Raw genomic sequence first — 113,160 nt, 5'->3', positions numbered from 1 at the left:
TCCACCCGGGAGTTTCTCGCCGAACAGCTGCCGGTGACCCGCTGCCGCCTGGACCAGGGCGGGGCCGGGAATCCAGAGGGCGTCGTGCTGCGAACGCGTAACCGCTCGGTCATCGCGAAGGCGCGTGTCGAGGATTACGACCGGACCCTCCGTCGGCGCGGCCACGCTGCACCTGCAGCCCGCAAGAACTGACCCTGCAGCATCACACGGATAACAATGCTCGCGAACACACCGGGACCGGGGATTGCGTTGCACGCGATTCGGTGACCGAGAGCCTGGGACTGTTCGGTCCGGCAGCAGCCGAGGCGACGGAAAACTGGCGGGCCGCCTCCACCACGAACTAGCACCTTATCCGAAACCATTTGCTACACAGCAACTCTCATGTCACGGCCCACCGGCGCTCCCGCACGACCACCTGCACAAACGCCGTAACTTAATGGCATTGGCATCAGACCCGGGGGCGACACAGTATACGCTCGGCGCGGCCCAATAAAGGGCTGCTCATGTTTTTGGGGAAGGGATCGGCAGTTGAACAAGGTTTTCCGCACCGGTTTGGTGACTGTGACCGCGGCAGTGACGATGGGGATGTTCGGAGCGGGAAGTGGGCATGCCGATACGGGGAGCGCGGGAGGGTACGCACCGCCCGCGCCGGTCTATACGTTGCTGCCGCACGGGGTTATTCGTATCGAGGCCGCGCCGGGCGCATCGCCGACTGGCTGGTGGTGTGGCGGAGCGTCGTTCAATCCGCCGGCCTATGTTGTGGCGCCGAAAGGCGCTCCGCTACCTCAGGATCTGCAATTCCCGCCCGGGAGCACGGTCGATATCGATTGCAGCAGCGGAACCAATACCCGGGCACGCGCGGAGCTGCAGACCCTGCCGTGATCACGCGACGGGGGTGGTTCGGTGACCGAAGCGGGCGGCGGATTCGGCAAGTGATCAAGGGGCTCGCGAGACCAGCACCGAAGCGTGAGCTTCCCCCGAGAACGGACGAGCCAACGCCACAAGACATCACGGCAGCACAGTTCCTGTTCAGCAACTACTGGACCGCACGAGCCGACGACCCCTGGGCGAAATCCTTTACCCGCTGATCCCGCGCCAGGCAGCCAGCCGAACCCCTTCTACGAATGCGTAAGCAAACACACGATATTCGCCGGTTCGCGGCGTGCGTCCCGCAAATCTCTCCACCAAAACCAGGCCAGCGTAAATATACTGCGATCGCAGCGCACGCGCGGTTGTCCCGAATGGGGCCGGCGCTCCGTCGATCCCGATCCACGGAGCGCCAGCGGATCTAGGAGGGTCAGGGGCGGGGCAGGTCGAAGCGATCGAGGTTCATCACTTTGTCCCACGCGGCAACGAAATCCTCGACGAACTTCTGCTTGGCGTCGTCGCTCGCGTAGACTTCCGCGACCGCCCGCAGCTGAGAGTTGGCACCGAGGACGAGGTCGACACGACTACCGGTCCACCTGGTCTCACCACTCGAACGGTCCTTACCCAGGTACGTACCGTCGCCGGTTGGCGCCAGCTCCCATCTGGTGCTCATATCGAGAAGGTTGACGAAGAAGTCGTTCGTCAACCGGCCCGGCGTGGTGGTGAGCACACCCAGCTGCGACTGCTTGTAGTTCGCGCCGAGTACCCGCAGGCCGGCGATCAACACGGTCATCTCGGGAGCAGTCAGGGACAGCAGATTCGCTTTGTCGACCAGCAGGTACTCGGCGGGCAGCGGAGCATTTTTCCCAAGGTAGTTGCGGAAGCCATCAGCTGTGGGTTCCAGCGCGGCAAAGGATTCCACATCGGTCTGGTCCTGGCTGGCGTCCGTGCGGCCCGGGGTGAACGGCACCTCGATGTCGAACCCAGCGTCCTTGGCAGCCTTTTCGACCGCCGCCGCGCCGCCGAGGACAACCAGGTCGGCGAAGGAAATTCTCTTATCGCCCGACTGCGCAGCATTGAAGGACTCCTGGATGCCCTCCAGCACCCGGATCACCTGAGCGAGCTCATCCGGCTCGTTGACCTCCCAACCAGCCTGCGGCTGCAGTCGGATGCGGCCGCCGTTTGCTCCACCACGCTTGTCCGAGTCACGGAACGACGATGCCGCCGCCCACGCGGTCGAAACCAACTGCGGCACAGGCACACCCGATGCGAGAATCTGCCTCTTGAGGGTCTCGACATCATTGCGGTCGACCAGCTGGTGATCCACCACCGCAATCGGATCCTGCCACAGCAGCACCTCTTCCGGCACCAACGGGCCGAGGTAGCGCGTGACCGGGCCCATATCGCGGTGGGTGAGCTTGTACCAGGCCTTGGCGAACTGCTCGGCCAGCTCTTCAGGATGCTCGAGCCATCGGCGGGTGATCGGCTCGTAGATGGGGTCGAACCGCATCGACAGGTCAGTGGTCAGCATGACCGGGGTGTGGGTCTTGCCCGGCACGTGCGCGGCCGGCACCTCCCCTTGACCCGCACCGTCTTTGGGAATCCACTGGTGGGCACCGGCCGGGGAGACGGTCAGCTCCCATTCGTAGCCGTAGAGAGTCTCCAGGAAACTGTTGTCCCACTGGGTCGGGGTGGGCGTCCAGGTGCCCTCGAGCCCACTGGTGATCGCGTCCTTGCCGACACCGGTGCCGAAGGCGCTCTTCCAGCCGAGGCCCTGCTCTTCGAGCGGCGCGGCCTCGGGCTCGGGGCCGACGAGTGCGGCATCGCCCGCGCCGTGGGTCTTGCCGAAGGTGTGGCCGCCGACGATGAGCGCAGCGGTCTCGACATCGTTCATGGCCATGCGGCGGAACGTCTCACGGATATCTATGGCCGCGAGCCGGGGATCCGGGTTGCCGTTGGGGCCTTCCGGGTTGACGTAGATCAGACCCATTTGAACCGCGGCCAGCGGAGTCTCGAGATCCCTTGTGCCGCTGTAGCGTTCGTCGGCGAGCCAGGTGTGCTCGGGACCCCAGTAGACGTCCTCCTCGGGCTCCCACCGGTCGACGCGGCCGCCGCCGAAGCCGAAGGTTTCGAAGCCCATGTCCTCCAGCGCCACATTACCGGCGTAGACGATCAGGTCGGCCCACGACAGCGTGTTGCCGTACTTGGCCTTCACCGGCCACAGCAGACGCCGCGCCTTATCCAGGCTGGCGTTGTCGGGCCAACTGTTCAGCGGCGCGAACCGCTGCATACCGGCGCCGGCTCCGCCGCGGCCGTCCTCGACGCGATAGGTCCCGGCCGCGTGCCAGGCCATGCGGACGAAAAACGGGCCGTAGTGGCCGAAGTCGGCGGGCCACCACTCTTGCGAGGTGTGCATGACCTCGATGATGTCGGCCTTCACAGCAGCCAGATCCAGGGTCCCGAATGCCGCGACGTAGTCGAAGTCCGCACCCAGCGGGTTGATCTCGGCTGGGTTCTTCTGCAGGATCCTCAGGTTGACCTGGTTCGGCCACCAGTCACGGTTGCTGCTTCCGCCCTCGGCTGGGGACTTGAGGCGACCGGACATAACGGGGCAACCACTAGCTGCAGGTTCCGTACCGGCCTCGCCGATGGACGGGTGTTCCTCGAGCACAGCAATTCCTTTCGGAGCGAGTGAATCAGGTGCTGATCACCGGAATGATCAAGATCTGTTTGATACTGCGGGGGATGCGCCGCCCGACGGCATCGCCGATGTCGGGCTTGGCCTCTCACCACCGGCAACCGAGATCTTGGCGCCCATCTCCCACCGATGGTGTCTCAAAATGAGATCTGACTCACAGTGCAAGCGGGTTAGCCTATGTTGCGCGGATATGACGATGGGGTAAATCAGATGGTGAGCGTTACACAGACCAGCACACGGCTGCAGCGGGCACGCGATCAATTCCTGAGCTCAGGATCAGTCGACGACCAACTGGTTTCCGGCACTATTCGCGATTCCTGGCAGCGCTCGCGCGAACTCCGCGTCCACCCCGATCGCATGGATCTGCCCTTCGTTCGCGAACCAGACCTCGATTCGCCCCTGGTCACAGCGGCGTCACCGGTTATCCGACGATTAAGCGACAATTTGGCCGCGCAGACTGTCAGCGTCATTCTCACCTCAGCCGACGGGTTGGTCCTCGACCGCGTCGCCGCCGACAGCAGGATCCGCACCGCCTTGGATGCCGTCCAATTGGCTAGCGGCTACAGCTATGCCGAGAAGTTCGTCGGCACCAACGGCATCGGCACTGCCGTCGAGACCGGGCGGCCGACGTTCATCTGCGGTGGCGAGCACTATCTCGGCGCGCTGGGCCAGCTCGCCTGTGCTGGCGTTCCGATCCGTGACCCTTTATCCGGTCGCGTCGCCGGCATCCTGGATCTCACCTGCTGGGCACGAAAGTCTGACCCGCTGCTGGTCGCGTTGGCCAAAACCGCCGGCGCGCAAATCGAGGATCGGCTGCGCGCCCAGGCCACCGAAAGCGAAGCCGCGCTGCTGGAGACCTATCTGCGACAGTGTCGCCGCTACCCCAATGGTGTACTGGCCGTGGGAAACGACATCGTGCTGATGAACCGCTACCTGCGGAAATCTCTGGACGCGCTCGATCAACACGCCATCCTCGAGCACGCGGCCGACCTTCAGAATTATTCACTGTCGACCACGACTCGTGTCGTGCTGCCCAGCGGGCACTTCGCCGGGATTACCGTCGCCGAACGGATCAGAGCGCGTAGTGGCCGTACCGACATCGTCGCCCACATCACACTGACCGATAGCACCGTGAACGCGATGCAATTCGTGTCCCGTCCGCCAACCGTTCCCGGCCTGGCAGGCACCAGCAGCTCATGGCGGCGCAGCTGCCAGCAGGTCGAACGCTGTTGCGCCGACCGCAACTGGGTAGTCCTCGACGGCGAACTCGGCTCGGGCCGAGCCAAACTAGCGGAGATGGTCGCCCATCACGTACGTCCGGACAAAACCGTTCGGGTGCTGCGCATCGGTCAACGGCTGGGGGCCGAGAAAATGCTTGCGGCACTCGAAGCCGAAGTCGCCAAAGATGATTTCGATATCGTTCTCACCGACATCGATGAACTTCCCGACGAGGTCATCGAACCGCTGTCGACCGTGCTGCAGTCCAGCATGGGCCGCGGGTGGATCGCTGCCACGATGAGCTCCGCGAAACAGTCCCCCCAGGTTGAGACCCACCTGCTCCCGCTGTTCATGTATACCGTTCCAGTCCCGGCACTGCGCCACCGCATCGAAGATCTCGACGAGCTGGTACCCCACCTGCTGAAAGAGCTGACGAAGGGCAACGACGTCGAACTGTCCCCCGTGGCGCACCGCCAGCTGACGCGATTGCCGTGGCCCGGAAACGTCGCCCAACTCCGCCAAGTCCTCATCGACACTCTTACCCGGCAACGCTCCGGCGTCATTCTGCCCGATAAACTCCCCCCCGAGTGTCATTCACTTACCCGACGTACTCTTACCCACATGGAGGCTCTCGAGCGTGACGCGATAGTCCGCAGCCTCCGCGATCACGGTGGCGAAAAGCAGGCCGCAGCCGCCGATCTCGGCATTTCGCGTGCCACGATGTATCGCAAGATCAGACAATTCGGAATCGCATAGCGAGAACATCGCCTCGCACGGCCATCAAACCAGCACTTCTATGTATCAGAATGCGGAAACGCGTGCGGCTTTGCGGTAAACAGTAATCCCCTCCGAGCAAGAGAGACCGGCTCTCCGGGTGGGCCGCAGGCGTGAAATATCACGGTATCGATCCTGATTGGCGATGCTCATCAAACAGCACGACCCGGATTCAATATTCCGACTGGGTCGAACACCGCTTTCACCTTACTCATCAGCGACATCTCCACCGACCCGACCATGGATTCGAGGTAACGCCGCTTGAGACTCCCGACCCCATGCTCGCCCGTTATCGAACCGCCTAACGCCAGACATTGGTCGACCATCTCATCGAACGCACGAAACGCGCGCTCTGTGGCGACGGCGTCGTTTCTATCGAACACGATGGTGGGGTGGAGATTGCCGTCGCCGGCGTGTCCGAACGTGCCGACCACGAGTTGATGACGCTCCGCGATACGTGTGATCGCATCGAGCATCTCTGGCAGCCGGGGCACCGGCACGGCCAGATCGTCGAGCAGGGTACTGCCACGGCGTTCGAGAGCCGGGAGGGCGAGACGTCGAGCCTGCATGAGACCGTCACTTTCCACCGAATCGGTGGTTGTATAGATCTCGGTGGCAGCGGCGGCCTTGCACGCGTTTCCACAGCGCTCGGCTTCCGCCACGGCGGCGTCGCCATCACATTGGATCAGTAATAGTGCGGCTGATTTCTCGTCGAGCCCCATGCGCGTCATATCATTGACCGCGGCAATCGTCGTGCGGTCCATGATTTCGCACAGACTGGGGTCGGCTACATTTTGGATGCCCATTACCGCGTTGACAGCCTGTACAGCGTCGCTGAAAGCCGCTACGACGGTGGCTGTGTGAGTAGGCGGAGTACGCAGTCGCATCGTGGCCTCGACAATCACCGCCAGGGTGCCCTCGGATCCGACCAGCAGTTGGGTGAGGTTGAGGCCGGCGACGTTCTTGCGAGTCGGCGCTCCCGTGTGGATTATTCGGCCATCCGGGAGCACTGCTTTGACGCGAGCGACATGGTCACCGGTGACGCCGTATTTTGCACAACAGGCCCCTCCGGCATTCGTCGCCAGATTTCCCCCGATGGTGGAGACGGCGCGACTGCCCGGATCCGGTACATACCAAAGCCCGCGCTCGGCTGCCGCGGATGCGAGGTCGCCGTTGACGACCCCGCATTCGACGGTGGCGGTACGCGACAATTCGTCGATGTCCAATATTCGGTTGAGTCTCTCCGTACTCAGCACGATGCAGCCATCGAGCGCATTGGCGCCTCCGGCCAAGCCGGTTCCGGCACCCCTCGTAACGACCGGAACACGATACTTCAACGCCGTCCGCAATGTCGTGACTACATCGTCGATCGTCCGGGCGCGGACCACCGCAATCGGCCGGCCGGCCGGTGAGAGCACTGACTGGTCACGCGTATAGGCGACCATCGAGTCGCTGTCGGTCATGACGACATCGCCCAACAATGTCGTCAGCTCCTTGATCGAACCGGTCATCGCCACGATTGCGTCCTTCCTCCTCACCGGTGTGGTTCGCCGTGAACCTGGTCTACGGCGTGATCTCGAGCTCTCCCATGCGCGCCCAATCGGTAGCGGGAATATCGGCGTGGATGATGCGAGGTGTCTCGGATAGCGCGGGACGCATCGCTTCCATTCCCTTACTGAAATGGTCGGCCTTGACGTGGTCGACACCAGCCTGACTGTCGCGGAATGCCTCTACCAGGACGTACTCTGTGGGATCTGCTGCGCTGCGGCTCCATTCGAACCATAGGTTTCCTGGTTCCGATCGGGTCGCGTCAGTAAATTCGCGGGTGATGAGCAGCCAATTATCCTTGAACTCATCGATGACCTTGAACTTCACGACAATAAAAATCACTATGACTCCCCTGATCCTGGTCAGACGGATTTGCACACGGCAAATGGGTTCGGACGAATGAAGGATCACCGCCTCACACAATCAATGAGGCGGTGATCGATCGAACTGTGGTCAGTAGATGTTGGAAGGGCGCACCATGCCCTCGGCCAAGTCTCCGAAATCAGGGGCAATAATTGCGCCGGGATTACCGACGACCTCCTCGACGACAGCGGTCTCGGTCGTGATGAGCAGCGCCGCAATCGACGCGGCACTTTCGAGTGCGGCGCGTGTGACCTTGAATGGGTCGAGCACACCGTAGTCGAACATATCGCCGTACGTACCGGTCAGTGCGTTGAACCCGTGACCGAGAGGCGAGTCCGCGACCACCTTGACAACTTCATCGCCGTCGAATCCGGCATTGATCGCGATCCACCGCAACGGTTCGGCCAGAGCCCGTCCCACAACATCGCAGCCGATGGCTTCGTCACCAGACAGGTCGAGAACCGCGAGCGCTCGATGTGACTGCGCTAGTGCGGTACCACCACCGGAAACGATGCCGGCCTCCACCGCGGCGCGGGTTGCCGCGAGAGCGTCCTCGACCCGCAGCATGCGCTCCTTGAGCTCGACACTGGTAGCACCTCCGACGCGGATCACGGCAACTCGTCCGGTAAGCCGAGCGAGGCGCGATTCGATACTGTCCCGATCGGCGTCGATCTTTGCGCGCTCGAGCTGGGCTTCGAGTTGCGCGACCCGGGCGTCGAGCAGGCGCTGCTCGCCGCGACCACCGACGATCGTCGTCTCATTCTCTGTGACCGTGATCCGATCGCAGGAGCCGAGATGCTGCAACGCCACCTCGGAAAGCTCGATGCCGGTGTCCTTGGCGATCACATGACCGCCCAGAGCCACGGCGAGGTCTTCCAGTTCGGCGACACGACGGTGCCCGAATCCGGGGGCTCGAACCACCACCGATTGCATCGTCTTGTGCATGTTTCCGCCGACCAGCAGTTGCAGCGCGGGTCCGTCGACTTCCTCGGCGAGCACCACCAGCGGTCGATCGGCCCGCTTGGCCACCTCGATGCTCGGCATGATGTCCTGCACCTGGGTGATCTTTTTGTTGGTCAGCAGGACCAGCGGATTGAAATGAACCGCCTCCATACGCTCCGGATCAGTGACCATGTATCCCGAGGTGTACCCATGATCGAATTGAATGCCGTCGACGATGTCGACCGATAATCCGAGACCGTCGCTTTCCTCGGTGGTGACGACTCCGGATTTGCCGACGTAGTCGACGGCCTTGGCGACGGCATGGCCGATCGCTTCGTCATCACTCGCGGCGAGGGTCGCGATCCGTTGCAGGTCGCTCTCGCCACCGACCTCGGAAACTTGTTCGCGAAGTGCCGCGACGACCGCGGATACTGCCTGTTCGATGCCGCGACGCACCCGCATCGGGTTTGCACCGGCATCGACCGAACGCAGTCCCTCACGGACCATCGCCTGGGCGAGCACGGTGGCGGTGGTCGTGCCATCACCGACCACACCGTTGGTTTTCATCGCCACTTCCTTGACAAGCTGCGCACCCATATTGGCGAAGGGCTCGCGCAGCTGTATCTCGCGTGCGATGGTCACGCCGTCATTCGTGATCGTGGGCGGCCCGGTCAACTTCTCGAGTACGGCGTTGCGCCCCTTGGGGCCGAGGGTCACCTTGACCGCATCGGCAAGTGCGTTGACACCCTGCTCGAGCCGCGATCGCGCGTCCTTGCTGTACCGCAGCTCTTTGGCCATGGCTGAGTTCCTTTCTAATGTGGCGCCGCGTAACGGCGATCAGGGGACGAGAATGGCCCGGCCGCGCACTCGCCCGGCATCGAGATCGTCGAGTGCCTGCTGGAAGTCCTCGAGCCGATACTTCGTCGTATGCAGAGTGACCTTGCCCTGGGCGGCGAGGGTCATCAGTTCCTGCAGGTCGTTGTAGGAACCGACGAGATTTCCGATGAAGTTGATCTCCGTGGAGATCACATCGATTGTCGGGACGTCGATGTTCTCGCCGTATCCGACGACGTAGTAGTTTCCGGCACGACGCAACATCGCGATGCCTTCCCGCGTCGCACCCCCCTCGCCGACGAAGTCGACAACGGCCTCGGCACCGTGCCCACCGGTCAACTCGAGCACCTGTTGGATGTGGGAGCCATCGGCGACGAATCCGTAATCGGCGCCGACCTTGACCGCCAGGTCGACGGCGGCGGGGTTGCGATCCACTACGACCACCGTCACCCCGGAAATCGCTTTCAACACCTGGATTCCGATATGACCGAGCCCGCCCGCACCGATAACCACGCACACATTGCCCGGCCGGGTTGTCTTCGCCACCTTCGCGACCGCGTGGTAGGCGGTCAAACCCGCGTCGGCCAGTGCGGCGACGTCCGCGGGCTCCAACGAGTCGTCGATCCGCACAACACTGCGCGCGGTGGTGCGCAGATATTCCGCATAGCCACCGTTGACGTCGATGCCAGGAAATTTGCTGTTCTCGCAGTGCACGTCGTCACCGAAGCGGCAGGCCCGGCAGAGCCCGCAGGTGATCAACGGATGCAGGATCACCTTGTCGCCGACCGCGACATTGGTGACCGCGTCGCCCACGGCGTGGACCCACCCGGCATTCTCATGGCCGATCGTGTACGGCAGTTCGACGCCGCTCTTGTCCGCCCACTGCCCCTCGAGAATGTGCAGATCGGTGCGGCACACGCCCGCGCCGCCGATGCGCACGATCACGTCGAGGGGCCCCTCAACGGTGGGTTCGGGAAGTTCGGTGAGCTGCAGTTTGCTGTGGTATCCGACCACCTGCACGGCCTTCATCGCGAGCTCCTGGTTGTTCTGTGATCGATGATTCGCGGTGTGGTGCCGACGGATTCGCTGTCGGCGTAGCGAGTTGCGAGCAGGCCGCGGCAGAAGTGGGCATTGCCCTCCATCGAGATCCGCACCGACTTGGCGAACCGCAGCCGGATCGGCACCGACTCGGGCGGTATCCGCTGCCCTTCGTCATCGACGAAGACCAAGCTCGCCGTGCAGATACTCAATCCGAGATCCAGGCGGCGACGCAGCAAGGCCGCTTTCTCTCTTCCGGGCGGAAGGTCGCTCAGGGTGAGTCGGTAGATTTCGTTGGTACCCAGATCGTTTCGCTTCAAATACGCCTCGACGCATCGTTCCATTGCGGCGGCATGCGCCTTCGCCCGAAATGTTCTGCGCAATTGGTGCAAGCTCTTGTCTGCCTCGGAGCCGAATGTTCCGACATAGCCTGCGTTCGCGGCCAACCCAGCATTGATCTTGTCGCTGTCGTGGTGGTCGTCCAAGAAGACCCGGACCTCACCAATTCCGTCGACAAGGCGAAGCGCGTCCAAGGCGTCGGAGGCCATCAGATATGCGAAGTTAGGCGAGCAGAATGCAGTAGGCAGCCGTAGGTGGACGGTGACACCGCCATCCTCGATGGTCACCGAGCGTACGAAGCCCAGATCGGTGATCGCCTCATCCAACTCCGGGTCGACGACCGTCGAGAGAGCGTCGAGAATATCCCCCTTTGTGCAGATTGCGGGGGCAGTCATGACGGGACGGCCTCGCGGGATGCCGCATCGGCACCGTCTTGGTCGGCCAGCTGCAGATCCGCAGGAACGTCGATGTTGTACAGCGCCGCGGCGTTGAGCCCGAGAATCTTCTTCTTCTGCTCAATGGTGATCGGGCCGTACTCGGTGAGCATGTCCGCGGGGATCTGGAAATCGACGAACTTCTCGATCAGCCACTTCGGCGTCCAGATCGCGTAGTCACTGCCGAACAGGATCTTGTCCTCCCCCAGCCAATAGAGGAGCTCACCGATGATCTGGGCGAAATACCGCGGCCGCGTGTGGATGAACGGCAATGCCACCGCCAGTCCGCCGTAGACGTTCGACTCCTGGGTCCCGATCCAGCAGAAGTCCTCCAACCGCGGCAGGCCAACGTGCTCGACGATGAAACGCAGGTCCAGGTAGTCGGTCGCCACCTTGTCGATGTCCGACACATCGAACGCATCGCGGTCCAGCGGGCGGATCGTCGGGCCCTTGTGGACGTGGATGTTCGTGATACCCAGCTCGATGCATTCCTCGAGGTAGCGCCGCGACCACGGGTCGTCGAGCTTGTAGCCGCGAGAGTCGCCGTGCCATTCGGCGGTGTACAGCTTGACACCCTTGAGGTTCATGAGCTCCGCGTCTTTGCGGAGTTGTTCGAGGCCAGCCTCCTCGTTGCGAGGATCGTATGCGTGGTTGTACGTGAGCTTGCCGGGGTTCTTGCGAACCAAGGCGAGTGCTTCCTCGGTTTGCCCGAACCCGTTGCGGTAGAAGTCACTCAGCAGCGTCGCTTGGAAAACCGCGTGATCGACGTACCCCTCGACGAACAGATCCTGCTCGAAACGCTCTCCGCCGTAATAGGTGTAGGTGTCGTAGTCCCACAAGTACTCCTCAGGGCTGAGGTTCTTGTGGTAGTCGTAGAAGCAGTCGATGAACTGCTTGCCGTGCACATTCTTGTGATTCGACTCGCGACCGTCCCACAGGTGAACGTGCCCGTCGACGACGAAGTACTTTTCGCCATTCTTCTCGTACATGATCGATACTCCGATATTCAGGCTGTGTGAGATGTGCGGCGCCGTCGTTCGCGACCAGCAATTCCACGACGGCGCCGACACATGTTGTGGCAGATACTGATTCAGTGCACGGTGAGGTCGAACCCGATGTACTCGGCAGCGTCCTCGGGGCTGGCGAACAGCAGCGTCTTGTCGTCGAGGTGGACCATGCGCCCGTAATGGGTGGAGCTGATCTCCTCGAAGGTCGACCCGTCGAACTCCTCGCCCAGTGCGTCGGTGAGTTCGGCGTAGTCGAAGTTGAGCAGGCGAACGCCGTCGACGCGGATCATCGATGGATACTCGGTCAGCTCGACGCCGTCCTTCGCGCCCATCACCTCCGCAACAACTCGTCCGATCGGGGTGTTCATCAAGGTGACGCCACACATGTTCGAGAACTCGGTGGCCGATCCGAATTGCATGCTGCTGCTCACTGGTCCAACTCCTTGGGGATGTCGAGCCCGAGGTCCTCGAGCAGGGAACCGAACTTGTCCTTGGCGTTCTCGAGGCTGGTTGCGAACGTCACTGCTTTGTCAGCCGGCTGCGACCAGATCGGTTGCAGTGCGCGGGCTGCGTCGAGGCTGCGCGGCACCCAGGTCTCGAGCCAGGTGCCGAACAGTGCCTTGTTCGACTCCCCGTACTCGGGATCGCGGGTCAGCAACCGGTAGAGGTTGCGGGTATAGGCGAGATCACGGTCGTAGTCGTGTTCGCCGGTGCCCACGATTGTCGGTGTGATGTAGTCGCTGTTGCCGGCTGCGATCTGCATGACCAATTCGCTGCGGAACAGCGAACCGACCAGCTGCTCGAAAACGATGTTCGAAGCGAACAGCAACTCACACCAGTCCGGCACCGCGGTCAGGCGCTCGACCACCTCACGAGTGGGCTGCCACTCGGGCGCGGACTGCCAGACTGCCTTGTGTACCGCGCCGTCGAAGTCTTCGTTGGCTTCGGACAGATCCAGATTGAACAGCGCCAGGTCCTGCGCGAACCGCAGCTTGTGGGCGGCGTTCACCGCAACAGCTGTGTTGATCATGTTGGTCGGGCAGGAGCGCTGGATCGAGGTGAACACGTGCAACGCCAGCCCGTTTTCGGCATGCATCCACGCACCGAGATTGCGAGCGATGAACGTGAGCCACGACGTGTTCCACGAGTCATAGACGCGCGCGCGCTTGGCGTTCGACAGGCACAAGTCGACCTGGTGGACCACCTTGGAGTTGTTGCGGTAGATGGTCTGATCCCACTCCTCGTTAGGGTCGAGGAAGGCGTGCCAGTTCGACGATTTCGCGACGGTCCACTCTTTCGGGTATCCGCCGGCCCCGTCGGCGAAGCCGTAGATCCAGCCCTGCGTCAGGTGACGCTCGGGGTCGGGTTGAACGTCGACGGTCACGTCCTCGTACATCGTCGAGCGCAGTTTGGCGGGCTTGTAATAACTGAACGTGCGGCTTCGCGAGCTGGGAAATTCCAGGGCTCCGGCCTCGGAGTCGGTGAACTCGATCTGGGGGAAGCTGCGGTGCTTTGCCCCGCTGGAAGTGGTCATGGTGTCTTCTCAGTTCTTTTCGGCGCAGGTGCTTGACAGATCCTGCGGTTACTGGTCGAAGGCTGGGCTGGTGAACTTGTCGTAGAAGATCTGGTCCTTCGGGGTGTTGTTGGTTTCGAGCAAATCGAGGGCCGCGTCGACCATCGGCGGCGGTCCGCACAGGTAGACCTCGGTTTTGCCGATATTCGATTCATAACGAGCCACGACGTCGGTGACGTTGCCTTCCTCGAAGACGATGGCGTCCGAAACCGGTTGCGGATCCATCGCTTCCGACAGGCAGGCGACGAACTTGAAGTCCGTCAGACGAGTGCCGAGCTCGAGTATTTCTTCGAGGTAGAACAGGTCCTGTGGCGTGCGAGCTCCGTAGTAGAAGCGAACCTGCCGGGTATTGCCGGTCTCACTCATGTGCCGCAGCAGCGACAAAATCGGAGCCATGCCCGCCCCGCCGCCGATGAAGACCAACGGTAGGACGTGTCCCTGTTTGAGGGTGAAAGACCCGTACGGACCTGTCAGACAGATCTCGTCGCCCACCGAGATCCCATCATCGAGCAGTCCGGCGAACTTGCCGCCCGGGTACTTCTTGATCAGGAATTCGACCTGCTCGGGTGTCGACTGCGTTGTCGCCATGGAGAAGGATCGGTGTTCCTCGGTTCCCGGGATCTGCAGGTCCGAATACTGGCCTGGCTTGTACTCGTATGCTGCGGGCTCCACCGGCTGCAGACGCAACGAAACGATGTCGTTGGTCATCGCCTCGATCGCGACCACCCTGGTTCGCACATCCTGGATGGCGATACCACCGAGAAGTTCATCCTCGTCGAAGTTGAGCAATTCGATGGTGCAGTCACTGAAGGCATGTGCGCGGCAGAGCAATACGAATCCTTCCTCTACCTCGGCGTCGTTGCACGCGAAGGTCGAGTAGTCCTCCATCTGGATTTCACCGTCGAGAACGTAGGACTTGCAGGCTGAGCACCGCCCCTCACGGCAGCCGTGCATGAGGTGAATACCCTGTCGAAACGCGGCATCGAGGATCTTCTCGTCCTCACCGACTTCCATCTCGATGTCGACAGGCTCGAAGTTGATGCGGTGCTTGTCGGGCACGTGTGGTCTCCTGGGCTCGAAAATGACTGTCAGGAAGTGGGTGGCGCCGATATCAGCGCCACCCTCTTCAGCCAGATCAGGCGGACGTGCCCGCGCGGTACGCGGCGACGTGCGCCTCCCGCTCGGCGTCGGACATCTGGTTCAACAGGACATTCGGGCTCTGGAACGTATTGCCCCGCACGTCGTCGAGGGTCCACAGCTTCTTCGGATCCTCCAGGTCGAGATGCGGCTGGCCGATAAGCGTCTTGCCGTCGTCGCGCACGTACCCGAGGTCGGAGACAATGTCGGCAAGGTCTTTGCCGTGATGCAGGGTCTCCCACTCGCGGAATCCTGTGAGCCGGCCCATGTTCGGAGTCGAGCGGCCTTCGTACTCGCCGCGGAAGGCAACGGCGTCGGTCCAGTAGCAGGTCTCCGAGCAGTAGGTCCGCCACTGGTCGTCGACCTTTTCCACCACCATGTCCTCACGGATGAGGGCCGGCACCATGCAGGTCCAGCACCGGTGCGGGTACTGGTATCCGACCTCCTCGAAGACGATCGGCTTGTTCCGACCGGGGTACGCGAGGCGGTTGTACTCTTCCCACCACTTGCCGTACTTCGAGTACCAGCCCGGGTACTTGTGCTCGAACCACTCGAAGTCCTTGTCGGTCATCGCGTCGATCCGCCAGTAGTTGACCGGCCAACCGGTAGCGAAGAACCGGGCTACCTCGTGGACGTAGCCCTTGTCGACAATGCGCTTCCACGCCTCCTCGACCAGGTCGTGCGGAATCGTCAGACCATACTTCTCGAGCGGGATCAGGTAGCTGCGGTAGTAGTCGTCATAGATCCACCGCCGCCACATCTCAGCGTAGCTCTCCCGGTCCTTGCGGCGGTCCTTCGTCCCGTACTCGATGAAGGTGCCGATCGCGGCGTCGACCACGCAGTGGTTGTTCCACCAGGCGTAGCGCAGATCCCGTTCCAGCAGTGGACGATTGCGCTCGTCGGCGAGCGCCATCAGCAGAATCGAGTAGCCGTTGGAGATGTGGCGGGACTCATCGGACTGCACCGAGTGGAACACCGTCGGCAGCAGGTAGTCGCCGTTGGCCGCGGCCTCGTCGGGCATGGCCACGAAAAGCGTGTTGGTGAACGCGGTTTCGGCGACCACGGTCAGGTAGATGTTCGCCGCGGTGATCGCGTCGCCGGTGATGAACCCCTCGCCGAACTGGCGACCGATGGTTCCGGCGTAGTTATTCGCAAACGCCTTCTCGGTGATATCGAACCCGGCGGGATCGATGTAGTTGTTCATGTACAGCTTCTTGAGGTTCATCTGAATCGTCGAGTGACGAACCTCGTCGATCATCTGAACAGCCAGCCCGTTGTGAATCTCCGGATTGGGCACGGCGTCGATGGCCATCGGCATCGCCCGCGCAGCCGAGATCTCCGGGAAGGGGATGATCGACAGGAACAGCTTCTGCCATTCCAGCCAACGCTGCTGCACCTGCCGGAACATGTTGCCGCGGATCGCGCCGTCCATGGCGCCGTACACGCGGTTGTCCTTCTCCTCCTCCATCGGGAAGTAGGACCGCATGATCTGCTTGAGAGGGTCCTTCTTCGGAGCCTTCTCAAAGGTGTAGTCGGTCCCGAACCGCGTAGCGGGCGTCGCGAAGGTCGGCTCCCATGACAGCTCGGTGATTTTCGCGTGGGCCTTCGTCAGGCTTTGCCTACTCAATGTTTGCCTCCTGGATCAACAGCCGACCGGTGCGCCGGCTGTAGGGCCGTTGCCTGATCCATTGCATCCTGTGATCCACGTCTCTGGCGTCTCACTCTGAGACGAGCATCACATTCGAGCTGTTGCACTGGGAGTCGGAGCCGACGACGACGATTCGCGAGCTGGCACAGCAACTTTGGGGCGCATCGTGAGGCGCTGGTGCGCTGTGCGGCGCTGGATATCGAAGCAGGTGTGAGATCTCCTCGCCGGGCTGTCGCAGCACGCGGGCAGAAGCGGAGAAGCATACTCCTGCCCCCGGGACAGACCTGCGCTCGCGCGTCGGTCCGATGATCGAGTTCGAGACGTCGGAGGTACGTAAGAGGCGGCAGCTAGCATAGCTAGATGTCCGGCGATGTACTGATCCGACAATTGGAATATTTGATCGCCCTCGCGCGCGAGCGGCATTTCGGTCGCGCGGCTTCGTCTTGTCATGTCACTCAGCCGGCTTTATCGGCAGGGCTGCGCAAGTTGGAGAGCGAACTCAAAGTGACAATTGTGCGGCGCGGACGGCAATTCGAAGGATTCACGCCCGAAGGGCTGCGGGTGCTCGACTGGGCCCGACGGATAGTCAACGAACGTGACGAGTTGCGGTCGGACCTCGACCGTATGCGGCGCGGGCTGGCCGCCACAATTCGTATCGGCGCGATCCCTACGGCGGTACCGGTTCTACCGCTGGTCACCGAGGCAGTTGTCGACCGGCATCCTTCTGCCCGTGTTCTCATCGAGGTGCTTTCCTCGGCCGAGATCGCACGCAGAATTGCCGAACACGACCTGGACGCCGGACTGACCTACGTGGATGACGAGATGCCGCAGTCGCTGCTGATATTGCCGCTCTACCGGGAGAGATATCTGCTGCTCACCGCGGCCGACGGACCGCTGTCAGAATGTCACCGTGCCCAGTGGCGGGATATCGCGGGACTGCCGTTGTGTGCCCTGGTGACAACCATGCGTAATCGACAGATCCTCGATTCTGCGATGGCGGGAGCAGGCGTGCGGGGCACAGTGGTGATAGAGACCGACACGGTTGAGGCACTGTATTCACATGTCGCCACCGGACGTTGGTCGAGTGTTATCGCGCACACTTGGATGCGAGCGCGTGGGGTGCCAGCTGGTATCCGCGCCATCGAGATCGCAGACCAACCGGAGTCGCCACCGGTGGGACTGGTCACGGGTGCTTCGATCGTGTCGTCGGCCTTGCGAACAGCAGTCCAGGATTCCGATATTGCCAGCAAACTCGAGTATGCGGATGGCAGCAGGCTCGGTTCGAATTCGTTCCCGTCCGCCAACTCGGCCGATAACGCCGCCCCGGAAGTACCGGATGCGGGTCAGCCTGTCATCTCCGTTCGCAGACGCTCAGCGGCGGTGTAGACGTTCATCGAGGTGCCGCGAAGGAAGCCGACAAGCGTCAGTCCGTTCTCCGCCGCGAGGTCAACCGCTAGCGATGACGGAGCCGAGACCGCCGCGAGCATCGGAATCCCTGCCATGACAGCCTTTTGCACGAGCTCGAAGGATGCCCGGCCACTCACCATCAGGATCGTCTCTCGTAAGGGCAGGAGCCCAGACCGCAACGCATGCCCGACGACTTTGTCCACGGCGTTATGCCGACCGACGTCCTCCCGTAGACACAACAGCCTGCCATCCGCTGTGAACAGCCCGGCTGCGTGCAGCCCACCGGTGCTGTCGAATACCTGCTGGGCAGCACGGAGCCGGTCGGGAAGAGTCGTCAGCACTGTCGGCGTTACGGCGAGCGGATCGTCGGCTACGGACCACTTCGTCGAGGTCCGCACCGCCTCCAGGCTGGCCTTACCGCACAGCCCGCAGGAGGAAGTGGTGTAGAAGTTGCGCTGCAACGAGGTATCCGGGCCGACCATGCCCGGCGCCAGATCGACGTCGACGATGTTATAGGTGTTTCCGCCCTCCGCAGCGGCGTCCGAGCAGTAGCGCAGGCCGGTCAGCTGATCTGTTGCCCACACAGCCCCTTCGCTCACCAGAAATCCGGCCGCGAGATCGAAATCATGGCCGGGCGTGCGCATGGTCACGCTGATCGGATGCCCCGCGATTCGGATCTCCAGCGGCTCCTCCGCCACCAAAGTGTCCGGTCGTCGTGAGTGCCGACCGTCCCGTATGCGCACAACTGGTCGCCGCGTGGTCACTCGTCCCATGGTTGTTTCCGTTTCTCGGAGCGTTGCTCCGACCGGACGCCGACCCTGAGCCGCCGGGTCACGGCGCAGTATTTCCCAGCAGATCGGCGGCGGCGGCAACGTGGGCGTCGCACCCCTCGCCTGCGTGCGAGGCCTGCTCCAGCAGTTGTGCGCGCATCCGCGGCTCCCAGTACCTGCGAATGTGCTCCGCGATCGGCGCAGCAGCCTCCTGAGGTGGCACGTGCCGGAACTGGGCTGCGATCTCAGTGGCCAGCCTCATCGCCGGTGAGATTTTCATCATCACATCGCTCCAGAGGAGTGGACCAGGTCGTCGGACTGATCACGTTGTGACGCGTTGCCCGCCGCTGACGTCCGCAAGGCGACCTGCACCGCGGTGACCTTGTATTCGGGGCAGTTGGTGGCCCAGTCGGAGTTGTCGGTCGTCACCACGTTCGCACCCGTCACGGGGTAGTGGAACGTCGTGTAGACGACCCCGGGCGGCATCCGATCCGAGATCATGGCACGCAGTGTTGTTTCGCCCGCCCGGCTGGTCAGCGCCACGTCGGCGCCGTCGGTGATACCACGCACCTCCGCGTCATGCGGATGGATCTCCAGAATGTCCTCACGGTGCCAGACGACGTTGGCGGTACGGCGAGTTTGCGCACCCACGTTGTACTGGCTGAGGATTCGGCCGGTGGTGAGGATCAGCGGGAACTTGCGCGTGGAGCGCTCGGTCGTCGGGACGAACGTTGTGGTGACGAATCTACCCTTGCCCCTGACGAATTCGTCGACGTGCATCACTGGTGTTCCCTCGGGTGCCGCGTCGTTGCACGGCCACTGCACGCTCCCGAGTTTGTCCAGCTTCTGGAAGGAAACTCCGGCGAAGGTCGGTGTGAGCAAAGCGATCTCGTCCATGATCTGGCTCGGATGGTCGTATGCCATCGGGTAGCCCATGGCCTGAGCGATCTCACACGGAATCTGCCATTCGTGCTTGCCGGTCCGGGGTGCCATCACCGGGCGCACCCGGTTGATCCGGCGCTCGGCGTTGGTGAACGTGCCGTCCTTCTCGAGGAACGACGTTCCGGGCAGGAACACATGAGCGAATTTGGCGGTCTCGTTCAAGAACAGGTCCTGCACGACGAGCAGTTCGAGTGCTCCCAGCGCCGCGAAGACATGGCTCGTGTTCGGGTCGGACTGGGCGATGTCCTCGCCTTGAACGTAGAGTCCGCGGAAGGATCCGTCGATGGCCGAGTCGAACATGTTGGGGATGCGCAGGCCCGGCTCGGCCAGCAGTGGGCGCTGCCAGAGTGTCTCGAACACATCACGTACGGCGTCGTCGGAGACGTGCCGGTATCCGGGCAGTTCGTGCGGGAAGGAGCCCATGTCACAAGAACCCTGGACGTTGTTCTGGCCGCGCAGTGGGTTGACGCCCACACCTTCACGCCCGATGTTCCCGGTGGCCATGGCGAGGTTCGCCATCCCCATCACCATCGTCGAACCCTGGCTGTGCTCGGTGACGCCGAGTCCGTAGTAGATCGCCGCGTTGCCGCCGGTTGCGTAGAGCCGCGCGACTGCCCGCAGTTCGTCCGCGGGCACGCCGGTGATGGCCTCGGTCGCCTCGGGGCTGTGCTCCGGCCGGGCGATGAATTCCGCCCACGGACCGAAGTCCTCACACCGGGACTCTACGAACTCCCGGTCGACCAGACCCTCGGTCACCACCACGTGGGCCAGCGCGTTGACGACCGCGACGTTGGTGCCCGGGTTGAGCTGCAGATGATGCTCGGCCTCGATATGGGGCGAACGGACCAGGTCGATGCGGCGCGGATCGATGACGATCAGCCGGGCACCATCGCGCAGCCGCCGCTTCATTCGGGAGGCGAAGACCGGATGCCCGTCGGTCGGATTAGCTCCGATCAGCAAAATGACGTCCGCCTTGGCGACCGACCGGAAATCCTGAGTTCCGGCCGATTCGCCGAAGGTCTGCTTGAGGCCGTACCCGGTGGGTGAATGGCACACGCGCGCACACGTGTCGACGTTGTTGTTGCCGAACGCCGCGCGCACCATCTTCTGCACTACATAGACTTCTTCATTGGTGCAGCGCGACGAGGTGATCCCGCCGATCGCACCGGCCCCATGCCGCTCTTGGATGTCGCGCATCTTCTCGGCGACATAGTTGATCGCGGTGTCCCAGTCGACCACACGCCACTCGTCGGTGATCTTCTCGCGGATCATCGGTTCGTGCACGCGGTCGGGGTGGGTGGCGTAGCCGAAGGCGAACCGGCCCTTCACGCAGGCGTGTCCCTCGTTGGCGCCGCCATTGTTGTCGGGAACCATGCGTACCAGCTCGTCGCCGCGCAACTCGGCCTTGAACGAGCACCCCACGCCGCAATACGCGCAGGTCGTCAGTACGGTGCGAGTCGGGATGCCGAGCTCGACCACGGACTTCTCCTGCAAGGTCGAAGTCGGGCAGGCCTGCACACAGGCACCACAGGAAACGCATTCGGAGTCGATGAAGTTCTCGCCTGCGCTCGCGGACACCTTCGATTCGAAACCGCGGCCCTCGATGGTCAGCGCGAACGTTCCCTGGATGTCGGCACAGGCACGGACGCATCGCGAGCAGGTGATGCATTTGGACGGATCGAAGTCGAAATACGGGTTGCTGCGGTCCTTTTCGAGGTTGAGATGGTTCTCACCCTCGTAGCCGTAGCGGACTTGCCGCAAGCCGACCACGCCGGCCATGTCCTGTAGCTCGCAGTCCCCGTTGGCCGGGCAGGTCAAGCAGTCCAGCGGATGATCGGAGATGTAGAGCTCCATGACACCCTGCCGCAGTTTCTCGAGTCGCGGCGTCTGGGTGCGGATACTCATCCCTTCGGCCACCGGAGTGGTGCAGGAGGCGGGAGTTCCGCGCCGGCCGTCGATCTCCACCAGGCACAACCGGCAGGAGCCGAAGGCGTCGAGACTGTCGGTGGCACACAGTTTCGGTATCTCGATTCCCGCCAGTGCGGCCGCGCGAAGCACCGAGGTACCCTCGCCCACTGTCACCGGCAGCCCGTCGACTTCCACGGTCACCGCCTTGGCGTCCGCCGGCGGAGCCGGCGTGCCGAGATCACAATTCTTCAGCAGTGTCATCGTGTCGCCTCCGTGTGTCGAGCGGTGAAGTCCTCCGGGAAGTGCAGGAGGGCACTGCGCACCGGGTTCGGCGTCAGACCTCCCATTGCACACAGCGAGCCCTCGGTCATCAGCTCGCAGAGGTCGTTCAGCAGAGCGAGGTTCGAATCCGGGTCCTCGCCACCGACAATGCGGTCGATCACTTCCACTCCGCGCACCGAACCCACGCGACACGGAGTGCACTTACCGCACGATTCTTCCGCGCAGAACTCCATCGCGAACCGTGCCATCGCGGCCATGTCCACCGTGTCGTCGAACACGACGATGCCGCCGTGCCCGAGCATCGCGCCGGCCTCGCCGAAGCCCTCGTAGTCCGTCGGCAGATCGAGCTGCGAGTCAGGAATGTAGGCACCGAGAGGACCGCCCACCTGCACGGCGCGCACCGGCCGACCCGACCGCGTACCGCCGCCGTAGTCGTTGACCAGATCGGCCAGTGAGATGCCGAAGGCGGTTTCGAACACGCCGCCCCGGGCGATGTTTCCGGCCAATTGGAACACCTGGGTCCCGCGCGAACGCTCCACCCCGAGCGCGGCATACGCCTTCCCGCCGTCGGCGAGGATGGCGGGCACACTGACCAGGGTCAGCACGTTGTTGACCACCGTTGGCTTGCCGAAGAGCCCGGTGATGGCGGGGATCGGCGGCTTGGCTCGGACCATGCCCCGCTTACCCTCCAAGCTCTCGAGCATCGAGGTCTCTTCGCCACAGATGTAGGCACCGCCACCCACACGCAGGTGGATATCGAAGCTGAAGCCGGAGCCGAGAATGTTCTCGCCGAGCCAGCCCTGGGCGCGGGCGATCTCGACCGCCTCGCCGATCACGGCAGCCGCCTCGGCGTATTCGGAACGCAGATAGATGTAGCCCTCGGACGCGCCGACCGCGTAGCCGGCGATGGTCATGCCTTCCAGGAGACTGAACGGGTCACCCTCCATCACCACCCGGTCGGCGAAGGTGCCACTGTCGCCTTCATCGGCGTTGCAGCAGACGAACTTCAGCTCACCCTCGGTCTGGGCGACCGTCTGCCACTTGATGCCGGTCGGGAATCCCGCGCCACCGCGGCCGCGAAGGCCGGATTCGATCACCTCGGCGACCACGTCGGCCGGGTCGAGCTCGAAAGCTCGGCGAAGTCCGGCCAGACCGTTGTGGCTCACATAGTCGTCCTGGGACAGCGGATCAATCACGCCGACCCGACTCAGGCACAGCCGTTGCTGATCGCGCATCCAAGGGAGTTCCTCCACGAGACCGAGACATAAGTCGTTCGTGGCCCCGTCGAGCATTCCGCCCTTGACCAGATCGCCGACGTCCTGCGCTCGAACCGGCCCATACCCTAGGCGACCACGCTCGGTTTCTATCTCGACCAATGGCTCGAGCCACAACATTCCGCGGGTTCCCGTGCGCACGAGCCGCACCTCACGGCCGGCGGCTGCGGCCTCGCGTTGCACAGCGATGGCAACCTCGTCGGCTCCCACCGACGTCGCCGCAGAATCCCGCGGGACGTAAACCGTGATCATGATTGCTCCGCTCGCACGATGTCGATTACCTGATCCCGATCGAGCCGCCCGTACACCTTGCCGTTGATCCGCGCGGACGGCCCCAGGGCGCAGTTACCCAGGCAGAAAACCTGGCCCAGCGTCGTCGAGCCGTCGGATGTGGTGTTTCCGACCTTGATACCGAGGGTCTGTTCGACGGACGTCACCAACTGTTCGGCACCCACCGATCGACAAGCCTCCGCGCGGCACATGAGCACCGTCGTCCGCCCAGGCGGCTCCGACCGGAAATCTCGATAGAAGGTGACGACCCCATGCACATCTGCTCGCGACAGATTCAGTTCGGCCGCCACCAACGGCACTACTTCGGGGTCGATGTAGCCCAGGCGATCCTGAATATCGTGCAATATCACCAGAAGGGGGCCACGCCGGTGACGATGTGAATCGACAACGGATCGGACGAGCTCCTGCAGATTCTGCGGTGCTTGCTTCATGAGACGCTCCACGCACTCCACGCTTTGTTCGTGCTAGTTGAAACCCGGATCACCGACTCGCGGCGTGGGCAGGGTGTACGGATGACGCCCGCGCCGAAAGCGGGAACCTGCTCATGGTGGACCTTCCCAATATGCACAAGATCGCCTAACGGCTGGTCGCACTTGCGTCCCGTCAACCAAAAAACCTAGGCACGATCGGGATCGACGTCAAAGTTCCGATTTGGATCAATTGATAAACGGCTTTTATCATCCCGAGTTTCTTGCCCGCACCCCGGGACTGGCACAGGACGCCGAGTCGCTGCGCGCCGAGAGCGACCCGACGCATTCGACATCGGAGCGATTCGAATGCGATGCGTGTCGCTCCGCGGTCCGATCAGCCCGCACATCCGGGGTGAGGCAAAGACCTCGTTGAATTCGCCGCCCCTGGTCTCATGCCCGGCGGTACGGTCGCCACCGTGGGCGGACCCCAGGCGGCTGCTGAATCCAACTGCCGCACAACTGGTTTCGGCCGTCAAGGCTGGATTCGCCGCCGCAGCGGACCGGCAGGCAGCCTTATTGTTCGAATCCATCGATCGTGGTGTGGCCACCGGAGCCGAGAACTTCTTGGTGGCGCGTGATTCACCGCGCACGAAGACTCACGGTCCGGACTGCATCTGGGTCAGGCACTCGGCGAACAGCTCGATCGGCATCGCGTGGACGGGCTCGTCGCGCTGATCGATGCCTGCGAGTCATGAGTAGGTGTTATCGGCTCCGCGCGTCGTGCAGCACGCCGGACCTCGGCCGGGTCGTATCGAATTTTGGGGCGCTGCGACACCGCGTCGACAGCGCAGACGTCGATGTCGAACTCGCGGCGATGACCTCCACCGCGCAGGTCGAGCCGGTCATGCGCAGATAACCTGAAATTAGCTGCGTGGTGCCGGTGCCACGGAGTAGCCTACGGTTCCATGAGCGCATGCGAGGTTTGCGGTAACGATTACGCTATGCCGATCGTCGTCGAGGCTCAGGGAACGCGGCATGTCTTCGACTGCTTCGAATGTGCGATCCACCGCATGGCACCCATCTGCGGGCACTGCGACTGCAAGATCATCGGCCACGGCGTGGAGGCAGATGGTCGATTCTTCTGCTGCGCGCACTGCGCAATGTCCGAGGGTGCCAGAGGCTTGGTCGACCACGTGTGAGGGCGGTGCCGTCGCCGGACCGAGGCTCTTCCCGTCATTCCCGAGCCGACACACCCTATCGTGACCGACCTGACAACGTCCCACTAGGAGAAGTGCCCCTTTTCCGCGTGTTCCATCAAGCGCATGAACTGCTCGGTACGCATGTGGATGAGCGTCTCGTGGTCTCCGGCCTCGAAGTAGATGTCGGGCTGTGTGCTCAGGCTTTCGTCCATCAGTGTCTTCATACCGTAAGCCGTGCATACGGGAGGGATGGCGCCGAGTTCACAGTCTTTGAAGACCTGGCGGATGTCCGACTCGTCGGCGAACGACAGGCGCCGTCCGGTTTGGTCCCACAGTTTCGGCAACCGTAGGTGATGAGTGGATGGCAGTACGGCACCGACATAGCCTTGTTCGTCTTCGAGGAGGATCGTCTTGGCGAGTTGGTTGCCCGGGATAGCCGCAGTTTGGGCTGTCTCGGTGCTGCTGTGGCTGTGCGGATGCCGCACGACTTCATACTCGACGCCCGCATCGCTCAGGCATGTGTGCACGGTCGGTGATATGGGCATGGCGGAACCTCCACTGCCTGGTTGGTACCACCGCCGAACTCGGCGGCCCCACCCTTCAGCATAGGCGCCGCGTCGCCATATGTGACGGGATGGAGCAAGCTCGACCCGTCCACCGATAGCAGTAGGAGTCAGAGGATGCGTGTCCACCCTGGAGACGCATTTGGTGCACCCACCGACCTCGATAGCAGAGTGCGCCGCCACCGACCTCGTGCCGCACACAATCCGCGCCGAGATGATCATGATGCGCCAGCATCTGCCGGGCGGGTCCCGGGCTACTTCGCGCCGATGCCGTCACGGAGGAAGTCGCCGAGCTGCTCGCCGAACGGCTTGGCGGTCTCGGTGTTGTAGTCGTTCCAGCCTGCCTGCTGTGCCTGCTGCAGGTAGTCGGTCAGCGGTCGGTGCAGTTCTTCGCTGACGGCTTGGTCGTGCAGCCGACTCATCGTGTCGCGCAGGCTCCCGCCCGCCGCGGCGGTGTTGTCCAGTTCGAGTTCACCGTCGTGGGTCGAGTAGTCATAGAGCTCGTACTCCTCCGCACGCGACGGGTCGATCTCCGCGGAGCCCGGCACCCAGTGCGAGTAGCGGACGAACTTCGCATCGGCGGTCCGGACGGCCACCACATGGCCGGGTGCGTCGTGGTCGAACCGCACCGCGGCTTCCTCGATGGAGTGTTCGTCGGTGGTGTGCATGATCCAGGGCCGCCCCGGCGCGCGCGGGTCGCGACAGACGGCGGAGATGTCGTGTCTGCTTGCCAGATGGGCGTAACGGTCGTCGCCACGCCAACCGTTGCCGCCCGCGCCGATGGTCAGCAGCAGTGGGGCGAGGTCGATGCTGGAGGTCAGCTGGGTGCGAGTGCCGGCTGCCGGAGTGAGGTCACCGCGCGGGTCATAGACGAACAGCGGCACCCGGATGGCCTCGTCGTAGGCTCCGCCGCCCTTGCCGTGCAGGCCGTGGGAGCCGGCGTAGTCACCGTGATCGGAGGTGAACACCACCACGGTGTTGGCCGCCACCTCCGGACGGGTCGCCAGTTCCGTCAGCACCCGGCCGATCTGGATGTCCACCTGCTGCTGGAACCACAGGTAGAGATTGAGCAGGTCGATCCACTCCCGGTCGGCGTCGGGCGTACCGTATGGCGCGATGCCGAAGGTCGCGGCCGACACCTGCACCAAAGCCATCTGCAGACGAGGCTTGCGCGAGAGTTGTTCGAGGGTCTCGTGATTGGCGGGCAGAGTATCGATCCAGCGTGGGATGTTGTTGAACGCCAAGGTGCGCCGGGTCCAGCGCGGCCACCACTGCACATCGTGCGGGTTGACCAGCGATACCGTCGTGCACCAGGGGCCTTGGCCCGCATCGGTATCGAACCAGTCGACGAACTGGTCGACGATCCGGCCGTCCATCTGCAGGCCCTGCTCCGGCGCGCCGTTGGGTGATGGGTAGGTGCCGCCGTCGAAGCCGTGACGCTCCAACCCGCCCGGCGTCGTGTCGGCGTCGTGGCCCAAATGCCATTTGCCCCACCACGAGGTGCGGTAGCCCTGTTCGCGCAGCATCGAACCCCAGGTCGGGAAGCCCGGCGACAGCTGCGAGGTCGAAGTCGACAGACAGCCGGTCTGGTGTGAGTACAGGCCGGTCACCATCGCGCCGCGGGAAGGCGTGCAGTCGTTCGCGGCGGTGTAGTGCTGTTCGAACGAGACCGACTTGGACCGCAATCCGGCGACGTTCGGCAGGATGGTGTCGAGTACCGGCTGGTCCGGGAACCACATGGGAGTTCGCATCTCGTCGACGATGACGACGAGAATATTCGGCTTGTCGGGGTGAATGTCCATGCGTGGCTGGGCGGATGCGCTCGGGCTCCCGGTAGTCATGGCAGCGGTCGCCATGGCGGCGCTCGCCGCCGCGCCGCGACCGAAGAACCCACGCCTGCTGATCGACATTGTGTCCTACTGCCTTTCGGTCGGGTGCGGAGAAGAAGCGTCCATGAAGTGGTTCACCACCGATGCGAGCCGAGGACCGTTGTCTTCCTGCAGAAAATGTCCTGCGCCCTCGATCACCGTGTGCGGTTGACCGGAGGCCCCGGGAATCTTGGCCTGGAAGATCTTCTCGCCGCCGGCTGTGATCGGATCGCCATCGGAGAAGGCGGTGAGCAACGGTTTCTCGAAGCGGGCCAGCTGCTCCCAGGCCCGGCGGTTCGCCGCGGCGGCCGGGTCATCGGACCGGGTCGGGACAAGGAGGGGGAAGGCGCGGGCACCGGCCTTGTAGCTCTCATCGGGAAACGGGGCGTCGTAGGCGGCCGTAACCTCGGGGGAAAGCCTTGCCCGGCAACCATTTTCGATAATGGCCCCAACCGGAAACCGCGGCGTCTCCTGCGAGAACCGCTGCCAGGCCAGAAAGGCGTCGCTCAGCTTTGTCGTTCCGTCGGGAAGTCCGGTGTTGGCCGTGACCACCCGGGCGAAGCGATCGGGATGTTCGGCGACGAGCCGCATCCCGATCAGACCACCCCAGTCGTGGCAGACCAGCGTGATGGACGCCAGATCCAGGTGGTCGAACAGCGTTTCTCGCAGCCATTCGACGTGGCGGGCATAGGTGTAGTCGGCTCGGTCGGTGGGCTTGTCGCTGCGGCCGAAGCCGATCAGATCCGGCGCGACACACCGCCGGCCCGCCGCGATGAGCACCGGAAGCATGCTGCGGTATAGGAAACTCCAGGACGGCTCGCCGTGTAGCAGCACGACGACTTCGCCATCTCGCGGGCCTTCGTCGAGGTGGTGCACCCGCAGGCGAGCGTCGCCGCCGTCACCGGCCGCAACCTCGACGTAGTGCGGCGGGAACGGAAAGTCGGGCAGACCCGAGAACCGTTCCTCAGGCGTACGCAGTGCGTGCATGGTCCCGAGACTAAATGTTCTTGCATCATTAATGCAACTTTTCCTGCGGCTTGTTAGGGTGATCCGCGATGGATGGACGTACCGCTCGGGCGGCAAGAAACCGTCAGGCGGTGCTCGATGCCGCGCTGGCGCTCACAGAAGAAGGCAATCTGGCCCCGACCGCACGGGCAGTGGCCGAACGCGCCGGAGTCTCGACCAGGTCGGTGTTCCATCACTTCGCCGATCTCGAGTCGCTGTACGCCGACGCCGCCAAGACGCAAATGGAACGACACTGGTTCCCCCTGCTGCGTCCGGTGACCGGCGATCCGGGTCATCGCATCCAGACCCTGGTCGAGCTGCGAGCCGAACTATACGAGCGCATTTCGGGCACCCGCCGCGCCGCCGTGCTGCGCGAGCACGAATCCGCCGTCCTCGCCGAGCGCCTACACGAAAGCCGCGCCGCGCTGCGCGCCCACCTGCGCGCCAACCTCCCCGAGCTCGAGCGCCTCGACCGCCCCGGCCGCGAGGCCGCCTACGCCGCCGCCTCATGGGAGACCTGGGACGTACTCCGCCGCCACCAAGGCCTCTCCGCGAATGCCGCCCGAGCCGCCGTCAGCGCTACCCTTACCGCCCTGATCGCCCCCGCACCGACCGTCATCGACGCAGCCCGAAAGTAGGAGCCGCCGCGGTCATCGGCTGAGCGCGGTGCGGACGCTACGACACCAGGTCATGTGCCGTGTTTCTCGTTCACCGCGCGTATCCGCTTGCGCAGCGCCGACCTCGCGATCAGGAACCGATGACGTCGCAGGCGCGGCCGACGAGGAGTGGATCGGCGGGGGTCACGATCTCGGGGTCCTTATTGTCGTAGTCGAACAGGCCGAGGACGTGGCGCATCGCGTTGAGGCGGGCGCGTTTCTTGTCGTTGCTCTTGACGACGATCCACGGGGCGTAGTCGGTGTCGGTGTGCTCGAAGTTCTGTTCTTTGGCGGCGGTGTAGTCGTCCCACTTGTCGAGCGAGGCCAGGTCCATCGGGGACAGCTTCCAATGGCGGACCGGATCGACCTGGCGGATGGCGAAGCGGGTGCGCTGCTCCAGCGCGGATACCGAGAACCAGAACTTCACGAGGTCGATGCCGTCGTCGACCAGCATGCGCTCGAAGAGTGGAACTTGGGCGAGGAAGCGCCGATGTTGTTCGGGGGTGCAGAAACCCATGACCTGTTCGACTCCGGCACGGTTGTACCAAGAGCGGTCGAATAATACGATCTCCCCGCCCGCGGGCAGGTGTTCGACGTAGCGCTGGAAGTACCACTGAGTCGACTCGCGAGTGGTCGGCTTCTCCAGTGCGACCACGCGGGCGCCGCGCGGGTTGAGGTGCTCCATGAACCGCTTGATGGTTCCACCCTTCCCCGCGGCGTCGCGGCCCTCGAAGACGATCACCAGCCTGCGCCCTTCGGCCTTGACCCAATTCTGCAATTTGAGCAGTTCGATTTGCAGCAGGCGTTTGTCGGCCTCGTAGATATCGCGGGGCAGTCGCCGCTCGTAGGGGTAGCCCTCGCGCCAGGTGTCGACGGCGAAACCCCCTTCGGCGGTGATCAGGATCGGGTCGTCGTCGTCGAAATCGTCCACGAGGAAACCGGCCGTGTCGGAGAGGTCGACCACGAACTCGAGGTCACCGATTTCACTGAAGTCAGGTAGTGGCTGCCGGGTCGCGGGGTCGGTCATTTCCGAGACGGTATCGACGGATTCTGACCGAAAGGTGAACAGCAGAAGCACCGGCTGCACACCGCCGCGTGCGCGCATCACCTACGGCGTAAGCCTTTCCTGGTCACGCGCAGACCCCACAGCTCGAGGGTTGTCGCGATCGCCATGTATTGCAGGTAGGCGGCAATGACGAGCCAACCGCCATAGTCGTGCAGCCAGCCACGTAATGGCAGCAACGCCGCCACGCCGAGGCAGATCAGGAGTGTGCCGAGCACCACCGCCGGAATCCCCAGCGGCGCGAGTTCCTCATCCAGGAGGGCGGACCGTGCCGAATCCGCGGCGGTCCTCGATGTCGGTTGGGAGGTGGCGCGAATACCGGTGCCGCCTGTCTCGAAGGAATTGGGTATGGACGCTGGATTTGCCATAACGTTCTCCGGGCCGACGCTCCGATCGACCGAGGTTGCGATTCGATATGGATGATGGCGCAGTACGGACGATCCCCGGCAACGGCGGTCTGGTCCGTCCTGTCGTGCGGCACAACGGCCGCTCCCCGACGTTCATGAAAGGCTAACTATTCGTTATCGATAGCGTGCCGGTAATGGCGCGCTAAAGAAAGACCGGTCGCGTTGTTCGGCGCCACGCTCCGCACGAGACCGAATCGTGACCTTATGTACACATATGGGCCCTGAACTCGGGAGATAACCGCCTCCAGGGCGGAAATCGGACCTGACTGGGCGGGCACTCGGCCCGCTGAAGTTACCGAACCGATATCCAGCAGCCGGTGGGACGAGCGGTGACCCCGACGATCCAGATCGTTTCGCCACAGCCGAACGATCGACCACGTGGTCGCGCAGAACAGCATGCCGTTGCGCACCGTCAGCACCACCACTCCCGGCCAACTCCCGGTGGCCACCCGGTCGTAGAGGAAGGGGAATTCCACCTGACTCAGCAACGCAGTCGCCAGCACCAGCAGCAACACCGGCCGCTGTGAGCTGTGCGTGTCGAGCGCGCAGACCGAAGCGACCGCCACCGCCCACACCAGATACTGCGGGCTGAGCACCCGGCTGGTCAGCAAGGCGAGCAGCACCGCGGCCAGTACCAGATCCGGCGCCGGAGGCCGCGCACGCCACCAAACGGTCAGCAACACCGCGCCGCCGACGACGGTGGCTGCCACGCACCCCACAGCCACGGCGGACACGGCCGGCCCGGATAGCTCGTCGGCACCATAACGATGCACGATGGTCCAGCGGCCGCTCAGCAATCGAGCGATCAACAGCGGGGTGGCGGCCACGGATTCGATCTGCAACCCACGCTTCGACTGGAACTCCAGGAACGACCACGCGCCCGGACCCAATGCCATCGATCCCGCGATCGCGGCGACTCCGAAGCCGACCGCGCCCGGACTCATCCGCCACAGCGTTCGCCAGCGCAAACCCAGCACAATCAGCACCGGCCAGACTTTCAACAGCACGCCCGCGGCGGCGGCCGCACCGGCCGCCGCCGGACGGCGCGTGGCCCACAGCAGTGCCGCGACCGCGGTCGCGGCCACGATCAGGTCGAATCGGCCGTAGCAGACTCGGCCCAACAGCGCCACGCCCACCGTCCACAACCATGGCCCCATCTGCGCTGTCGCCCAACCGTCACGCCGCGCGGCCCGGATCAATAGGCCGAGTACGCTCGCATCGGCGGCGGCGACGAGCCCGAAGAACAACCAGTTGTAGCCGAGTCCGCCGCCGAGCAACTGGGGCACCGCCAGCAGTGCGCCGGCTCCAGGCGGATACTGCCAGCGCTCGTCCTCCAGCGGGAAAATGTTCTGGTACACGATCTGCTCGGCCCATGCGCGATACAGCGTCAAATCCGCGGCCGAGGCATCCCAGACGCTGTGCGGCAGCACCGTCACCCCGGTGAAAACCACCATCAGCATCCGCGTAACCACCCACACCGACCACAACCTCGACACCGACGACAGCCTGCCCACGAGTCGCAGCCTAACCATCGCGCTCAGCGCAGCGCCGGGACCGGTCCCGCGCCACCGCCCATACGCTCTGCACGCATGGCGGGCACTCTTTTGTACGGCGTGGTCGGCCTGGTTCACGACAGAACCCAATGAACTCGGGGCCGGTGGGTTACCCACGCGAAAGCGCCTCGTTCGGGCGACCTCGGACCACACTCCCGCCACCGCAGGTCAGCGCGACGCGACAAGCACCGCATCGGTCGCCGCGGCATCACCGACGGTAATCCTGATACCCGCCCCGCAAGGCTTGGCTCGAATCCCGTCTCGCACGAAAACCGCACGAAGCCGGTCGATTTCGGCAGCGCCGCAGGCACCGAGGTATACGAAGTTCGCCGCACTCGTCGGCACCGTAAAGCCCAGCTCGCGCAACCCATCGGTGAGCCGGCCACATTCGCGGGTGATGGCGGCTGTGCGCACCGCCAATTCCGCTCCGGCGTCATAACATGCCCGCACACCGGCCTCGGCCGGTGCGGTCACCCCGAACGGCAACTGCCACCGTCGAATTCGCGCGATCACCGCAACTGCGCCGATCGCATACCCGACCCGCGGTGCCGCCAACCCGTACGCTGTCGAGAAGGTCCGTGTCACAACAAGATTCGGGTACCGCGTCAACAGGTCGACCGTGGCCATCCGATCCGCCTGCGCGACGAAGTCGATGTACGCCTCGTCGAGCACGATCGTGACCGACGGATCGATCCGATCGAGGAATCCCTCGAGGTCCGCCTGTCCGATGCGGGTGCCAGTCGGATTGTGCGGACTGCACAGCACAACCACCCGCGTGCGCGCGTCGATGACATCGAACATGGCGTCGAGATCCTGATGCCCGTCCGCGGTGAGTGGAACCTCCACTGCCCTACCGCCTATGTTTTCGGTCAGTAATGGATATCCGTCGAAGGTCGGCGTCGCCATCACGACACAGTCATCGGGCGCGACGAATTCCCGCAGGATATACCTGATGACCCCGGTGGCACCCTCGCCGACGACCACCTGGTCGGGTGGAACTCCGAGTTGGTCCGCGATCATCCCGGGCAGCCTGCGTGGCAGGTACTCCGGATAACGGTTCGCCGCCGCCAGCGCGCCCCGCAGGGCGGCACGTACGGATGGTAAAGGACCATAAGGGTTTTCATCGAGCGCGAGCCGATGCTCCGGTTCCGAGGTCGGCGACATATCGAATCCCCTCGCTCAGCGTCCGGCGACCACCCACGGTTGCCGGACGTTCGATGAACGGTTCCGTTGAATCCACGGCTGCAGTGACCACCCACAGCTATTCGTGCGGGCGGTCGATTCGAACGGATGCTGTGCGTTTCTACAGCACGGCATTCATGATCGTGCCCGCACTGGTCGCGACCGCGCCACCGGCCATCGCACTGGCAATCATCTTCGGCGACTGCAGTTCGCCCCCGGACCATTTCTCCCAGGCGAACCGGCCGCCACCGTAGGTAATGGCGCTGACACCGGACAGCTGAATCAGCCAGGTGAAATACCGGCCCATTTGCATCAGTTTGTCCGCCATCGGCGGCGCCTCTGGTTCCGGATTACTGATCTCGGCTAGCACGGTGTCGTGTAACGCGGCGAGAATCATGCTCACTTTCATGCTCCTTGTCGCATGCCGGTGCTGGGATAAGAGACTTGGCGATGGACGCTACAGCGCGTTGACCTCCACAGATTGAACCTCATCAAGATCACGCCACGGGGCCGACACACCGGAATCGAACCCCTGATGCCGCTCGAATCCCGGCATGCCGCGCATTCGCCACCCCTATTCTGAGCGAGGAAAATTTCGCCGGAGCGGGCCGCCGAGCATGGGTTTCGCCGGTAGCGGGCACGACATGGCGCGTCACGCCACCCGAGAGAATCGTCATGCCGAATAGCTGGGCCGAAAACCGCCGCTGGGTTGCCGACCAGAATCAACACGAGTGTGGCTCATGAAGCTCGTGTTTACGATTATTGGCTCGACGGAAAGGATAACTATCCGGCCGACCGGGCGCTCGGCGATGCGATAGCCACCCATATTCCCGCGATCCGGAGTATGGCCCGGGCCATGAGGCGGCCGATCCGGAATCGGCGTGGTATCGGTCCGGCGTAGGCCGCAAGGCCTGATCACCGCGCGACGTTTGCGTCGGCGCCGGTCGGCAACTCCACCCATGAGGTGATCGATCATGGTCAACGATCTGGAGAAGCGGTGGACGGCGGACGACCGGACCTTTCGCCGGGTGGCGATCTATGTGGCGGCGGTCCTCGCGGTGGCCGCGCTGGTCTTCGTGATCACCGCGATATGGGCGGCCGACCGGCGGGCCTGCGCGGCCGCGGAGACGATGCTGTGCGACACCGCTGCGAAATCCGCGATCCTGGCCGGACCGACCGTGGTGCTCATGCTGGGCGGCATCGGCGCATTCGTACGGACCTATCGCGAATGGCGGCGCGGCCGGAGCTGGCCGATTTGGCAGGGCGGGGGCTGGTTCCTGTTCACCATGATGATCGTCTATCTGGGCATCGGCGGCGGCAGCATCGCGGGCTGAGCGATCGAGTGTGTGACGTGAAGCATAGTCATTTGGTTGTGCACATCGCATTCGGTCTGAAGCCCGTTCCTGCCAACGGAAATGGGCGAGGCCGAGATCGTGCTGTCGCCGCCGGTGTAATCCGAGCCGGGTCCGCTACCCGACCCGCACCACGAGTTTGCCGAAATTACGGCCCTCGAGCATGCCGATGAATGCCTCCGGTGCTTGCTCGAGGCCTTCGACAACATCCTCGCGGTAGCGGACCCGGCCCTCGGCGATCCAGCCGGACATCTCGCGCAGAAAATCCTTGTACATCTCCGGGACGAATTCGCTCTGGATGAATCCGCGCACCGTGAGACTCTTGGTCAGAATGCGACCGAAGAAGCCGGGCAGGCGATCCGGACCCTCGGGTTTACCGGTCGCGTTGTAATTCGCGATAAGTCCGCAAACAGGCACGCGCGCATAGGTATTGAGCAACGGAAGGACCGCGTCCGCCACCGCGCCGCCGACATTCTCGAAATAGATGTCGATGCCATCGGGCACCGCCGCGCGCAGTTGATCGACGAAATCCGCTGCGCGATGGTCGATCACCGCATCGAAGCCTAATTCTTCGCGCACATAGGCGCATTTCTCCGGACCACCCGCGATGCCGATCGCCCGCACACCCTTGATGCGGGCGATCTGGCCGACAGCGGAACCGACCGGGCCGCTGGCCGCGGCGACCACGAGGGTCTCCCCCGCCTTCGGCTGCCCGATCTTCAACAGCCCGGAATACGCCGTGAACCCAGGCATGCCGAGGACACCGAGCGCGGTCGATATCGGCGCTTTATCCGGATCCAGCGTGCGCAGCCCGGCCGCGGGCGCGACCTGATGCGTCTGCCAGCCTGAATAGGCCTGCACCACATCACCTTTCGCAAGCGACGGAGCGCGCGATTCGAGTACCTCGGCGACGGTGCCGCCGACCATCACATCGCCGATCTCGACCGGCGCCGCATACGATTCGGCGGCACTCATCCGCCCACGCATATACGGATCCAGGGATAAATACCGCGTGCGCAGCAGCACCTCGCCCGCGCCGAGCTCGGGCAGCGCCGCGGTCTCGATGCGGAAATTCGCCGGGGTCGGTGCGCCCTGCGGCCGCGATGCCAGAACAATCCTCGTCGACTCGATCACATGGATTACCCTATCGCTGGCCACTAACCACAGCACGGAATGGCCGGGTTGGCTAACGGATATCGCGCTGCCACCGATAGCGGACTGTCGACTCCCCTGACGACAGTTCGCGGCCTCACCGAAGTTCGTATTCGACTACGACCTGCTCAGGAGTTGATTTGGCACCGCAATTTCGCACCGGACGCCCCGCGCGGGCGGCACTCACATCGACCACCGCCGCCCTGGCGTTGCTGCTGAGCGTCGGCCTCGGCACCGCGACCGCGCGCCCCGTCGGCCTGTTCGACGTCGGCGGAGCCATCGAGGTCGAATACGACCAGGTGGGCGGCCCCGGCGCGCTCGGCGACCCGACCGGACCCGAACTCGATGCCGCCAACGGTGGCCGGTACCAGACATTCGAGCGCAATGCCTCGATCTATTGGCATCCCGATGCCGGTGCCAATGAGGTCGGCGGCGCGATCCGCGACAAGTGGCGCGACCTCGGCTGGGAAACCGGCGTGCTGCGCTATCCGGTGACCCGTCAGCTGTCCACACCGTCGGGATCCGGCACCTACAACGTTTTCCAGGGCGGGTCCATCTATTGGTCCCTCGGCACCGCCGCGCACCAGATCGGCGGCGCGATCCGCGATAAATGGGGGTCCTACGGCTGGGAGAGCGGTGCGCTCGGTTTCCCACTCACCGATGAGGCGGCCGCGCGCGCGGGCAACGGGCGCTACAACCTGTTCCCGGGCGGCGCGATCTATTGGTCCCCGCGTAGCGGTGCGCATGTCGTCTGGGGCGCGATCCGCGACCTGTGGGTGTCCAATGGCGCGGAATCCGGGCGGTACGGATTCCCGACAGGCGAGGAATACGACTATGAAGGCGGAAAAGCACAGGATTTCCAGGGCGGTCGGATCACCTGGCAACCCTGAGGAAAGCGGCCGCTAGTCCTTGCCGAGCGCCTGCGTCCGAGCGCTGAGCGAACGACCGAGCCCGGCCACTTCGGCGTCGATCTCCGGCAGCCATGCCGAGGTGGTCTTGCTGCTCTCGCGCTCGGCGAGCGGCGTCTGCAGCAGCGGTCTCAGCCAGCGTAGGACGCCGACCCAGGCGGGCACGTTGATCCGCCGGGCGCGCCGCTCGATGCCCCGCTCGAACCTGGCGCCGCACTCCTGCACCGAGGTCGTCTTACGGATCGGGCGCGGCAGCGCGGCGAGCGCTCGCGTGGTCGCGGGGAGGTCGGCGAAGCTTTCCCGCACGAGCGGGGTGTCGATCCACGACATGTGCGCGGACCCGACATCGACGCCGAGATGCGCGACCTCGAGCCGCAACGCATTCGCGAAGTGCTCGATCCCCGCCTTGGCGGCGTCGTAAGCCGCCATCGCGGGCATCGCCAGATAGGCCGCGACAGAGGAGACGATCAGCACGTACCCACGCCGTTCGATAACCGCCGGCAGAGCGGCGCGGACGGTGTGGAAACAACCGATGAGGTTGACGTCGATCACCCGCCGGAAGGCGGCGGGGTCCACCTTCAGGACCGACCCGTAGCTGGCGATTCCCGCGTTCGCGATGACGATATCGATGCCGCCGAACTTCTCGATCCCCTGCGCGACCGCGGCCTGCATCGCGGCGAGGTCACGCACATCGGCGGAGACCGCCACGACGTGCTCGTCGCCACCGAGTTCCTTCGCGAGCTGCCGCAGCCGGGGCGCGTCGACATCAATGAGCACAAGGTGCGCACCCCGGGCACGCAATCGTCGGGCGACCTCTGCGCCGACACCGCTCGCACCACCGGTGATGAGTACAATCTTGCCGGTCAAGGCGGTCATGGTGCTGAATTCTAATACTTCCGCTATCTTCCAGCATCCACATCACTGAAACGTCAGACCTTGACGATCCAGCACCGCCGTCGACCGGCAGCCTTCGGTCGCTTACCTGATCAGATCAAGTTTCCGTCGTAACACAAACTCCCGGTCCGTGACGACGGTGCCGGGCGCGGGGTATCGGAATCGAAGGTCCAGTCCGCAATCGGACCCGCTGCCTTCCAATAGAGACCACCATGTCCGTCCGCGACCACCCGATACACATCGTCCGTACCGTCGATGATTTGGTCGCCGACACAGTAGTCCGTGTATTCGGTGCCCGGCTGGTGTGCGCCCGCACTGAACAGCCGGGCCGGATGCGCGTACGCGCCGGGGTTCGGCACGGTACTCGGCCGGTTGGCCGGTCCACCCTTGGACCAGTACGGCGCGGCGCGACTGTCGGTTTCGCAACGGAAGACGCGGCCACCCGCGACAACGGTCGCGCCCTGAGCGTGCGCACTGCCCGCCCACAGACAGGTGACGCCGGATCTGCCGGTTCGGTTACTCGCTATGGCCGTGCCAACTCCGAATTCCAGGCCGCCCACGGTGATCGCGGCCGCTGCCAACAGGGTGAATACTTTCGCCTTCGACGACCGAGGCACGGTCGAGCTCGCCGTGCGCATCAGCAAGTCCCCGCCGCGGCTCGGCAGACGGTCCAGCCATTGCCGTCCGGACGCGGTACCCGGGTCCACGTCGTCGCGCCTCCGGTGCGGCCACCCGTGGTGTCTACACTCGATTCGTTCCGACTGCGGTATTCGCGCAGATTGTTCTGTTGTTCGTTGCGCCGCAACGAGTTCTGCGGGGTGTGGTGATAGCCGAACGGATCGATGTGATGCCAGCCGGTGGTATCGCGACCACCGGTGCTACCGCGATTGTTCGAATGATCTGAGCGTGCGCCCGGATTCGCGAGTGCCTCGCCTGCGCCGACCACCGCGCCGACGGTGATCACGCCGACGAGCAGCGCAAGCGCTCTACCTCGTACACCATCGCGCTTGGTCAGGTTCGTTGTTCGATGCGTCATGGCCCCTTTGCCTCTCTGCTCCAACTACTGAGATAGATAGTAGATGATGAACCTAAGAGATTTCAGCACTTCGCCTAGCAGGCACTTTGATCCCGAGCGTGATGGTTAGCACGTATTTAGTCAGTAGCGATCGCCCCGGGTTCGCGACCAAATAGGGAACCGGCCACCCACCTCAGAGCTGACACCCCGCGCACGGGATGCCCGGCCGGGAGACAGGGGCCCGCTCCCCCACGGGAGATCGCGACCGAATTCGCCGCCGTGCCCGACCAACTGGCGCCGAAATATTCCGGGCGGGAATAGCTGCGGCCGGGACGCGTTGCTTCCGGGTGGCCAGTGAAGTGCAGGAGAGGGGTCGGTCGGTGGCAACCGAGGCAATGGAGTCGTCTGTCGGTCTGCGATCCGATCGAGGTGCGATCCTCGCCTCGCTGATGCTCGCGACGGGACTGGTCGCGCTCGATTCCACCATTATCGCGACCGCGGTGCTCACCATCACCGACAGCCTCGGCGGATTCTCGCAATTCCCGTGGTTGTTCTCGATCTACCTACTGACACAGGCGGTTACGGTCCCCGTGTACGGCAAGGTTGCCGATACGGTCGGACGCAAACCGGTAATCCTTTTCGGCATTGCGGTTTTCGCGCTCGGCTCACTGCTCTGCGGTGTGGCGACGAGCATGGTGGGGCTGATCATCTTCCGCGCGGTGCAGGGTATCGGCGCCGGCGCCATCCTGCCGATGACCATGACCATCGCCGGAGATCGGTACACCCTGACCGAACGCGCCAAGGTCCAGGGCTATCTGGCCAGTGTGTGGGCGATCTCGGCGGTGGTCGGGCCGTTGCTGGGCGGACTGTTCGCCGAATACGTCAGCTGGCGATGGATCTTCCTGATCAATATTCCGCTGTCCGCCCTCGCCGGATGGATGCTGGTGCGCAGCTTCGAGGAGAGCACGCAGCGGCGCCAACAGCGCGTCGACTATCTCGGTGCGGCACTGCTCACCGTCGGCGCCGGGGCGCTGATTCTCGGACTGCTCGAAGGCGGACAGGCCTGGGCCTGGTCGTCGCCGCCCGGCATCGGCATCTTCGTCGGCAGCGCACTCGTGCTGGCGCTGTTCGGTCTGGTGGAGCGGCGGGCCGCGAATCCGATTCTGCCGCTGTGGGTTTTCACGCGACGGGTCATTATCGCCAGCAGCCTGGTCTCGGTGCTGGTCGGCGCGATCCTGCTCGGTATGACCTCGTACGTGCCGACTTTCACGCAGGGCGTGCTCGGCACCGGGGCGCTGCTCGCCGGTCTCACCGTCGGCGCGCTCACCCTCGGCTGGCCGCTGGCTGCCTCACAGGCCGGAAAGGTCTACCTACGCATCGGTTTTCGCGCGACCGCGCTGATCGGCAGCACCCTGGCCACGGCAGGCGCCGCGACCACACTGTTGATCGATGAAAACTCCACGCTGATCCAGATCGCCGCTTCGTGTTTCGTGATCGGTACCGGCATGGGCCTGGTCGCCACACCCACCCTGATCGCGGCCCAGACCACCGCGGAGTGGTCCGACCGCGGCGTGGTCACCTCGGCGAATATGTTCGCCAGGTCGTTGGGCAGTGCGGTCGGTGTCGCGATATTCGGCGCGATCGTGAACTCGCGCGTCGGCGACACCGACCATCCGGCGCCGGCACTGCTGTCCTCGGCGGTTCATCTGGTTTTCCTCGCGGTGGCCGCGATGGCCTTGGTGATGGTGATCGCATCCGCGATGATGCCGCGCCGAGATACGAACGCCGCCTAGTTACCAGGCAGAACGCCGATCGGCGATTTCGGTCAGCGCGCGATCACGCTGCTCGACGGGCAACTTTTCGGCGGCGGACCGGACCACCTCGATCGCGGACTCGGAGAGCACATCCAGCGTGCGGCGATACTCCGACCATAGATCGTATTCTGCTGTGGCCCAGAGCATTTCGATGAGCTTTTCGCGAGAGGCCAGATTTACAAAACGTTCCAGTTGTGCGGCGTCGTCGACGAAGAAGGCCGAGCGGACAAGTGCGGTGCCGTCGAGTGCCGCCTCGGTGGCGCGGCCCGACCTGTCGGAGATCGAGGCGACAACATCGCCCAGAGTGATCCAATCTCCGCGTGCCGCAAGCTCTTTGCCGACCGCGACAATGGTCGCCTCGGGCAGCCCGCCGAGAATGGTCGAGGCATGCCGTGGATCGAGTAATGCGGCGATATCGGCGAGGAAATCCACCGGCAGGCGCTTGGCGACATCCACCGCGTGCGATGGGTCGAGCACGCCCGCCATCCGGGCCGCGAGTAGCGCACCGCGACTGCGTACCACCATCTTCGCGGTGATCGACGTCGGAATCACCCTGGACGCCTGGGCAACCCGCCGCAATCCAGCCTCTTGTCCGGCCACGAAAAGATCGGTGAGCTGGAGGCGGAATGCCCGCAGATCCACATCGGGTACGTTGTCGAGGTAAGCGAGCTGCTCGACCGGAACACCCAGTGTCCGTGCGAGTTTCAGCAATTGCGCCGTCATAGTCCGGCCGCTTTCTTGACCGGGCCGCGCAGCAAGCGCGGCAGGAAGTCGAGGATGCCGAAGGCGGCGGCCCGGAGCTCACCGCCCTGCCGCCATCGGGCATCCTCGATCGCCTGGGCGAGTTCGGCTTGATGCTCTGGGCTCAGCGCGGCAATGCCGGGCGGTAGGTCATCGGGTATCAGTTCCGCGAGCGTGTACTCTGCCATGGTTGCCTCCGTCGGGCGCATCGGATTCGCTCATGATCAACAGTGGGGCGATTTGCTGCTGGATGCAAGGAAACAGTGCTGTCCGGGGTCAGGGACGAGACCGCCACGATCTGGATGCACTATACGGACGGTGCCATCCGCTCTGGTGAGCGCGCCGCCGCGATCACCGCACTTGTCGATGGAATTCGGCCCGCCATCGCTGCGTCTGCGGATCCTGCTCGATCTCCACTACCTCTAGCCCATCAGCGAACGCATTGATCTCCGACCGGGTCAGTGGCCACGGCGGTCCGCTCACCTGCTCCCCCTCCGCTCGAATTCCGGCGATCACGATCAACCGACCACCGGGCGCCACGGCCCGTCGTATGTTGGCGATCGCGGTGTCACGCACCGACACCGGCATCGACTGCACCGTAATCGACTCGACGACGAGATCGAACGCATCCCCCCACGCTGCGGGTGGATCCAGCAGATCAGCCACCAGGTACTGCGCGGCTGACTCCGGAAACCGTTGGCGCACTTCGGCAATCGCGGTCGGCGAAATATCGAAGGCGGTGGTCGTGAAGCCGAGCCGCGCGATGTACTCCGCATCCTGGCCATACCCGCAGCCGATCACCAATGCCCGGCTCCCGGCACCGTCCGACGCGCGCCGCTCGGCCCACTCGACCACCATCGGATTGGGCTGGTCACGATCCCACGGCACAATCGCGTCCCCGGCGGCCGCCTCCGCATACAGCCGCTCGAACCACCCGGTCGGATCATCCTGGGCGAGCGACTCCGCGGCCAACCTGCTGGCATCGGCATCTCGATTCACAGCCATCCAGCCAGTCTCGCACGCGGGGCCGACCGCAACGACGCTCGCCGCGAACTACATCGCGGTCAGTGCAAGGGGAAGCCGCGATTCGCCAGTGACTCGCGGAGCCGGTGACGGCCGTTGAGGCTGGTCGCGGAGGCCAGGCGGCCCAGCACACGTTCGGTCCAGGAGTGTGGGAGTTGCTGTTCGGCGTAGAACTCGGCGATGCGGTCTTCGTAGGCCGCCACATGGGGGCGTTGGGTCGGCAGGTCGTAGGTTTCGTGATGCAGGACTGCCGACTGTGGGAGACGCGGTTTGACGCGGGCGTCCTCACTCGGATCCGGGTGTCCGACCAAGAGTCCGAAGACGGCGAAGACCTGTTCGGGCAGTTTCAATTCCGCCGCGACCTGTTCCGGATTGTTGCGGATCGCGCCGATGTAGACGGTGCCGAGGCCGAGGGACTCCGCCGCGACGACCGTGTTCTGCGCGGCCAGCGCGGCGTCGATGAAACCGACGTAGCTCGATTCGAGGTAGTCCGCACCGGCCAGGGGCGCATCGTGGTCGGCGGCGAGTTGGCGCAGTCGAGCGAAATCGGCGGTGAACACCAGCAGCAGCGGGGCCTGTTCGATATGTGCTTGCCCGCCCGCCAGCGCGGCGATGCGGGCCTTGCGGGCCGAGTCGCGAACCGCGATGACGCTCCATACCTGCAGGTTGGAGGAGGTCGGCGCGGACTGGGCCGCCGAGACGAGCAGGCGCAGGGTGTCATCGGAAACCGGATCGGTGAGGTAGCGGCGCACCGAGCGATGCTCGTGCAACACCCGCAGCACCGGATTCCACTCGGCGGGCTCGGTCGGATTCGGATCCCGATAGCGCTGCTGGACGGCGTTGGCGGCGCTCGGCACGGTCTGCGTCATACCGATCATCATCTATGTCGCCGGTGTGCCCGTCTGCGGTAACCCTCACCTCGAGCCGAACCGAGTATGGTTGGTAAGGCAAACCTAATTGGCAATTAGTGGAGGTTACCTTGGCACGACCCCGCACCACGTTAGCGGTGCAGCGCACCGAGCGGTTGACCCCGCATCTGATCCGGGTCCACTTCGGCGGCCCCGGATTCGCCACCTTTCGGCCGAGCGAGTTCACCGACTCGTATGTGAAGTTCATTTTCCCGCGCGACGGGATCGACGTGCTGCGCACCTATACCGTGCGCTCGGTCGATCCAGATGCCGGTGAGCTGGCCGTGGACTTCGTCTACCACGGCGACGAGGGCATCGCCGGGCCGTGGGCGGCTTCGGTGCAGCCGGGCGAAACCATCGATTGCTTCGGACCCGGCGGGGCCTACGCGCCACGGCCCGATGCCGACTGGCATCTTCTGGCCGGTGACGAGGCGGCCCTGCCCGCGATCGCGACGGCGCTCGAGGCGATGTCCGCCGATACGATCGGGCAGGCCTTCGTCGAAGTCGCCGGACCCGATGACGAACTGAAACTGGACAAGCCCACCGGCATCGAGCTGACCTGGCTGTATCGCGGTGGCCGCGAACCAGGCGAGGTGCTGGCCGACGCTGTGCGCGCGGCGACGTGGCGGGAGGGGCAAGTTCAGGTTTTCATCCACGGCGAGGCTCGCGCCATCATGCAGGATTTGCGCCGCTACGTCCGCCGTGAGCGTGGCGTCGGCGCCGAGTGGGCGGCCTCGATCTCCGGCTATTGGCGGCGCGGCCGCACCGAGGAGGGCTTCCGTGAATGGAAGGCTGAATTCAAGGCCCAGGAGACCGTGGACGCGCCGAACAGCTGAACGGCCGAAATCCCATGGCGACCGGCTGTTCGCCGTCGCCATGGGATTTCGTGGTGTCGCTACTGCTGATTCGCGCGCAGCGCCTCCTGCACGAACTGGCTCGTGTAGGTTTTCGATAGATCGATGCGGTCCCGGACGGGTGCCACATTCTTCGAGTACTTGCCGAGCACGTTCAGCACATTCTCGGCGCCTTCGGATTTCATCAGGCCGGTGCCGTTGAACATGCCGATCGAATCGCGAATGGACTGAACGTAGAGATCCCGGCCCGCGCTCGCGTATTGCGAGGGCATCTTGTCGGCGATCTCCTGGGCGGTGTGTGTCTTGATCCACCGCAGCGTCTGCACGAAGGCGGTCGCGATCTTCTGCACGATATCCGGATGCGCGTCGACGGTGTCGCAGCGCATGTAGAGCGACGATGCGGGATACAGCCCGCCCAATGCCGCCCGCGTGCCTTCTTCGGTGCGCATATCCACTAGGATCTTCGCATCACCGGAGTTCACCATGGTGGCGACTGTCGGGTCGGTGGTCATGCCGGCATCGATGCCATTGTGGTTCATACCCGCGATAAAGGTTTGTCCCGCACCGACTTTCACGCGAGTGTAGTCGGCGGTGGTCATACCGACCTGCCCGGTGAGCGCCTGGGTGAGGAAGTCGGTCGACGAGCCGAGCGAGGTCACACCGAGATTCTTGCCACGCAGATCCGCCAGCGAATTGATACCGGCCGCATCCGCCTTGGAGACGAGTTCCACTTCACCCGGCACATCGGCGAGTTGGACCACCGATTTCAGGCACTGCTCTTTGGCCTGCAGGTCGATGGTGTGGTCGTAGAAGCCGACCACCGCCTGCACATCGCCGGTCAGCAGGGCGGTTTCGGCACTCGCGCCGGACTGCTCGCCGAGCAGTTTGACATCGATATCGTTCTTCTCGAAGAAGCCGAGCCGTTCGGTGAGCATGGCGGGCAGGTAGATCACCTTCTCCAAACCGCCGACCATAATGGTGATCTGCGGCCGACCGTTGGCCATCGGAATGGTTCGCGAATCCCGACAACCGGTCGCCAGCAGCAGTGCCGCGATCACCCCGACAATGAGCGTCATATGTTTGACGTAGCGCATGATCAGATCCCGTGGCTCGCAGTCGCCTGCGACGGACGCCATTTCAGCAATCGGCCCTCCGCCGCACTGATCGCCCATTCGGCCAGCAGCGCGATAACGGTGATGATGATCATGCCCGCGTAGATACCGGCCGAATCGAAGGTGCCCTGCGCATTGCTGATCAGCAATCCCAAACCCTTACTGGCACCGGCATATTCACCGACGACCGCACCGATCAGCGCGAAACCGAAGGCGGTGTGCAGGCTGGACAGGATCCAGGTGGTCGCGCTCGGCAGCACGATCGAACTCAGCACCTGACGCTTGCTGGCACCGAGAATGCGGGCGTTATTGATGACATTGCCGTCGACCTCACGCGCGCCGGTGAAGGCATTGAAGAATACGGCGAAGAACACCAGTACCACGACCGTCGCGACCTTCGAGCTGAGCCCGAGACCGAACCAGATGATGAACAGCGACGCCAGCACGATGCGTGGCACAGCGTTGAGCGCCTTGATGAACGGTGCGAGCACCTCGGCCCAGTACCGGCTGCGGCCGAGCAGTGTGCCGAGGACGACACCGGCCACCGCGCCGATGACGAAGCCGAGCACCGCCTCCTGCACCGTGGTGTACATCTGCAGCCAGATCGAGCCGAATTGTGTTCCCTCGGTGAACCATTCGACCAGGCGGTCCCAGATCAGCGAGGGTTTGGAGTAGAAGAACGGGTCGATCCACACCGTGGCGGTGAGTTCCCAGGCGCCCAGCCACACCGCGATCAGGGCGATCCGCAGGCTCCAGGTGCGCAGTCGGTTGCGCCTGAGGTTGGTCCGCACGCGCGCGAGAATCTGCTCCTCGGTTTCGACTTCGATCTCGGGCGCGGATTTCGCCACATCTTCGAGCACGTTATGCGACACGGGAGGCTCCCTTGCCTCGGGCTGCCTCGACCTGATCGCGCAGCGTTTCCCAAATTTCTTTGTAGATATCCCGGAATTCGTTGGTGAGCCGGACTTCCTCGACATTGCGCGGACGTTCCAGCGAGACCGGGAAGTTGCCGCAGACCGTGGCCGGGCTGGCGGTCATGACAACGACCCGGTCGGCGAGCACGATCGCCTCTTCCAGATCGTGGGTCACGAAGATGACGGCCGCGCCGGTACCCGCCCATACGCGCAGCAGTTCGTCCTGCATCAGCTGCCTGGTCTGCACGTCAAGCGCGCTGAACGGCTCGTCCATCAGCAGGATCTCGGGGTCGTTGACCAGGGTCTGCGCCAGCGCGACGCGCTTGCGCATGCCGCCGGAGAGCTGATGCGGGTAGTAGCTTTCGAATCCGGCGAGACCGACCTTACGCACCCAGCCGCGGGCCTGTTCCCGCGATTCGGCCTTGGACTTGCCGCGCAGGCGCGGGCCGAGGGCGACGTTATCGATCACGCTCTTCCACGGCAGTACCGCGTCCTGCTGGAACATGTAGCCGATGCCGTCCGGGATCCCACGCACATCCTTGCCGCGCACCAGGGTCCGTCCGGCCGAGGCCGGTTCCAGCCCGGAGACCAGCGACAGCGTCGTCGACTTACCGCAGCCGGTCGGCCCGACGACCGCAACGAATTCGCCGGGTTGCACCGCGAGGTCGAGATTGCGGACGGCAGTGTGGATTCCGCCGCCGGTGCCGGGGAAGCGCTTCGTCGCGCTCCGCAGCTCGATGAGTGGTTCGGTCATTTTTGTTGCTCCTAGCGGATCAGGTAGAGCGAACCTACGTGGGCCGAGTCACACGTCCAGGCTTGTGCGCACAACCGGCGGCAAACGACCGATTCGAAGGTTGTGCGCATTCTGCTCATGCCAGTGCGCGTGGTTTATGCTGCGGAAATGGCCAACGACGGCAGAGCACGACGGAGCGCGACCGGACCTTTCCGGTTGCGCACCCAGGTGCTGCTGCTGCAGATCGTGATCGTCACGGTGACCCTCGCCGCCGCGTTCGCGGTATTCGGCTACGTCAGCGAGCGACGGCTCAATGATCAGTACGGACAGCGCGCGCTGGCCATCGCGCGCAGCATCGCCGCCGAGCCGGTGGTGCGTACCGAGGTCGCCCGGTACGCGCCGGGCACGGTGACACCCGAGCTGCGTCCGGAGCTGAGCGCAGGTCCGTTGGAGCGGATCGCCATCGATACGACACAGCGCACCGGCGCGCTGTTCGTGGTCATCACCGACGATGCCGGAATCCGGCTGGCGCATCCGGACCAGGCGCGGCTGACCGAACATGTGAGTACCGATCCTTCGGAGGCGCTGGCGGGCCGGGAGGTGATCGTCAAGGAGCGCGGCACGCTCGGATCGTCGGTGCGTGCGAAAGTACCTGTGGTGGAACTCGATTCGACTCGCGTTGTCGGTGCGGTGAGCGTCGGCATCTCGACCACCGCGATTCGCGGGCAGTTGCTCTCCGATCTACGCACCGCGGCACTTTTGATCGCTGCGGCGCTCTTGATCGGCATCGCCGGCTCGGCATTTCTCGCCTGGCGGTGGCGTGGATTGACGCTCGGACTCGAACCCGCCGAACTGGCCGAGCTCGTCCAAGGTCAGGCGGCGGTGCTGCACGGCATCGGCCGCGGTGTGCTCGCCGTCGATTCCGCTTGGCACACAACGTTTGTCAATGACGAGGCGCGGCGACTACTCGGCATCAGCGCCGATATCGGCCGGCCGGTCGACGAGATCGGTTTGACGCCACGGGTGCTGGAGGTTTTCCGTGCACTCGATGAACAACCGACCCCCGCCACGATCGGTTCGCATATCGTCGTCGTCGCGGCCCGACCGGTCACGCGCGAGGGACGCGATCTCGGAGCGGTACTCACCGTGCGCGATCGCACCGACGTCGAGGCACTGACCCGCCAACTCGACGCGGTGCAGTCGATGAGCACCGTGCTGCGCGCCCAGCGCCACGAGTTCTCCAACAAAATGCACCTGCTCAGCGGCCTGCTGCACAGTGGGCGCACCGAGGAGGCGTCACATGTCATCGATGAGCTGATCGGCGCGGGGCCACTCGGTGCCGCGACGCCCGGCATCGATGCGATCAACGACGCGTATCTGCAGGCGTTCCTCGCGGCCAAGGCGGCGCATTCGCGCGAGAGCGGCGTCGAACTCGTCCTCGGACCGAATACCTGGGTGGACGGCAATCTCGCCGAACCCGTCGATGTCACCACGGTGCTCGGCAATCTGCTCGACAACGCGATCGAGGCGGCGCGCATCGCCGACAATCCCACCAAGCAGGTGGAAGTCGAACTGGTGCAGGAGGATTCGACACTGCACATCGCCGTCGCGGACAGCGGTGACGGTGTCGCGCCGATAATGATCGACACCTTGTTCACCGAGGGCACCTCCACCCGCGAGGATCGTGGCGTACCGGGTGGGCGCGGTGTCGGCCTAGCGCTGATCCGCCAGATCGCCCGTGCGCACGGCGGCGATGTCCGGCTCGCCACTGCGCGCGGTGGTGCGCCGCCGCTCACCGGCGCCGAATTCATCGCCCGAATCCCCGGAGTACTCGTAGACAGCGAAATGCCATGGCCGCAACAGATCTGACCGTGCTGGTGGTGGATGACGACTTCCGCGTAGCCAATCTGCACGCCGGAATCGTCGAATCCATCTCGGGTTTCACCGTCGCGGGTACCGCGACCACCCTGGCCGGCGCACGCGAACTCAACGCCGCCCATACGATCGACCTGGCGCTGGTCGATGTGTACCTACCCGACGGTTCGGGTATCGATCTGGTGCGCGAATTACGTTGCGACGCGATGGTGTTGACGGCCGCCATGGAGAGTGCCACCGTCCGAGCCGCATTGGCCGCGGGTGCACTCGCATACTTGGTGAAACCGTTCCCGCACACCATGCTCGCGGCCCGCCTGGCCGGATATGCCCGCTACCGCCGTACCCTCGCCGCACCACAGGTCGACAACGCGGCCATCGAAGCCGCACTCCAAGCGCTGCGCCCGACCTCGGCGCCCGCCGCGGCCACCGTCATCGCCTCCCCCACCAAAGACCTTGTCCTGCATACTATCTTCGAGGCCACCGCACCCCTGTCCGCCGCCGAGGTGGCTGCCGCCATCGGCATCTCTCGTGCTACCGCCCAGCGCTACCTCGCCACCCTGGTCGCCGCGGGCACCATCCAGATGCGCCTGCGCTACGGCACCACCGGCCGACCCGAACAGGAGTACACCGCCATACCCGGGCGCTGACTGCCCCCTGTCGATCTCGACCGAAATCGGAGCCACTAGCATTAGGCTTGCCTAAGCTTAACCAGGTTGGGTGAGTTGTGCGAGTAAGGATCGACAATGCAGGGCCGTGATGTGGGACGGGGCCGATGACGGCACTGATGGGTGGGACGCATACCCGGCGCGGATTCGCGATCCGGACCGTGCTCTGACCCTGAACGGCATACAAGCATCCGCCTTCACCGACCGCGTCGCGGACCGCGGCGGCATCCTGGACCGACCATTGATCGCCCGAGGTGCGCTCACGCTGCTCATCTCTCAAGCCTGCTGGTGGGGCGCGCTGTGGATCGGCTTCTGGAATACCACCAACCGCGCGTAAACCTCAGTTGGTACGCATGGGACTCCTTCCTGGGGCGGGGTCGGTCCATACCCATCGCGCTGCCTCCCACCGCTGTCAGCGCGACCACAGCCAGTCGCGGAAGCGGGTGGTGGCCAGGCGGGTGCCCTCGGGTGCGATGAGTGCGTCGCCCTTGACCGCGGCGAATAGGCCGGCGGTCTCGTCTGTGACGACGTGGCGGCGGTCCCCGGTGGCCGCCAAAACGATGCGGCCCAACTCATCGAGGGTGAAGATCTCCGGACCCGCGATGGTGCGGGTACCGCGTAGCGGAGGGCCGACAGCCACGTCGGCGACGGTCGCAGCGACCTCGGCGGAACTGATGGGCTGGATAGGGGTGCTGGGCAAGCGCACGGCATCACCATCGGTGGTCCACTCCAATGCCGCGACGACCAACTCCATGAACTGGGTGGCGTGCACGATCGAGTACGGGATCGGCCCGGCCTTGACCAGATCTTCCTGCAGGGCCTTGGCCTGGTAGTAGACGAGGCCGGGCACTTGGTCGACACCGACGATCGACAGCGTCACGATGTGCCCGACGCCCGCCGCCTGCGCCGCAGCCAACAAATTCGGCACCGAGGTGCGGAAGAAATCGACGGAGGCCTCGTCGAAAGTCGGTGAGTTGGCCACGTCCACCACGACCTCGGCGTCGCGCAGTGCCTCGTCGAGCCCGTCGCCCGTGAGCAGGTCCATGCCGGTCGAGCGGGAATGCCCGGCCGCATCGTGTCCGGCCTCGGTAAGTTCGCGTATCACCTGAGAGCCGATGAGGCCGGTGCCGATGACCGAGATTTTCACGAGATCTCCTCTCCGCCGGGCACCCGCCCGGCAAACCGGGATTCGTTGCATCGGAGATGCTACGCGCTGGCCGCGGCGAGATCCTGACACATCAGCAAACTCCGAGAGAAACACATCAGCAAAAGGAATGACGTGGTCTGCAGCCGGAGCGGTCATACAGAAAGCACATTTGGGCCCGGAATCACGATGATGATCACTGCCGGGATAGCGGGCACCACTCGTCGAATCCCCCTCTACCCGTCCACGGAGATCATCAATTGCGGGTCGCGCCACCGAGGTATCGCCGCAAACGATGTGGCGACTGGCGGGCGGACACGGAAAACCCATCGCCACATTCGGTCGAGCGATCACCATGCATTCTTGGGCCATCGGCCGAGCGACCAACAACACCAATGCATGGTGATCATCTGTCCAAAATGGTCACGGGAGGCGTTATCCGGCAGATGAAACCGGTGTGCTCAATTCACAATACGTTGTGCCGCAATCGATTTGAGGCGGTCGCGGAGCGCATCGCTGTCCGGGCCGAAGATTTTCTCGTCGGTGTCCACGACGATGCGGATGGCGCGGCGGGCGAGGGCACGACCTTCGGGGCTGACTTCGATACGAAGGATTCGGGCGTCGTGGGGGTCCGCGCGGCGGGCAAGGAGTGCACGGTCTTCCAAGACGCGGATTACGCGAGAGCCCATCATGCGGTCCGCACCCGCCATATCCACCACCTGTTGTTGAGTCGGTGGTTCCCCCTGTCTGCCGAGCCAACCAGCCGAGGCGAGCAGGTTGAATTGGGTGAGGGTGAGGCCGAGCGGGCGAAGGTTGCGTTCGACGGTGGCGCGCCATTCCAGCGCGGCGTGATGTAGCCAAAAGCCTGGACTCATCAGCGGGCCTTGCGGCTCAGCCACGTTCGGACCCCAGCCGTCGCGCTTCGAGTTCCAGCGCCGCGATGGTCAGTTGCATATCGGTGCGAATGCCGCGCTCCCAGATCAGCCGGAAGATCGGCCGGAATGGGCCGTGCACCTCCATCCGCTTCGCGACGCGCACCGTTGCGTCGCCGAGCGGTTCATAGGTGTAGTGACCGCGGATCTTGCCGAATGGAATCCCGGCCTCACTGGTCCACGAACGCCCCGAATCGACGGCAGTAATGGTGAACGGACCAGCAGGTGCACCTTTGGGTTTCACCCACCCAGTAGTGCCCGGCGCGAACGGCCCATCGATCCGAGCCTTCTCCTCGTGCGGATCCCAGGACGGCCAGTTGGCCACATCGGTGGCAACCCGCCAGATCGCTTCGATCTCACCGGCGATGACGACTTCTTCGTAAATCACGTACATCGAAACACTCCCTGATCCACATCAGTTGTTGTTGCGACAACAGTATCTGTTGTCGCAACAACAAGTCAAGAGATGTGCCCTTGGTGTCCGCGTTCCTTTCCTTCGCCAGCACTACGAGTTTCGGACCTGCGACCATTCGTTCTGAGCGCATATCGACATCCGCGATGTTCGCCCGCGCCCCGAGAAACCTCCCGCGGCGGACTCACCGGTAGCCTCGCAGCGATGAGCAGCCTGCAAGTCGCCGTAGTCGGGTACGGATTGGCTGGGTCGGTGTTCCATGCGCCGCTCATCGCCGCGCAGCCGAGGATGCGGGTGGCGGTGGTGGTCACGGGCTCGCCCGAGCGGGCGGAGCAGGCGCGGCGTGAGCATCCCGGGGTGCGGGTGCTGGCGAGTGCGGAGGAATTGTTCACCGAACCGGCCGGTATCGATCTCGTCGTTATCGCGACGCCGAACGCGACACATGCGCGGCTGGCTCGGCAGGCTTTGGACGTCGGGCTGCCGGTGGTCGTCGACAAACCGTTTGCGGTGCGCGTGGCCGAGGGCGAGGATCTGATCACGCGGGCCGAACGCGCCGGGCTGGCGCTATCGGTATTTCAGAACCGGCGCTGGGATGGCGACTTTCTCACGGTGCGCCAGCTCATCGCGGATGGACGGCTCGGCGAAGTCCGCCGTTTCGAGTCGCGATTCGAGCGGTGGCGTCCGGTGCCGAAGGGCGGCTGGCGCGAGGTCGGTTCCGGCGACGAGGGCGCCGGACTGCTGTTCGACCTCGGCAGTCATCTGATCGATCAGGCGGTAACGCTGTTCGGCCCGGTGCGTACGGTATACGGCGAACTGGACCGACGGCGGCCGAATATCCAGACCGATGACGACGCCTTCGTGGCACTCACCCACACCTCGGGTGTGCGATCGCAGCTTTGGATGAGCGCGGTAACACCGCAGCTGGGGCCTCGATTCCGAGTGCTCGGCGCCACAGCGGGTTACCTCACCTACGGATTGGATCCGCAGGAGGAAGCGCTGCGGTCGGGCCTGCGCCCAGGCGACGGTCCCTGGGGCACGCTCGCATCCGACCGGTGGGGTTTGCTGGGCGCGGAACCGGCTGTCGAACCAGTCCCGACGATCGCGGGCGACTACCCCGCGTTCTACGACGGTATGGCCGCCGCACTCCTGGACGGCGCACCCGTTCCGGTCGACCCGCGCGACGCTGTCACGACCTTGCGATTGCTCGATGCCGCCCGCAGATCGGCGGATCTCGGCGAGCTCGTCACCACCTGACCGGCTCGAGACGACTCAGCGCAGCTCGCCACGGCCGGTTAAGGTGCGGCGGTGCAAACAGCGGAATTCGTCGAGCGCGGCGCCTCCATCGCCGACCGGCTCACCACAACCCAGGCCGCACCACCATGGTGGTTGGTCCTCGCGACCGCGGCCGCCGCGCTGATCATGGTCGGATACAGCCCGCTGTGGCGGATCACCCGCAATGTGGTCACCATCGCGCACGAGGGCGGCCATGCGCTGACGGCGCTGTTCACCGGCCGCAGGCTCAACAGCATCACGCTGCACTCCGACACGTCCGGCCTGACCGTATCGAGCGGAAAACCCTACGGCCTCGGCATGATTCTGACCGCGATGGCGGGCTATCCATCGCCACCGCTGCTCGGTCTCGGCTTCGCCGCACTGCTCGGCGCCAACCGCATCACCCTCATGCTCTGGACCGCGATCGCCCTGCTCGCTGCCGTCCTGATCAAGGTGCGCAACGTCTACGGATTGCTGACGGTATTCGGCTTGGGCGCCATCGTCTTCGCGGTGTCCTGGTTCGGAACCGATACGGTGCAGGCCGGTTTCGCCTATCTCGGCGCGTGGTTCCTACTGCTCGCGGGCACCCGGCCGGTGATCGAATTGCAGCGCGGACGGGTCCGCCACTGGAATATGCCGCAGAGCGCGGACTCCGATGCCGATCAGCTCGCCCGGCTCACTCATATCCCCGCGCTGCTGTGGGTATTCGTCTTCGGCGCGATCGCGGCGGCGGCGCTGGTCGGCGGGGCACTGCTGCTGTCCGAAGCCGCGGGTGTCTGCATTCCCGATGTCTCCGGCGGTACCTGCGTCGCACCGGCCCTGCCGACCCGATAACTCCGGTACGCCGCCAGACACAGTGCGAGCCACAACGCGCCGATACACCAGCCGCCGAGCACATCGGTCGGCCAGTGCACACCCAGATACCAGCGGGAAAGACCAACCGCCACCACGAACACCACCGCGACGGTCATGCCGATGCGGCGGGCGACCGGGCGGTGCAATCGCACAAGCACCACTGCGGCGAGGAGTCCGATCACCACGATCGATCCGAGACTGTGACCGGACGGAAATGCCTGATTGGTCTCGGTGACGAGCCGGTCCGCCGCGGGCGGGCGAGTGCGTCCGACGACATGTTTGCCGACCACGACCAGTACGCCCGCACCCGCGGTGGCGACACCGGCCAGCACCGCCTCCGGCCACCGCCGACGCCAGGCCAGCACGAGACACAGGAGCACTGCCAGCGCGGTCATAGCCGGCGTGCCACCCAAGTCGCTGACCCACTTCGCGACCGGCGTCACCAGCCCGGTACGCCGCTGGACCACCCAATCGGTCCCCGGCTGATCGATTGCGGTTATGCCGTCGTGCCCGAGCACACTGCCGGTGATGCCGACGACCGCCGCGGTCAGCGCCGCGATGCCCCATATCGGTAGCCAGCGATTCGTCATACCTCCACGATGCCAGCCCGCGGCTGTGATATTGCTGAATGTCCGACCGCGGAATTACCGGATGTACCGATTCCATGTCGTAGGGTGTTGGCCGTGAATCGATGGCCGGACCATGCCAGCACCGGACCGAACGAGCACTCGCCAGTGGCGGCGTTGGCTCGCACCCTGATCGACGCGATATGCGATAGCATCGCGGGCTGGCTGCATCCGCTCGCGGGTGCGGCGACGGTACCGCTGCTGCTGCTCATCCCGCTGCTCGTTCTCGGTGTGGGCTGGCTGGCCGCCCGGAGGGTGCGACGACGCACGAACACCTGAGTCAGCGCGACTCCCAGGCGTCACCGCCTCGCGGACCAGTTCGGCGGGATCAGCGGTCGCGTCCACGATTCCGATTCGACCGTGCCTACCACCGGCCGATGATATGCGACGGCGCATCCGACGCGGCCGAAAAGATCAATCTCGGGCACGATGGACGGCATGGAACTACGCATCTTCACCGAGCCGCAGCAGGGTGCGAGCTACGACACGTTGCTGACTGTCGCCAAAGCCACCGAGGATCTGGGTTTCGACGCATTCTTCCGCTCCGACCACTATCTGGCCATGGGCGACACCGATGGTCTGCCCGGCCCGACCGATGCCTGGATCACCCTGGCCGGGCTGGCCAGGGAGACCAAGCGCATCCGGCTCGGCACCCTGGTCACGGCCGCCACCTTCCGACTGCCCGGACCGCTGGCCATCCAGGTCGCCCAGGTGGACCAGATGTCCGGCGGCCGGGTCGAGCTCGGATTGGGCACCGGCTGGTTCGCCGCGGAACATGCCGCGTACGGCATCCCGTTCCCGGACGACAAGTTCACTCGGTTCGAGGAGCAACTGGCGATCATCACCGGCCTGTGGGCGACGAAGGCGGGCGATAAGTTCACCTTCGACGGTACGCACTACCAGGTCACCGACTCCCCCGCGCTGCCGAAGCCGGTGCAGGATCCGGTGCCGGTGCTGATCGGCGGGCACGGTGCGACGCGCACCCCGCGCCTGGCCGCCACCTACGCGACCGAATTCAATATGCCCTTCGCCTCGTTCGAGGACAGCGCCCGTCAGTTCGACCGGGTCCGCGCCGCCGCCGAGGCGCGCGGGCGCCGCCCCGACGATCTGATCTACTCCAATGCCCTGATCGCCTGTGTCGGCTCCTCCGATGCGGAGGTGGCACGCCGGGCCGCCGCCATCGGCCGCGAGGTCGAGGAACTGAAGACCAACGGACTCGTGGGCTCACCTGCGGAGGTCGTCGACACGATCGCCCGCCGCGCCGAAATCGGCGTGTCACGTGTGTATCTCCAGATCCTCGATCTCGACGATCTGGCGCACCTCGAACTCATTGCGGCCGAGGTGATGTCACAGCTGTAGGTCGTCTACGGTGGCGGCGTTGCGGGACAGGCCCAGATTCGCCGCCGCCCGATAGATACCGTCGTCGTCGGCGCCGCCCATCTCGAATGGCGGCGCCGTCGGACGACAGTACCTCCACGTTGAGCCACAGCGACTGGAGCTCCCTCAGGAGCACCTTGAACGACTCCGGAATGCCCGGCTCCGGAATGTCTGGCCGATGTTGATACGACGCGGCACACCGTGGGTGTTCGGAATGATGTCCACCGGGGTGCCGGCGGCACGCAGCTCCATGCCGGTGCCAACAATGGGCGACTGGGAGCGGACCAACGCAACGGCCTGGCGCTGTCTTCGAATGTCAGCCGATGGGCACGTTCGTCGGCAAGTTGACGAAGCTCGGCGCATCCGGATCGAGCTGCAGGTATTGCGGTTTGAGCTCGGTGTTGTTGAGCATGGGCCGGAAGGCCAATGCCTTCGGCGCGTTTCCGGCGAACACATCCACCCGCAGCCGGTGGCCGGGCAGCAGCACGGCCTGGGTCGGGATGACCGCGATGTCCAGTGTCACGGGCATTCCCGGCACGACGGGCTGCAGGCTCGCCAGCGTGATCGGGTTGAACGGCGCGGTGTAATCACCACTCGCCGAGCGCATACTTCTCGCCTCGTCCACCGCGCGCAACGAGGCGGTGAGCTGGCCGGTGGTCAATACGGTCGATGTACCGTCGGGCGAGACATCGTTGACGGTGACATCCCAATAACCGTCCGTCGCATCGTGTACCGCATTGAGGTGCACATTGATCGGGCCCGAGATCACCGTCGGCTGACTCATCTCCGCGCTGGTGAAGGTCAGTCCATTGCTCTCGGCGACGCGAGAGTCCTTGGCGCAGATATCGAATGGCGCGGCGATTCCGGCCGAGCCCTGCGCGGCATCACGTGAGCACGCCATGGTTATCCCGGGCGCGATCTGCAGCGCGATGCGCTCATTCGACTTCGTCGCCGACAATGATCCGTCGTGCACCGCGTGCTCGGCGGTACCGCTGGACGCCGAGGACAGATAGACACGGCGATGTGTGACATTGTTTTCCGGGAACTGCCCCAAGGTCTTCCAGCCCGAACCCTGCTCCCACAGGGTGATCGGCCCGAAGTCGCCGATGCCGTTATCGATGCCCTTGAGCCACTTGTCGAACCACGCTCGCTGCAGAACATCGAGCCGCGGTGGGGCACCGACCGCACCCGTACCCGCTCCCGGATTCGCATGATAGGTATCGCCGATCAGCAACTGCTTCTTCGCCTGTGGCAGCGGAATCACGTTGTAGAGTTTCGACGCACTGTTGGCGAAGATGTCATGCCAGCCGCCATACATGAAGGTGGGCACCGTAATTCGGTCGGGATGCCCCAGAATCCCCTGCCGGAAATCACTGTCGTCGTCGAGTGCGGCGGCCAGTGTCGTCGGCACCCGGTCCAGTGTCGGGGTGAGTAGCGCCTGGGCCAGCAGATCGGAATTGGTTGCCGGATCGGCCAATCTGGACTGGAGCCATTTCCAGTCGAAGGTGCCGTTGAGCATCGACTGCACGTCGGGAATCAGCTTCGACTCGTTCACATTGTTCAGCCACAGCGGCAGGAAGGTCGTGCCGACACCGCCACCCGGCGCGACGACATCACGCATCAGATCGCTGCCCGCCTCCACCGGGAAGATGGCTTTCAATGCGGCAGGGGCGTTTTCGGCCGCACGCAGCTGATTGATGCCGGCATAGGAGCCGCCGCTCATCGCGACACTGCCGTTGGACCACGGCTGCTTCGCCGCCCAGTCGATCACCTCGCGAGTGTCCAACTGTTCGCGCGCGCCGAGAGTGTTCCACTTGCCCTGGGAGAAGCCGGTACCCCGGACGTCCGTGACCACCAGCGTGTACCCGCTGCGAATGAGATTGCGGTCGATGCCGAGTACGGTCTGGATCATGCCGCCGTCGAGTGCGTGCATCAGATCACCGAATCCACTGATCGGCGTGCCGGACAGATTCAGGCGCCGGACCATATCCATGGTGAACGGGCGCAGTCCGGGCGCGGCCAATGCCGAATCGATGAGATTACTCATGAGTTTGGTGTATGGCGTGAGGTTCACGATCGTCGGCAACGGCTTGTCGACCACCTTCTTCGCCGCATCGACGGGCCGATACACATTGGCCTTGAGTATGACGCCGTCGCTCATGCGAATCGGAACATCCCAGTCGATCTGGACATCGGCGTACTCCTGTGGGCCGTCGTGCATCGCGGTCCACCGCTCACCGAGGGTGCTGTCGATGCTTTGCCCGGCGGTCGCGGAGCCACCGCCACCCGAGGCCAGTGCCGCCACGGCGGCGACAACGGTCGCCAATCGAACCGAACGCATAAGCACAGTCGCCACTCCATGCCCGGACACACGTGATCCCTTCTCGACTGGTACGCAGCATGTAGACAAGATCGCCCGATCGACAGCGCGACGACCATAGCAACCTATTGGCGAATATCCCGTAGATCCGGTCCGTTCGGTTTGTCGGATGCGCTCGCAGACTCGCCGAAGCCATATGGAACAACCTGCCGATCCACGGCCTGGTCGACGAATCGCACCGGGTAATCGGCGCAACCACGCTGGGTGAGGGTACTGCGGTCTGCACCGGCGACCTTCGGGCCCCCGGCGGGTGCAAATCCGAGCCGTCGACGACTCCGAAGACATCCTCGTGGGCTACGTCCCGCTCGGTGCCGCGAGTTGAGTCGGCGGCTACTTCGGCAGTCCGAGACGATCGGCGATGCTTCGGGCAAGTGGTCGGTGTCCACTCGACGCGTCGACTCCGCTGGTGGTGCGCGCGGCGCTGGATCGCATGATGCGATCAGGAGACCGAGGCTATTTCGGTGGTGTCCCGATCATCTGGACTTGCTTTCCATCCCAATGGAATTGCACCGGTGTCAGGGTGCCGTCCGAGCAGGCGTTGCAACTTCCGGGCGTCTTATAGGTCACTGCGACGGTGTCATCGGTGGTGCGCCCGGGATCCAGCGATGTGAACCCGAGACTCGCACGCGTGGCCGTGCCGACGAACTCGCCTTTGTGGAAGAGCAGCACTTGATTCGGTGAGCTGCCCGTCGCACCTTCGATGGTGATGATCACCGACGATAGGGTGACGCACGGATCGAAGGTGCCCTCGAATCCGGCCGGATCGGTGGACCACGGCACCTTGGTGATCGGATCGACGGGCAGCGTCGTGATGGCCGAACCGATCACCGGCGCGGTCAGGTCGACCCCGCATTTCGTCGTCGGCGCGGCACTCGACGGAGTCGGTCCGTACTCGGTTATCCGTCCGCCGTCGCCGCCCGAACCGCACGCCGCCAGACCGGTGAGCCCGATACCGAGGGTGAACAATACGAGCCGATTGGTCTGCATCGCGGGAAGGCCCTTCAGGTCGGACGAATATCTCGATCGCGCTCCGACACCATCATCGCATCGTCGAACCCGGCGATCGCCACGACCGGGCTCCCACGGATGGGGTCACCGCCCGGATGGTGAGTCGATAACGTCGATATCCGTCCCGGTCCTGATGAGGAGATCTGAATGGGTTCAACTATTTTCGCCGTATTCCTACCGCTGGCACTGGCGTTGGTGATGTTCGGACTCGGGTTGACCTTGACCGTCGACGATTTCGCCAGGGTGCTGCGATATCCCAAGGCGGCCGTGGTCGCGCTGGTGTGCCAGATGATCGTGCTGCCCGCGATCTGCCTGGGTCTGGTCTACCTGTTTCGGCTCGAAGGTGCGCTGGCCGTCGGGGTGATGTTGCTCGTCGCTGCACCGGGCGGGCCGTCGGCGAATCTGTTCAGCCATATCGCCGGTGGCAACGTGGCCCTGAATATCACACTCACCGCGATCAATTCGATTCTCGCCGTCTTCACCCTGCCGCTGGTGGTCACATTGTCGTTCACGCTGTTCATGACCGATGACGCCGCGATCGGGCTGCGCCCGGACAAGTTCGCCCAGGTGTTCGCGATCGTCTTGGTGCCGGTCGCGGTGGGTATGTGGGTGCATCGCCGGTTCAGCGACTGGGCCGAGCGGATGCGCAAGAACGTCAAGGTCGTCTCGGCGGTGGTGCTACTGCTTGTCGTGATGGCGGCGGTGGGGCGCGAATTCCACACGCTCACTGAGAACATCGGCAAACTCGCCACTGTCAGTCTGCTGCTCTCGACCCTGAGCTTCGTCATCGGGTACGCCGTGCCGCACCTGTTCCAGGTGGAGACCGATCAAGCGATCGCCTCGGCGATGGAGATCGGCATCCACAACGGCGCGTTGGCTATCGCGGTAGCCTCCAGCGTGCTGCAGAATTCACAGATGGCGGTGCCGCCGGCAGTCTACGGGGTGCTGATGAATGTTCCGGCCGCCATCGCCGCATACTTGTTGGCACGGCAGCTGCGCCGTGCGGATCCCACACCGGTTCCGACCGCTACCGGCTAAGGCGACCGAGCGCGGCCATGGGTAGCCTTTCGGTGTTCGATGTCAGGTGAGAGGACCCCCGTTCGCGATGCGACCGCTCGGCACAGACGATCCCACGCGGATCGGCGACTACCGGCTACTCGGCCTGCTCGGTGCGGGCGGTATGGGCCGGGTCTACCTCGGGCGCAGCGCGGGCGGGCGCACCGTCGCGGTGAAGGTGATCCGGCCGGATCTGATCGGCAACGAATTCCGCGAGCGGTTCCGGCGCGAGGTCACCGCGGCGCGGCGAGTCGGCGGGAAGTTCACCGCGCCGGTGCTCGATGCCGATGTGGATTCGACGCCGCCGTGGCTGGCAACCGGCTATGTGGCCGGATTCTCCTTGACCGATGCGGTCGAACAGTTCGGCACATTCGACGAGAACACGCTGCTGGTGCTCGCGCGCGGTTTGGCCGAGGCATTGATCGCCGTGCACCGCGCCGGGATCGTGCATCGCGATCTGAAACCGTCCAATGTGCTGCTCGCCGTGGACGGCCCGAAGGTGATCGATTTCGGCATCGCGCGCGCCGCCGAGGACAGTGCCTTGACGACCACCGGAAACGTCATCGGCTCGCCAGGATTCATGTGTCCCGAGCAGGTGGTCGGACCGACCATGGGGCCCGAAGGTGACGTCTTCGCACTCGGCGGTGTGCTCGTCTACGCGGCGGCCGGGCAGGGGCCGTTCGGCTCCGGCGAGACGGTGCAGATGCTGTATCGGGTCGTGCACGAGCAGCCGCGGCTCGCGGCGGTGCCGGACCGGCTGCGACCGCTCATCGCGGCATGTCTGAACAAGGACGCCGCGGCGCGACCGACACCGCAGCAGCTACTCGATCACCTGGCCGAACTCGGGGTTCCGGAGCGCGGCGGCTGGCTGCCCGCGCCGGTGCTCGAAGAGGTGAGTCGTCGGGCGGTCGCGCTGCTCGATCTGGAATCCGGGCCGACCGAGGCGGTCGGTCCCGATCCGGCACGCTCGGCACCGACGGTGTCACGGCCGATGCCACCATGGAATTCGGGACCGCACCCAATGCCTCGCACGCTGCCCCCGACTGCGGCAGATACGGTCGCGTGGCATTCGGGAAATACCGGATGGCAGTCCGGACAGCCTGGGCCGCAAGCCAATTCGAGCCACGTGTACGCGCCGTATCCGCCGGCGCAGGACCAGTCGGGGTCACGACCCGCCTACTATCCACAACCCCAGCCCGCGCCGAAGAGTCGTTTCGGTCGAACCGCATTGATCGTCGCAGCCGTGGTGGTCGGTCTCATCGTCGCGGGCGGCGCCTTCCTCATCGGCACGCAGCTCGCCCACACGTCCGCCGATGCCGCGGCGACGGTGAGCAGTTCAGCGGTGGCCACCGCTGTCGCGCCCTCGACCACCTCGACGAGGCAAACCACCGTGACGAGCACCACGGCGGCGCCACCGGAGTCCGCGGTGCCCGAAGCGTTCGTCGGCAAGTGGACCGGCACCGCCAGGGACGCGCTGGCCACCTTCGATATCGAGTTGACCGTCCGCGACGGGAAGATCGGCGAGGAGGTCGCCACCTCGGCCAATACCGGCCAAGCATCGCGCAGCCGTTGTGAACGCGCCGAACGTCTGACGACTGCCACCGACACTCAGATCACCTTCGTGGCACGGCTGTCCGGCGGTGCGAGCGGGTGTATGGACGAGGGGTCGACCTCGAAGGTCATCCTGCAGCCGGACGGTTCGGTCACCTACAGCTTCAGTGGCGGCTTCAGCGGTGTGCTGGGCGATATCACCGGCACTCTGTACAAGAATTAGCGCGGCGCGAGCCGAGGCGCTGGTCGACCTGGTGGCGTTGCTACACAAGCAATCCCAGATTCGAATCATCCCGCGACGCCGGGCCATTCGGTTGTCGGTAGGCGTTGTCCCAAGCGCCAGACGGCCAGGGTGAGCGGGACGCCCGGACGGTAGGCCAGATGGGTGGCCGAAGGGGCGTCCAGCACCTGGAGGTCGGCGCGGGCACCGACCTCGATGACCCCGACATCGTTGCGGCGCAATGCTTCCGCGCCCGCCGCAGTAGCCGCGTATACCGCTTCGGCGGTCGACAGGCCCATTTGGAGCACGGCCGTTGCGACACAGTAGGCCATCGATGTGGTGTAAGAGCTGCCCGGATTGGCATTGGTGGCCAGGGCCACGGTAGCGCCCGCATCGAGCAGTGCGCGGGCGGGGGCGAGCGGTTGGCGGGTGGATAGATCACAGGCGGGTAAGACGGTGGCGACGGTATTCGAGGCGGCGAGGGCCTCGATATCGGCATCGGTGAGATAGGTGCAATGGTCGACGCTTGCCGCACCGTGGCGCACCGCCAATTGCACGCCGGGGCCGGTACCCAACTGGTTGCCGTGTACGCGCAGTCCGAGTCCGCGTGCGGCGGCGGCGCGCAGGACGCGATCGGACTGGTCCTCGTCGAAAGCGCCTGTCTCGCAGAACACATCGGCCCAGCGCGCATACGGCGCGACCGCGTCGAGCATATCCCCGCAGACCAGGTCGAGGTAGGTTTCGGCATCGACGTCGGGCGGCACCAGGTGTGCGCCCAGATAGGTCACCTCGTCGGCGATGGCAGCGGCGATGCGGGCCGAACGCGCCTCGTCGGACACGCTGAGGCCGTAGCCGGTCTTGGTCTCCAGGCAGGTCGTGCCCTGCCGGTAGGCCTCGGTGACATGGCGGCGCACGTTGGCCGAAAGTTGTTGGTCCGAGGCATTTCTGGTGGCAGCGACGGTCGTCGCGATACCACCGGCGCGGTAGGGCCGACCGGCCATTCTGGCCTCGAATTCGGCGGTGCGATCGCCGGCGAAGACCAGATGGGTGTGGCTGTCGACCCAACCGGGCAGTGCGGCACGGCCGCCGATATCGACCCGGTGATCGGCGGCGGGTGCGGAGTTCGCCGCGCCGATCCAGGCGAAGTGTGCACCCTCGAACACCACCGCGGCATCGTGCAATGGGCCGTCCGGTGTATTGGTAGTCAGCTCACCGATTCCGGTGATGAGGATCGACACGGTGCCTCTTTTGTCGGTGCGGATACTGATCTCGTCATTGCGATCAGGGTGGACATAAAGCTCGAATCGCCTCTCGTAGAATGATTTCGGGACGTTCCACCAGCAGGTGCCGGGCTTCGGAGACGACCTGCCGCCCGCCTATCAACACCCCACGGATGTCGGTGGCCGAAGCGGCGAACAATGCGGCCGCGGGTTCGGTGCCCGCGGTCCGGATCGAGTCGAGATCGAGGGTGACCAGGTCTGCCGCCGCGCCAGCCGCGATGCGGCCTACCTCTGGCCAGCCGATCGATGCGTGATCGGTTGCCGCACTGAACAACTCCGCCACCTCGAAGCGTCCGCGCGTACGAGAGGCGAGGCGTTCGTTCAACTCCAGCGCACGCCACTCCTCGAAACCGTCCACGACAGCATGACTGTCGGTGCCGAGACACAGCCGGACTCCCGCGTCGCGAAGTTCGCGGGCCGGGCCGATGCCGTCGCCGAGATCGCGTTCGGTGGTCGGGCAGAAGCAGGCCCGCGAGCGCGCGTCGGCGAGCATCCGGATATCGGCGGTGCTCACATGTGTGGCATGTACGGCAACCGTATCCGGCCCGAGCAATCCCGCGTCGGCCAGTAGCGCTGTCGGCGTACGCCCGTGTGCGGCAATACAATCGCGATTCTCTGCGGGTTGTTCGCAGAGGTGGACGTGCACCGGCCGACCGTCGGCCTGTTCGGCGACCACCGTCATCGCCTGCGGGGGAACCGCACGCACCGAGTGCGCGGCGACACCGGTGCGCACCAGTTCCGACTCCGGCTCGAACGCGGCGGCGCGCTCGGCCCACGCTGTCGCATCGCCGTCACTGAAGCGGCGCTGATGTTCGTCTGGCTGCTGACCGAATCCGCCACTGAGATAGCAGGTATCGAGCAGGGTCAGCCGAATTCCGACGTCCTGTGCCGCCGCGGCCAGGGCCCCGCTCATCGCGTTCGGATCGGCATAGGCCACTCCGCCGGGCGCATGGTGCACATAGTGGAATTCGCCGACACTGGTGTATCCGGCGAGCACCATCTCCGCGTATACCCCGCGTGCCAGCCGGTAGTAGGAGTCGGGATCCAGGCGATCGGCGACCGCGTACATCCGTTCCCGCCATGTCCAGAACGTGCCATGGCTGTGGTGGGTGCGGCCACGCAAGGCGCGATGGAAAGCGTGTGAGTGCGCATTCGCAAAACCGGGCACGGTCAAGCCGCGCAAAATACTGCCATTCGGATCAGTGTCCTTGGCCACCGAGCGGATCGTCGATCCCGCGAGATCGATCGTCACCCGTTCGGCCAATCCGTCCGGTAGCCAGGCGTATTCGGCCCAGAACACGCTCATTCGATCACGCTTGCATTGTGCTCCTGCATGGGAATTCGTACGCCACGCTCCGCGGCGACCGCGCTCGCCCGTTCATATCCGGCATCCACATGCCGAATGACACCCATACCGGGGTCATTGGTGAGCACGCGTTCGATCTTCTGTCCAGCCAATGCGGTTCCGTCGGCGACACAGACCTGTCCGGCGTGAATGGACCGGCCCATGCCGACGCCGCCGCCGTGATGGATGGACACCCAGCTCGCACCCGAAGCGGTGTTGACCAGTGCATTGAGCAGCGGCCAGTCGGCAATGGCATCGGATCCGTCGGCCATGGCCTCGGTTTCACGATACGGCGAGGCGACACTGCCGGAATCGAGGTGGTCGCGGCCGATCACCACCGGTGCCGTCAATTCGCGATCGGCCACCATCTCGTTGAACCGAAGCCCGGCCAGGTGCCGCTCACCGTAGCCTAGCCAGCAGATGCGGGCGGGAAGCCCTTGGAAGGCCACGCGTTCCCCTGCCATGCTGATCCAGCGGCGCAGGGATTCGTGCTCTGGGAAAAGTTCCAGGATTGCGTGGTCGGTCGCGGCGATATCCGCCGGATCACCAGACAGCGCGGCCCATCGGAACGGCCCCTTGCCCTCGCAGAACAGCGGCCGGATGTAGGCGGGCACGAAGCCGGGAAAGTCGAAGGCCCGTTCGCAGCCACCGAGTTTCGCCTCGCCGCGCAGCGAATTGCCGTAATCGAAGACCTCCACGCCGCGGTCGAGAAAGCCGAGCATCGCATCGACGTGTTCGGCCATGGATTCGCGAGATCGGTCGGTGAATTCGTCGGGCTTGTGCGCGGCGTAATCGGCCCAATCCTCGACTGCGACACCCCGTGGCAGGTACGCCAGGGGGTCGTGTGCGGAGGTCTGGTCGGTGACGATATCGATCTCGACGCCCGCCGCCAGCAATCGCGGCAGCACCTCGGACGCGTTGCCGATCAGTCCGACCGACAATGCCTTTCGCTCCTTGCGCGCCTTCGAGACCCGGGATACGGCGTCATCGAAATCGGTCGCGACCTCGTCGAGATAGCGGTCGTGCACGCGTCGTTGCGCGCGTGCCGGATCGCATTCGACGACCAAGGCCACCCCACCGTTCATGGTGACGGCCAGCGGCTGCGCACCGCCCATGCCACCTAATCCCGCGGTGAGCGTGAGGGTGCCGGCGAGGGTGCCGCCGAAGCGCTTGTCCGCCACGGCGGCGAAGGTCTCGTAGGTGCCCTGCAGGATGCCCTGGGTGCCGATGTAGATCCACGAACCCGCGGTCATCTGCCCGTACATGGTGAGGCCCAGCGATTCCAGCCTGCGGAACTCGGGCCAGCTCGCCCAGTCCCCCACCAGATTCGAATTGGCGATCAGCACCCGCGGCGCCCATTCGTGCGTCCGGAATACGCCCACGGGCTTACCCGACTGGACCAGCAGAGTTTCATCGGCCTCGAGTGTGGTGAGGGTGCGGGCGATCGCATCGAAGCTGGCCCAGTTCCGCGCCGCCTTACCGGTGCCGCCGTAGACCACCAGGTCCTGCGGGCGTTCCGCCACCTCGGGATCCAGGTTGTTCTGCAGCATTCGCAGGGCACCCTCGGTCTGCCAATTCTTCGCCGTCAGTTGTGTGCCGCGCGCCGCGCGCACCGTCCGTGTCATCGAATTGCCTCCATATCAACGAATTGCCCGTCCGGTGTCGCATAGCTGGTGGTGTCCGCGCAGGAGCTAGACCTTGCGCGAGCCCGATTCGCTATGCGGGAACCGGATCGCTTCGCGTGTCGGCACAGGGAGATCACCTTCCTGAGGCGCCGAGGTGAGGGGTGACCACGGCGACCAGTTCGCCGGAGCGGACCAGTTCGGCCGCGGCGGCGATTTCCGGGGCGAGGTGTCGGTCCGAGGCCGGGCCGTCGACCTCGGTGCGCAGCAAAGCGAGTGCCGCCGCGGTGGCCGGGCCCGGACGCAGTGGTGCACGTAAGTCCAATGCCCGTGCAGCCGTGAGGTATTCGATGGCGAGTACGGTGGTCAGACCGGCCACGGCCCTGCGCAATTTGCGCGCGGCCGACCAACCCATCGACACATGGTCTTCCTGCATCGCGCTGCTCGGAATCGAGTCCACCGACGCGGGCATCGCGAGGCGCTTGAGTTCGCTGACGATTCCCGCCTGGGTGTACTGAGCGATCATGTGGCCTGAATCGACGCCGGGATCGGCCGCGAGGAAGGCCGGAAGACCATGTGAGCGTGCGACATCCAGCATCCGATCGGTGCGCCGCTCGGCCATGCTCGCGACATCGGCGACCGGAATGGCCAGGAAGTCCAGAACATACGCCACCGGAGCACCGTGGAAGTTGCCATTGGATTCCAGCCTGCCATCGGCGAGTACCACGGGATTGTCTATCGCCGAGGCCATTTCGCGCTGGGCCACCAATTCGGCGTGCGCGAGGGTATCGCGGGCCGCGCCGTGCACTTGCGGTGCGCAGCGCAACGAATACGCGTCCTGCACCCGGTTACATTCCGGACCACGGTGACTGGCAACAATGTCCGATCCGGCGAGCGCGGCCGCCATGCGCCGTGCCGATAGGGCTTGTCCCGGATGCGGGCGCAATGCCTGCAGATCTTCGGCGAAGACACGGTCGGTGCCGAGCAGCGCCTCCACGCTCATGGCGGCGGTGATATCGGCGACATCGAGCAGCTGGCGCACGTCATTGATCGCGAGTGCCAACATTCCGAGCATGCCGTCGGTGCCGTTGGTGAGTGCGAGCCCTTCCTTCTCGGCGAGGGTCACCGGCTTGATTCCCTTGGCGTGCAAAGCCTCTGCCGCCCCCATTATCTGGCCGGCAGAGTCCGTGACCTCGCCCTCGCCCATCAGCGCCAACGCGACCGCGGCCAGTGGCGCGAGATCACCGGAGCAGCCGAGCGATCCGAATTCGTGCACCACCGGCGTAATGCCCGCATTGATCAACGCGGCCAAGGTGAGCGCCGTCTCCGGCCGCACCCCGGTATGTCCGGTGGCCAGCGTGCGCAGCCGCAACAGCATCATGGCGCGCACCACCTCGGTCTCGACCGCGGCACCCGCGCCCGCGGCATGCGAGCGGATCAGTGACCGCTGCAGCGCGGCCCTACTCTCCGGCGGAATGTACCGGGTGGCCAGTGCGCCGAAGCCGGTCGAGACGCCGTAGGTCGGGGTGGTGCCCGCGGCCAGCGCGTCGACGTGCTGGCGCGCATGGGTCAGCCGCTTCTCAGCGGCCTCGCTGAAGCACACCTCGGCACCGTCGCGGGCGACAGCGACGATGCGTTCGACGGTCAGCGGCCCGTCCAGCTCCACGGGCGGTAACTGCGTGGTATCCGGCATAGACCCATTCCACCGCCACCGAGGCGGGTGGAGAATGAGGCTGGATGAGGTTCTGTCTGGTATCCAAGACACCGAGCCGAAACCGGCTTGGAGAAAGTGATATGGGAACGAGCAGCGATATCCCGGCGCTGCGGCGCGGCCTGGCCGTGCTGCAACTGATGGCGACCCGGGCCGGACCGGTCTCGGCGTCCACGATCGCGCGCGAGCTGGATATCCCCCGCTCCACCACCTATCACCTGCTGGCGGAGTTGGAGCAGGCTCGCTTCGTCACCCGACTGCCCGCCGAACGGCGCTACGGCCTGGGTATCGCCGCCTTCGAACTGGGTTCGGCCTATCTGCGCCACGATCCGCTGGAGCGGGTCGCCGGGCCGCTGCTGCGCGAGTTGGCCGGACGCGTCGGGCACAACGCGCACCTGGGCGTTCTGCACGGCAATGAGCTGCTGTATCTGATCAAAGAACGCCCGGTGCGCCCCGAAACGCTGGTGACCGACGTCGGGGTCCGGTTGCCCGCGCAGCTCACCGCGTCGGGCCGGGCGATTCTGGCGCATTTGCCCGCTGCTCATGTGCGCGCACTGTTCCCGTCGACCGCGACCTTCGTACGCCGCACCGACCGCGGGCCGACAAGCCTCGCCGCGCTGCGCACCACTTTGGCCGCCGAGCGGCGGCGCGGTTGGGCGAGCGAAGACGGACATGTCACCGCTGGATTCGCCTCGGTCGCGTATGCGGCATTCGATCACGACCACCGACCGATCGCGGCGATCAGCGTGACGCTGCGGCACCACTGCGAGCAGATCCCCTGTGTTGCCGATTGGTCCGATCTCGCAGTGCAGGTGCGGTCCACTGCTGACGAGCTCACCCGCCGCATCGGCGGTCGGGTGAGCTGATTCGACAGCGAATAGATAGCAATCTCCCTCTCGGGAGAAACTTCAGCTATTTCGCCCGCAATCGCGACACACCGATCGGCTGCCCGGAATCGAGCAATCCGACCGTTACGCTGACGGATCATCGACTGGGACCGATACCCCATCCGGTGACGCACGACCAACAGCGCCGGATGGGGACAGGAGTGCGATGCGAACACCGATGCGCCGACGCGCCCTGGTCGGGCTCGCGATCATCGCGACCGCCCTACTGCTGACCGGTCTCGCCATGCCGACCGCACAGGCGACCATCGCACCGTTCGGCCGGGAATTCCTCTGGGGCGTCGCATCATCGGGCTTCCAATCCGAAGGCCATGCGCCGGACAGCAATTGGATTCGCTATATCGAATCCGGCAAGGCTGGGGACGACTACGAGAATTCGGTCGACTTCGACCAGCGCTACATCTCCGACATCAACCTGGCCGCACATCTCGGAGTCCGGGTGTACCGGATCGGTATCGAATGGGCGCGGGTCCAGCCGCAACCCGATGCCTGGGACGAGGCGGCGTTCGGCCTCTACGACAACGTGATAGCGCGCATCCTGGCGGCCGGTATGCGCCCGATGCTCACCCTGGATCACTGGGTGTATCCCGGCTGGGCCGCCGACCGCGGCGGCTGGCGCAATCCCGGCATGGTGGAGGATTGGCTGGTCAATATGCGAAAGGTGGTGAACCGCTATGCCTCTCGCAATCCGCTGTGGGTCACCTTCAATGAGCCCGCCGCCTACATCGGGACCGAGCTGCGCATCGGCGCCATCACACCGGACGAGGCGCCCGCGATGCTGGACCGAATCGCTCAGGCGCACAACGCGATCTATGACACCATCCATCTCGAGCAGCCCGAGGCACAGGTCACCAGCAATCTCGGCTATGTCGCGGGCGCCGAGACCGAGGTGAATCAACCGATCGTGGACCGGATCGCCGATAAGCTCGATTTCATCGGCGTCGACTATTATTTCGCGCCGGTGCCGGAAACGAATAGAGCGATGCAGGGCGGCTCGAACGAGGGGCCGGCGATCTGGGAACTCCCGATTCACACCGAGGGCATCTACTACGCATTGCGCCATTACGCGCAACTGTTTCCCGATCGCCCGCTGTATGTCGTGGAGAACGGCATGCCCACCGAAGACGGTAAACCGCGCGCCGACGGTTACACCCGCAGCGATCATCTGCGCGACACCGTCTACTGGATCCAGCGCGCCAAGGCAGACGGCATGAACGTCATCGGCTACAACTACTGGAGCCTCACCGACAACTACGAATGGGGCAGTTACACACCACGATTCGGCCTCTACACCGTCGACGTGCGTACCGACCCGACCCTGGCCCGCAATCCCACCGACGCGGTCGATACCTACCGCGGCATCATCCGATCCGGGGGTGTTCCCACCGGTTACCGCCCAACCCGCGCACCGGTCGAATGCGAACTGGTCGACCCACCCGACAGTTGCGACGAAACCGTCAGCGTTCCCTAGCCGAGTTTCCGCCGTCACCCGCTGGTCCCGCAATCTCGTCCATCAGCATGCGGAGTGTGAGCGAGTGCTTCTCGGGTGGTAGTGCGTCGAGCGCGGCGCGGGCGAGCTTTACGCCTTGGTCGCGGTCGCCTGCACGAACCAGCATCAGGCCACGATGCATGTCGAGGTGGGTTGCGAATCGTGGCAGCTCGGGCGGCAGCTCGCTGCGAGCGTCGGTCTGCGCCTGCACGGCGATCTTCTCATCGCCCATACGGGCGGCCAGCAAGCTCAGGAAGACGTTGACGCGCCACCACGGCACCGCGTAGTCGGATGTCTGCTCCTCGCTGTAGGACACGTCGAACTCACGGCGGCCGGTGTCGATCAACTCTCGCACGGTCCGGGCGTCGCCCCGGATCGCTGCCGCGTGGGCCTTCCCCCAGATCGCATTCAAGCGCCCCAAACTATGCCGGTCACTGATGGCTAGCGCCTGGTCAGCGAAGTGTTGCGCCACGGGCAGCGAAGCGCCCTCGTAGCCAAGCGCGATAGCGGCCCGGCCGCGCACCCACACCCGAATGTCTGCGTCGTCGGATCGGTCGGCAGCCTCAGCAGCCATCCGATACCACGAGATGGCCTTGTTACCGTCGCTACCCGGATATGTCTTCGCGAACAGGGTCATCAGACGGGCCGCGACAGCCCACATGCGCGGCGAGTCCAATTGCTGTTGCAGCACAACCAGATCGGCGGCCAAACGTTGCTGTATCCGAGCTGCGCCCTGACTCATATAGTCGGTACCGTACTGAGCGAGCTTCGCCTCCCACACATCCACACTCGGGCCGGTCGAGTGCAATCGCGTCGAAAACCCCTGCGACAGAAGATCAGAAGCCACCACCGGCGCTATCGAGGTAGCGGCGAGATGCGATAGGAATTCTCGACGGTTCACGTCGCCCTCCAATAGTTCCAGCGGGCAATCCAGCACCGTCGCAAGATGACTCAGCCAAAACGGCGACGGCTCGGTTTTGCCCGACTCCCAATGCCGCGAGATGTATTCGCGGGTCATGTTGTACCCCGACACCTTGGACAGCTCGCTGGCAAGTTTGCCCTGACTCCAACTCTTAGCAACACGCAACTGTTTGATCAGTGTTCCCGTGGTCGCCGACATGTCATTAAGCCTGCCATCAAACCCGTCCCCGGCGCGCCCCCTGTGCAGAGGATGCCACCCCCGATACCACTAGCGCCGATTTCGGGCTTCGGAAGCCTCCTGGGGTGCACACCACATGCCACTGTCTTGCCACTCCTGCCCCACCCCGACAAACCGGAACGCTTTCATATAGGCCCCGACGCCGGGATGCCGCGCCGACACGTTTCCCCGGCGTCGGGAGCCACACCAATTAACCGATCGAACCGCAGAGGTGAACACGGGTGGGCTTCAACTGGTGGCGCGACGCCGAACCGGAACCGAATACCAACGAACCCTTGAACAGCGCCGACTGGGTTCCCGCACAACAGATCCTCGAGCGCATACGCAGCGAACAACAACGCCAAAAAGTGCTAGCCGAAGACGCCCGCAACGCAGACGCGGGCATGTGGCCCAACGGGTGGCCCCACGAACCACCCGACCAGCCATTGAGCGTGCTGGAAGCACACCAAACGATGCAACGCCACCGAGGATGCCGCACCGACGGATGCCCGCGCAAAGCCGCCGCGTTCGCGGTGCTCGTGGAGTCCGGAAAGGTCCGACCGGACCCCCGACGCGCCCACTGACAAAACTCCCGCAGCTCTCGCGGACAAAAGAATAACAATTGAAGGGAATGATCATGATACGTAACATAATTCGCGGCCTTGATCTGCCGTTCTCGTCGACCAGCGAACCGTCAGTGCGTTTCGAGGACTGCCATGGCGGCATTGTGGCCGGGGATGCCGCTCACGCCACCTCCACGTACGGCACCCGCCCCGCACAGGAAGACATTCGGCACATCTGTCGCCACACCCCAGCGGGCCGCGGGAGTATCGGCGTCGTCGACACGGTACGGGAAGGCCAGGTCCCGGTGGAAGATATGGCCGCCGGGCAGAGCCACCTCACGTTCCAGGTCGACCGGTGACTTGGCCTCGATACAGGGCGCACCGTTCTCGTCGAGGGCAAGGCAATCGGCAAGGGGTTCGGCCAGTACCGCATCGAGTTGGGCGAGCGCGCCGTTAACCGCCACAGCCTTCGCCGCCTCCGGATCATTCTCGAAAAGCCGTGCCGGAGTGTGTAATCCGAACAACGTGAGGGTGTGCAGATCGGAGCCGGGTGCAAGGATCGAAGGATCGGTCAGGGTGTGACAGTAGATCTCCGATGGCGGGGCCGACGGAATTCGCCCGTCGGCCGCCTCGCGATATGCCTGCTCCAATTGCGAATACGATTCGGCGATATGAAACGTCCCGGCGAAGGCCTCACGCGGATCTGTCGAAGCGTCGCGCAGCTGCGGTAACCGCCGCAGCACCATATTCACTTTCAGTTGGGAGCCTTCGGGTTCCGGCTCCCCCGGCATGCCGAGCAGTTGCGCGAGTTCATGCGGTGCCGCATTGACGAGCACATGCCGCGCCTCGACCACACCGTCCGCAAACCGCACTTCCGCGGTGACATCGTCGGATTCGACCTCGCTCACCGCGCAGCCGGTGATCAGCTCCGCACCGGCGGCGCGGGCCGCATCGGCCAGCGCGTCGGTGAGCGCGCCCATACCGCCGATCGGCACATCCCAGTCGCCGGTGCCACCACCGATCACGTGGTAGAGGAAGCAACGGTTCTGCCGCAACTCAGGATCGTGCGCATGGGTGAAGGTCCCTATGAGTGCATCGGTGAGCACGACTCCGCGCACGGTGTCGTCGGCAAAGGTGGACTCGACGGTCTCCCCCAACGGTCGCTCGAACAGCGCCGCCCAGACGGCAGGATCATCGACAACCCGCTCGAGCGCCGACCGGGTCGGCAGCGGTTGCGTCAGCGTCGGAAACACGCGCTGAGCGAGCCGCCCGGTCGCACCATAGAGCTGCCGCCACGCCCGGAAATCCCGATCCGATCCGGTGAGCCGGATGAAACTCTGCCTGGTTCGGGCCCCGGAACCGGTATCGATCAGCAGTCCACCGTCCCCGACCGGGGTATATGACGAGATCCGCCGACGCCGCGTGGCGAACCGCAATCCCAGTTCCTCGATGATCTGGCGCGGCAGCAGACTCACCAGATACGAATACCGGGACAACCGCGCATCGACGCCCGGAAAAATCCGCGCCGAGACCGCGACCCCACCGGTGTGTTCCTGCCGCTCCAGCACCAGCACCGAACGCCCGGCTCGCGCCAGGTACGCGGCGGCCACCAACCCATTGTGACCACCACCGACCACCACCACGTCATAGGAGGAGCGCATCGGTCGCATCCGTCCTGCCTACCACGGATCCGCGATTCGCGTCCGGAATGTGCGATTGCCGAGAAGTTACCTCCCGGTTTCCATATTTCCCTGCGATTGACCAGCACTCACTTCACACTGAGCTTCTGGCAAACGCTGTATGAGGGCGGCGTTTTCACCCGGGAGCGATCATGACCGAAGCCACCGCACCATCCGATGACGAGCGGCGCCTCGCCGAACTCGGCTACAAACAGGAATTGACCAGATCCTGGTCGGGATTCTCCAACTTCGCCATCAGCTTCACCATCGTCTCCATCCTGACCGGCGGTTTGGCCAGTTATGGCATCGGTCTGGCCAACGGCGGACCGATCACCATGGCGTGGGGCTGGCCGCTGGTCTCGGTGATGGTGTTGTTCGTCGGCCTGGCAATGGCCGAATTGGCTTCGGCCTACCCGACTTCCGGCGGCCTGTACTGGTGGGCGTCCGAATTGGGCGGTCCGGTCTGGGGCTGGTTCACCGGCTGGTTCAACCTGATCGGGCAGATCGCGGTGACCGCCGCCATCGACTACGGCGCGGCCATCTTCACCACCGCGGTGCTCAATGTGATCGGCATCGATATCGGAACCGACCGCACCGCAATCTTTTTGGTCTTCACCGCGATCCTGGTCCTGCACGCCGTGCTCAACGCGATCGGCCCGCATCTGTCCGCGGTCATCAACAATATCTCGGCCTGGTGGCATGTCGGCGGTGTGGCGATCTTCGTCGTCATCCTCGGTTTCGGCGCGAGCCACCATCAGAGCGTCGGCTTCGTCTTCACCGAAACCGTCGACAACAGCGCGGTCGGGTTCGGCGGGGTGGCATTCAGCTTCCTGCTCGGATTGCTGCACGCGCAGTACACATTCACCGGCTACGATGCGTCGGCGCATATGTCGGAGGAAACTCACGATGCCGCGCGCACGGCGGCCAGGGGCATCATCAATACCATCATCGTGTCGGCCGTCGCCGGGTATCTGCTCATCATGGCGGTGACCTTCGCCATTCCGAATCTCGACGATGCCCTGGATCCGGCGAAGAACAGCGGCTATCCGGTGATCTACATCCTGGAGAATTCGCTGAATTCGTTCTGGTCCGGTCTGTTGCTCGTCATCGCCGCGATCGCGCAGCTGTTCTGCGGTTATGCCTCGGTCACCTCGGCCTCGCGCATGCTGTTCGCCTTCTCCCGCGACGGCGCGGTGCCGGGATCGGCCTATTGGTCGCGACTTTCGGTCCGCAAGGTGCCGGTACACGCGGTGCTGTTCATCTCGTTCTTCGCATTCGTCCTGTTGATTCCGTCGATGCTCGTACCCGCGGAAAACGCGCCGACCGCCTACGCGGCGGCCACTTCCGTCGCGACCATCGGCCTCTACATCGCCTACGGTATTCCGATCCTGTTGCGCCAGTGGCACGGCAGCCGATTCCATACCGGCCCTTGGCAACTCGGACCCTGGTATCGACCGGTTGGCATTATCGCGCTGATCTGGATCGTGCTGATCAGTCTGTTGTTCATTCTGCCGACCGATGACCGCGGCTATCCGTGGAACAGCGAATTCACCTGGAACACTGTCAATTACGCACCGATCACGCTGGTCGGTGTAGTCGGTGCGATCGGCATCTGGTGGCTGGTCTCGGCCAAGCGCTGGTTCACCGGTCCCAAGCGCACCGTCGAGGACGCCCCACCCGCCGACGAACCCGAGGCCGCCGCCAACGCTTAACCCAAGAGTGCCAAGAGTTCCCGGCGAAGAGCGGCGGACGCCTCGATCTGCGAACGGCCACGGCGGTCGACCATCACTACCCCGCGGCAATTGAACGGCCTCTTCGACCGCCCCGATCCGAACTTCGCGATCGTCACCCAGTGAACGCCGGTGGGCTGCCCATGCGTGGGGAGTCGAGGCCGCGATCGGACTGAGCCGATTGTGCCAGAATCCCGCGAATGGGCTCCCAGTACGATCCGATCACCGGTGATTGTTGGGGCGGAGCCCAATATGGACTGCTACCGCCGAAAGCGCAGAAGTCGTCCGTATCACCGGTAGTGGCCGAGGCGCGCGAGCAGATCGACAAGCTCGCCGCCCCGTCCGCCGCTTCGGGCGCCGTGCAACGCGCGGTCGAATTGGCTCGCACAGCGTTTCGATTCATGCTCGACCAACTCGGTACCGGAAACCCCACCGATTTGCCCGAATTCCCCGACACTCCCAAAAGCACGCTGGGGAAGTACCTCCCCTACCTCGACCAGGCGATGCGCGACTACGGGATCGACACCCCTGAGCGTGCGGCCGCATTTCTCGCGCAGGTCGGGGTGGAGACCGACGATCTGAAAACCCTCGAAGAATACGGTGACAAGTCCTACTTCGAACGGAATTACGGGTCGCGTAACGACCTCGGAAACGAGCGGGCCAGTGACGGTACCGCATTCCACGGTAGAGGCGCCCTGCAGTTGACCGGCCGCACCAACTATCGGAACGCCGGTAATGCCCTCGAGGTCGATTTCGTCGAAGACCCCGACAAAGCCAAAGACCCTGAGTACGCGTTCGCCACCGCGGGATGGTATTGGGATTCCAAGGATTTGAACGCCGACGCGGATAAATCAGATATCGACGCGATCACATATGCGATCAACGGCGGTAGCAACGGTAGTGCGGAGCGCCGGGAGAATTACGACCGCGCGCGCAAGGTCCTCGACGCGGAATGATCGGGTGGCACCTGGTCACGAAACCATATGCCACCCAAAGCATCAATCCTCTTGGGGCAGAAACTGTTTCGCGTACTCGTACCCTTCGGTACCTGCGGCCGCCGCCTTGGCGTAAACCAGATGCACGACACCGGTTTTGAAGGTGTTGGACGAAAGCAGTTCCAGCGGAAGCGGGGCGTCGGTCTCCTCGAACAGTCGCAGGCCCTTGCGCACCGCGATCGGGTGCACCAGCAGGTGCAGTTCGTCCAGGAGCCCGACCTCGAGCAACTGACGGACAACCGACACCGATCCGCTGATGCCGATGGGTGCGTCGCCGGGCTCGTTCTTCAGCGCCGTGACGGCTGCCACCAGATCACCGTTCAACACCTCGGAATTGCGCCAGGTAAAGGTCAGATCCTGATGGGAGACCACGATCTTGCGCGCGTCGCCGAGCCTCTCGGCCATTTCGGCGTCCACATCGCCCGCGAGCTCGCGTTCCGGCCAGGCGCTGGCGAAACCCTCGTAGGTCTTGCGGCCGAGCAGCAGTGTATCGGCGGCGCCGAGCTGGCCGTCGACGGCCGTGGCCATCTCCTCGTTGAAGTACGGGAAGTGCCAATCCTGGGGATTCTCGACTACGCCGTCGAGTGCGATGAACAGTCCCGCGGTGATTTTCCGCATCGGTCTCTCCTTGGTCGGTGGTTGATGCCGCGTCACCAGATCAGACGGACCGGAGCCGGATAAATCATCGCTCGCGGGCTCGCCTATTCGGGCGATCGGCGATGTAGAGCGAGTTGGAGTTCGAGCAAAAGACGATCGGCGGGATCGGTGAGATCCATGCCGAGAATGTCCTCGACCCGACGGATCCGGTAGCGCAGCGTATTCGGATGCACCTGGAGTGCCGTCGCGGCATTGCGCACATCGCCGTGTTCGCGCAGATAGGTCTCGACGCTCCCGCACAGGTTCGCGGAGTGCTTGCGGTCGTAGTCCAACAGCTTGCGCAACCGCGGATCGTGCAGTTGCGCCCGTGCGCCGACGAGGTCGAGAATTTCACCGAGCAGTACCGCGGTGCGTGATTCGGCCAGCGTGGTCACCCGGCCGCGCGGATAGGTCGCGGCAGTACTGTCGAGGACCCGGTCCACCTCGGAGCGCGCACCCGCGACATGGGCCAGATCCGGAACGGGACATGCGATGGCGGCGCGCAATTCGAGCTTCGCCTCGAGTTGTTCGACCAGCTGACGGGTCCACCCGGTCACCGTATGCGCCGATCGATACTGCGGCAGCAGCACATACACCCGGTCGCCGACGACGGTGGTCACCGAATCACCGCGAAATGAGCTGGCCCGCAAGCGAAGCATATCGCCGAGGGCGGCGGGCGATTTCCCACCGGGTGCGACTCCGAAGCCGACTACCGCGGCCGGACCGGTCAGTGGCAGATTCAATGCACTCGCCACCGCAGGCACATCGGCGGTGCCACCATCGGTTCCGAACAGCCGTCGAATCAGCAGTGCCTCGGTGGAGGGCGCGTCCAGACTGCGCGAAATCAGCCGGGCGGCAATGGCCGAGGCACCACGCAGGATCTCCGCGGCTTCCGGTTCGAACGGCCGCTCGCCCTGCTGCAGCCAGATCGCGCCGAGTAGCCGGGGTGCACTCGCCTCACCATGGTCCCGAATGCTCACCACCAGGCGGCGCTTGATATCCAGCTCTTCGTGCGCCGGTATGTCGATGACGTCGTCGCAACCGCGCAGCCGATCGAAGACGCCCCACTCGCGCAGCACCCGCAGATAGTCGCGCGGCCCCTCCCGGCCGAGGATGGACAGCACCCGTAGCTGGTCGGCCGCCTGATCGGATGCCGAATACGCGAGCACATGCGATTGCGGGTCCTCGATGGACACCATTCCGCCCGCGTTCTGGGCGACCATCTGCGCCAATCCGAACAGGTCCAGGTCCGCGGCCGTCAATTCACCCTCGCCAGCCACGACCGCTGCCCACTTTCATACGACTCGCCAATCCGGTCATCCCATCTTTGTCCGCTTGTCCGATTCTGCGGGCTGTTTTGCCGTGTTGACTTCGGCTCACCGTCATATACCAGCAAGGAGGACTCATGGACGCCATCATGTCCACGCCACGCCCGGCCAACGAGCCGGTCGGCGCCTTCGCACCGGGCAGCGCCGAACGCGCACGATTGCGGGCGAAGCTGACCGAACTCGCCGGCACACCGACCGAGGTCCACCATGTCATCGGCGGCGAGCACCGCCGCACCTCGGGTAAAAGCATCGACATCGTGCAGCCGCACAATCATGCCGCCGTTCTCGGCACCCTGACCGTCGCCGAGGCCCGCGATGTCGAGGATGCGATCGCGGCGGCCGCGGCCGCCGCACCGGGCTGGCGGGCGCTGTCGTTCGACGATCGCGCCGCGATCTTCTTGCGGGCCGCGGATCTGCTCTCCGGCCCGTGGCGCGAAACCGTCTCCGCCGCAACCATGTTGGGGCAGTCCAAGACCGCGTACCAGGCTGAGATCGATGCACCGTGCGAACTGGTCGATTTCTGGCGCTTCAATGTGCATTTCGCCCGGCAGATCCTGGCCGAGCAGCCGATCTCGACTCCGGGTGTATGGAACAAGGTCGAATACCGCCCGCTCGAGGGTTTCGTCTACGCGATCACCCCGTTCAACTTCACCGCGATCGCGGGCAATCTGCCGACCGCGCCCGCCCTGATGGGCAATACCGTCCTGTGGAAGCCCTCGCCCACCCAGGCGGTCGCCGCCTATTGGACGATGAAACTGCTGGAGGCCGCCGGACTGCCGCCCGGTGTCATCAATATGGTGCACGGCGCGGGTCCGAACATCTCCGATGTCGCGCTCACCGATCGCCGCCTGGCGGGCATCCACTTCACCGGTTCGACCGCGACCTTCCAGCATCTGTGGCGTTCGGTCGGAATGAATATCGCGGGCTACAACACCTATCCGCGCCTGGTCGGTGAGACCGGCGGCAAGGATTTCGTCCTGGCGCACAGCTCCGCGGATCCGGACGTGCTGACCACCGCGCTGATCCGCGGCGCCTTCGACTACCAGGGCCAGAAGTGCTCGGCCGCCTCGCGGGCCTTCATCCCGAAATCGGTGTGGGCCCAGATGGGCCGCGATCTCATCGATAAGGTCGGCTCGCTGAGCTACGGCGATGTCACCGACTTCGCGCATTTCGGTGGCGCGGTCATCGACCGGCGCGCCTTCGATCGCAATGCCGATGCCATTGCCCGCGCCAAGGCCACGCCGGGCCTGACCATCGCGGTGGGCGGACATGCCGACGACAGCGTCGGATATTTCGTCGACCCGACCATCCTGCTCGGCGACGACCCCACCGACAAAGCGTTCAGCACCGAATACTTCGGCCCGATTCTGGCGGTCCACGTCTACGACGATTCGGTCCCCGGATCCTTCGATGCGGCCCTCGAACTGGTCGACGGCGGTTCGGCCTACGGCCTGACCGGCGCGATCATCGCCGACGACCGCAATGCGGTGGCCACGGCGACCGAAAGCCTGCGCTTCAGCGCGGGCAACTTCTACATCAACGACAAACCCACCGGCGCGGTCGTCGGTCAGCAGCCCTTCGGCGGATCCCGCGCGTCGGGCACCAATGACAAGGCCGGTTCGCCGCAGAATCTGCTGCGCTGGACCTCCGCCCGCACCATCAAGGAAACCTTCGTCCCGCCGATCGAGCACACCTATCCGCACCAGGCGCCCGAGGAGATCTGATGGCCATTTCCGGTCTGCTTCGCCCAGCCGTGCTGGCCGCCTCGCGCTCACCGCGCATGGAGCGCACCGTCACCCGCATGTCGACGACCAAAAAGGTGGTGGACCGTTTCGTCGCCGGTGATTCCGAGCCCGATGCGATTGCGGCCGTTTCGAATCTGCTGAGTTCGGGTCGATATATCACCGTCGACTACCTCGGTGAGGACACCACCGATATCGAGCAGGCACGCGCTACTGTGGCGCGCTATCTGTCACTGCTGTCATTGCTCACGGTATTGCGCGAGTCCGGAACGATTGGTCCACTGGAGGTTTCACTCAAACTCTCGGCGCTCGGCCAAGCCCTGCCCGCGGACTGTCGTGCGATCGCCCGCGAGCACGCACACCAAATCTGTAGCGCAGCGGCGGAAGCGGGGGTGCTGGTGACCATCGACGCGGAGGATCACACCACCACCGATTCCACCCTGTCGATCGTGCGGGAGTTGCGCTGCGAGTTCCCCTCGCTCGGTACCGTCCTGCAGGCCTATTTGCGGCGCACCGAGGCCGACTGCCAGGAATTCTCCGGTCCGGGATCGCGAATTCGCCTGTGCAAGGGCGCATATCGGGAACCCGCGTCGGTGGCGTATCAGAGCCGGGCCGAGGTCGATCAGTCCTATCTGGACTGCCTGCGAGTGTTGATGAAAGGTGACGGCTATCCGATGGTCGCCACCCATGATCCGGCACTCATCGAGGCCGCCGGGGTGTTTGCCGGAGCAACCCAGCGCACCCCGGACGATTTCGAATTCCAGATGCTCTACGGCATCCGCGATGCCGAACAGCGCCGACTCGTCCGCGAAAGCCGACACGTCCGGGTCTACGTGCCCTATGGCGATCAGTGGTACGGCTACTTCATGCGCCGACTCGCCGAACGCCCGGCCAATATGGCGTTCTTCCTGCGCTCACTGCGACCGGGCAGCCAGCACTGATCCCCAGCTCGGCGGCCTTGCGGGCAATTTGCCGGCCGCGACGATAAATGGCCTGCACGGAAAGCTGAACTCGACGCGTGCACGAAGCACGGCGAGGACATGACAGAGCGAAATTGGCAATCAACCGATGCTCCAGTGGCATCGGTCGATACAGAAACGGTCTTGGACAGGCATCAGTCCAGAGCCATACCCTTCTGACACGTTCGAGCGGAAGTGACCTAACCCACAATTCCGCTCGCGCACAGGAGGAAGCCAATGTGTGGATATAGCTGTTCTGTCGGCATTTTCGGCGGTATGAGCGAAACCGATGCCGCATGACTGATCACCGGATTCTCATTACCGGCGCCGGGGGCGGTATCGGCACGCTGATGCGGCCGCGCCTACGGCGACCCGATCGGGTACTGCGGCTGCTGGATCTGACCGAACTTCCCGCGCCGACCGCAGGCGAACGGGTCGAGTTCGTCACCGGATCGCTCACCGATCCGGCCATCATGGCCGCGGCCTGCCGGGATGTGGATGCGATCGTCCATCTCGGCGGGATCAGCCGGGAAGACAGCTGGGACAACGTACTCGCTGTCAATATCGATGGCACGCATGCGGTTTTGGAGGCGGCGCGGCAGGCCGGTGTCGCGCGGGTCGTGCTCGCCTCGAGCAATCATGCCGTGGGTTTCCGCGCCGTGGGCGATGAACCGATTTCCGGTGACGCCTCGCCCCGACCCGATACCTATTACGGTGTCAGCAAAGTGGCCGTCGAGGCGCTGGGCAGTCTCTATCACTCCCGATTCGGTATGGATGTGATCTGCGTTCGGATCGGCTCCTGCTTCGAACGTCCCCACGACGCGCGCGGGCTGTCGATGTGGTTGTCCCCCGATGATTGCGCGCGATTATTCGAAGCCTGCCTGGCCGCCGAACGCCCCGGCTACCGGGTGATATGGGGCGTCTCCGCCAATACGCGTGCGGTCGTATCCCTGCGCGAGGCCGAAGAACTCGGCTACCGGAGCCGCGATGATGCCGAACAGTTCGCCGCCGATATCGCCGCTGTCGGCGATCCCGGTCCATGGCTTATCGGTGGCCCGTTCATAGAAACTCCACTCGGCAAACCGAATCCGCTCTGACCGCCACCGAAAACGCATCATCCGATACCCAGACGGCATCGCCTTTCTCCGAAATTCACACCATCGGCATGTGACGCTGATGAAAATTTGCTCCAGCGCGAAAGAAGTGCAGCACAATGCAATTAAAAAATATGACGACCGCACCGAAATCGGCACTCGCGTCCAATGTCAAATTTCTCTATTTCTTCGGCGCGCTCGGCGGCATTCTCTTCGGCTACGACCTCGGGGTCATCTCCGGTGTGCTGTTGTTCATCAAGAAGTCCTGGCAGCTGTCCTCGGTGACGCAAGGTGTGATCGGCGGCTGCCTGGCCGCCGGCGCGGTGATCGGCGCGGCCATCGCCGGACGGATCACCGATCGGCTGGGTCGGCGACGAACCATCATGGTGGCGGCCGCGGTCTTCGCGGTCGGCGCACTGGGCTGTGCGCTCGCACCCGATGTGGCGGTGCTGGTGATCGCCCGTTTCATTACCGGTATCGCAGTGGGATGTTCGTCGGCGACCGTACCCACATACCTGTCCGAACTCGCCCCGACCAGGGCACGCGGTGCCCTGTCGACATTGAACCAGCTGATGATCGTGTCGGGCATCCTGATCGCCTACATCGTCGACTGGGCGCTGTCCGGCAGCGGGAACTGGCGCATGATGTTCGCGGTCGCGGCGATTCCCGCGGTGGTGCTATTGGCGGGCATGTCGACGCTGCCGGAGACGCCGCGCTGGCTGGTTCATGCCGGGCGCGAGGAGCAGGCGCGGGCCGTGCTTGCCGGTACCCACCGCGCCGATGAGATCGAAGCCGAGATCAGCAGCATTCGCTCGGTTATTCGATCCGATGAACAGCAGAAGGGGCGGCTGCGCGATCTTTTGGCGCCGTGGGCGCGGCCCGCGTTGGTGGTGGCGCTTATTCTGGCTGTCGGACAACAGTTCTCGGGTGTCAATGCGGTGAATGTATACGCGCCGACCATGTTCAAGGATCTCGGATTCGAAAATTCGACCTCACTGTTGGCGTCCATTGTGCTCGGTGCGATCAAGGTGGCATTCACGGCCTGGGTGATCTTCGTCGTGGACCGTTGGGGCCGAAAGCCTTTGCTGCTGCTCGGCAATGTTTGTATGGCCTCGTCGCTGTTCCTGCTCGGTGCCATTGTGCTCGGCGTGCACAATCACGCTATTACCGGCCTGACGACCCTGATTCTGCTCAATGTCTACCTCGCGGGTTACGAATTGGGCTGGGGCGCGGTGGTGTGGGTGATGATGGCGGAAATCTTCCCGCAGCGGGTGCGCGGTGTCGGCATGGGCGTCGGCAGTGTCGTGCTGTGGAGTTCGACCTTCGCCATCACCTTCCTGTTCCCGGTGATGAATGATCATCTCGGACTCGGTTATTCGGCATGGATCTTCGCCGGAGTCAGTGTGGTGATGTTCCTGCTGGTGCAGCGGTTCGTACCGGAGACCAATGGACGCAGTCTGGAGCAGATCGAGTTGGAGTTGCGGGCCCGGGTCAGCGGTACGTCCGCATGAGCGTGGCCTGCGCGGTCTATGTTTCGAATGCCGACAGTCGCGACATCTCGGTGCTGCGACTCGACGACGACGGTGCATTGACGCTCGTCGAGTCGCGGCCGGTGGACGGGGCGGTAATGCCCTTGGCGATGAGTCCGGACCACCGGTACCTCTACGCATCACTGCGCTCGGCGCCCTTCGCGGTGGCGGTGTTCGCAATAGATCCGGCGACGGGGCGGTTGACACCACTGTCGACCGCACCATTGCCGGACAATATGGCCTATCTCGCGACGGATCGAAGCGGGCGCTACCTGCTCAGCGCGTCGTATTCGGGCCACAAAATCGCCGCCCATCCGATCGCGGCCGATGGCGTCGGAGCGCCGATCGCACTGGAATCGACTCCGCCACATGCTCATTCGATACTCACCGATCCGTCGAACCGCTATCTGTTCGCGGCTTCGCTCGGCGGTGATGCGATTCTGCAGTACCGCTTCGATGCCGGAACCGGGCGGTTCACGCCGAATGAGCCGCCGCTGGTCGAGACCGCACCCGGCGCCGGTCCGCGGCATCTCGTATTCCATCCGTCCGGCTCGTTCGCCTTCGGGACGAATGAGTTGGACGGCACGGTGAACAGTTACCGCTTCGAATCCGCCACGGGCACACTGACTCTTATTGCCTCTGCATCGGTCCTGGCGCCGCAGTCCAATTGGGTCCCCTGGACTTCGGAGCTGCGCGCCACACCCGATGGCCGCTATCTGTATGTCGCCGAACGGACTTCGAGCACGATCACCGGATTTCGCATCGATCCGATGGCCGGGCTGCTCGATCCGCTCGGATCCACACCTACCGAGACCCAGCCGCGCGGATTCGCCATCGATCCGAGCGGGCGGTTGCTGGTGGCCGCGGGGCAGCGGTCCGATCGCGTCATGAGCTACGCCATCGATCCCGCGACCGGCTCGCTCACCCCGCGACAGCGGCTCGACGTCGGCCGCGACCCCAACTGGGTCGAGATCATCGCTCTCCGATGAATACCTTCGAGGTATCGGTTGATGCCGAATTAGCGTTGGACGAGTATCAGTACCGAGTCATAGCCTGCGGAGAGCGCAATCTGCGGGCGAGGCGGAGTGCACGCCCCAACGCAGGAGGAGAACGATGTCGATGCTGTCGCTGGAGCAGGTCCGCGGCTTCGTCACGGTGGCTGAGGAGGGCAATTTCCGGCGGGCCGCCGAACGCCTGCGCATGACGCAGCCCCCGCTGAGCCGCCAGATCCAGAAGCTCGAGCGCGATATCGGCGTGGACCTGTTCGACCGCACCCAGCGCCAGGTCCAGCTGACTGCGGCCGGAGAGGTCTTCCTGACCGAGGCGCGCCGCCTGCTTGCCCTGGCCGGTGCGGCGCCTGGCACCGCGCGCCTGGTCGCCGCAGGCGGCGCGGGGACGGTGCGGATCGGATTCACCGCGGCGTCGGGCTTCGGCTTTCTCGGCCGGTTCTTGAATCACGTCGAGGGCGGACTCGACCGCGTCGAGATCGTACTGCGCGAGATGGTGAGTTCCGACCAGTTCGAGAACCTGCGCAGTGGCAGCCTCGATCTGGCGCTGGCCCGCCCGCCGTTCGACCGCACCGAATTCGATTCACGGCTGGTGCACTCCGAGGACTTGATCCTGGCCGTACCGCAACAGCACAAGCTGGCCGGGGACGATCCGATCGCGATCGAGGAACTGGGCGGCGAAACGCTGCTGGTGTACGCGCCGGGACCGGCCCGCTATTTCGCTGATCTGGTCTCCGGCATCCTCGCTGCCGTGCCCTACACCGCCACCCACGAACTCACCCAGGTGCACACCATGCTCGCGCTGGTGGCCGCCGGACGCGGCCTGGCCCTGGTACCGGAAACCGCCACCCATCTGCATCCCGACGGCGTGCGGTTCCGGCCGCTCATCGGCGTCGAGGATCCTGTTGTCCTGCACGCGATCTGGCGGCGCGACTGCGCCAATCCGGCGCTGCACCGAGTCATCGAACTGCTCGATTCGCTGCCGCCCGCGCCCTGAAAGGAACGATATGTCCCAGCCGTCCGCCGACGAGGTCTTCCTGGACACCGACCTCGTCGAAGTAGAGCGAATCGTCGCCGCGGCGTCCGACGCCGCGGGCCCCATCGCCGCCACCACACCTACCGAACGCGCACAGTGGCTCACCGATATCGCCGACGCCCTCGATGCGGCGGCCGATGAACTCGTACCGCTCGCCGCGGCCGAGACCCATCTGCCCGAAACACCGCGCCTGCGTGGTGAATTGACCCGCACCACCTTCCAACTGCGGCTGTTCGCCGAGGTGCTCGCCGATGGCGAATTCCTCGCCGCCACTGTGGATCACGCCGATCCGAGCTGGCCGATGGGACCGCGCCCCGATATCCGGCGCAGCCTCGTACCGATCGGTCCCACACTCGTTTTCGCCGCGAGCAATTTTCCGTTCGCCTTCAGCGTCGCGGGCGGCGATACCGCCTCGGCATTGGCGGCGGGCTGTCCTGTCGTCCTCAAGGCACATCCGGGTCACCCACGGCTGTCCGAACGGACCGGCGCGATCGTGCGGGAAGCGCTGACGGCAGCCGGTGCACCGACCGGGACCTTCGCGGTCATTCACGGCGTAGCGGCGGGCACCACCGCCTTGCGCCATCCGGATATCGCGGCCGCATCGTTCACCGGTTCCTTGGCGGGCGGGCGGGCGCTGTTCGATATCGCATCGTCGCGACCGCGCCCGATCCCGTTCTACGGCGAACTCGGCAGCGTCAATCCGGTGGTGGTCCTGCCCGGCGCGATCCGCAACCGTGCACAGCAGGTCGTCGACGGTTTCGTCGGATCGTTCACCCTCGGTGCCGGACAGTTCTGCACCAAGCCCGGCATACTGCTGATGCCTTCGGGTCATGGGCTCACCGACGCGTTGACCGCCGCGGTCGCGTCCGCGCCACAACAGCCGCTGCTCAACGAACACATCGTCAACGGCTTCCGATCGCGCGTCACCACATTGCGCGAAAATCCCACCGTCACCGCACTTTCGGCGCCGTCCATCGACACCGATCAGTTCGCACCGAGCTTGCTGAGCGTGCGCGCCACGGATTTCCTGTCGGCCGGCGCGGCCCTGCAGGCAGAATGCTTCGGCCCGGCGGCGCTGGTCGTCGAATACGCGAATCCCCATGAGCTGGTACAGGTTCTGCGGCAACTCGAACCCGGCCTCACCGCGACGATCGTGGCGGAGAACTCCGAGATCGACGATGTCCGCCCCCTCCTGCCCGCCCTCACCGCACTCGCGGGCCGACTGCTGTGGAACGACTGGCCCACCGGGGTCACCGTCAGCTGGGCCCAACAGCACGGCGGCCCCTATCCGGCCACCACCGCACCGACCACCACCTCGGTGGGCACCGCCGCGATCGCCCGCTTCCTGCGCCCGATCGCCTGGCAGGGCTTCCCGGATGAACTGCTCCCACCCGCCCTGCGCGAAGCCAACCCGTGGCGGCTGCCGCGCCGCGTCGACGGAAAGCGAGACTGAGATGTCCCCCGTGATCACCGATGTTCGACTGACCCCGATCCTCATCGCCGATGCTCCCCTGCTCAATGTCGGTGGCGTGCACCAGCCGTATACGCCGCGGCTGATCGTCGAAATCGAAACCGACAGTGGCACTCGCGGTCTCGGCGAAACCTATGGCGACCAGGTGTACCTCGATCGTGCCACCGACCTCGCTGCGCAACTGATCGGTATGCCGGTCGCCGCTGTCAACGCCATCCGGCTACTCGGCGCGAACAACACCGGGCAGGTGCTGATCGACAACCCTATCGCGGGTGGACTGCGCGGCACCCTCACCACCGACAAGGTCCGCCTCAGCGTGATATCGGCCTTCGAATCCGCCGCACTCGACGCCCACGGTCGCGAACTCGGACTACCGGTGCACGCCTTGCTGGGCGGTAAGGTCCGCGACCGGGTCGACTACTCCGGCTACCTGTTCTACAAATGGGCCGAACATCCGGTCCCCGACGCGCCGTCCGACGATTGGGGTGAGGTCATCGATCCCGACGGCGTCGTCCGTCTGGCCGAAAAGTTCGCCGCCCACGGCGGATTCCGCTCGTTCAAGCTCAAGGGCGGCGTATACCCGCCCGAGGAGGAAGTCGCCGCGATCGAGGCACTGGCCAAGGCATTTCCGGATCATCCGCTACGGCTGGATCCCAATGGCGGCTGGTCGCTGAGCAGCGCGATAACGGTCGCCGAACAACTTTCCGGCGTTGTCGAATATCTCGAAGACCCGACCGCCCGCCGCGCGGATATGGCGCAGGTGCATCGCCGCACCGGAATGCCGTTGGCCACCAATATGATCGTCACCTCGATCGAGGAGGTGCGGCCCGCCTTCGATATCGATGCCGTCCAGATCGTGCTGTCCGACCATCACTTCTGGGGCGGACTCTTCGCCACCCGTGACCTCGCCGCCGTCTGCCATACCTACGGTAAAGGCGTCAGCATGCATTCCAACACCCACCTCGGAATCAGCCTGGCGGCAATGACCCACGTCGCCGCCACCGTGCCCGAATTGACCTACGCCTGCGACACCCACTACCCGTGGCAGCCCGAGGATGTAATCACCGAACCCATCGTTTTCGAAGCGGGCGCCGTCACCGTCCCCGACGCACCCGGCCTCGGCATCCAACTCGATACCGACGCACTGGCGCGCCTGCATGAGCGTTGGAAAGCCTTGCCGCAGTGGCACAATCGCGATGACATCGCGGGCATGCGCCTGCTCGATCCGACCTACCGGCCGCCGACCTCACCCAAATACTGAGGCAGCGGTCCAGGCGAGGGCGCGTAGCGGAAACGAGCCCATCCCCCGCACCGGTGCGGGCAGTGCGACCAGCCTGGCGCCGGTGTCGGGGACCGCCTCGAGGTTCGTCATCTGCTCGATGATCGGGATTCCGGCACCGAGCAGCGTGTGGTGGCACGGCCGCGTCGGTACCGACGTGTCGTCGATATCGAGCGAGTCGATGCCGACCAGCGCCACATTGGCGGCGACCAGCGCATCCGCGACCTCACCGACCAGGAACGGATGCCCGGGACCACGGTAGGCGGCCGAACCCCACCACGCCGACCATCCGGTGTGCACGAGTACCGCCTTACCCCATAACCGCGCCGGGTCGCCGAGCACATCCGGTCCCACCGCGCGGATACCCGCCGCGGGAATCATGACGATCGGCACGTTGAACAGCCGTTCCAACGGCAATTCGGCGATATCGGCGCCATCGGCGTGGTACTGGAACGGCGCGTTGATATAAGTGCCGGTGTTGCCGACGGTATTCACACGCGCGATCTCGTAGGTCATATCGATCAGCGCCGACCCCTCACGCGCGACATGCGTGGTGACCTGCGGACCAGGCAGATCCGCAGAGGTGAGCATGCCGTCGGAGATCGGATGAGACAGCTCGACCACCGCCTTGCTCATGATGAAGACCGTACTCGCCGATCCCACGCCACGCGCCGAGCCGACGTTCTTCAGCCCTCACTTTTCGTTATGACGTCCTCCAGAACCCGTATCGCCTGATCATTGCCCTCGTGCCGGAAGTTCGGGCATGGTCGATCTACGTATCTGGACACCGGCGGACAGGATTATTCATGGGCGGCGATCGGCGACCCCACATCGTGGTGATGGGCGTGACGGGCTGCGGCAAGTCGACGATCGCGCGGCAGGTTGCCGAGATGACGGGCACCGATTTCCTGGATGCCGATGATCTGCATCCCCCGTCGAATATCGCGAAGATGGCGGCGGGCATTGCGCTGACGGACGCGGACCGGGCACCGTGGCTCGAGGCCATACGTGACTGGATGCGGATGCGGGGTGGCGGTGTCGTGGCGTGTTCGGCGCTGCGGCGACGGTATCGGGATGTGCTTCGAAATGTCTCGGCGCCGGTCGCATTCGTGCATCTCGACGGCGCGCCCGCCACGATTCGGGCGCGTCTGACGGCACGACGCGGGCATTTCATGCGGCCCGACCTGCTCGATTCCCAACTCACAGTGCTCGAGCCCCTCGAGCCGGACGAGTTCGGGCTCGTAGTGGACATCGGGGCGGCGCCGGAAGAAATCGCTCGGTCGGTGGTCGATTTCGTGCGGGGCCGGGCGGTGCCGCGGTGAGTGCGCATCGAAGTTTCGATATCGAGGGCAAGATCGCCCTCGTGACCGGCTCTAGCCGCGGTATCGGTTATGCGCTGGCTACCGGGCTCGCCGAGGCCGGAGCCACTGTCGTGCTCAATGGCCGTCACGCGGCGGCACTGGCCCGCAGCCGGGACGAGATCGCGGACAAGACCGGGGCCGCAGTCCACCTCTGCGTCTTCGATGCGACGGACTCCGCGCAGGTGAGCGCGGCGGCACAGCAGGTCGAGGCCGAGATCGGCCCGGTCGATATCGTCGTGAACAACACCGGCGTGCAGCACCGCAGCCCGCTGCTCGACTTCTCCGACGCCGATTTCCGTCGCGTCCTCGATACGAACCTTTTCAGCGCCTTCTGTGTGGGCCGCGAATTCGCCCGCGCGATGGTCGAACGCGGTCGCGGCAAGATCGTCAATATCTGTTCGGTGCAAAGCGAATTGGGTCGGGTGGGTATCGCGCCGTACGCGGCCAGCAAGGGCGGTCTGAAGATGCTCACCCGCGGCATGTGTGCGGATTGGGCGCCGCTCGGACTGCAGGTCAATGCGATCGCGCCCGGCTACTTCGACACCGAATTGACCTCCGCGCTGGTAAACGATGCTGATTTCAGTGCCTGGCTCACCGGGCGCACACCGGCCGGGCGGTGGGGGCGTACCGAGGAATTGGTCGGCGCGCTGCTGTTTCTCGCCTCCCCGGCGTCGGATTTCGTCAATGGCCAGATCCTGTATGTTGACGGCGGCTTGACCGCCGTCGTCTGATCCATTTCCAGCTCGAAAGGCAACCGTGCCGAACATCAGCCGTCCCCGAATCCACCTCGGTCCCGATTCCGATTCCGCGCTGGCCCGGGGAATCGAGCAAGGCGGCGGCGTACTCGTGCCACTCGCCGACGCGGACGCCGTGGTGTGGACGCAGGGACCGACGACCTTCCCCGACCGGCTTCCCGACACCGTGCGCTGGGTGCAGTTGCCCTACGCTGGTGTCGAACCCTGGATCGGCGCCGGGATCATCGATGACGGTCGCGTCTGGACCTCTGCGGCCGGTGCGTATGCGCGCAATGTCGCCGAGCACGCCGTCATGTTGCTGCTCGCGGGTGTACGAGTTCTCGGCGAGCAGATACGCGCGACGTCCTGGCGCAAGGCGGATTTCGATCCTCGCGTCGGGACACTGCACGGCACGACCGTGGCCATCGTCGGCTGTGGTGGCATCGGCCGCGCCATGATTCCCTTGCTCACCGCATTCGGCGCGCGGGTACTGGCGGTCACCCGGTCGGGCACCGCGGTGCCCGGTGCCGCCGAAACGGTCGCAGCGGACCGGACACGTGAAATCTGGTCGCGGGCAGATCATTTCGTACTCGCCGCACCCGCGACAGCGGACACCGCGGGCCTCGTGGATGCGGACGCGCTCGCCAGCATGAAGTCGACCGCCTGGATCGTGAACGTGGCGCGTGGCACGCTCATCGATACCGATGCGCTGGTACGCGCACTCGAGCACGCAACGATCGGCGGCGCTGCCCTGGATGTGACAGAACCGGAACCCCTTCCGGCAGGCCATCCGCTCTGGACGCTGCCCAACGCCATCATCACACCGCACGTCGCCAATCCCGCGACGGGGCTCACCGCGGTACTCGCCGATCACGTCGCGGCGAACGTCGAACGGTTCGCCGCCGGAGAGCCGCTGCTCGCGACCATCGATATCCGACGGGGTTATTGAGCCGTGCGCCCCGCGCTGCTCCTGACGTAGTTGGCGACGACAGAGCGCAGTATTTCGCGCACGGCCTCGGCCGGTTTGGACAGCGCCTGATTGGTCGGGGTCCCCAACGACACCTGGACGGTGATCGCCGGTTCGATACGGCGCAGTTCCAGATTCTCGACGGTCATGATCCGACGGGCCACCGACAATGGTAAAACGGTGGCGCCCAAGCCATTTCGCACGGCCTGCGCCATCAGCGCCACCGACTCCACCTCCCCCACCACATGCGCGCGTTCCAGCGCCTGATCGTAGGCCTGCTCCACCACCTTACGGATCGTGTGCATCGGACCGGGCAACAGCAGCGGCAGTCCCGTCAGCTGCGCGATCGAGACCGCGGCACCGTTCGTACCGGGTAGCCCGGTCCCCGTCGGTGCGACGACCATCAGTTCCTCGGTGAGCAGGCGCTCGAAGGTCACACCCCTGATAGGTCCGGCGTCATACAGCAGCGCCATATCCATCCGGCCGGTCATCATCGCCTCGCTGAGGACACCGCCGAAGTTCTCGTTGATATGCAGCAGAATGCTCGGATATCGTTCGCGCACCGCGGTCAGCAAAGGCAGCGCGATCGCGTTGACCGTGCTGTAGGGCGCCAGCCCGACCGAAACACCGCCTGCCAATTCGCGGCCGACCACACTCACCTCGGCCTGCGCGCTCTGCACCTGGCGCAGGATGATCTGCGCGTGCCGATACAGGGCCCGGCCCGCATCGGTGGGTTCGACGCCTTGTTTGTGCCGGATCAGCAATTGCTGACCGAACTGGGCCTCCAGAGCGGTCATCTGCTGGCTCAGTGCCGGCTGCGCGATGTGCAGGATATCCGCGGCACGGGTGATGCTGCCGGCGTCCACGATGCGTACGAACGAGAACAAACGTCGAGTGTCCACGTCGTCGATCCACCTTTCTCGCAGCACTTCGGCGCGCGCGATATCTATGGCGTGAGTGGGCCGCTTTGCCGCCGCTGGCCCCGACCCGCTCATGCCAGGGTTTCCGTATTGTTGCCTGGCGGAAAGGCGGCGATACCGAATTCCCGGCCGACATGCTGAGCTCACCGGATCGTCGCTGCTCAGAAACCATAGTGGTTCGTTATCACCTCACCCGAAACCGGTATTACCCGCGCCCGGGCGTACCTGCGTAGCGTCCTTATACACCGCACGTTCACTCATACGGTGCTCGCAGTTTCCCACCCCGCGGAGGCATCCATGGCATGGAAGATCGATCTCGTCGCCGATATCGGCGAGAGTTTCGGAGCGTGGACGATGGGCGATGACGACGCACTGCTCGACGTCCTCACCTCCGCCAATATCGCCTGCGGCTTCCACGCGGGCGATCCGCGGACCATGGACCGGACGGTCCGGCAGTGCGTTGCCCGCGGTATCGGTGTCGGCGCGCATCCCAGCTTCCCGGATCTGGTCGGCTTCGGTCGGCGGGCCATGGACCTCTCGGCCGACGAGGTGCGCACCGATGTCCTGTACCAACTCGGCGCACTGCATGCCTTCGCCGTCGCGCACGGCACCACGGTGTCGCATGTGGCACCGCACGGGCGACTGGGCAACCTGGTGGCGACGCGCGCCGACTATGCCGCCGCGGTCGTCGACGCCGTCCGGTCATTCGATCCGAACCTCATCGTGCTCGCCCAGGACGGCGAACTCGCCGACCAGGCTTGCGCACTCGGGATTCGCGTCGGCATCGTCGGCATCGTGGACCGCGCCTATCGCGCCGACGGCACCCTGGTCCCGCGATCGGAGCCGGGTGCGGTCATTCACGACCCCGAGGTGCTCGCCCGGCGCGCGGTCCGCATGGTGACCGAGGAAATCATCGAATCCGTAGACGGCACACGGCTTTCCGTCCGGCCGCACACGCTGCTGTTACACGGTGACAACGCGGACTCGGTGCGCAACGCGCGGGCGATCCGGACCGCGCTCACCGCGGCAGGCGTGCACATCGCCCCGCTATCCGAGGTGCTCGCGGATCGTGCCGGTAAGGAACACGAACCATGTCCGGCCTAGCTTTCCAGGTCTCGGACTGCGGTGATTCCGCTATACGCGTCACCGCACTCGGATCCGACCGGGAAGAATGCTGGCGCGCCGTGCACGCGATCGCGGCGGCCCTGGACACCGCTGGGGACCGCCTCGCGATCACCGGCAGCATCGCGACCTACGATGCCGTGCTCATCGAATTCGACTGCGCGGCAAGCACTCACGCTGACATTCGGCGATTGCTCACATGCCTGCTGAAGGATCCGGTGGCACCGACATCGCGCCCCGCCCGGCATTTCGATATCCCGGTGGTCTACGGCGGCGAGTACGGCCCGGATCTCGACGACGTGGCCGATCAACTCGGGCTGTCGCCGGCCGAGGTGATCCGCGTGCACGCATCCTCACCACTGACCATGCGCTGCTTCGGATCTCCGGGTGGCGCGCCGATGCTCGACGGCCCGGCCTTTGCGCGGCCGATACCTCGACGGGTCGTCCCGCGCCCGCACGTACCCGCCGGAGCGGTGGCGGTGGCCGGTCGACAGGCGGTCGTTTCGGCCCGGCCCGCTCCCGGCGGGTGGGCCGTCATCGGCCGTACCCCGCGCACCATCGTCGATCCGACGACCGAGCCGCTGTCGGCCTTCCGGCCCGGCGATACGTTTCGCTTCCATGCCATCGCGGCCCACGAATGGTCTCGGTTCGAGGGGGTACTGCATGGCTGAGACCATCACCGTGACGACCCCGGGGATCACCGCAATCCAGGATCTGGGTCGGCGCCGAGCCTCGCGGATCGGACAGCTGACCGGCGGTGCGCTCGACCAGTACAGCGCCGAGGTCGCCAACACGCTGGTCGGCAGCGCGCGCACAGCGCCACTACTCGAACTGGTCGCGCTGGATTTCGGTGCGGTCGCGAGCACCGACCTGCTCGTCGCCGTCACCGGTGCACCCGCCGATGTGCGCGTCGACGGTGTCGGCCGCGTCCAGTGGCAACCATTCATCTGGGCCGCGGGGACCGAACTCACCATCGGCGGCATCCGCGACGGGCTCCGGGTCTACCTCGCGGTACACGGCAGGATTTCCGCGAACTACCTGCTCGACAGCTGCGCCCCGGATCCAGTCCTCGGCTTCGGTCGACAACTGAGCGCCGGTGCCAATATCGACGTCGAGGTCGACGGGCCACTGCTCGACCACCCGCACTTCCGAATCCCCCTGTTCTCCTTCGACATCGCGCGACCAGCATTTATCGGAAGCTGGACCATCGATGTCACCGATGGACCCGATATCGCCGAATTCGGCAGCACCGCGACCCGGCTGTTCGAGACCTCGTTCGTCGTCGGTGACAACAGCAACCACATCGGACTCCGGCTCAACCCCGACGGTGCTGTGCCGCAGCGCGGGAGCCGAACCGAGATCCTGTCCCGGGGCGTTCCGATCGGTGCCGTCGAAGTGCCCGCCGGAAACGAACTGCTCGTACTGCACCGCGGGCGCGGCGTCACAGCGGGCTATCCGGTACTCGCGGTCGTCACCGCAACCAGCTTGTCTCGACTGGGCCAAGCCCGGCCAGGTCAACGAATCCAGTTCCGGCACATCAGTATTCCCGACGCGGTGCGCCGTTACCGCGCACAGCAGGCCGCGATCGATCGACTACGCACCCGCGTGACGCGCGCCTACCGCAGCCTCCGAATTCCTCTCCACACCAACACTTTCCACCCGCCGCGCCACCGGCTCAGTCACCTGGAGTACCCATGACCGACACGATCTCTCCGGCCCCGGCCGGGTCCGTGCCCGCCGACCACATGCATGCCGCGCCATCCGGCTCGATCCGCAAGGTCGTACTGGCCGGCTGCGTCGGCATTTTCGTCGAGCTCTACGACAACGGCATCTTCGCCTTCATGGCGACCGCCCTGGCCATCGTATTCTTCGATGTCTCCAAGTCCAGTGACGCATTGCTGCTGGTTTTCGCCGGCTATGCGATTTCGTTCTTCGTGCGTCCGCTGGGCGCGGTGATCTGCGGCATCCTCGGCGACAAGTTCGGCCGCCAGAAGATGCTCGTCTTCGTCATCATGCTGATCAGCGTCGCGACCGCGGGCATCGGCGTCCTACCGACCTACGCGGCCATCGGTGTCGCGGCACCCGGGTTATTGATCGCCTTGCGATTGGCTCAGGGATTCTCGGTCGGCGGCGAGGCCGCCGGCGCGATGACCTTCCTCGCCGAACATTCGCCGGCGGGCAAGCGCGGACTGATCACCAGCTATGCCCAGATCGCCTCCTTCCTCGCACTGCTGACCGGCACCCTCGTCGCCTTCACGATGTCGCCGTGGTTGAACGCCAATGCCATCCATGGCGGCGGATTCGGCAGCTGGGCCTGGCGGATTCCCTTCCTGATCGCGATCCCGATGGGACTGATCGGCTGGTACATCCGCCGCGCCATCAGCGACACTCCGAATTTCGGCAAGCTCAAGGAATCCGGTGGCCTGTCGCGCAACCCGCTGAAAGAAGCATTCGCGACACCTGAACACCGCAGGGCCATGCTGCTCGCGCTGTTCATCCCGTTGATGAATGGCTCCGGCTACTACGTCCTGTTCTCCTATATGCCGACCTTCCTCAAGGGCGACAAGATCGGATTCTCCACCGGCACAGCACTTATCGTCACCGCCGCCAGCCTGGTGGCGATCAGCATCGCGATTCCGTTCATGGGCGCGCTGTCGGACAAGCTCGGCCGTAAACGGGTGATCGCCGGTGCCGCGATCGCGATGGCCATCGGTGCGATCCCCTGCTATGCCCTCATCGCGACCGGCAATTTCGCACTCGCGGTGCTCGGCGCCTGCATCATGGCCGTCATCTTCGCCGGGCACACCGCGGTCATTCATATCCTCATCGTCGAGTTGTTCCCGACCCGGGTGCGGTATTCCGCCTACGGGCTCGGCTACAACATCTCCTCGGCGCTGTTCGGCGGTACCGCACCGCTGCTGATGACCTGGCTCATCCCGCATTTCGGCATTTACGTCCCGGCCGTCTACGCCGTCGCCACCGCGCTCGGCACGCTCGCGGCGGTCAGCACCATCACCGACCGTGCCCACCTGCCGCTGCGCGACACGCTCTGACCACCAGCGGCACCGCCGCCCCCGAGACTAGGAGTGTCATGCCTTTCGACGACTACCGAACCGCCCTCGTCACCGGAGCCAATACCGGCATGGGTGCCGCGATTACCGAGACGCTCACCAAGCGTGGCCTCACCGTCTACGGCCTCGCACGCGATGCCGCGCGGCTCGACGAAGTGGCCGCACGCACGGGAATGATCCCCCTGGCCATCGATATCACCGATACGGCCGCACTCACCGGTGCGGTCGGGCACCTCGACATCGATGTCCTGGTCAACAATGCCGGGGTATCGGCCACCGGGAACATTCTCGACGCGAGTGCCGAATCGGTCGATGCCATGGTCGATGTGAATCTGCGTGCCGTACTGCATCTGTGTCGGCTGCTGCTGCCGGGCATGGTAGAGCGCGACCTCGGCCAGGTAGTCAATATCAGCTCCATCGCGGGTCTGTACAACTTTTACGGCCACACCGCCTATCACGCGACAAAGGCCGCGATCCATCAGATCTCGCGCCAGCTCCGCAATGACGTCATCGGCAAGCGCATCCGGGTCACCGAGATCTGCCCCGGCCGGGTGGAGACCGAAATCTTCGCACGCAATCTCGGCGGCACGCCCGAGGCGATGCGACAGGCCTGGGAGACCTATTTCGAAGGCTACGAATCCATTACGACCAAGGACATCGCCGACACTATCGAATTCGCCATCGACGCACCGCGACACGTGAACCTGGGCCTGATCGAGATCACGCCTACCTTCCAGGTGCCCGGTGGGCTCGAATTCGTCCGGCGCCAGGATTGAGATCGCCGATGCCGATAACCGAATTGCCCTCGCACACACTGGGCGTGGTGGCGCATGCGGCAGGTGATCTCCGCGTCGAAGCCATTGCCCTTGCACCACCGGGACCATCCGAATCGGTCGTCGAAATCGCGTACGGCGGCATCTGTGGATCCGACCTGCACTATTGGACCCACGCAGCCGCGGGTGAATCGATCCTGAAGGCACCGATGCTGCTGGGCCACGAGGTGGTCGGCACGGTGATCCACCAGGCCGCGGACGGCAGCGGCCCGGTGGCGGGTACTCGGGTGGCCGTGCATCCGGCGACACCGGGCGGCAACAGTCCCCGCTACCCCGCCGATCGCCCCAACCTGTCGCCCGGGTGCACATATCTCGGCAGCGCAGCGCAATTCCCCCATACGCACGGCGTGTTCACCCGCTACGCGGTGCTGCCGTCCCGGATGCTGCGACCGTTGCCCGATGGACTTTCGCTCCGAACCGCCGCCCTCGCCGAACCGGCTTCGGTTGCCTGGCACGCGGTTTCGCGCGCGGGACAAGTCGAACGAAAGACTGCGCTGGTGATCGGTTGCGGTCCGATCGGTGCGCTGGTGGTGTCAACGCTGCGCCGGGCCGGCGCCGCCGCGATCACGGCCGTCGACATCTACGACTATCCCTTGGCCATCGCTCGCGAACTGGGCGCGACCACAACCGTGACGGCCGACGACACCGACACGATCGCCGCGGTGGACGCCGACATCGTGATCGAATGCTCCGGCAACCGCTTCGGACTCGAATCCGCCATTCGTGGCGCGACCCGAGGTGGCCGGGTAGTCCTACTCGGGTTGCTGCCCACCGGATTGCAGCCCGCCCCGCTGTCGCTGGTCATTACGCGCGAACTCGAGGTCGTGGGATCGTTCCGGTTCAACGACGAGATCGACGCGGTGCTCGACGCACTCGCCGACGGCACTCTGGTGGTCGAGCCGGTCATCAGCCACGAGTTCGCCGTGCGCGATGCCTTGTCGGCCTTCGCCGTCGCCAAGGATGCCGCGGCCTCCGCCAAAGTGCTGCTCGCGTTCTGAAACCCCACGCCATCCGGAAGCCATCTCTCCCAGGAGGAAAGCATGTCCCCTGTCGCTCTCGCCGACCGTGTCGAGCGGATGCGGGAATCACCGAGCGTCATCGCCGCACAACGGGTTCGCGAGTTACGCGCGGCGGGGCGGGAGATCCTCGATCTGACCGTCGGCGAACCGGATTTCGACACCCCCGGCCATGTGAAATCCGCGGCGATCGCGGCCATTGCCGCCGGGCTCACCAAATACACTGCGGTGAACGGCATTCCGGAACTGCGGCAAGCCATCGCAGCGCGGATATTCGATCGCACCGGAATTACGGTGAGCGATAGCGAGATCACCGTCGGCGGCGGCGCCAAGCAGGTCATCTTCATGGCGCTGATGGCGACGATCGACGAAGGTGACCAGGTCATCGTGCCGTCACCGTACTGGGTGTCCTACCCGGATATGGTCGCCCTGCACGGTGGCACGCCCATTGTCGTGGACTGCCCCGAAACGGACCGATTCCTGCTCACCGCCGCGAAATTGGAGGCGGCGATCACACCGGCCACGAAATGGGTGATCCTCAACGGGCCGTCCAATCCGACCGGCGCGGTATACAGTGCGGCCGAACTCGCGGCGCTCGCCGAAGTGCTCGAGCGGCACCCGCACGTGAGCGTCCTGTGCGACGAGATCTACGACGAGATCGTCTTCACCGACCAGCGCACCGCGAGCCTGCTGTCGGTGGCGCCGCAGCTGCGCGATCAGATCCTCGTCGTCAACGGCGTGTCCAAGGCGTATGCGATGACCGGCTGGCGGATCGGCTACGCCGTCGGGCATCCGCGGCTCATCGCGGCAATCAATAAACTGCAGTCGCAGAGTTCGTCGTGCCCGTCCTCGATCAGCCAGGCGGCCGCGGCCGCGGCGATTTCCGGCGACCAGACCTTCGTCGCGGAGTCGATCGCGAGCTACCGCGCGCGCCGCGACCTCATCTTCGATCTGCTCTCCGACGTGGACGGACTCACCCCGGTGCGGCCGCAGGGGGCGTTCTACCTGTTCATCGGATGCGCCGGACTCCTGGGCAAACGGACACCGGACGGACGCGTGCTACGCGACGACCAGGACGTCGTTTTGTATCTGCTCGACTCCGCCTCGGTCGCGACGATCCAGGGCTCCGGCTACGGCGCGCCGTCCTACCTGCGTATCTCCTTCGCCACCTCGGCGGACGTGCTGCGCACCGCCGCCTCCGAAATCGCGAAAGCCGTTGCCGCACTGAGCTGACCACAGCCAACCCTTACGGAGAATCCATGGTCCACGTCACCACCAAGATAGACCGCGCCGACCGCGCACTCATCGACGAACTCGGCACGTTCTCGGCCGCCACCATCCACGAGGCCCAGGGCCGCTTGGGCGCACTCGATTCGGATATCAAACCCATCGACCGCGATATGTCCTTCTGCGGATCCGCATTCACCGTCGTCTGCCACCCCCGCGACAACATCATGCTGCAGGTCGCGATCAGTTACGCCCAGCCCGGCGACGTCCTCGTGGTGGCATCCGGCGACCAGCCCGCCGGGCAATTCGGCGACGTCCTCGCCAATGCCTGTGTGGCCCGCGGCATTTCCGCGCTTGTCACCGACGGCGGTGTGCGCGATACCCGAGAGATCCGCGAACTCGGATTCCCGGTCTTCGCCAAGCACGTCTGCATCGAGGGCACCGTCAAGGAAACACTCGGCCCTATCAACCAGCCGCTGGTCTTCGGCGGCCAGATCATCTACCCCGGCGATATCGTCAAGGGCGACTGTGACGGCGTCGTCGTCATCCGACGCGAAGAAATCCGATCCGCAATCGCCGCCTCCCGCGCACGCGACACCGCCGAGGCCGCCTACATCGAACGCTACAAAACCGGTGAGACCCCCATCCAGGTCTCGAACCTGGCCGCGATCCTGGAAGCCAAAGGTCTCACCGTCGACCAGTAGACCTCGCTCGAGGTGATCTCCGTCGACGTCATCCAGGCTGCCCCGGACGCGGCCGAGGCGGGCACATCGACCGGCACGGTAACCCGATACCCGTATGCTGAGTTCGATCGCCGCGGTGGTGCTCGGCGGTTCGTCGCTGTCCGGCGGCACGGCGTCGGTCGGCGCCGTCTGCGGTGCGGTGTTGTTCACCTCGCTGATCAACGGGTTCGCCATACTCGGCATCTCGCGGTACTACCGCCCGGTCGCGGTCGGCACGGTGCTGTCGCGGGCCGCCGCAATCGCCCGCTTCCGAAAGTAGGTCGAGGACATGACGATTCATACACCGGATACCACCGCCGTGGTGCTGCGCGGCGGATTCGTTGCGGCACATCGGATCGACGAGGTGGACGGCGACCGGCTCGTCGCACTCATCACCGGTGCCGCCCCCGGCAGTCTGGAGGTCACCATGGCCGGAGCCGAGTCGTGACGGTCGTCGTTCTCGGCTCGGTCAACCAGGACATCGTGTGTGAGGTGGAGCAACTGCCACGGCCCGGCGAGACGGTGTTGGCACTGCGCTCACGAACCAACCTGGGCGGCAAGGGATCCAATCAGGCCGTCGCGGCGGCACGAGCGGGCGGCCGCGTGGAGTTCATCGGCCGAATCGGCCGGGATGCCGATCCCGGACTGCGAAAATCATTGCGCGAATACGGTGTCGATCTCACCGCATTGCGCGAGGTGCCGGACGTGCGAACGGGAACGGCCTATATCACCGTCGCCGACGGCGAGAACCAGATCGTGGTCGATCCCGGTGCCAACTTCCGCTGGGAAGCCGAACCCGAACTCGACACCATGCCCGAGGCCGAGTTGCTGCGATCGGCGCAAGTCGTTGTCGCACAGTTGGAAGTGCCGCCGAATGTGGTCGAATGGGCGGCACGGCGGGCTCGCCGATTCGTCCTCAATGCCGCGCCGGCGACGCCGCTGCCGGACGAACTGCTGCGCCGCTGCCACCCGCTGATCGTCAACGAATCCGAGCTGTCGGCACTGACCGAGAGCACCGCGCGCACACCCGAGCAGGCATTCCATCTGGCCCGCGCGCTGTGCCTGCGCGCAGCGGAGTCCGTCGTGGCCACCCTGGGCGCCGCCGGAGCGGTCTGGGCGCGCCGCTGCGATGCGCCCACGCCTGTCGCCGGTGGTTATCAGGCTGCGCCACAGGTGAATTCGGTGGATTCGACCGGGGCGGGCGATGCCTTCGTCGGCGCGCTGGCCGCCGCACTCGCCGATGGTAGGCCGCTCGGCGGCGCCGTGGCCTACGCCACCGCGGCCGGTGCGCTCGCCGTCCAGACACCGGGCACCCACGCCTCCTACCCCACCGGGGATCAGATCGCCTCCGCGCTCGCGGCAATCCCTGCGGCCCGGTCACTCGTCTGACCCTTCTTCGAGGAGGAATCAGAACTTTGCGCACCGGTGGACTCATTCACGCCGAATTGCTCGCGGCGCCGCGTCGTACCGATCTCTTCGCCGTCAGCGACTCCGGTCTGCCGACACCCGTCGGCGCCCGGTCATCGACCTCGGCATCAGCTATGGATTTCCCAGGTTCGAGCTGATCCTCGACGAACTCACCATCGAAGCGGCGTGGGGCAGCCGCGACGTCGCCGAGCCGAATCCGGAGGCCGCGGCCGTGCTCGGCGACCGTCTGAACGCGGAGTTGATCGATCACGACGACTTCGAACAGCGCATCAGGGCCTGCCGGTTCGTGGTGCGCACCCGTGCGGCCCGCCCGTACGCCACCGTGTTGCTGCCGGCCGGGGAGCCCTGGTTGTAGCGTGGGAAAATATTGTTACCTCAGATATTGAACCCAGCGCGCACGCGGCCCGTAACTATTGCGGAATGGTCAGTTGACTTACTACTGTCGGGTGCTCGGATCAATAACTGACTCCACAGGTCACGCCACTGTGCGACTGCTTGCAGCTCGCTGACATGTCGGTCGGGAGGAGCGGTAGAGATGGACCTTCGCGAGGTCGTTTCCGCGGGTGTGTGGGAGCAGCGGCAGCTGCTGGAGCAAGGGGTGCTGACGGCCCGTGAACTGACCGAGGCAACGCTTGACGGGATCGAGCAAGCGGGCGAACTCAATGCCTTCACTCGGGTACTGCACGAACAGGCCGTCGCCGAAGCCATCGAACGGGATCATCAGGATGTCACGGCACGCGGGCCGTTGCACGGCATCCCGATCGCGGTGAAGGACGAGATCGACGTGGCGGGCGTCCCGACCACCTTCGGCACCCGCGCCAACCTCACCCCGGCGGTCGCCGATGCCGAAGTGGTGCGGCGGCTGCGGGCGGCGGGCGCGGTCATTGTCGGCAAGACCACCATGCCCGAGTTCGGGCAGTGGCCCTACACCGAATCCACCACCTACGGGGTGACCCGCAATCCGTGGGATTTAACCCGCTCGACCGGCGGCTCCAGCGGTGGTTCCGCCGCAGCGGTCGCGGCGGGTCTGGTGCCCGCCGCGCTCGGTGGTGACGGCGGCGGCTCGATCCGGATTCCCTCCGCCTGCTGCGGACTTTTCGGCCTGAAGACCCAGCGCGGACGGGTGCCGACCGCGCCGAACGCACATTTGTGGTGGGCGTTGGGCGTCATCGGCCCGCTCACCCGAAGCGTGCTGGATTCGGCGATCGTGTACGACGTCATCCGCGGCGCCACACCGACCGAACGCTTCCAGGCCCCCGATCCGATGCTGTCGTTCGAGGAGGCCGCGCGGCGCACACCGACCGGCCTGCGCATCGGCTACAGCACGAAATCACAGACGATGCTCGCGAGAGCGGTGCCCGAACACGTACGTGCGGTGCACGATACCGCCGAACTCCTTGCCCAGCTGGGACATTCGGTCGTCGAAGTCGATCCGAAATACCCTGATTTCACCTTTGCTTTCTATCCCCAGTTCTACGGCGGTGTGCGCGCCGAGATCCCGCTCATCGACCATCCGGAACTGCTCGAACGCCGTACTCACCAAAATCTCGCGCTCGGTTTCTGGGCACGCCAGTCGGTCGTCGAATGGGCCATGCGGCACGGTGCGGTTGTGGCGCGCAAGGCCGATCGCATCTTCGACAACTGCGATCTGCTGCTGACCCCCACCATTGCGCACCGCCCGCCGCGGGTCGGCGTCCTCGACAACGCGAATCCGATTCGCGCACAACTGGCCTCGGTCCCCATGGTCGCCTTCACCGGATTCTGGAATGTGACCGGGAATCCCGCCGCCTCACTACCGGCGGGCATCGCGGCCGATGGGCTCCCGCTGGCAGTCCAGCTGGTCGGACCGGCGAATGGCGAGACCACCATCCTGTCCGTCGCCGCCCAACTCGAACAGGTCCGCCCACACCTCCGTCCCACATAGCCCGAAAACCCCTGCCTGCGCTGCCATTGTCGATAAAATCCGCACCGGAGGTGATGTGCCGTGACAAGCGTATTGCTGATCACCGGAGACGCGGCCGAAGACCTGGAGGTCATGTACCCGTACCAGCGGCTGCTCGAGGAGGGGTACGAGGTCCACGTGGCCGCCCCCACCGCCAAGCAGTTGCAGTTCGTCGTGCACGATTTCGTCGACGGTTTCGATACCTATACCGAGAAGCCCGGACACACCTGGCCAGCCGATATCGCGCTGGCCGATGTCGATCCGAGCCGGTACGCGGCGTTGGTACTGCCCGGCGGGCGGGCGCCGGAGTATCTGCGCGGCGATGCGCAGTGCCGCAGAGTCGTCAAACATTTCGTCGACGAGGACAAACCGATCGCGGCGCTGTGCCATGGTCCGCTGATTCTGCTCGCCGTCGGCGCGCTGAACGGTCGTTCGTCGAGCGCCTATCCGGCGTTGGCCCCTGACCTGAATGCTGTTGGCGCACAATGGGAAGACAGTCCAGCCCATGTCGACGGCAATATCGTGACGGGCCGTGCCTGGCCGGACCATCCGCAATGGATGCGAGCCTTCTTGGAGGTATTGCGCGCCAAAGCGCCCGCACCGGTTCACTGAGCCCTGGCGTTACGTCGTCGCGCCACGAAGGCGGCCGAGTGAAGTTCACCGAGGTCGATGGCGGCACGCGGGTTATCCGGACCACGACCGCCGAAGATCGTGCGCCATTCGCCGCCGCCTGGTTCACCCGTGTGCTCGCCGACCCGATAATCCTGCACTTCATCGGCAAGGTGCTCGACGCCGCCGACCCGCATTGATGCCGGCGAATCGGTGGCTCGACGGCGTGGCCATCTGCGGTCGCGCGCCAGCATGCCAATAGCTGTCAACGCGACGATCCTGACGCGATGACCGGCCCTGGATCGAATGATCTTCGATAGAGTTGGGCCGGTGAGGAAGTTTAATTCACCGATCGGACCGGCGGTCGGTGCCGTGCGGACGCCCCCGCATCCGGCGGTGCAACTGGACGATATCGACCGGATTCTCCTCGATCAACTCGCACGGGACGGGCGCATGACCAATAGCGCGCTGGCCGATGTCGCGGGTATCGCACCGTCGACATGTCTGGGTCGGGTGCGGTCGCTGGTGGAGCGCGGTGTAATTCGCGGATTCCACGCCGATATAGATCCAGCCGCGCTGGGCCGGAATCTGCAGGCCATGATCGCGGTTCGGGTGCAGGCCAGCTCACGTCCGCACCTCGCCGAGTTCGGGGAGCAATTGGCCGGACTCGACGAAGTGCTGAACGTGTATTTCATCGCGGGCGCCGACGACTATCTGATCCATGTCGCCACGGCCGATACCGAGGAACTGCGGGGCTTCGTACTGGAACATCTGAGCGCGCATCCTGCGGTCGCCTCTACCGAGACGATCCTCATCTTCGAGCACGTGCGCCCCAGAACCAGCCCGATGGGTTAAGCGGCAAGCGTCTCGGCGGCGTAATCGTGGGCGGCCGCGACGGATTCGGACAGCAGGTGGCCACGGTGCGTGCTCAGCCCGGCGGCCAGCCCCGGGTCTGCGGCGACCGCATCGTGCCAGCCGCGCTCGGCGAGCGAAATCGCGTACGGCAGTGTGGCATTGGTGAGCGCCACGGTCGAGGTGTATGGCACTGCGCCGGGCATATTGGCGACGCAATAGAAGACCGAATTGTGCACCCGATAGGTCGGCTCGGCATGGGTGGTCGGTCGCGAATCCGCGAAACAACCGCCCTGATCGATGGCGATATCCACCAGCACCGAGCCCGGCTTCATCTGTGCGACAAGGTCATTGGACACCAGCGTCGGAGCCTTGGCGCCGGGCACCAGCACCGCGCCGATCACCAGATCCGCCTCCCGAACCAGACTCTCCACCTCGAAGGTGTTGGAGATGACAGTCCGCACCTGACCGCGGTACTGTCCGTCCAGCGCACGCAGGCGCGCGATATTCAGATCCAGCACCGTCACGTCCGCGTGCATACCGACCGCGACGGCGATCGCATTGCTGCCCGAAACACCGCCGCCGAGTACGACCACCTCAGCCGGACGTGTCCCCGGCACTCCGCTCATCAGCACGCCGCGGCCACCGCCGCTGCGCATCAGGTGATACGCACCGGCCTGCGGCGCGAGCCGCCCTGCGACCTCGCTCATCGGTGCGAGTAGTGGCAGCGATCCATCCTTCCCGATGACGGTCTCGTAGGCGATCGAAGTGATCCCGGATTTCAGCAGCGCGTCGGTGCACTCCTTGGATGCCGCCAGGTGCAGGTAGGTGAACAGCAGCTGCCCCTCCCGCATACGCGAATACTCCTCGGCCACCGGCTCTTTCACCTTGAGAACCATGTCCGCGGCGCCCCAGACCTCATCGGCGGTATCCAGTACCCGCGCCCCCACGGCCGCGTAGGCCATATCCTCGAATGCCGACCCCTGACCCGCACCGGCCTCGATGTACACCTCGTGTCCGCGCGAGACCAGCTCGTGTGCACCCGCGGGTGTACACGCGACCCGGTACTCGTGGTTTTTGACCTCGCGGGGAATTCCGATCTTCATCAACACTCCTGTATGTCGATCCAGCGGATTGGCGACATGTGATCGTTCGATCACTTCCGTGCAAGTATGAAGATCATGCAAGGTAAGGTCTATATCGGTGAATATAATTCTCCAACTATTCGAATGGACATTTCGATATTCATATTCGAGGACCTGGCGGACTATCGATTCGAAACATATTCGGAACCCAGGACCAAGGCCGGCTCGGGGTACTGCGCCGGGACGACCCGCGCGGCGCGATCCGGTGGTTGCCGATAGATCCGCGCCCGCGGACGACCGCCCCGGCGGCGACGGCTACCTGGTGACCGACGTCTCCAACGCCGATACCGGCCGGAGCGATCTCGTCATCCTCGACGCGTTCGAGTTGGCCGCGCCACCGCTGGCGACCGTTCACCGACCTGCCCGGTGCCCTACCGATTTCAGGGAAACCGGCTCGCCGACAAATGATTTCAGCCGTTGACCGCGAGCACGAGTTTGCCGGTCGAGGTGCGGCTGCCCATCAATCGATGCGCCTCGGCGACCTCGGACAGCGGGAACTCCGCGGTGATCGGCAGCTCCACCTGACCCGTGGTGACCAATCGGAACGCCCGATCGGCTATTTCCCGCAAAGCCCGCGGCGCATCGGCGGTGAGCCCGAGGATCGAGAACCCGGAGATCGACAGACCCCTGGGGTAAAGCTCGGGTTGGCCGATCTGCCAGCCCGGCTCACCGCTCGCATTGCCATAGGAGATCAGCCGGCCGAACAACGCCAGCGAATCGAGGCCGCGCCGCAGGGTCTGCCCGCCGACCGGATCGAGCACGATATCGACACCGCGACCACCGGTCGCCTCCCGGACATCGGTATCGAAGGTCTCGGCTAGGAAGGCATCGTCGTAACCGAGCTTGCGCGCGTAATCCGCCTTGGCCTCGCTGGAGACCACGCCGTACACCGCGCCGGCACCCGCCAGCTTGGCCACCTGCCCACCATGGTGCCCACCCCGCCGGCGCGGCCTGTACCAGCACGGTCTCCCCCGGCTGCAGCTTGGCGACGGTATTGATCAGCGCATACGCGGTCGGCAGGACTGTGGGAAGCGTTGCGGCCGTACGCAAGTCGACACCATCGGGCACCGCGAACACTGTCGCGGCGGGTACCACGGCGACTTCGGCGTAGGCGCCGCCCTCGGTGATCGCCGCCACCGACTGACCAACCGTGAACCCGTCGACACCTTCGCCGATCGAGCGCACCCGCCCCGAAAGTTCGAGCCCAGGCACGAACGGCAGATCCCGGACCCGATATCCGACCGAACGCGCCTGCAGATCGGCGAAGTTCACCCCGATATGGTCGACATCGATGGCGACCTCACCGGGGCCCGGTTCCGGGGCATCGAGTTCCACCTCCTGCAATACCTCGGGTCCGCCCAACTCGCTGATCTGAATCGCCCGCATGACACGACACTCCACTAGACACACTGACCAGATAGTTCTAGCAGGAAATGCGATTACCGGCAGTCCACGACGAGCGCCGTCGCGTTATCGGAGCTACCGGCCTGTAATGCGTTGTCCACCAAGGTTTCCGCAGCGTTGGCAGCGGTTTGCCCCGCGACAAGTATCGATTTGATCGCGAACATATCGAGCCGCTTGTGCACACCGTCGGTGCTCAGCAGCAGTCGGCCCCGGCTCGATCCGGTGGCGGCGCGACCGATGACGTCCGGGCTTGCGGTGCGGGTCGAGGTGGTGACGAGATGGTCCATGCGGTGCGCCGGGCGAACCCCCTTGGCGCGCATGAACTCCGCGACGGTGTGGTCGGTGGTGATCTGATGCAGCACCCGGCCGTTCCAGCGGTAGGCGCGACAGTCGCCGACCCAGGCGATATCGCAGGGGCCGTCGGGCTGATCGGCCGCGGGCAGTACGGCGATCACGAGCACACTGTCGGCCTGCTCCTCCGGAAATTCCCGCAGCAACTCCTGCTGTGCCGCGACCACACCGGCCAGCGCACCGTTGCCCGCACCGATCCGCGCGGCCACCGAAGCGGCGGTCCGCGCCGCCCTGGCCGCGGCCAGGTTGTCGCCGACCCCGTCGGCGACGACGAATGCGGTGCGCCCGACGCCGGGGTCGGTATAGGTGGCAAACGCGTCGGCATTGAGCGAACGCCGCCCCCGGGTGCTCACCACACCGGGCGTGATACCCAGCCCAACCGGTGTTCGGCGGGCGATGGCGATCGAAGCGGTTGTCTGCAAGGTCTGACCTCCTCAGGCTGGACCTGCCCCAACGCTGCCGATCCGCACAACTCTGTAACTCCAGTGAACCTGGATTTTCCGTGTACCGTGCCAAAATTACCCAAGAGAATGCTTTGAATCGTCGGCACACGCGCCATAGGAGTTCTGCTCCCGAAATTCGATGGCTCGGTGGACATCGATGACGGACTCGATCCGCTGCTCGCGAACGGCCGTACCGTCAGACCCGATCCTCACGTTGTCGTACGGATTGGCGGCAACCAAACCGGTTTTACCACAACGAATCCCACAACTTTCTACGAAATAGCCTACGTACTCCCTAGACTGCGACAATCCACATCGAGGGAGCGTCGAGTGTCCACTACCGTTCAGGTCTTGTTCGTTATCGTCGCCGTGCTCGTCGGCATCATCGTCGCGGTGATTTCCGGAATCCTCTCCAAGGTCAGCGGCTCACCCGCGGGCATCGTGATCCGTGACGGCAGCGTCGCCTTCGCGGGTACGGCCGGTCTGACCCTGCTATTACTCAAGGCCATCGGCGTGTTGTGAGCCCGAGGCCCGAATCCCACCCCGCACTCGGTGAGCGCCAATCGGTGGCGCCGATCGCGCGCACCCGATACCGCACGCTGAGCACGCGGTCATCGCCGAGCGTGCCGGCGACGATGCGCGGGCTCAGCGGCCCGCATTCGGCCACGCGCCGGGGAGATCGCCTGCACCGGGGCCGGCGCGGAGCCCGCTGAAGTTCAACCGCCGAAGACGACGCAGGCGAAGCCAACGTGTACGCCGGCGCCGACCCGGACTTCCACCGTTGCGATGGGCGTGACATCCGGGGCCTGCACGGCGCTGATCGTGTGCGGGCCGGTGGCTTTCGGGATCCAGGTCAGCAGGGCGATGCCACCCAGCGGGCGGACCACTCCGAACAGGACGCCGTTGTCGTAGAAGGAGACCGGGTCGGCGGCGTTGTCGACGTACGCCTCGGCGGTGGCCGGACAGTCGGTGCCGTAGTTGGTCGCCAGGCCGTAGTTCGAATCCGGCATCACCCCGACCCGCGTCACCACGGCATTCGCCGCCGGCGCGGTGCAGGCCAGGGCGGCGATCGCGGTGCCGAGCACGGTCGCGGTCGTGATCGTTCGGTAGCTCATGATGCCGTCCCCGTTGTGCCGAGTTGCCAGCGGAGATCATAGATAGCCGCCCACCGGAGCGCTACATCCGGAATCGCCCCAGCGTTGCGCAATTATGTACACAACGGTTGTCTTTACCTGTCGATATGCCGCGAGGTGTTCACCGCAGCGTGCGGCGTTCACGAGGATCGGGACGATGACAGTGTCATGGCTCGGTCGTGCCCGCTGGACAGCTCCACTGTCTCACCGGAAGAGGCCGAGCGCTGCCGAACAACCTGCCCAAGGGCCCCAGCCCTCAGCGGCGAGAACCCGCTCGGCGACGGCGATCTGCTGCTCACGGGTGGCCTTGTCGGCTGTCTGCCCATATGCCGCACCGCCATACGCAGCCCATGTTCCCGGCGTGAACTGCAGGCCGCCCTGAAACCCGTTGCCGGTGTCGATACTCCAATTACCACCCGACTCGCACGCGGCGACGCTGTCCCAGTCCTGATCGGTAGCGGCGGAGGCTTGGCCAACGGATGCCATGCCGGCCCCGCCGATGATGGCGCTGGTGATGACGATCTTCTTGAGAGGGGTGCCCAGAGTGCTCATGTAGCAATTCCTTTCGAGTCAGCAAACCTATACAGGTGTCCAAGCATGAAAGGTGATCACTGGATCCATTGAGCCCGTTCGAGTCTGTGCTGGGCATGATGAGCTGAAGTGACAGTCCCCGATATCGTGTCCACATCGAAATACGGACCGATGTCGTCCGTGAACCCATTGGCAGTCGCCAATCGGCCGATAAGCTGCGGCGATCGTCCGGAGGAATGGGATTTCAGCGGTGGGGCGTGTGGGGCGATTATGCGGGCGAATTTACTCCGTGGTCCAGTTCGCGCACGGGCATCAAATGTGACGAAGTCAACCGTGGAACGTGATGCAGGTCATTGCCCGAAAAGGCACGGTTGGGCATTGTTATCAATTCGTTTTCGGAAAGAACTCGGTTGGAGATGCCCAAATGGCCGACCACAATTTTGCTTACGACCTGACGCTGGACGAGGTACGACGGCGCAGCGCCGTCGTCGCGGCGCTCGGTGATGACTGGGATCCGGTCGCGGTGCTCGCCGAGGAAGATCTGGCGTACGACATGCTGTACTCGAATCTCAACGATGAGCAGCAGCGGATCTACGAGGAACTCGTCCAGGCCGGGATCCTGCCGGATCGGTCGACGCGCCAGATTGCCGACTGATCTCACCGCCGAGCACCGTGCTCGCGCTGCCGCCGCGCGGGCCTACTCGCCCACACCTACCGCCCACAACTCGTCGGTCACGAATGCCGTCAGCACACCGGCCGGATCGAAATCGACGGCACCGACGCGACCTACGCACCCCATACCCAGTCGGGTTTCCTCGCACCCGTGAACAAGACACTGCTGTTGCTGGCCAACGGACTAATGGCCCGGCGCGGACTGGCCCGAGCCCGGAAACAGGGCCGCCTCGGCGCACTGGGCTGACCGGAAAGGGCACGAACCCCCTCCCGATCGAAATCGGAAGGGGGCCCGGCTTTTCAGGTGGACTACTCCGCCGGCACCAGCGTCACCGGCAATCTGGCATGCCCATTGGAGATAAAGCTGGCCACCGACCCCAACTCGGACGGATCCGCCGCCAGCCGCATATCCGGAAACCGCTCGAAGATCGCGGGCAACGACACCAGTGCCTCGAGCCGGGCCAATGGTGCCCCCAGGCAATGGTGCACGCCGTACCCGAAGGCCAAGTGCTCCTTATCTTCTCGGGCGATATCGAATTGATCGGCGGTGTCTCCGTGAACTTTTCGATCCCGGCTCGCCGCCGCATACGAAGCGAGAATGGCCTCGCCCTTGGCGATATGTACTCCATCGACCTCGATATCGTCGACCGCGAACCGCAACGGCAGATGTGCGATCGGTGCCTCGAACCGCAGCGCCTCCTCGACCAGATCGGCCCAGGTCGCCCGGTCCGCGACCAGCGCGGCGCGCTGCCGCGGATTGGTCAGCAGCGCGAAGATCGCCTGGTCGAGCAGGTTGACCGTGGTCTCGTGCCCGGCACTGATGACGAGCAGCAGCGTATCGATCAGTTCCTGCTCGGTGAGCTGGGACCCGTCTTCCTCGTCGCGGTGCGAAATCAGCAGACTGGTCATATCGTCGCCGGGCTGGTCGCGCCGATACGCCACCAATTCACCGAGGATCCGATACATCTCCAAATAGTTCGCCTGCGACTCCTCCGGACCGAGCGAGGTGTCGAAAATGCCGTCGACGCACTTGCGCAGGCCCGCACTGAGTTCCTCGGGCACACCCATCAGTTCGGAGATGACCTGAATCGGCAGTGTATACGCGAAACCCTCACGCAGATCGACCGATTCACCTGGGGGCGTCTTCGCGAGTTCGGCAAGCAGATCCTCGGTAATCCGCTCGATCTGCCCACGCATCGCCTCGGTGCGCCGATGGGTGAATGCGGGCGCGACCAATTTGCGCAGCCGCTTGTGGTCCGCACCGTAAGCGGTGAACATGTTGTTCACCGCGACCCACAGGAAAAGCGGCCAGTCCTGCGGAATCTCGCCGTTGATGAAGGCGGGCCAGTGCTGGCTCGCATCCTTGGAAACCCGCGCATCGACGAGCAATTTCTTGAGCAGTCCGGCATCGGTGACCGACCATGCCCGCACGCCACCGGGCAGTTCAACCAGCGCCACGGGCCCGCGCTCACGAATGCGTGCGGATTCGCCCTGGATATCGCTTCCCGTCGGATCCAGGGTAATGGGTTGTTGCACTATGGAAATCTCCTTAAGGCATGGCTAGCGGAGGGGATTTGGGGAAAGTGACGGGCAGGGATACCAGCGCCCGATGGAACGGACCCGGCCGCCAGGTGAGTCTTTCGGGTGTTGTCGCCAAACGCATTTCGGGAAGTGCGTCGAGCAGTTGGTCGATGGCGTCTTGGACGGTGAGATAGGCGATCGACCGCGCCGGGCAGGCGTGTGGGCCTGCACTCCACGCCAGATGCGAACGGTTGGGCCCGAATTCGCTCACCCCGACGGCAGGGTCGTTATTGCATCCGGTCATGCTGATGACAACCGGCTGATGTGCGGGCAGCCAGACACCGTCGATCAGGATCGGTTGTTTCGGATAGGAAACGCAATAGTTGGCCATCGGCGGATCGGTGAACAGCACTTCGTCGAGCGCGTCACGGGTAGAAAGACTTCCGCCGTGCACGTTGCCCGCGAACCGGTCGTCGGTCAACATCAGCAGCAGCGTGTTCGTGATCAGATTCTGCTGCGGTTCGATACCCGCGCCATAGATGGTCGTGATCTGGTGGATCATTTCTTCGTCCGAGAGCTTCGCCGAATGCGCGAGCAGCCGCGAGGTGATGTCGTCGCCAGGATC

At 64.8% G+C, this 113,160-nt stretch carries 110 protein-coding genes and 5 pseudogenes (2 of these 115 cut by a window edge); 55 read left to right on the top strand and 60 right to left on the bottom strand.

The window, feature by feature from the left end; genetic code table 11:
- Positions 1-192, top strand: partial view of an RNA ligase family protein gene (locus ACW2Q0_RS05580; protein ID WP_457186825.1) — the final stretch only. The gene continues 603 nt to the left of window position 1, outside the view; only the last 192 of its 795 coding nucleotides appear in the window; its start codon lies beyond the left edge, outside the window; its stop codon occupies positions 190-192.
- A gap of 336 nt (positions 193-528) precedes the next feature.
- A complete protein-coding gene (locus tag ACW2Q0_RS05575; protein WP_457186823.1) occupies positions 529-882 on the top strand; it encodes a hypothetical protein in 354 nt (117 codons plus the stop codon).
- Positions 883-1,297: 415 nt separating this feature from the next.
- Here ACW2Q0_RS05575 and katG read toward each other — a convergent pair whose 3' ends face one another.
- Positions 1,298-3,538: a catalase/peroxidase HPI gene (gene katG, locus ACW2Q0_RS05570; RefSeq protein WP_457186821.1), complete on the bottom strand. Its 2,241-nt coding sequence runs from the start codon at positions 3,536-3,538 to the stop codon at positions 1,298-1,300.
- 237 nt (positions 3,539-3,775) lie between these two features.
- On the opposite strand from katG, the gene ACW2Q0_RS05565 reads away from it, so the two are divergent.
- Positions 3,776-5,539: a sigma-54-dependent Fis family transcriptional regulator gene (locus ACW2Q0_RS05565; RefSeq protein WP_457186819.1), complete on the top strand. Its 1,764-nt coding sequence runs from the start codon at positions 3,776-3,778 to the stop codon at positions 5,537-5,539.
- A 170-nt stretch (positions 5,540-5,709) separates the two neighbouring features.
- On the opposite strand, the gene ACW2Q0_RS05560 is transcribed toward ACW2Q0_RS05565, so the two are convergent.
- The 10 genes from ACW2Q0_RS05560 to ACW2Q0_RS05515 all read right to left on the bottom strand — a co-directional run bounded on the left by ACW2Q0_RS05560 (position 5,710) and on the right by ACW2Q0_RS05515 (position 16,399).
- The gene (locus ACW2Q0_RS05560) at positions 5,710-7,068 is read right to left on the bottom strand and encodes an FAD-binding oxidoreductase (protein ID WP_457186952.1); all 1,359 of its coding nucleotides are present in this window, start codon (positions 7,066-7,068) and stop codon (positions 5,710-5,712) included.
- Between the two features lie 52 nt (positions 7,069-7,120).
- Positions 7,121-7,447, bottom strand: coding sequence for a putative quinol monooxygenase (locus ACW2Q0_RS05555; protein WP_457186817.1), 327 nt, complete (start codon positions 7,445-7,447; stop codon positions 7,121-7,123).
- A gap of 111 nt (positions 7,448-7,558) precedes the next feature.
- Positions 7,559-9,208: a chaperonin GroEL gene (groL, locus tag ACW2Q0_RS05550; protein WP_457186815.1), complete on the bottom strand. Its 1,650-nt coding sequence runs from the start codon at positions 9,206-9,208 to the stop codon at positions 7,559-7,561.
- Between the two features lie 39 nt (positions 9,209-9,247).
- Complete coding sequence (locus ACW2Q0_RS05545; protein WP_457186813.1) at positions 9,248-10,273, bottom strand: NAD(P)-dependent alcohol dehydrogenase; 1,026 nt, start codon at positions 10,271-10,273, stop codon at positions 9,248-9,250.
- A complete protein-coding gene (locus ACW2Q0_RS05540; protein WP_457186811.1) occupies positions 10,270-11,016 on the bottom strand; it encodes an iron-sulfur cluster assembly protein in 747 nt (248 codons plus the stop codon). The genes ACW2Q0_RS05545 and ACW2Q0_RS05540 overlap by 4 nt, the downstream gene beginning before the upstream one ends.
- On the bottom strand, positions 11,013-12,044 hold the full coding sequence (locus tag ACW2Q0_RS05535) for an amidohydrolase family protein (protein ID WP_457186809.1): 1,032 nt from the start codon (positions 12,042-12,044) through the stop codon (positions 11,013-11,015). Before ACW2Q0_RS05535 ends, ACW2Q0_RS05540 begins: the two co-directional genes overlap by 4 nt.
- A 101-nt stretch (positions 12,045-12,145) precedes the next feature.
- A complete protein-coding gene (gene mimD, locus ACW2Q0_RS05530) occupies positions 12,146-12,481 on the bottom strand; it encodes a propane 2-monooxygenase effector subunit MimD (protein WP_457186950.1) in 336 nt (111 codons plus the stop codon).
- An 8-nt stretch (positions 12,482-12,489) separates the two neighbouring features.
- Entirely contained in the window at positions 12,490-13,596 is a 1,107-nt protein-coding gene (locus tag ACW2Q0_RS05525; RefSeq protein ID WP_457186807.1) for an aromatic/alkene monooxygenase hydroxylase subunit beta, read from the bottom strand.
- 48 nt (positions 13,597-13,644) lie between these two features.
- Positions 13,645-14,694 (bottom strand): 2Fe-2S iron-sulfur cluster-binding protein, encoded by a 1,050-nt coding sequence (locus tag ACW2Q0_RS05520; protein WP_457186805.1) that lies wholly within the window; start codon positions 14,692-14,694, stop codon positions 13,645-13,647.
- Between the two features lie 76 nt (positions 14,695-14,770).
- Complete coding sequence (locus ACW2Q0_RS05515) at positions 14,771-16,399, bottom strand: methane monooxygenase (protein WP_457186803.1); 1,629 nt, start codon at positions 16,397-16,399, stop codon at positions 14,771-14,773.
- A gap of 381 nt (positions 16,400-16,780) precedes the next feature.
- Between ACW2Q0_RS05515 and ACW2Q0_RS05510 the strand changes: the two genes are divergently transcribed.
- On the top strand, positions 16,781-17,806 hold the full coding sequence (locus ACW2Q0_RS05510; protein ID WP_457186801.1) for a LysR family transcriptional regulator: 1,026 nt from the start codon (positions 16,781-16,783) through the stop codon (positions 17,804-17,806).
- Here the strand turns inward: ACW2Q0_RS05510 and fdhD are convergent.
- From fdhD to ACW2Q0_RS05485, 5 genes are read right to left on the bottom strand one after another with little or no spacing between them, the layout of a single operon-like run.
- Complete coding sequence (gene fdhD, locus ACW2Q0_RS05505) at positions 17,764-18,600, bottom strand: formate dehydrogenase accessory sulfurtransferase FdhD (protein WP_457186799.1); 837 nt, start codon at positions 18,598-18,600, stop codon at positions 17,764-17,766. The two genes, ACW2Q0_RS05510 and fdhD, sit on opposite strands and share 43 nt — an antisense overlap.
- Positions 18,601-18,658: 58 nt before the next feature.
- Entirely contained in the window at positions 18,659-18,859 is a 201-nt protein-coding gene (locus ACW2Q0_RS05500) for a formate dehydrogenase subunit delta (RefSeq protein ID WP_457186797.1), read from the bottom strand.
- Positions 18,860-18,879: 20 nt separating this feature from the next.
- Positions 18,880-21,708, bottom strand: coding sequence for a formate dehydrogenase subunit alpha (gene fdhF, locus ACW2Q0_RS05495; RefSeq protein WP_457186795.1), 2,829 nt, complete (start codon positions 21,706-21,708; stop codon positions 18,880-18,882).
- On the bottom strand, positions 21,705-23,255 hold the full coding sequence (locus ACW2Q0_RS05490) for a formate dehydrogenase beta subunit (protein ID WP_457186793.1): 1,551 nt from the start codon (positions 23,253-23,255) through the stop codon (positions 21,705-21,707). Before ACW2Q0_RS05490 ends, fdhF begins: the two co-directional genes overlap by 4 nt.
- Positions 23,252-23,725 (bottom strand): NAD(P)H-dependent oxidoreductase subunit E, encoded by a 474-nt coding sequence (locus ACW2Q0_RS05485; protein WP_457186791.1) that lies wholly within the window; start codon positions 23,723-23,725, stop codon positions 23,252-23,254. Before ACW2Q0_RS05485 ends, ACW2Q0_RS05490 begins: the two co-directional genes overlap by 4 nt.
- Before the next feature lie 980 nt (positions 23,726-24,705).
- Between ACW2Q0_RS05485 and ACW2Q0_RS05480 the strand changes: the two genes are divergently transcribed.
- Complete coding sequence (locus ACW2Q0_RS05480; RefSeq protein WP_457186789.1) at positions 24,706-24,903, top strand: hypothetical protein; 198 nt, start codon at positions 24,706-24,708, stop codon at positions 24,901-24,903.
- An 83-nt stretch (positions 24,904-24,986) separates the two neighbouring features.
- Here ACW2Q0_RS05480 and ACW2Q0_RS05475 read toward each other — a convergent pair whose 3' ends face one another.
- The 3 genes from ACW2Q0_RS05475 to ACW2Q0_RS05465 all read right to left on the bottom strand — a co-directional run bounded on the left by ACW2Q0_RS05475 (position 24,987) and on the right by ACW2Q0_RS05465 (position 28,321).
- Positions 24,987-25,448, bottom strand: a complete 462-nt coding sequence (locus tag ACW2Q0_RS05475; RefSeq protein WP_457186787.1) for an aminoacyl-tRNA deacylase — start codon at positions 25,446-25,448, stop codon at positions 24,987-24,989.
- 272 nt (positions 25,449-25,720) lie between these two features.
- Positions 25,721-27,376 (bottom strand): sulfatase-like hydrolase/transferase, encoded by a 1,656-nt coding sequence (locus ACW2Q0_RS05470; RefSeq protein ID WP_457186785.1) that lies wholly within the window; start codon positions 27,374-27,376, stop codon positions 25,721-25,723.
- A 6-nt stretch (positions 27,377-27,382) separates the two neighbouring features.
- Complete coding sequence (locus ACW2Q0_RS05465) at positions 27,383-28,321, bottom strand: haloalkane dehalogenase (protein ID WP_457186783.1); 939 nt, start codon at positions 28,319-28,321, stop codon at positions 27,383-27,385.
- A 68-nt stretch (positions 28,322-28,389) separates the two neighbouring features.
- Between ACW2Q0_RS05465 and ACW2Q0_RS05460 the strand changes: the two genes are divergently transcribed.
- Positions 28,390-28,977: a TetR/AcrR family transcriptional regulator gene (locus tag ACW2Q0_RS05460; protein ID WP_457186781.1), complete on the top strand. Its 588-nt coding sequence runs from the start codon at positions 28,390-28,392 to the stop codon at positions 28,975-28,977.
- 109 nt (positions 28,978-29,086) lie between these two features.
- On the opposite strand, the gene ppk2 is transcribed toward ACW2Q0_RS05460, so the two are convergent.
- The 5 genes from ppk2 to ACW2Q0_RS05435 all read right to left on the bottom strand — a co-directional run bounded on the left by ppk2 (position 29,087) and on the right by ACW2Q0_RS05435 (position 33,597).
- Positions 29,087-30,022 carry a polyphosphate kinase 2 gene (ppk2, locus tag ACW2Q0_RS05455; protein ID WP_457186779.1) on the bottom strand — a complete coding sequence of 312 codons (936 nt, stop codon included), beginning with the start codon at positions 30,020-30,022 and terminating at the stop codon, positions 29,087-29,089.
- Positions 30,023-30,099: 77 nt separating this feature from the next.
- Complete coding sequence (locus ACW2Q0_RS05450; protein WP_457186777.1) at positions 30,100-30,426, bottom strand: hypothetical protein; 327 nt, start codon at positions 30,424-30,426, stop codon at positions 30,100-30,102.
- Positions 30,427-30,572: 146 nt separating this feature from the next.
- Complete coding sequence (locus ACW2Q0_RS05445) at positions 30,573-31,961, bottom strand: glycosyltransferase family 87 protein (protein ID WP_457186775.1); 1,389 nt, start codon at positions 31,959-31,961, stop codon at positions 30,573-30,575.
- 225 nt (positions 31,962-32,186) lie between these two features.
- Positions 32,187-33,182, bottom strand: a complete 996-nt coding sequence (locus ACW2Q0_RS05440) for a pyridoxal phosphate-dependent aminotransferase (protein WP_457186774.1) — start codon at positions 33,180-33,182, stop codon at positions 32,187-32,189.
- A 139-nt stretch (positions 33,183-33,321) separates the two neighbouring features.
- On the bottom strand, positions 33,322-33,597 hold the full coding sequence (locus tag ACW2Q0_RS05435) for a hypothetical protein (RefSeq protein WP_457186948.1): 276 nt from the start codon (positions 33,595-33,597) through the stop codon (positions 33,322-33,324).
- Positions 33,598-33,909: 312 nt separating this feature from the next.
- Here ACW2Q0_RS05435 and ACW2Q0_RS05430 point away from each other — a divergent pair, with 312 nt between their 5' ends.
- Positions 33,910-34,101, top strand: a complete 192-nt coding sequence (locus ACW2Q0_RS05430) for an SAM-dependent methyltransferase (protein WP_457186772.1) — start codon at positions 33,910-33,912, stop codon at positions 34,099-34,101.
- Between the two features lie 73 nt (positions 34,102-34,174).
- Positions 34,175-34,534 (top strand): hypothetical protein, encoded by a 360-nt coding sequence (locus ACW2Q0_RS05425; RefSeq protein WP_457186770.1) that lies wholly within the window; start codon positions 34,175-34,177, stop codon positions 34,532-34,534.
- A gap of 135 nt (positions 34,535-34,669) precedes the next feature.
- Here the strand turns inward: ACW2Q0_RS05425 and ACW2Q0_RS05420 are convergent, their stop codons facing one another.
- Positions 34,670-35,686, bottom strand: a complete 1,017-nt coding sequence (locus ACW2Q0_RS05420; RefSeq protein WP_457186768.1) for an NADP-dependent oxidoreductase — start codon at positions 35,684-35,686, stop codon at positions 34,670-34,672.
- Positions 35,687-35,844: 158 nt separating this feature from the next.
- On the opposite strand from ACW2Q0_RS05420, the gene ACW2Q0_RS05415 reads away from it, so the two are divergent.
- Entirely contained in the window at positions 35,845-36,594 is a 750-nt protein-coding gene (locus tag ACW2Q0_RS05415; protein WP_457186766.1) for an LGFP repeat-containing protein, read from the top strand.
- A gap of 12 nt (positions 36,595-36,606) precedes the next feature.
- Here the strand turns inward: ACW2Q0_RS05415 and ACW2Q0_RS05410 are convergent, their stop codons facing one another.
- From ACW2Q0_RS05410 to ACW2Q0_RS05400, 3 genes are all read right to left on the bottom strand, one after another.
- The gene (locus ACW2Q0_RS05410; RefSeq protein ID WP_457186764.1) at positions 36,607-37,488 is read right to left on the bottom strand and encodes an SDR family oxidoreductase; all 882 of its coding nucleotides are present in this window, start codon (positions 37,486-37,488) and stop codon (positions 36,607-36,609) included.
- Between the two features lie 110 nt (positions 37,489-37,598).
- Positions 37,599-38,123, bottom strand: coding sequence for a hypothetical protein (locus ACW2Q0_RS05405; protein ID WP_457186762.1), 525 nt, complete (start codon positions 38,121-38,123; stop codon positions 37,599-37,601).
- A gap of 20 nt (positions 38,124-38,143) precedes the next feature.
- The gene (locus tag ACW2Q0_RS05400; RefSeq protein WP_457186760.1) at positions 38,144-38,542 is read right to left on the bottom strand and encodes a hypothetical protein; all 399 of its coding nucleotides are present in this window, start codon (positions 38,540-38,542) and stop codon (positions 38,144-38,146) included.
- Between the two features lie 359 nt (positions 38,543-38,901).
- Between ACW2Q0_RS05400 and ACW2Q0_RS05395 the strand changes: the two genes are divergently transcribed.
- Positions 38,902-40,314 carry an MDR family MFS transporter gene (locus tag ACW2Q0_RS05395; protein WP_457186758.1) on the top strand — a complete coding sequence of 471 codons (1,413 nt, stop codon included), beginning with the start codon at positions 38,902-38,904 and terminating at the stop codon, positions 40,312-40,314.
- Here the strand turns inward: ACW2Q0_RS05395 and ACW2Q0_RS05390 are convergent, their stop codons facing one another.
- The 4 genes from ACW2Q0_RS05390 to ACW2Q0_RS05375 all read right to left on the bottom strand — a co-directional run bounded on the left by ACW2Q0_RS05390 (position 40,315) and on the right by ACW2Q0_RS05375 (position 42,968).
- Entirely contained in the window at positions 40,315-41,058 is a 744-nt protein-coding gene (locus ACW2Q0_RS05390; RefSeq protein WP_457186756.1) for a hypothetical protein, read from the bottom strand.
- Complete coding sequence (locus ACW2Q0_RS05385) at positions 41,055-41,264, bottom strand: hypothetical protein (RefSeq protein ID WP_457186754.1); 210 nt, start codon at positions 41,262-41,264, stop codon at positions 41,055-41,057. The genes ACW2Q0_RS05390 and ACW2Q0_RS05385 overlap by 4 nt, the downstream gene beginning before the upstream one ends.
- Before the next feature lie 163 nt (positions 41,265-41,427).
- Entirely contained in the window at positions 41,428-42,081 is a 654-nt protein-coding gene (locus ACW2Q0_RS05380; RefSeq protein ID WP_457186752.1) for a class I SAM-dependent methyltransferase, read from the bottom strand.
- A 59-nt stretch (positions 42,082-42,140) separates the two neighbouring features.
- Positions 42,141-42,968, bottom strand: coding sequence for an NADPH-dependent oxidoreductase (locus ACW2Q0_RS05375; protein WP_457186750.1), 828 nt, complete (start codon positions 42,966-42,968; stop codon positions 42,141-42,143).
- A 110-nt stretch (positions 42,969-43,078) separates the two neighbouring features.
- Between ACW2Q0_RS05375 and ACW2Q0_RS05370 the strand changes: the two genes are divergently transcribed.
- The gene (locus ACW2Q0_RS05370; RefSeq protein ID WP_457186748.1) at positions 43,079-43,843 is read left to right on the top strand and encodes a siderophore-interacting protein; all 765 of its coding nucleotides are present in this window, start codon (positions 43,079-43,081) and stop codon (positions 43,841-43,843) included.
- A gap of 59 nt (positions 43,844-43,902) precedes the next feature.
- On the opposite strand, the gene ACW2Q0_RS05365 is transcribed toward ACW2Q0_RS05370, so the two are convergent.
- Genes ACW2Q0_RS05365 through ACW2Q0_RS05355 form a run of 3 tightly spaced genes read right to left on the bottom strand, consistent with a single transcriptional unit; the run spans position 43,903 to position 46,641 of the window.
- Positions 43,903-44,997: an ABC transporter substrate-binding protein gene (locus ACW2Q0_RS05365; RefSeq protein ID WP_457186746.1), complete on the bottom strand. Its 1,095-nt coding sequence runs from the start codon at positions 44,995-44,997 to the stop codon at positions 43,903-43,905.
- Positions 44,958-45,845 (bottom strand): ABC transporter permease, encoded by an 888-nt coding sequence (locus tag ACW2Q0_RS05360; RefSeq protein WP_457186744.1) that lies wholly within the window; start codon positions 45,843-45,845, stop codon positions 44,958-44,960. Before ACW2Q0_RS05360 ends, ACW2Q0_RS05365 begins: the two co-directional genes overlap by 40 nt.
- Complete coding sequence (locus tag ACW2Q0_RS05355; RefSeq protein ID WP_457186742.1) at positions 45,835-46,641, bottom strand: ABC transporter ATP-binding protein; 807 nt, start codon at positions 46,639-46,641, stop codon at positions 45,835-45,837. The genes ACW2Q0_RS05360 and ACW2Q0_RS05355 overlap by 11 nt, the downstream gene beginning before the upstream one ends.
- A gap of 147 nt (positions 46,642-46,788) precedes the next feature.
- Here ACW2Q0_RS05355 and ACW2Q0_RS05350 point away from each other — a divergent pair, with 147 nt between their 5' ends.
- From ACW2Q0_RS05350 to ACW2Q0_RS05340, 3 genes are all read left to right on the top strand, one after another.
- Positions 46,789-48,489: an ATP-binding protein gene (locus ACW2Q0_RS05350; protein WP_457186740.1), complete on the top strand. Its 1,701-nt coding sequence runs from the start codon at positions 46,789-46,791 to the stop codon at positions 48,487-48,489.
- Positions 48,471-49,142, top strand: a complete 672-nt coding sequence (locus tag ACW2Q0_RS05345; protein WP_457186738.1) for a response regulator — start codon at positions 48,471-48,473, stop codon at positions 49,140-49,142. The genes ACW2Q0_RS05350 and ACW2Q0_RS05345 overlap by 19 nt, the downstream gene beginning before the upstream one ends.
- 106 nt (positions 49,143-49,248) lie before the next feature.
- Entirely contained in the window at positions 49,249-49,497 is a 249-nt protein-coding gene (locus ACW2Q0_RS05340) for a hypothetical protein (RefSeq protein WP_457186736.1), read from the top strand.
- A gap of 75 nt (positions 49,498-49,572) precedes the next feature.
- On the opposite strand, the gene ACW2Q0_RS05335 is transcribed toward ACW2Q0_RS05340, so the two are convergent.
- From ACW2Q0_RS05335 to ACW2Q0_RS05325, 3 genes are all read right to left on the bottom strand, one after another.
- Positions 49,573-50,307, bottom strand: coding sequence for an SDR family oxidoreductase (locus ACW2Q0_RS05335; protein ID WP_457186734.1), 735 nt, complete (start codon positions 50,305-50,307; stop codon positions 49,573-49,575).
- A 458-nt stretch (positions 50,308-50,765) separates the two neighbouring features.
- On the bottom strand, positions 50,766-51,203 hold the full coding sequence (locus tag ACW2Q0_RS05330; protein WP_457186732.1) for a MarR family winged helix-turn-helix transcriptional regulator: 438 nt from the start codon (positions 51,201-51,203) through the stop codon (positions 50,766-50,768).
- Positions 51,196-51,630, bottom strand: coding sequence for an SRPBCC family protein (locus ACW2Q0_RS05325; RefSeq protein WP_457186730.1), 435 nt, complete (start codon positions 51,628-51,630; stop codon positions 51,196-51,198). The genes ACW2Q0_RS05330 and ACW2Q0_RS05325 overlap by 8 nt, the downstream gene beginning before the upstream one ends.
- Positions 51,631-51,852: 222 nt before the next feature.
- Between ACW2Q0_RS05325 and ACW2Q0_RS05320 the strand changes: the two genes are divergently transcribed.
- Positions 51,853-52,902, top strand: coding sequence for a Gfo/Idh/MocA family oxidoreductase (locus ACW2Q0_RS05320; RefSeq protein WP_457186728.1), 1,050 nt, complete (start codon positions 51,853-51,855; stop codon positions 52,900-52,902).
- A 51-nt stretch (positions 52,903-52,953) separates the two neighbouring features.
- Positions 52,954-53,754, top strand: coding sequence for a M50 family metallopeptidase (locus ACW2Q0_RS05315; RefSeq protein ID WP_457186726.1), 801 nt, complete (start codon positions 52,954-52,956; stop codon positions 53,752-53,754).
- Positions 53,755-53,771: 17 nt separating this feature from the next.
- Here the strand turns inward: ACW2Q0_RS05315 and ACW2Q0_RS05310 are convergent.
- Positions 53,772-54,170, bottom strand: a pseudogene (locus ACW2Q0_RS05310) (phosphatase PAP2 family protein); the annotation flags it as partial.
- Positions 54,171-54,458: 288 nt separating this feature from the next.
- Here ACW2Q0_RS05310 and ACW2Q0_RS05305 point away from each other — a divergent pair.
- Both ACW2Q0_RS05305 and ACW2Q0_RS05300 read left to right on the top strand, forming a co-directional pair.
- Complete coding sequence (locus tag ACW2Q0_RS05305) at positions 54,459-54,680, top strand: hypothetical protein (RefSeq protein ID WP_457186724.1); 222 nt, start codon at positions 54,459-54,461, stop codon at positions 54,678-54,680.
- Positions 54,681-54,839: 159 nt separating this feature from the next.
- On the top strand, positions 54,840-55,760 hold the full coding sequence (locus ACW2Q0_RS05300; RefSeq protein WP_457186722.1) for an LLM class F420-dependent oxidoreductase: 921 nt from the start codon (positions 54,840-54,842) through the stop codon (positions 55,758-55,760).
- Here the strand turns inward: ACW2Q0_RS05300 and ACW2Q0_RS05295 are convergent.
- The 3 genes and pseudogenes from ACW2Q0_RS05295 to ACW2Q0_RS05285 form a co-directional block, all read right to left on the bottom strand.
- A pseudogene (locus ACW2Q0_RS05295) lies at positions 55,749-55,950 on the bottom strand (hypothetical protein); the annotation flags it as partial. The gene ACW2Q0_RS05300 and the pseudogene ACW2Q0_RS05295 sit on opposite strands and share 12 nt — an antisense overlap.
- Before the next feature lie 144 nt (positions 55,951-56,094).
- Positions 56,095-58,119: a CocE/NonD family hydrolase gene (locus ACW2Q0_RS05290; protein WP_457186720.1), complete on the bottom strand. Its 2,025-nt coding sequence runs from the start codon at positions 58,117-58,119 to the stop codon at positions 56,095-56,097.
- Positions 58,120-58,611: 492 nt separating this feature from the next.
- Positions 58,612-59,145, bottom strand: a complete 534-nt coding sequence (locus ACW2Q0_RS05285; protein WP_457186718.1) for an LppP/LprE family lipoprotein — start codon at positions 59,143-59,145, stop codon at positions 58,612-58,614.
- A 168-nt stretch (positions 59,146-59,313) separates the two neighbouring features.
- On the opposite strand from ACW2Q0_RS05285, the gene ACW2Q0_RS05280 reads away from it, so the two are divergent.
- Both ACW2Q0_RS05280 and ACW2Q0_RS05275 read left to right on the top strand, forming a co-directional pair.
- Positions 59,314-60,204 (top strand): bile acid:sodium symporter family protein, encoded by an 891-nt coding sequence (locus ACW2Q0_RS05280; protein WP_457186716.1) that lies wholly within the window; start codon positions 59,314-59,316, stop codon positions 60,202-60,204.
- A 46-nt stretch (positions 60,205-60,250) separates the two neighbouring features.
- On the top strand, positions 60,251-61,996 hold the full coding sequence (locus ACW2Q0_RS05275; protein WP_457186715.1) for a protein kinase domain-containing protein: 1,746 nt from the start codon (positions 60,251-60,253) through the stop codon (positions 61,994-61,996).
- A 65-nt stretch (positions 61,997-62,061) separates the two neighbouring features.
- On the opposite strand, the gene hutI is transcribed toward ACW2Q0_RS05275, so the two are convergent.
- From hutI to hutH, 4 genes are all read right to left on the bottom strand, one after another.
- The gene (gene hutI, locus ACW2Q0_RS05270) at positions 62,062-63,231 is read right to left on the bottom strand and encodes an imidazolonepropionase (protein WP_457186713.1); all 1,170 of its coding nucleotides are present in this window, start codon (positions 63,229-63,231) and stop codon (positions 62,062-62,064) included.
- Positions 63,232-63,274: 43 nt separating this feature from the next.
- Positions 63,275-64,579, bottom strand: coding sequence for a formimidoylglutamate deiminase (locus ACW2Q0_RS05265; protein ID WP_457186711.1), 1,305 nt, complete (start codon positions 64,577-64,579; stop codon positions 63,275-63,277).
- Entirely contained in the window at positions 64,576-66,243 is a 1,668-nt protein-coding gene (hutU, locus tag ACW2Q0_RS05260; RefSeq protein WP_457186709.1) for a urocanate hydratase, read from the bottom strand. Before hutU ends, ACW2Q0_RS05265 begins: the two co-directional genes overlap by 4 nt.
- Positions 66,244-66,376: 133 nt before the next feature.
- A complete protein-coding gene (hutH, locus tag ACW2Q0_RS05255) occupies positions 66,377-67,933 on the bottom strand; it encodes a histidine ammonia-lyase (protein ID WP_457186707.1) in 1,557 nt (518 codons plus the stop codon).
- A 101-nt stretch (positions 67,934-68,034) separates the two neighbouring features.
- On the opposite strand from hutH, the gene ACW2Q0_RS05250 reads away from it, so the two are divergent.
- Together ACW2Q0_RS05250 and ACW2Q0_RS05245 are read left to right on the top strand one after the other, a co-directional pair.
- Positions 68,035-68,817, top strand: a complete 783-nt coding sequence (locus tag ACW2Q0_RS05250) for an IclR family transcriptional regulator (protein WP_457186705.1) — start codon at positions 68,035-68,037, stop codon at positions 68,815-68,817.
- Between the two features lie 187 nt (positions 68,818-69,004).
- Positions 69,005-70,327 (top strand): family 1 glycosylhydrolase, encoded by a 1,323-nt coding sequence (locus ACW2Q0_RS05245; RefSeq protein ID WP_457186703.1) that lies wholly within the window; start codon positions 69,005-69,007, stop codon positions 70,325-70,327.
- Here ACW2Q0_RS05245 and ACW2Q0_RS05240 read toward each other — a convergent pair.
- Positions 70,314-71,465, bottom strand: coding sequence for a helix-turn-helix transcriptional regulator (locus ACW2Q0_RS05240; protein ID WP_457186701.1), 1,152 nt, complete (start codon positions 71,463-71,465; stop codon positions 70,314-70,316). The two genes, ACW2Q0_RS05245 and ACW2Q0_RS05240, sit on opposite strands and share 14 nt — an antisense overlap.
- A 260-nt stretch (positions 71,466-71,725) precedes the next feature.
- On the opposite strand from ACW2Q0_RS05240, the gene ACW2Q0_RS05235 reads away from it, so the two are divergent.
- The gene (locus ACW2Q0_RS05235; RefSeq protein ID WP_457186699.1) at positions 71,726-72,067 is read left to right on the top strand and encodes a hypothetical protein; all 342 of its coding nucleotides are present in this window, start codon (positions 71,726-71,728) and stop codon (positions 72,065-72,067) included.
- A gap of 110 nt (positions 72,068-72,177) precedes the next feature.
- On the opposite strand, the gene ACW2Q0_RS05230 is transcribed toward ACW2Q0_RS05235, so the two are convergent.
- Complete coding sequence (locus tag ACW2Q0_RS05230) at positions 72,178-73,707, bottom strand: phytoene desaturase family protein (RefSeq protein WP_457186946.1); 1,530 nt, start codon at positions 73,705-73,707, stop codon at positions 72,178-72,180.
- A gap of 170 nt (positions 73,708-73,877) precedes the next feature.
- Between ACW2Q0_RS05230 and ACW2Q0_RS05225 the strand changes: the two genes are divergently transcribed.
- Both ACW2Q0_RS05225 and ACW2Q0_RS05220 read left to right on the top strand, forming a co-directional pair.
- Positions 73,878-75,437, top strand: a complete 1,560-nt coding sequence (locus ACW2Q0_RS05225; protein ID WP_457186697.1) for an amino acid permease — start codon at positions 73,878-73,880, stop codon at positions 75,435-75,437.
- 218 nt (positions 75,438-75,655) lie between these two features.
- Positions 75,656-76,411 (top strand): glycoside hydrolase family 19 protein, encoded by a 756-nt coding sequence (locus tag ACW2Q0_RS05220; protein WP_457186695.1) that lies wholly within the window; start codon positions 75,656-75,658, stop codon positions 76,409-76,411.
- Between the two features lie 42 nt (positions 76,412-76,453).
- On the opposite strand, the gene ACW2Q0_RS05215 is transcribed toward ACW2Q0_RS05220, so the two are convergent.
- Complete coding sequence (locus ACW2Q0_RS05215) at positions 76,454-77,068, bottom strand: dihydrofolate reductase family protein (protein WP_457186693.1); 615 nt, start codon at positions 77,066-77,068, stop codon at positions 76,454-76,456.
- Between the two features lie 83 nt (positions 77,069-77,151).
- Positions 77,152-78,351, bottom strand: a pseudogene (locus ACW2Q0_RS05210) (PucR family transcriptional regulator); the annotation flags it as partial.
- Between the two features lie 140 nt (positions 78,352-78,491).
- Here ACW2Q0_RS05210 and pruA point away from each other — a divergent pair.
- The 8 genes from pruA (at position 78,492) to ACW2Q0_RS05170 (ending at position 88,513) form a co-directional block, all read left to right on the top strand.
- Entirely contained in the window at positions 78,492-80,138 is a 1,647-nt protein-coding gene (gene pruA, locus ACW2Q0_RS05205; protein ID WP_457186691.1) for an L-glutamate gamma-semialdehyde dehydrogenase, read from the top strand.
- On the top strand, positions 80,138-81,097 hold the full coding sequence (locus ACW2Q0_RS05200) for a proline dehydrogenase family protein (RefSeq protein WP_457186689.1): 960 nt from the start codon (positions 80,138-80,140) through the stop codon (positions 81,095-81,097). Before pruA ends, ACW2Q0_RS05200 begins: the two co-directional genes overlap by 1 nt.
- A 314-nt stretch (positions 81,098-81,411) precedes the next feature.
- Positions 81,412-82,212: an NAD-dependent epimerase/dehydratase family protein gene (locus ACW2Q0_RS05195; protein WP_457186687.1), complete on the top strand. Its 801-nt coding sequence runs from the start codon at positions 81,412-81,414 to the stop codon at positions 82,210-82,212.
- A gap of 131 nt (positions 82,213-82,343) precedes the next feature.
- Entirely contained in the window at positions 82,344-83,720 is a 1,377-nt protein-coding gene (locus tag ACW2Q0_RS05190) for a sugar porter family MFS transporter (RefSeq protein WP_457186685.1), read from the top strand.
- Positions 83,717-84,727 carry a lactonase family protein gene (locus ACW2Q0_RS05185; RefSeq protein ID WP_457186683.1) on the top strand — a complete coding sequence of 337 codons (1,011 nt, stop codon included), beginning with the start codon at positions 83,717-83,719 and terminating at the stop codon, positions 84,725-84,727. Before ACW2Q0_RS05190 ends, ACW2Q0_RS05185 begins: the two co-directional genes overlap by 4 nt.
- A gap of 124 nt (positions 84,728-84,851) precedes the next feature.
- Positions 84,852-85,742, top strand: coding sequence for a LysR family transcriptional regulator (locus ACW2Q0_RS05180; RefSeq protein ID WP_457186681.1), 891 nt, complete (start codon positions 84,852-84,854; stop codon positions 85,740-85,742).
- A gap of 10 nt (positions 85,743-85,752) precedes the next feature.
- Positions 85,753-87,234, top strand: coding sequence for an aldehyde dehydrogenase (NADP(+)) (locus ACW2Q0_RS05175; protein WP_457186679.1), 1,482 nt, complete (start codon positions 85,753-85,755; stop codon positions 87,232-87,234).
- A 1-nt stretch (position 87,235) separates the two neighbouring features.
- The gene (locus ACW2Q0_RS05170) at positions 87,236-88,513 is read left to right on the top strand and encodes a glucarate dehydratase family protein (RefSeq protein WP_457186677.1); all 1,278 of its coding nucleotides are present in this window, start codon (positions 87,236-87,238) and stop codon (positions 88,511-88,513) included.
- Here ACW2Q0_RS05170 and ACW2Q0_RS05165 read toward each other — a convergent pair.
- Complete coding sequence (locus ACW2Q0_RS05165) at positions 88,499-89,167, bottom strand: cyclase family protein (RefSeq protein WP_457186675.1); 669 nt, start codon at positions 89,165-89,167, stop codon at positions 88,499-88,501. The genes ACW2Q0_RS05170 and ACW2Q0_RS05165 overlap by 15 nt on opposite strands.
- A gap of 170 nt (positions 89,168-89,337) precedes the next feature.
- On the opposite strand from ACW2Q0_RS05165, the gene ACW2Q0_RS05160 reads away from it, so the two are divergent.
- The 3 genes from ACW2Q0_RS05160 to ACW2Q0_RS05150 are packed head-to-tail and all read left to right on the top strand — an operon-like array spanning position 89,338 to position 91,575.
- Positions 89,338-89,853, top strand: coding sequence for a gluconokinase (locus tag ACW2Q0_RS05160; RefSeq protein ID WP_457186673.1), 516 nt, complete (start codon positions 89,338-89,340; stop codon positions 89,851-89,853).
- Complete coding sequence (locus ACW2Q0_RS05155; RefSeq protein ID WP_457186671.1) at positions 89,850-90,623, top strand: SDR family oxidoreductase; 774 nt, start codon at positions 89,850-89,852, stop codon at positions 90,621-90,623. Before ACW2Q0_RS05160 ends, ACW2Q0_RS05155 begins: the two co-directional genes overlap by 4 nt.
- A gap of 25 nt (positions 90,624-90,648) precedes the next feature.
- Positions 90,649-91,575, top strand: coding sequence for a D-isomer specific 2-hydroxyacid dehydrogenase family protein (locus ACW2Q0_RS05150; protein ID WP_457186669.1), 927 nt, complete (start codon positions 90,649-90,651; stop codon positions 91,573-91,575).
- On the opposite strand, the gene nac is transcribed toward ACW2Q0_RS05150, so the two are convergent.
- Positions 91,569-92,480, bottom strand: coding sequence for a nitrogen assimilation transcriptional regulator NAC (gene nac, locus ACW2Q0_RS05145; protein ID WP_457186944.1), 912 nt, complete (start codon positions 92,478-92,480; stop codon positions 91,569-91,571). The genes ACW2Q0_RS05150 and nac overlap by 7 nt on opposite strands.
- A gap of 330 nt (positions 92,481-92,810) precedes the next feature.
- On the opposite strand from nac, the gene ACW2Q0_RS05140 reads away from it, so the two are divergent.
- From ACW2Q0_RS05140 to ACW2Q0_RS05065, 16 genes are all read left to right on the top strand, one after another.
- Positions 92,811-93,617, top strand: a complete 807-nt coding sequence (locus tag ACW2Q0_RS05140; RefSeq protein ID WP_457186667.1) for a LamB/YcsF family protein — start codon at positions 92,811-92,813, stop codon at positions 93,615-93,617.
- A complete protein-coding gene (locus ACW2Q0_RS05135) occupies positions 93,605-94,306 on the top strand; it encodes a 5-oxoprolinase subunit B family protein (protein ID WP_457186665.1) in 702 nt (233 codons plus the stop codon). Before ACW2Q0_RS05140 ends, ACW2Q0_RS05135 begins: the two co-directional genes overlap by 13 nt.
- Positions 94,299-95,333, top strand: coding sequence for a 5-oxoprolinase subunit C family protein (locus ACW2Q0_RS05130; protein WP_457186663.1), 1,035 nt, complete (start codon positions 94,299-94,301; stop codon positions 95,331-95,333). Before ACW2Q0_RS05135 ends, ACW2Q0_RS05130 begins: the two co-directional genes overlap by 8 nt.
- Complete coding sequence (locus ACW2Q0_RS05125) at positions 95,330-96,688, top strand: MFS transporter (protein ID WP_457186661.1); 1,359 nt, start codon at positions 95,330-95,332, stop codon at positions 96,686-96,688. Before ACW2Q0_RS05130 ends, ACW2Q0_RS05125 begins: the two co-directional genes overlap by 4 nt.
- A 38-nt stretch (positions 96,689-96,726) precedes the next feature.
- Positions 96,727-97,482: an SDR family oxidoreductase gene (locus ACW2Q0_RS05120; RefSeq protein WP_457186659.1), complete on the top strand. Its 756-nt coding sequence runs from the start codon at positions 96,727-96,729 to the stop codon at positions 97,480-97,482.
- Positions 97,483-97,490: 8 nt separating this feature from the next.
- Positions 97,491-98,537, top strand: coding sequence for a zinc-binding dehydrogenase (locus ACW2Q0_RS05115; RefSeq protein ID WP_457186657.1), 1,047 nt, complete (start codon positions 97,491-97,493; stop codon positions 98,535-98,537).
- Positions 98,538-98,579: 42 nt separating this feature from the next.
- The gene (locus tag ACW2Q0_RS05110) at positions 98,580-99,788 is read left to right on the top strand and encodes an aspartate transaminase (RefSeq protein WP_457186655.1); all 1,209 of its coding nucleotides are present in this window, start codon (positions 98,580-98,582) and stop codon (positions 99,786-99,788) included.
- Between the two features lie 26 nt (positions 99,789-99,814).
- Positions 99,815-100,486 carry a 4-carboxy-4-hydroxy-2-oxoadipate aldolase/oxaloacetate decarboxylase gene (locus ACW2Q0_RS05105; RefSeq protein ID WP_457186653.1) on the top strand — a complete coding sequence of 224 codons (672 nt, stop codon included), beginning with the start codon at positions 99,815-99,817 and terminating at the stop codon, positions 100,484-100,486.
- 94 nt (positions 100,487-100,580) lie between these two features.
- Positions 100,581-100,784 carry a hypothetical protein gene (locus ACW2Q0_RS05100; RefSeq protein WP_457186651.1) on the top strand — a complete coding sequence of 68 codons (204 nt, stop codon included), beginning with the start codon at positions 100,581-100,583 and terminating at the stop codon, positions 100,782-100,784.
- Positions 100,785-100,793: 9 nt separating this feature from the next.
- The gene (locus tag ACW2Q0_RS05095; RefSeq protein ID WP_457186649.1) at positions 100,794-100,952 is read left to right on the top strand and encodes a hypothetical protein; all 159 of its coding nucleotides are present in this window, start codon (positions 100,794-100,796) and stop codon (positions 100,950-100,952) included.
- Complete coding sequence (locus tag ACW2Q0_RS05090) at positions 100,949-101,893, top strand: ribokinase (RefSeq protein ID WP_457186647.1); 945 nt, start codon at positions 100,949-100,951, stop codon at positions 101,891-101,893. Before ACW2Q0_RS05095 ends, ACW2Q0_RS05090 begins: the two co-directional genes overlap by 4 nt.
- Complete coding sequence (locus tag ACW2Q0_RS05085) at positions 101,790-102,287, top strand: RbsD/FucU domain-containing protein (RefSeq protein ID WP_457186645.1); 498 nt, start codon at positions 101,790-101,792, stop codon at positions 102,285-102,287. Before ACW2Q0_RS05090 ends, ACW2Q0_RS05085 begins: the two co-directional genes overlap by 104 nt.
- A gap of 180 nt (positions 102,288-102,467) precedes the next feature.
- Positions 102,468-103,856, top strand: a complete 1,389-nt coding sequence (locus ACW2Q0_RS05080; RefSeq protein ID WP_457186643.1) for an amidase — start codon at positions 102,468-102,470, stop codon at positions 103,854-103,856.
- Between the two features lie 60 nt (positions 103,857-103,916).
- Positions 103,917-104,486: a DJ-1/PfpI family protein gene (locus ACW2Q0_RS05075; RefSeq protein WP_457186641.1), complete on the top strand. Its 570-nt coding sequence runs from the start codon at positions 103,917-103,919 to the stop codon at positions 104,484-104,486.
- Between the two features lie 38 nt (positions 104,487-104,524).
- Positions 104,525-104,683, top strand: coding sequence for a hypothetical protein (locus tag ACW2Q0_RS05070; RefSeq protein ID WP_457186639.1), 159 nt, complete (start codon positions 104,525-104,527; stop codon positions 104,681-104,683).
- Between the two features lie 106 nt (positions 104,684-104,789).
- On the top strand, positions 104,790-105,338 hold the full coding sequence (locus ACW2Q0_RS05065) for an Lrp/AsnC family transcriptional regulator (protein ID WP_457186637.1): 549 nt from the start codon (positions 104,790-104,792) through the stop codon (positions 105,336-105,338).
- Here ACW2Q0_RS05065 and ald read toward each other — a convergent pair.
- Positions 105,335-106,441, bottom strand: coding sequence for an alanine dehydrogenase (gene ald, locus ACW2Q0_RS05060; protein WP_457186635.1), 1,107 nt, complete (start codon positions 106,439-106,441; stop codon positions 105,335-105,337). The two genes, ACW2Q0_RS05065 and ald, sit on opposite strands and share 4 nt — an antisense overlap.
- Positions 106,442-106,685: 244 nt before the next feature.
- Here ald and ACW2Q0_RS05055 point away from each other — a divergent pair, with 244 nt between their 5' ends.
- The gene (locus ACW2Q0_RS05055; protein ID WP_457186633.1) at positions 106,686-106,901 is read left to right on the top strand and encodes a carotenoid oxygenase family protein; all 216 of its coding nucleotides are present in this window, start codon (positions 106,686-106,688) and stop codon (positions 106,899-106,901) included.
- Here the strand turns inward: ACW2Q0_RS05055 and ACW2Q0_RS05050 are convergent.
- The 3 genes and pseudogenes from ACW2Q0_RS05050 to ACW2Q0_RS05040 form a co-directional block, all read right to left on the bottom strand.
- Positions 106,891-107,475: a quinone oxidoreductase family protein gene (locus ACW2Q0_RS05050; RefSeq protein ID WP_457186942.1), complete on the bottom strand. Its 585-nt coding sequence runs from the start codon at positions 107,473-107,475 to the stop codon at positions 106,891-106,893. The two genes, ACW2Q0_RS05055 and ACW2Q0_RS05050, sit on opposite strands and share 11 nt — an antisense overlap.
- 76 nt (positions 107,476-107,551) lie before the next feature.
- Positions 107,552-107,866 (bottom strand): annotated as a pseudogene (locus ACW2Q0_RS05045) (alcohol dehydrogenase catalytic domain-containing protein); the annotation flags it as partial.
- 53 nt (positions 107,867-107,919) lie between these two features.
- On the bottom strand, positions 107,920-108,657 hold the full coding sequence (locus ACW2Q0_RS05040) for a PP2C family protein-serine/threonine phosphatase (protein WP_457186631.1): 738 nt from the start codon (positions 108,655-108,657) through the stop codon (positions 107,920-107,922).
- A 351-nt stretch (positions 108,658-109,008) separates the two neighbouring features.
- Here ACW2Q0_RS05040 and ACW2Q0_RS05035 point away from each other — a divergent pair, with 351 nt between their 5' ends.
- Positions 109,009-109,200: a hypothetical protein gene (locus ACW2Q0_RS05035; RefSeq protein WP_457186629.1), complete on the top strand. Its 192-nt coding sequence runs from the start codon at positions 109,009-109,011 to the stop codon at positions 109,198-109,200.
- Positions 109,201-109,394: 194 nt separating this feature from the next.
- On the opposite strand, the gene ACW2Q0_RS05030 is transcribed toward ACW2Q0_RS05035, so the two are convergent.
- Both ACW2Q0_RS05030 and ACW2Q0_RS05025 read right to left on the bottom strand, forming a co-directional pair.
- Positions 109,395-109,793: a hypothetical protein gene (locus ACW2Q0_RS05030; RefSeq protein WP_457186627.1), complete on the bottom strand. Its 399-nt coding sequence runs from the start codon at positions 109,791-109,793 to the stop codon at positions 109,395-109,397.
- A gap of 231 nt (positions 109,794-110,024) precedes the next feature.
- Positions 110,025-110,363, bottom strand: a pseudogene (locus tag ACW2Q0_RS05025) (transglycosylase family protein); the annotation flags it as partial.
- A 403-nt stretch (positions 110,364-110,766) separates the two neighbouring features.
- On the opposite strand from ACW2Q0_RS05025, the gene ACW2Q0_RS05020 reads away from it, so the two are divergent.
- On the top strand, positions 110,767-110,997 hold the full coding sequence (locus ACW2Q0_RS05020) for a DUF6400 family protein (RefSeq protein ID WP_457186625.1): 231 nt from the start codon (positions 110,767-110,769) through the stop codon (positions 110,995-110,997).
- Between the two features lie 326 nt (positions 110,998-111,323).
- Here the strand turns inward: ACW2Q0_RS05020 and ACW2Q0_RS05015 are convergent, their stop codons facing one another.
- Both ACW2Q0_RS05015 and ACW2Q0_RS05010 read right to left on the bottom strand, forming a co-directional pair.
- Positions 111,324-112,550, bottom strand: coding sequence for a cytochrome P450 family protein (locus tag ACW2Q0_RS05015; protein WP_457186623.1), 1,227 nt, complete (start codon positions 112,548-112,550; stop codon positions 111,324-111,326).
- A gap of 13 nt (positions 112,551-112,563) precedes the next feature.
- Positions 112,564-113,160: the end of a cytochrome P450 gene (locus ACW2Q0_RS05010; RefSeq protein WP_457186621.1), read on the bottom strand. Its footprint extends 648 nt past the window's final position; the window shows 597 of its 1,245 coding nt (coding positions 649-1,245); its start codon lies off the right edge, out of view — the gene reads right to left on this strand; its stop codon occupies positions 112,564-112,566.

The organism is Nocardia citri, from assembly GCF_054065835.1.
Note: the sequence above shows the minus strand (reverse complement) of the source record. Positions and strands in the feature narration are given on the sequence as shown.

Coding starts and splice junctions, on each gene's coding strand:
- ACW2Q0_RS05565 (WP_457186819.1), top strand. CDS start 3,776: ATGGTGAGCGTTACACAGACCAGCACACGGCTGCAGCGGGCACGCGAT.
- ACW2Q0_RS05560 (WP_457186952.1), bottom strand. CDS start 7,068: ATGACCGGTTCGATCAAGGAGCTGACGACATTGTTGGGCGATGTCGTC.
- groL (WP_457186815.1), bottom strand. CDS start 9,208: ATGGCCAAAGAGCTGCGGTACAGCAAGGACGCGCGATCGCGGCTCGAG.
- ACW2Q0_RS05545 (WP_457186813.1), bottom strand. CDS start 10,273: ATGAAGGCCGTGCAGGTGGTCGGATACCACAGCAAACTGCAGCTCACC.
- ACW2Q0_RS05540 (WP_457186811.1), bottom strand. CDS start 11,016: ATGACTGCCCCCGCAATCTGCACAAAGGGGGATATTCTCGACGCTCTC.
- ACW2Q0_RS05535 (WP_457186809.1), bottom strand. CDS start 12,044: ATGTACGAGAAGAATGGCGAAAAGTACTTCGTCGTCGACGGGCACGTT.
- mimD (WP_457186950.1), bottom strand. CDS start 12,481: ATGCAATTCGGATCGGCCACCGAGTTCTCGAACATGTGTGGCGTCACC.
- ACW2Q0_RS05525 (WP_457186807.1), bottom strand. CDS start 13,596: ATGACCACTTCCAGCGGGGCAAAGCACCGCAGCTTCCCCCAGATCGAG.
- ACW2Q0_RS05510 (WP_457186801.1), top strand. CDS start 16,781: ATGTCCGGCGATGTACTGATCCGACAATTGGAATATTTGATCGCCCTC.
- fdhD (WP_457186799.1), bottom strand. CDS start 18,600: ATGGGACGAGTGACCACGCGGCGACCAGTTGTGCGCATACGGGACGGT.
- ACW2Q0_RS05500 (WP_457186797.1), bottom strand. CDS start 18,859: ATGAGGCTGGCCACTGAGATCGCAGCCCAGTTCCGGCACGTGCCACCT.
- fdhF (WP_457186795.1), bottom strand. CDS start 21,708: ATGACACTGCTGAAGAATTGTGATCTCGGCACGCCGGCTCCGCCGGCG.
- ACW2Q0_RS05490 (WP_457186793.1), bottom strand. CDS start 23,255: ATGATCACGGTTTACGTCCCGCGGGATTCTGCGGCGACGTCGGTGGGA.
- ACW2Q0_RS05485 (WP_457186791.1), bottom strand. CDS start 23,725: ATGAAGCAAGCACCGCAGAATCTGCAGGAGCTCGTCCGATCCGTTGTC.
- ACW2Q0_RS05480 (WP_457186789.1), top strand. CDS start 24,706: ATGCCGATCGTCGTCGAGGCTCAGGGAACGCGGCATGTCTTCGACTGC.
- ACW2Q0_RS05475 (WP_457186787.1), bottom strand. CDS start 25,448: ATGCCCATATCACCGACCGTGCACACATGCCTGAGCGATGCGGGCGTC.
- ACW2Q0_RS05470 (WP_457186785.1), bottom strand. CDS start 27,376: ATGTCGATCAGCAGGCGTGGGTTCTTCGGTCGCGGCGCGGCGGCGAGC.
- ACW2Q0_RS05465 (WP_457186783.1), bottom strand. CDS start 28,321: ATGCACGCACTGCGTACGCCTGAGGAACGGTTCTCGGGTCTGCCCGAC.
- ACW2Q0_RS05460 (WP_457186781.1), top strand. CDS start 28,390: ATGGATGGACGTACCGCTCGGGCGGCAAGAAACCGTCAGGCGGTGCTC.
- ppk2 (WP_457186779.1), bottom strand. CDS start 30,022: ATGACCGACCCCGCGACCCGGCAGCCACTACCTGACTTCAGTGAAATC.
- ACW2Q0_RS05450 (WP_457186777.1), bottom strand. CDS start 30,426: ATGGCAAATCCAGCGTCCATACCCAATTCCTTCGAGACAGGCGGCACC.
- ACW2Q0_RS05440 (WP_457186774.1), bottom strand. CDS start 33,182: ATGTCGCCGACCTCGGAACCGGAGCATCGGCTCGCGCTCGATGAAAAC.
- ACW2Q0_RS05435 (WP_457186948.1), bottom strand. CDS start 33,597: ATGATTCTCGCCGCGTTACACGACACCGTGCTAGCCGAGATCAGTAAT.
- ACW2Q0_RS05425 (WP_457186770.1), top strand. CDS start 34,175: ATGGTCAACGATCTGGAGAAGCGGTGGACGGCGGACGACCGGACCTTT.
- ACW2Q0_RS05410 (WP_457186764.1), bottom strand. CDS start 37,488: ATGACCGCCTTGACCGGCAAGATTGTACTCATCACCGGTGGTGCGAGC.
- ACW2Q0_RS05400 (WP_457186760.1), bottom strand. CDS start 38,542: ATGACGCATCGAACAACGAACCTGACCAAGCGCGATGGTGTACGAGGT.
- ACW2Q0_RS05390 (WP_457186756.1), bottom strand. CDS start 41,058: ATGACGGCGCAATTGCTGAAACTCGCACGGACACTGGGTGTTCCGGTC.
- ACW2Q0_RS05385 (WP_457186754.1), bottom strand. CDS start 41,264: ATGGCAGAGTACACGCTCGCGGAACTGATACCCGATGACCTACCGCCC.
- ACW2Q0_RS05380 (WP_457186752.1), bottom strand. CDS start 42,081: ATGGCTGTGAATCGAGATGCCGATGCCAGCAGGTTGGCCGCGGAGTCG.
- ACW2Q0_RS05375 (WP_457186750.1), bottom strand. CDS start 42,968: ATGACGCAGACCGTGCCGAGCGCCGCCAACGCCGTCCAGCAGCGCTAT.
- ACW2Q0_RS05365 (WP_457186746.1), bottom strand. CDS start 44,997: ATGGCGTCCGTCGCAGGCGACTGCGAGCCACGGGATCTGATCATGCGC.
- ACW2Q0_RS05355 (WP_457186742.1), bottom strand. CDS start 46,641: ATGACCGAACCACTCATCGAGCTGCGGAGCGCGACGAAGCGCTTCCCC.
- ACW2Q0_RS05350 (WP_457186740.1), top strand. CDS start 46,789: ATGGCCAACGACGGCAGAGCACGACGGAGCGCGACCGGACCTTTCCGG.
- ACW2Q0_RS05345 (WP_457186738.1), top strand. CDS start 48,471: ATGGCCGCAACAGATCTGACCGTGCTGGTGGTGGATGACGACTTCCGC.
- ACW2Q0_RS05325 (WP_457186730.1), bottom strand. CDS start 51,630: ATGTACGTGATTTACGAAGAAGTCGTCATCGCCGGTGAGATCGAAGCG.
- ACW2Q0_RS05320 (WP_457186728.1), top strand. CDS start 51,853: ATGAGCAGCCTGCAAGTCGCCGTAGTCGGGTACGGATTGGCTGGGTCG.
- ACW2Q0_RS05300 (WP_457186722.1), top strand. CDS start 54,840: ATGGAACTACGCATCTTCACCGAGCCGCAGCAGGGTGCGAGCTACGAC.
- ACW2Q0_RS05290 (WP_457186720.1), bottom strand. CDS start 58,119: ATGCGTTCGGTTCGATTGGCGACCGTTGTCGCCGCCGTGGCGGCACTG.
- ACW2Q0_RS05285 (WP_457186718.1), bottom strand. CDS start 59,145: ATGCAGACCAATCGGCTCGTATTGTTCACCCTCGGTATCGGGCTCACC.
- ACW2Q0_RS05280 (WP_457186716.1), top strand. CDS start 59,314: ATGGGTTCAACTATTTTCGCCGTATTCCTACCGCTGGCACTGGCGTTG.
- ACW2Q0_RS05265 (WP_457186711.1), bottom strand. CDS start 64,579: ATGAGCGTGTTCTGGGCCGAATACGCCTGGCTACCGGACGGATTGGCC.
- hutU (WP_457186709.1), bottom strand. CDS start 66,243: ATGACACGGACGGTGCGCGCGGCGCGCGGCACACAACTGACGGCGAAG.
- hutH (WP_457186707.1), bottom strand. CDS start 67,933: ATGCCGGATACCACGCAGTTACCGCCCGTGGAGCTGGACGGGCCGCTG.
- ACW2Q0_RS05250 (WP_457186705.1), top strand. CDS start 68,035: ATGGGAACGAGCAGCGATATCCCGGCGCTGCGGCGCGGCCTGGCCGTG.
- ACW2Q0_RS05245 (WP_457186703.1), top strand. CDS start 69,005: ATGCGAACACCGATGCGCCGACGCGCCCTGGTCGGGCTCGCGATCATC.
- ACW2Q0_RS05240 (WP_457186701.1), bottom strand. CDS start 71,465: ATGTCGGCGACCACGGGAACACTGATCAAACAGTTGCGTGTTGCTAAG.
- ACW2Q0_RS05230 (WP_457186946.1), bottom strand. CDS start 73,707: ATGCGCTCCTCCTATGACGTGGTGGTGGTCGGTGGTGGTCACAATGGG.
- ACW2Q0_RS05225 (WP_457186697.1), top strand. CDS start 73,878: ATGACCGAAGCCACCGCACCATCCGATGACGAGCGGCGCCTCGCCGAA.
- ACW2Q0_RS05220 (WP_457186695.1), top strand. CDS start 75,656: ATGGGCTCCCAGTACGATCCGATCACCGGTGATTGTTGGGGCGGAGCC.
- ACW2Q0_RS05215 (WP_457186693.1), bottom strand. CDS start 77,068: ATGCGGAAAATCACCGCGGGACTGTTCATCGCACTCGACGGCGTAGTC.
- pruA (WP_457186691.1), top strand. CDS start 78,492: ATGGACGCCATCATGTCCACGCCACGCCCGGCCAACGAGCCGGTCGGC.
- ACW2Q0_RS05200 (WP_457186689.1), top strand. CDS start 80,138: ATGGCCATTTCCGGTCTGCTTCGCCCAGCCGTGCTGGCCGCCTCGCGC.
- ACW2Q0_RS05195 (WP_457186687.1), top strand. CDS start 81,412: ATGACTGATCACCGGATTCTCATTACCGGCGCCGGGGGCGGTATCGGC.
- ACW2Q0_RS05190 (WP_457186685.1), top strand. CDS start 82,344: ATGACGACCGCACCGAAATCGGCACTCGCGTCCAATGTCAAATTTCTC.
- ACW2Q0_RS05185 (WP_457186683.1), top strand. CDS start 83,717: ATGAGCGTGGCCTGCGCGGTCTATGTTTCGAATGCCGACAGTCGCGAC.
- ACW2Q0_RS05180 (WP_457186681.1), top strand. CDS start 84,852: ATGTCGATGCTGTCGCTGGAGCAGGTCCGCGGCTTCGTCACGGTGGCT.
- ACW2Q0_RS05175 (WP_457186679.1), top strand. CDS start 85,753: ATGTCCCAGCCGTCCGCCGACGAGGTCTTCCTGGACACCGACCTCGTC.
- ACW2Q0_RS05170 (WP_457186677.1), top strand. CDS start 87,236: ATGTCCCCCGTGATCACCGATGTTCGACTGACCCCGATCCTCATCGCC.
- ACW2Q0_RS05165 (WP_457186675.1), bottom strand. CDS start 89,167: ATGAGCAAGGCGGTGGTCGAGCTGTCTCATCCGATCTCCGACGGCATG.
- ACW2Q0_RS05160 (WP_457186673.1), top strand. CDS start 89,338: ATGGGCGGCGATCGGCGACCCCACATCGTGGTGATGGGCGTGACGGGC.
- ACW2Q0_RS05140 (WP_457186667.1), top strand. CDS start 92,811: ATGGCATGGAAGATCGATCTCGTCGCCGATATCGGCGAGAGTTTCGGA.
- ACW2Q0_RS05135 (WP_457186665.1), top strand. CDS start 93,605: ATGTCCGGCCTAGCTTTCCAGGTCTCGGACTGCGGTGATTCCGCTATA.
- ACW2Q0_RS05130 (WP_457186663.1), top strand. CDS start 94,299: ATGGCTGAGACCATCACCGTGACGACCCCGGGGATCACCGCAATCCAG.
- ACW2Q0_RS05125 (WP_457186661.1), top strand. CDS start 95,330: ATGACCGACACGATCTCTCCGGCCCCGGCCGGGTCCGTGCCCGCCGAC.
- ACW2Q0_RS05120 (WP_457186659.1), top strand. CDS start 96,727: ATGCCTTTCGACGACTACCGAACCGCCCTCGTCACCGGAGCCAATACC.
- ACW2Q0_RS05115 (WP_457186657.1), top strand. CDS start 97,491: ATGCCGATAACCGAATTGCCCTCGCACACACTGGGCGTGGTGGCGCAT.
- ACW2Q0_RS05110 (WP_457186655.1), top strand. CDS start 98,580: ATGTCCCCTGTCGCTCTCGCCGACCGTGTCGAGCGGATGCGGGAATCA.
- ACW2Q0_RS05105 (WP_457186653.1), top strand. CDS start 99,815: ATGGTCCACGTCACCACCAAGATAGACCGCGCCGACCGCGCACTCATC.
- ACW2Q0_RS05100 (WP_457186651.1), top strand. CDS start 100,581: ATGCTGAGTTCGATCGCCGCGGTGGTGCTCGGCGGTTCGTCGCTGTCC.
- ACW2Q0_RS05095 (WP_457186649.1), top strand. CDS start 100,794: ATGACGATTCATACACCGGATACCACCGCCGTGGTGCTGCGCGGCGGA.
- ACW2Q0_RS05080 (WP_457186643.1), top strand. CDS start 102,468: ATGGACCTTCGCGAGGTCGTTTCCGCGGGTGTGTGGGAGCAGCGGCAG.
- ACW2Q0_RS05065 (WP_457186637.1), top strand. CDS start 104,790: ATGATCTTCGATAGAGTTGGGCCGGTGAGGAAGTTTAATTCACCGATC.
- ald (WP_457186635.1), bottom strand. CDS start 106,441: ATGAAGATCGGAATTCCCCGCGAGGTCAAAAACCACGAGTACCGGGTC.
- ACW2Q0_RS05030 (WP_457186627.1), bottom strand. CDS start 109,793: ATGAGCTACCGAACGATCACGACCGCGACCGTGCTCGGCACCGCGATC.
- ACW2Q0_RS05020 (WP_457186625.1), top strand. CDS start 110,767: ATGGCCGACCACAATTTTGCTTACGACCTGACGCTGGACGAGGTACGA.